Source organism: Streptomyces sp. NPDC096311, assembly GCF_044763085.1.
Lineage (GTDB): Bacteria > Actinomycetota > Actinomycetes > Streptomycetales > Streptomycetaceae > Streptomyces.
The window spans coordinates 263834-374262 of record NZ_JBIWFN010000009.1 but is presented as its reverse complement, the minus strand read 5'-3'; the positions used below and the strand labels follow the sequence as shown (position 1 = coordinate 374262).

The following is a 110429-nucleotide window of genomic DNA, read 5'->3' as shown; positions in this document are numbered from 1 at the left end:
CAACGGGCGGCTGATATCGACGTACGACAAGGGCGACAGCACGGTCGCGCACTGGCGCGAGAGCAGGCCGATGGCGACCTACCTCGCGACCGCGACCATCGGGAAGTTCGACGTGAAGACGGGGACGACCCCGGCCGGGACGCCGATCTACGTGGCCATCGACCCGGTGCTCGCGGGCAGCAACAGCGTCGACGTGTACGCGGTGACGGCCGAGGCCACCGACTACTGGTCGCAGGTCTTCGGCCCCTACCCCTTCGAGGAGACCGGCGCCATCGTCGACGACATGCCGCAGGCGGGGTTCTCGCTGGAGGTGCAGTCGAAGCCCGCGTACTCCGCCGTGCGCTCGGAGTCGACCATCGTGCACGAGCTGGCCCACCAGTGGTTCGGCGACTCCGTGTCGGTGGAACGCTGGAAGGACATCTGGCTGAACGAGGGCTTCGCGACCTACGCCCAGTGGCTGTGGTCCGAGCACAAGGGGATCCGCTCGGCGCACGACTCCTTCCTCGCCGGGTACAACGCGCGGCCCGCGGACTCCGCCTTCTGGGGGACCGTCGTCGCCGACCCGCAGCGCGACACCATGTTCGCCTCGGCGGTCTACCAGCGCGGCGCGATGACCCTCCAGATGCTGCGCGAGCGCATCGGCGACACCGCGTTCTTCAGACTGCTGCCCGCCTGGACGAAGCTCCACAAGTACGGCAACGCCGACACCGCCGACTTCATCCACCTCGCCGAGAGGATCTCGGGACGACAGCTCGACGACCTCTTCCAGACCTGGCTGTTCACCACAGGGAAACCAACCCTGTAGGCCTTTCTTTGTAAGGTGTGAGCCCCGCGACGGGTAAGAATGTCCGGGTGCTTCAGGAACTGTTCACCCCCTCCGTCCAGCATGTGCTCGACCTCGTGGGGATCTTCGTCTTCGCGATCTCCGGCGCCCTGCTGGCCGTCCGCAAGAACTTCGACGTCTTCGGCATCGCCGTCCTCGCCGAGGTCACCGCACTGGGCGGAGGGCTGTTCCGCGACATGGTCATCGGGGCCGTACCCCCGGCCGCGTTCACCGACCTCGGCTACTTCAGCACCCCGCTGCTCGCCGCCCTGCTGGTGTTCTTCCTTCACCCGGAGGTGGAGCGCATCCAGGTCGCGGTCAACGTCTTCGACGCGGCCGGACTCGGCCTGTTCTGCGTCGCGGGCACCACGAAGGCGTACGAGTACGGCCTCGGCCTGACCCCGTCCGCCGCCCTGGGCCTGGCCACCGCGGTCGGCGGCGGTGTGCTGCGCGACGTCCTCGCCAACGAGGTGCCCTCACTGCTGCGCTGGGACCGTGATCTGTACGCGGTCCCGGCGATCGTCGGCGCCACGATGGTGGTCCTGTGCATCCGCTACGACGCGCTGTCCCCGTTCACCAGCGGGGTCGCGGCCGTCACCGCTTTCGTCCTGCGGCTGCTTGCGATGCGGTACCACTGGCGAGCGCCGCGTGCTTGGCACCGCCGGTCGACGGCGACGGAGTCGGAGACTCCTTAGCGTGCGCCCCCGGCCCGATCTGCAGGGTCAGCCAACGGAAGGTCTCCGGGATCTGCGGCCGCCACAGGGCCATGTTGTGGCCGCCCGCGCTCCGCGGCAGCAGCACCACCTGCACGCTCGTCGGTGCCTTCGCGATCGACTGGAGCGCCGCGCCGGCCTCGTAGCCGTCGTGCGCCTCGCCGGAGACGTAGAGGGAGATGCGGGGCGGCGTGCGGTAGGACTTGAGCAGCAGGTAGGGATTGTTCTCCCGGCGCAGCGTCAGGCTCCGCGCCGCGAGCGAGTTGCGTTCCCCGATCGGGTCGTTGTACCCGGACATGCTCACCGCGGCCCGGTAGCGGTCGGGGTGAGCGACGGCGAGCTTGGCCGCGCAGTGCGCCCCGGCCGAGTAGCCGGCCACGCCCCAGCCGTCCGGCGCGGACTTCGCCCGGAAGTTGTCCATCACCATCTTCGGCACGTCGATGCTGAGCCAGGTGTCGGCGTTCACCTTGCCGGGCACGTTCGCGCAACCGGTGTCGGTCTTGGCCAGCAGATTCGTGCGCGGCGCCACCAGGATGAACGGCGCGACCTGCCCGTCACGCATCAGCGGCAGCAACTGCTCATGCACCTTCAGCGAACCGAACCACGCCTTCGCCGAGCCCGGATAGCCGGGCAGCAGCTCCACGACGGGGAACTTCCGGTTGCGGTAGGCGGGCTCGTTGTACTGCGGCGGCAGCCAGACGTAGACCTCCGCGTCCACCCCCGACACCTGGCCGTGCAGCTGGGTGACCTTCACACCGCCCGCCTGGGACATGCCGGGGCCGTCGGCCGCCGAGAACGTCTGGCGGACCTTGGGGAGCTTGCGCAGCGAGATGCCGCCGGTGCCGTCACGGCCGAGGTTGGCGGCCGCCCGCACGTGGTTGCCCGTGCCGAGCAGGTCGGCCCAATTGTCGTACAGGCTGTTGGCGTTGTTCACGAGCACGAAGACGAGGGTGATCGCGGTGCCCTGGGCGAACAGCAGCATCACCATCCGGGCCGCGCTGCGTACCAACGCGGGGCCGGGAATGCGTGACCACAGCACGAGGGGCAGGATCAGGGCGACCGCGACCAGGATGATCGTGGTGAGGAGGAACGACGTTCCGGTGAGGCTCACGATGGGTGCGGTCTTCCTGTGACGGGCCGGATCAACGGTCTGCAGCTGCATCGGGTTCTATGTCCTTGGAGAGGGGGATCCGATGCCGTTGGTTCACGGAAGAGTTCGGACACTTACTAAGAAATTGCCGAAACCTCACTCCCGGGTGACGGGGTTCACATGCCGGAAACAGTAAAAGCTACCGCTTAGTAATTACCTGTTGTACCGTTCAGACATGTCAGAAGCAGCTACCGCACAGGCCGCGCGCGCCGCGATCGGTGACAGCGAGTTCGACCGCGACACCGCGGTCACCCTGCGCGAACCCGGCGTCTACGACATCGACCTGTCCGCCGGATGGACCATCATCAGCGCCGTCAACGGCGGTTATCTGCTCGCCGTCCTGGGCCGCGCCCTTTCCGAGGCCCTGCCGCACAGTGACCCGTTCACCGTCTCCGCCCACTATCTGACCGCGTCGCAACCCGGCCCGGCTGTGGTCCGAACGGACGTCGTCCGGACGGGGCGGACCCTGTCGACCGGTCAGGCCTCGCTCTTCCAGTACGACGACGAGGGCCGCGAGGTCGAACGGATCCGCGTACTCGCCTCGTACGGCGATCTCGACGCCCTGCCCGACGACGTCCGCACCACGGCGACACCTCCCGCGATCCCGCCCATGGAGCACTGCTTCGGGCCGCAGGACGGCCCGGCGCCCGTCGAGGGCAGCTCCGCCATCACCGAGCGGCTGATGCTCAAGCTCGACCCCGCGACCCTCGGCTGGGCCCTGGGGGCGCCTTCCGGGAAGGGCGAGATGCGCTCCTGGTTCGGGCTCGCCGACGGCCGCGACCCCGACCCCCTCTCGCTGCTCCTCGCGGTGGACGCGCTGCCGCCCACCGCCTTCGAGCTCGGCATCTCCGGCTGGGTGCCGACGGTCGAACTGACGGTCCATGTGCGCTGCCGTCCGGCGCCGGGCCCGCTGCGGGTGTCGATCACCACCCGCAACCTCGCCGGCGGCTTCCTGGAGGAGGACGCCGAGGTGTGGGACAGCGCGGACCGGCTGGTCGCGCAGTCCCGACAACTCGCCCGGGTCCGGCTCAGCTGAGCGGTCGCCGGCCCAGGTAGGCCGCGAGCCGTCCGTAGGCGTCGGCCCCTTCGGGGGCCGGCACCGCCGAGCCGAACGGCAGTTCCTCGTCGTCGCGCCGCTCGTACGGCAGCACGCGCCGGGCGATCCCGTGAAGCGGCGCCCGGGCGTCGAACTCGGTGACGTCCGGGAGGTGTTGCGGCGCCAGGTCGTGGAGCGGCCGGGCGGTCTCGATGTCACAGTTCGGGTACGGCGTTCCCGCCTCGACTTGTTCCTCAGGCTCAACGCGGCCTCCCTCACGGCGCTTCCGGAGGACGACGGCGAGAGCGAGTGGGTCCTCGCGCACCTGTCGTACGGCGTCGTCCGCGAGGCACGCACGCTGCTGGCCTTCGTGGACATGGTGGAGGTGCTGTCGCCGCCGGAGGCGCGGGCGGAACTGGCCGGGGCGGCGGCCGCGATCGGTGCGGTGTACGGCGGGGATCGCGCCCCGCGCGAGGGAAGTTGACCCACAGGTAACCACAGGTTCGGCACAGCGCGGCCCTACGTGGATCTGGTCCTCTGTCCACCGCTCATCCCGCACTCATCCGGCCTTCATCAACCGGTCCACGTGACTTGACTGGGAGTTACCTCATGAACCGTCGTGCCCGACTCGTCCCCGCCGTGGCCCTGCTGGCGCTCTCGCCGTTGCTGGCGGCCTGCGGCTCGGGCGACTCGTCGTCCTCGAACAGCGGCGACTCGAGCCAGAACTGTCAGCGGCCCTCGGGGATGCCGAGCGGAGGCCCGTCGGGCATGCCGAGCGGCGGGCGCTCCGGGATGCCCACGGGCTCGCCCTCCGGGACACCGTCGAACATGCCCACCGGCACGATGCCCTCCGGCGGTCCCTCGGGCATGCCGTCCGGCGGTCCGGGTGGTGGCCAGGGCGGCGGTCAGGGCAACGGTCAGGGCGGCTGCGGCGGCGGCCCGGGCGGCGGGGGGCAGCCGAGCGGGCAGCCCAGCGGGCAGGCGGCACAGGGCTGAGCCCGTCCCGGTTCTCTCAGGGGTGACGTACTCGATACTCGGGTGCGTCACCCCAGCCAGTTGCGACGGCCGATGGCGATCAGCCGCATCTGGCAGGTCGCGACACGGGTCACCCGCTCCCGCTCCTTCTCGGACGCCTCCAGCGCCTCCAGATAGAGCGAGGCCGTCATGAGCATCTGGTCGACGTACAGCCCCGCGAGCATCAGCAGGTCGTCGTCGCTCCACCCCTCCGACTCGGGGTGTTTGGCCAGCTCGACCTTCACCTCCTCGGCGAACCGCTCGAGCTGCTCCCTGATCGCCTGTCGCACCCGCTGGACGCCGCCGTGCCGCTCGCGCGCGATGAAACGGACGTGCGCGGGATGGGATTGGACATGATGGGCGATCAGGTCGACCGCGCGCTCGATGCGTCCGGCGCTGTCGCCGGCCGCGGAGACCGTGTCCCCGATCATCGGGTGCAGACTGCCGAGCGCCTCCTCGACCAGCGCCACGCCGAGGTCCTCCGTCGAGCGGAAGTGCCGGTAGAAGGCGGTCGGCGCGACTCCGACGGCGCGGGTGACCTCGCGCAGACCCAGGCTGCTCAGGCTCTGTTCCTCCAGCAGTTCCAACGCCGCGTCCAGGAGCGCCTGACGGGTCTTCTGCTTCTGGGCCTGCCGGATGCCGAGAGTGTGACTCATACCATGCAGTTAACAACTGTTCTCTGTAATTGAAAAGCCGGGCGACGCGCTAGACTCTGGAGTCAGTGAACAACTGTTACTACAACCGTTCACTGAGTCGTCAAGTCCCCGAAACAATCGGGGTTCACTGTCGAGAGGCACCTCATGCTGTTCCTCGTCGCCGCCCTCCTGCTGCTGGGTGTCGTGATGGGCTCCGTAGCCCACGCCCCGCTGCCCGTCACCCTCGTCGCCGCGGTCGTCATCGGCGTCTGGCTGGCCGTCTTCGCGGTCCGCGAGCGCAACGCCCGCCGGCGCCACACCTCCACCAACTGATCGTTGGGAGCTGATTCACGTCATGGAACTCACCGAGCGAACCCACCTCACCACCGCGACGAAGCCCGCCGCAGCCAAGCCCGCCGCGACCGCGCCCGACGCGCCCACCCGCGCGACCGGCGCCAAGGACGCCGACGGCATGGCCGTCGCCTCCTTCATCCTCGGCCTCCTCGGCCTGCTGGTCCTGAACGTCTTCCTGGGCCCGATCGCCATCGCCCTGGCCTCTGTCGCCCTCTGGCGCGGCACCGCCCGCCGTGGCCGCGCCTTCCTCGGCCTGGGCCTCGGCATCGCCGATCTGCTGGTGCTGGTGGCGTTCATGCAGTTCGACAGCACGGTGTCCTGGAACTTCTGAGCCGCCGCCGAACGAGGCGTTCGCTCCACGGCGGAACGAGGAGCGGACGGGCGGCTACCCGGACGGGGGCCGAGGACGCGGACGGACGGCCCGTAGAATCGGGCCCATCATGGCTTACCTCGACCACGCCGCGACCACACCGATGCTTCCCGAGGCGGTAGAGGCGCTGACCGCCCAGCTGAGCGTCACGGGCAACGCCTCCTCCCTCCACGCCGCCGGCCGCCGTGCCCGGCGGACGGTCGAGGAAGCCCGGGAAACCCTGGCGGAGGCCCTCGGCGCCCGCCCCAGCGAGGTCGTCTTCACCTCCGGCGGCACCGAGGCCGACAACCTCGCCGTGAAGGGCCTGTACTGGGCCCGCCGCGACGCCGACCCGGCCCGCACCCGGGTCCTCGCGAGCCCGGTCGAACACCACGCCGTCCTCGATGCCGTCCACTGGCTCGGCGAACACGAGGGCGCCACGGTCGAGTACCTGCCCGTCGACTCCTACGGCCGCGTCCGCCCGGACGTCCTGCGCGAGGCCATCGCCCGAAACCCCGACGACGTCGCCCTCGTCACCGTCATGTGGGCCAACAACGAGATCGGCACCGTGATGGCGGTCCGTGAACTGGCCGACGTCACGGCCGAGTTCGGGATCCCGCTGCACGCCGACGCGGTCCAGGCCTTCGGCCAGGTGCCCGTCGACTTCACCGCCTCCGGCCTCGCCGCGATGACCGTCTCCGGCCACAAGATCGGCGGCCCGTACGGCATCGGCGCCCTGTTGCTGGGCCGTGAGTACACGCCCGTACCGGTGCTGCACGGCGGTGGCCAGGAGCGGCATGTGCGCTCCGGCACCCTCGACGTACCCGCCATCGCCTCGTTCGCGGTCGCCGGGCGGCTCGCCGCCGAGCAGCGCGAGTGGTTCGCCCGCGAGATCGGCGCCCTGCGCGACGACCTGGTCGACGCCGTACGCGCTGCCGTGCCCGACGCGATCCTCGGCGGTGACCCCGCGACCGGGGGCCGGCTGCCCGCCAACGCGCACTTCACGTTCCCGGGCTGTGAGGGCGACTCCCTGCTGCTTCTGCTGGACGCCCAGGGCATCGAGTGCTCCACGGGCTCCGCGTGCACGGCGGGCGTCGCCCAGCCCAGCCATGTCCTGCTGGCCACCGGCGCCGACCCCGACCTGGCCCGCGGCACCCTGCGCTTCTCCCTCGGCCACACCTCCACGGAGGCGGACGTCGAGGCGGTGGCCAAGGCGATCGGCCCGGCGGTAGAGCGGGCACGGACGGCGGGCCTGACCTGACACCGCCGCGCTCGCTCACCTCGCACCGGCTGTCGTCCTAGCTGTCCGTCACCATGAGGGAGGCCATCATGCCCTCGTCCTCGTGTTGCAGCAGATGGCAGTGGAGCATGTACATATAGGTGTCGTCCGAGAAGTCGGTGAACTTCATCGCGATCTCGATGGAGCCGCCGCCCACCACCTCGAACGTGTCGTACCAGCCCAGCTGGACGCCCGTCGGATCCTCCCCGTTGATGGAGATCAGCTGGAACGGCACATCATGCAGATGGAACGAGTGTTCAAGCTGCGTGCTGTTCTTGACCGTCCACACCTCCTCGGCCCCCAGGGTGGTGCTGATCATCGCCATCGAGGACATGCTCGTCCCGGCGGAGCCGTTGATCGTCATCGTCGTGCCGCTCTGACCGAGCGTGATCGTCCGGGCGGTGAAGTCGCTGGTGTCGTAGCGGGTGATGGTGTTGAGGGTCGGCAGGGTCTCCGGAGTGTCCGACGTGTCGGGGGTGACGGTCAGGAACTCGTACGTCCCGCTGCCGCCGCGCACCCAGCCCGTCGTCACCACGGCCTCCAACGTCACCGCGTCGCTGAGCTCCATGACGAACTCGGCCCGCGCGCCCGCCACCAGCCGGATCGACGCCACCTCGGTGGCCTCGGTCAGATAGCCCTGGTCGGTGGCGATCTGGGTGAGCGTCGCGCCGTCGCTGCGCTGGATGGTGAGGATGTCGGAAGGCGAGGCGTTGAGCAGCCGGAAGCGGGTGCGCTTCTTGGTGGCGGTGAAGGAGAGCGTGGTGTCGTCGACGTTCGTGCCGTTGCACAGCAGCGGGAAGCTGAGACCGTTGCTGAGGTAGCCGCTCAGGTTGTACTTGATGTCTCCCGCGCTGTCCGTGGCCAGACACTGCAGGATGATCGGGATGTCGTCGGTGCCGTAGGTGCTGGGCAGGGCCGCGGACGCGTCCGAGTCGTCCTCGACGATGATCATGCCCGCGAGGCCGTGGGTGGCCTGCTCCGCCGTGGTGCCCAGGGCGTGCGGGTGGTACCAGAGCGTCTTCGCCTCGTCCTTGACCGTGAAGGTGGGCGACCAGGTCTTCCCCGCGGCGAAGGCGTTCTGCGGGCCGCCGTCCATGCCGGGCGGGACGTGCGCGCCGTGGAAGTGGACGGTGGTGTCCTCGGTGAGGCTGTTGGTGATGTTCAGCAGGACGGTGTCGCCCGAGGTCCACCTCATGGTGGGGCCGAGGAACGACTGGTTGTAGCCCGCGGTCGTGCTGGTCACTCCGCTGAGCACCTCGCTGGTGCCGGTCTTCGCCTCCAGGGTGTACGTCGTGGTGCCGTCCGTGGTGGTCCCCTCCAGCAGGTCGGGGATGGTCAGCGTGGTGCCCGCGGCGTGCGCCTTGTTCTGCGTCGCGTTCGTCAGTAAGGCGATGGCCGTGCCGCCGGCGGTCACCGCCGCGATGCCCGCTCCGGCCATCCCGCCGAGGAACTTGCGGCGGTGCATGCCCTTGCCCGTGGTCTTGCGCGGGGTGTTGCCCGTGGTGTGAGTCATAGCGGTGGACTCTCGGCCTAAGGGCTATGTAAAGACTGGGCCGGAGTTAGGAGAACGCCGTCGTCGCTGTGAAATCCGATGACTTAAAGTCAGGATCAACTCCCCTGGCAACAGCGAGAGTTGACGTGTCGCTGGTCACATCGGCAGCACGGGACGCAAGGGACAGGCCCGTCCCGCGGTGCCTCACAGCATCACGATTAGGTGACGTGAGCCCTGTGCGCCGCTGTCTGTGAGCGCGCGTCGAAAGCGCTCTCCGGCGGCTACGCCCCGGCTGTGCGCGTCGGCTCCGCCGCGGTGCGGGCCTGCCGTACGAGCCGTATGTACCGGTCCCAGTCCCAGTACCGCCCGGGGTCCGTGTGGTCGGTGCCCGGCACCTCGACGTGTCCGATGATGTGCGCACGGTCGACGGGAATGCCGTACCGCCCGCAGATCGCGGCCGTCAGCCGCGCCGAGGCCGCGTACATGGCGTCCGTGAACGACGAGGCGCGCTCCACGAAGCCCTCGTGCTCGATGCCGACGCTCCGCTCGTTGTACCCCCGGTTGCCCGCGTGGAAGGCCACGTCCAGCTCGCGGATCATCTGGGTGACGTGCCCGTCCTTGCGCACGATGTAGTGCGCGGCGGCGCCGTGTGCCGGGTCCTGGAAGACCTTCACGGCGCTTCGGTAGCTGCCCTGGGTGACGTGGATGACGACCCGGTCTATCCCGTAGTCGTCGGGCCGGTCCGCCCGCCGCCAGTTCGCCGACGAGGCGGCCACCCACTGTGCGCCCCGGAAGTCGACGGCTCCCGCCACCCGCGGCTTTTCGACGCCGGGCAGCCGCCACCACAGGTGGCCGAGCTCACCGCGTGCGAGCACCGCCGTGCCCACGGCGGCCGCGGCGCCACCGATCAGCAGCGTCCGCCGTCCGATCCGCCGGTCACGGTCCCGGCGGGCACGTCCCTCGGTCCCGCTCGCGCCCACGCCGCCCCCGCTGCTCCCGGTGGATTCCCCGGCTCCAGTGATCCCCGTGGTGCCCACAGCCCCTGTGGCTTCCGTGGTTCCCGTGGTCCCTGTGCCGGCTGCGATCTCCCTGGTTCCCACGCTTCCTGTGGCTTCGGTGGTTCCCGAGTCGCCTGTGTCCTCGGTGTTCTCCGCGGCCCCACTCATGGCGTCCGCCCCCGTCCTTCGTGCCCGCCCGTCCCGCAGCGGGCTCCGTTGCGATCATCAACGGATACCCGCGGGCTTCGGTTCCCGCGGCCCCGTACTCTGGAGGGGCTATGACTGAGACCTCGCAGCGCCCCCGCCCCCTCCGCGTCCTCGCCGCCATGTCCGGCGGCGTGGACTCCGCCGTCGCCGCCGCCCGCGCGGCGGAAGCCGGTCACGACGTGACGGGCGTGCACCTCGCGCTCTCCGCCAACCCGCAATCGTTCCGCACGGGCGCGCGAGGCTGTTGCACCATCGAGGACTCGCGCGACGCCCGCCGCGCCGCGGACGTCATCGGCATCCCGTTCTACGTGTGGGACCTCGCCGAGCGCTTCCGCGAGGACGTGGTCGAGGACTTCATCGCCGAGTACGAGGCCGGGCGCACCCCCAACCCGTGCCTGCGCTGCAACGAGAAGATCAAGTTCGCCGCCCTGCTCGACAAGGCGCTCGCGCTCGGCTTCGACGCGGTCTGCACGGGCCACTACGCCCAGGTGATCGTGAACGAGGACGGCACGCGCGAGCTGCACCGGGCCTCGGACATGGCCAAGGACCAGTCGTACGTCCTCGGTGTCCTCGACGACCGCCAGCTCGCCCACGCGCTGTTCCCGCTGGGTGACACGGTGACGACGAAGGACGAGATCCGCGCGGAGGCGGAGCTCCGGGGCCTGGCCGTCGCCAAGAAGCCCGACTCGCACGACATCTGCTTCATCGCCGACGGCGACACCCAGGGCTTCCTGGCGAACCGCCTGGGCAAGGCGGAGGGCGACATCGTCGACGAGTCCGGGTCGGTCATCGGCTCCCACGAGGGCGCGTTCGGCTTCACGATCGGGCAGCGCAAGGGGCTGCGCATCGGCACCCCGGCCGCGGACGGCAAGCCGCGCTACGTCCTGGACATCTCGCCGGTGAACAACACGGTGACCGTGGGTCCTGCGGCATCCCTCGATGTCAGCGGGCTGACCGCCATCAAGCCCCGCTGGTGCGGCGCCGCGCCCACCGGCCCGGGCACCTACACCGCGCAACTCCGCGCCCACGGAGGCGAGACGGAGGTCGCGGCCGAGCTGGTCGACGGCGAACTCGAGGTCACGTTCACCGAGCCGGTCCGCGGCGTCGCCCCCGGCCAGGCGATCGTCCTGTACGACGGCACGCGCGTGGTGGGCTCGGCGACGATCGCGACGACCACGCGCGCGACGGCGAGCGTCTAGGGCCGGCGCGCCGCCCGACGAGATGACGTAGAGCGCCGCGCCGCCCCGGCGGTCGTAGGTGACGGCCCCGAAGTGGCCCGACCCGCTGCCGGGCACGGGACTCGTGGGTTACGCCACTTGGACTTCGTAGAAGCAGAAGTGGTCCTTGATCCGCTCGACGTCCGGCTTGGGGTCGGGGTAGGACCAGACGAGGTCGGGGGCGTCGGGCAGGGACCAGTAGGACGCGTCGCCCTTGAAGGGGCAGTGCGTGTGGGTGTCGGAGGTCGTCAGCAGGTCGAGGCGGACGTCCTCGGCCGGTAGGTAGTAGCGCACGGGACAGCCGGTCTCGCGCAGCACCAGGGGCCGGTCGCTCTCCGCCAGCACCTGGTCGCCGTGCACGACGCGTACCCGCTCCGTGCCCTGTTCGATCGTGATCGTGTGTCCATTGGCCATACCCGTACAGCGCGCGTGGGACCCGGGTTCTTCCCTCGTACCGTAGGCACATGAATATCTGCGTCTTCCTCTCCGCCGCCGACCTCGACGACCGCTACACCCGTCCCGCCCGCGAGTTCGCCGAGCTCCTCGGCAAGGGCGGCCACACGCTGGTGTGGGGCGGCTCCGACGTCGGGCTGATGAAGGTGGTCGCGGACGGGGTGCAGGAGGCAGGCGGACGGCTGCTGGGCGTCTCCGTGGACTTCCTGGCGGCCAAGGCGCGGGCGGGCGCCGACGAGATGGTGATCGCCCGGGACCTCGCCGAGCGCAAGGCGCTGCTCCTGGCCAAGGCCGACGCCGTCGTGATCATGGTGGGCGGCACCGGGACCCTCGACGAGGCGACCGAGATCCTGGAACTGAAGAAGCACGGGAAGACCGACAAGCCGGTCGTCCTGCTCAACACGGCGGGCTTCTACGACGGCCTGAAGGAGCAGTTCCGCCGCATGGAGGCCGAGGGCTTCCTGCCGTGCCCGCTCACCGACCTGGTGTTCTTCGCCGAGGAGCCGGTGGGCGCGCTGGCCTACCTGGAGGAGAGTGTGGGCACCCGGTGATGCGAGCATGGCGTCCATGGCTACACATGTGATCACCGGGGCGGGCTCCGGCATCGGCGCGGCCGTCGCCCGCCGTCTGCACGCGCGCGGGGACGACCTCGTTCTCCACGCGCGCGACGCGGGCCGCGCGAAGGAACTGGCGGCCGAGTTCCCCGGGGCCCGGACCCTGGTCGGCGACCTGGCGGACCCGGACAAGCTCTCGTGGGCGTTCTCGCACCAGTCCCTGCCCGAGCGCGTCGACTCGCTCCTGCACATCGCGGGCGTCGTCGACCTCGGCCCCGTCGGGGAGCTGACCCCCAAGTCCTGGCGTCACCAGCTCAACGTCAACCTGATCGCCCCCGCCGAGCTGACCCGCCACTTCCTGCCGCAACTCCGCGTCGCCCAGGGCCACGTCGTGTTCGTGAACTCCGGCGCCGGCCTCGCCGCGGGCGCCGACTGGTCCGCGTACGCCGCCTCCAAGCACGGCCTGAAGGCCCTCGCGGACTCCCTGCGCCACGAGGAGCACGCGAACGGCGTCCGGGTGACCTCCGTCTACCCCGGCCGGACGGCGAGCCCCATGCAGGCGAAGGTCCACCAGCAGGAGGGCAAGGAGTACGACGCCTCGAAGTGGATCGACCCGGAGTCCGTCGCGACGACGATCCTGATGGCCGTCGACCTGCCGCGCGACGCGGAGGTCAACGACCTGACCGTGCGGCCGGGACGATGAGCTTCACCTGGGGCCCCGCCACCGGGGTCGGATCCATGCCCGGCGGCGATGCCCGCGAGGCCGCCAAGACCGTGACCGGATCCTTCGAGGACTTCCCGTTCCTGCCCGAACTGCCCGCCCGGGGACCCGGCGCGGACATGCTCGGACGGACCGCCGGGATGCTGGTCGAGCTCTACGCGCGCGTGGAGCCCAGCGGCTGGCGGATCGGGGACCGGCCGGGGCGCGACACCAAGCGGGCCAGGTCCTGGCTCGGCGAGGACCTCGACGCGCTGGAGGAGTTCACCCAGGGCTACGAGGGGCCGCTCAAGGTACAGGCCGTGGGCCCCTGGACGCTGGCCGCCGCGCTGGAGCTGCGGGGCGGCGAGGCGGCGCTCTCCGACCTCGGCGCCTGCCGGGACCTCGCCGGATCGCTCGCCGAGGGGCTGCGCACGCACCTCGACGAGGTACGGCGGCGGGTGCCCGGCGCCCAGATCGTGCTGCAGCTCGACGAGCCCTCGCTCATCGCGGTGCTGCGCGGCCAGGTGAAGTCCGCCAGCGGCTACCGCACCCACCGCGCCGTCGACCGGCAACGGGTGGAGGCGACGCTGCGGGACGTCGTCGGGGTGCACACCGACGGCCCGGTCGTGGTGCACTCGTGCGCACCCGACGTACCGTTCGCGCTGCTGCGCAGGACGGGGGCCGCCGCCATCTCCTTCGACTTCTCGTTGCTCACCGAGCGTGACGACGATGCGATCGGTGAGGCGGTGGAGGGCGGCACCCGGCTGTTCGCCGGTGTCGTGCCGGGCACGGACGGACCATTGTCAGACCCTGCCGGTAGCGTCATGGGGGTCAGGACGCTGTGGCGCAGGCTGGGGCTGCATCCGGGTCTTCTCGCGGAGGCGGTCACGGTCACCCCGTCGTGCGGACTCGCGGGCGCTTCCCCGGAGTACGCGCGCCGGGCACTCGCCCACTGCGCCCGGGCGGCGAGATCCCTCGCGGACAACCCAGAGTAACGGGAGGACAACACGGTGGCCGGCGACAAGGACGCACAGCCCCATTCCCTGCCCGCCGAGGCACGGGAGCAGCACGCGCAGCTCGCTGAGCAGATCGAGGAGCACCGCTTCCGGTACTACGTGAAGGACCAGCCGGTCGTCAGCGACGCGGAGTTCGACCGGTTGCTGCGGTCGCTGGAGGCCCTGGAGGAGCGGTATCCCGAGCTGCGCACCCCCGACTCCCCGACCCAGAAGGTCGCGGGCGCGTACGCGACCGAGTTCACCTCCGTCCAGCACCGCTCACGCATGCTCTCGCTGGACAACGCCTTCAGCGACCTGGAGCTGGCGGCCTGGGCCGAGCGCGTCGCCAAGGACGTGGGCGCCTCGGACCACCACTTCCTGTGCGAGCTGAAGGTCGACGGCCTCGCGGTCAACCTGACCTACGAGCACGGCCGCCTCATCCGCGCGGCGACCCGCGGCGACGGCCGCACGGGCGAGGACATCACGCCCAATGTGCGCACGATCGCGGAGATTCCGGACCGCCTCCATGGTGACCACGTGCCGGACCTGGTGGAGATCCGCGGCGAGGTCTACTTCCCGATGGAGAAGTTCGAGCAGCTCAACGCCCGCCTGGTGGAGGCCGGCGACAAGCCCTTCTCCAACGCGCGCAACGCGGCGGCGGGTTCGCTGCGCCAGAAGGACCCCCGCGTCACCGCGAGCCGGCCGCTGCACATGGTGGTCCACGGAATCGGCGCCCTGGAGGGCTTCGAGGGCCTCGCCCGCCTCTCCGAGGCGTACGCGCTGCTGCACTCCTGGGGCCTGCCGACCACGCGGTACGCGAAGGTGGTCGACGACCTCGACGGCGTACGGGAGTTCATCGCGTACTACGGCGAGAACCGGCACTCCGTGGAGCACGAGATCGACGGAGTCGTCGTCAAGCTCGACGAGATCCCGCTGCAGGGCCGCCTCGGCTCCACCTCGCGCGCGCCGCGCTGGGCCATCGCCTGGAAGTACGCGCCCGAGGAGGTCAACACCAAGCTCGTCAACATCCGGGTCGGCGTCGGCCGCACGGGCCGCGTCACGCCGTACGCGCAGGTCGAGCCGGTCACGGTGGCCGGCTCGGAGGTCGAGTTCGCCACCCTGCACAACCAGGACGTGGTGAAGGCCAAGGGCGTCCTCATCGGGGACACGGTGGTGCTGCGCAAGGCCGGTGACGTCATCCCCGAGATCCTCGGCCCGGTCGTCGACCTGCGGGACGGCAGCGAGCGCGAGTTCGTGATGCCCGCCGAGTGCCCCGAGTGCGGTACGCCGCTGCGGCCGATGAAGGAGGGCGACGTCGACCTGCGCTGCCCGAACGCGCGCTCGTGCCCGGCCCAGTTGCGTGAGCGTCTCTTCTATCTCGCGGGCCGCAAGGCACTCGACATCGAACACTTCGGGTATGTGGCGGCGGCGGCCCTCACCAAGCCGCTGGAGCCGGCCGAACCGCCGCTGGCCGACGAGGGTGACCTCTTCGACCTCACCATCGAGCGGCTGCTGCCCATCAAGGCGTACGTCCTCGACCAGGACAGCGGCCTGCCCAAGCGCGACCCGAAGACCGGCGAGGAGAAGGTCGCCACGGTCTTCGCCAACCAGCAGGGCGAGCCCAACAAGAACGCGATCGCGATGCTGGACAACATCGCGGCAGCCAAGGAGCGCCCGCTCGCCCGGATCCTGACCGGCCTGTCGATCCGTCATGTCGGGCCGGTCGCGGCGGAGGCGCTGGCGCGCGAGTTCCGCTCCATCGACCGCATCGAGCAGGCCACCGAGGAGGAGCTCGTCACCACCGAGGGAGTCGGCCCGATCATCGCCGCCTCGCTCAAGGAGTGGTTCGCGGAGGACTGGCACCGCGAGATCCTCCGCAAGTGGCGGGTGGCGGGCGTCCGTACGGAGGACGAGGGTTCCGGCGAGGACGAGGGTCCCCGGCCGCTCGAAGGACTCACCGTCGTCGTCACCGGCACGCTCGAACACCACACGCGGGACGGCGCGAAGGAGGCCCTTCAGAGCCGGGGAGCGAAGGTGACCGGTTCGGTCTCGAAGAAGACGTCTTTCGTGGTGGTGGGCGACAATCCGGGATCCAAGTACGACAAGGCGATGCAGCTGAAGGTGCCGGTTCTGAACGAGGACGGCTTCGCCGTTCTGCTCGAACAGGGACCGGAGGCCGCCGCGGAAGTCGCCCTCCCGACCGAGGAGTAGCGGTTGAAGGCCACCCGTTCGGCGCATATCAGATGCATACGGGTGGCCGGGTCGCATTCGGGCAACCGTCGTCGACCGCTGCCCGTAGAAGCCTTCTGCGGCCTACTGTTGAGGTGTGCGCCTGCCGTGCCCAGCTGCGGTTGGGGCATCCCCTGCTCCGCAAGAGTCTGGGGAAGGGTTTTCAGACGCGGTGCCGTTGGCAGTTGTCGCCGGCAACGGGCCGCGTGGCGTGGGCACCGCCGGCTGTGAGAGGGACGGGAATGGAACCGACCGAGAGCGCCGCCCCGGACTCACGGCTGCGCCTGCGCCGGATGACCGGCGCGTGGAGGGCCGGCCTCCGGACGGGGCGTGCGTCGGAGCGCCCCGGCACGGGCGGGCAGGGCTCCGCACCACCCCTCACCGTAGCCGCCCCCGCCCCGGGTGCCGACAGGCTCGCCGCAGGGCGTGGCGGGGACCTGTCCGGTCACGAACCCGAACGGCACCTCTCCTGGCCCACGCTGCCCGCCGCGGTCGTCGGGGCAGCCGCGTTCGTCCTCGGCGGCGGCTTCTACCGTGCGTTCGGCGGCCACCACGCCCTCTTCCCGTCCGGCGCGGTCGGCTGGTCGCTGGCGGTACTGACCGGCATCATCGTCGGCCATCTGGTCGCCCTCGGCCGCGCCCGCTGGTGGGGCGGCACGGGCTCCGGCGCCGCGCTCACCCTCGCGGTCCTGCTGCTGTACGGCTGGGTGGCCGCCGGGATGGTCAGTCTGACCGTCGTCGTGCTGGTCGGCGCCGCGCGCCGAGGCCGCTGGCGCCAGGGGGTGTTGCACGGCGCGGTCGACATCCTCGGCATCGGCGCCGGAGCGCTGGTCCTCGCCATGTTCGGGCGGGTGCCGTCCGTGGAGGCGCCCTGGAACCCGGAGAGCTGGAACTTCTACGCCGCACCCCAGGTGGTGCTGGTCGCGACCGCCTATCTCGCGGTCACCCGCGTCCTGCTCTGGTACCTGCACGCGCCGGGCACCGGCGGACTGCCGACCGCCACCCGCACGGCGCTGGTCAGGCAGGGCCTGGTCGCCGTCGCGCTGCTCGGTATCGCGCCGCTGATCTGCGTGGTCGCGATCGCCCAGCCGATGCTGCTGCCGCTGTTCTCGATCCCCCTCATCGCGCTCGACTCCACCCTGTGGATCGCCCGCGTCCGGGCCGAGGAGCAACTGCGCGACCCGCTGACCGGGCTGCCCAACCGCCAGTGGCTGCTCGAACGGACCTGGACGGCTCTGGACGACGCCGAGCGCATCGGCGCGCGTTCCGCCCTGATGCTGATCGACCTCGACCGCTTTCGTTCGGTGAATGACACGTTGGGGCACCTCGCCGGTGACCGGCTCCTCCTTCAGATAGCCGACCGGCTGCGGCTGGCGCTGCCGCGCGGGGCGGAGGCCGCGCGGCTCGGAGGGGACGAGTTCGCCGTGTTACTCCCCGTCGCCGACTCCACCACGTCGGCCACGCGGGTCGCGCGCAATCTCGTCGCCGCCCTCGGCTCGCCGCTCGACCTCGACGGACTCACCCTCGTCCTGGAGGCCAGCGCCGGGCTCGCCGTCTTCCCCGACCACGCGCTGGACGCGGAGGGGCTGCTGCGACGGGCGGACGTGGCGATGTACCAGGCCAAGCGGGACCGTACGGGGGTGGAGGTCTACGAGTCCAAGCGGGACTCGAACACACCGGACCGGCTCGGTCTCCTGGGAGATCTGCGCCGGGCGCTGGACGCCGGTGACGTCGAACTGCACTATCAGCCCAAGGTCCGCTTCGACGGACAGGTGGCCGGGCTCGAGGCGCTGGTCCGCTGGGTGCATCCCGAGCGGGGGAAGGTGCCGCCGGACGAGTTCATCGCGATCGCCGAGTCGTCCGGACTGATGCCGCACCTCACCGAGTACGTGCTGGAGACGGCGCTCGCGCAGGTCGCGCGCTGGCGGGCGCAGGGACTGCGCGTACCGGTCGCGGTGAACGTGTCCCCGCGGGACGTCCACACCCCCGGCTTCGCGGGTTCGGTCGCCGCGCGGCTCGCCCGGCACGGGGTCCCCGCGGGGGCGTTGCAGCTGGAGATAACGGAGCATGTGCTCCTCGAGGACCCGCAGCGGGCCGCGGACACGCTGGCCGGACTGACCGGGCACGGCGTGAAGATGTCGTTGGACGACTTCGGTACGGGGTACTCCTCGCTGGTGCATCTGCGGCGGCTGCCGGTGAGCGAGCTGAAGATCGACCGGTCCTTCGTCGCGCGGCTCGCCGTGGACAACGAGGACGCGGAGATCGTGCGCTGCACCGTCGATCTCGCACATTCGCTGGGGCTGCTCGTCGTGGCGGAGGGTGTCGAGGACGACGAGACGTGGGAGCGGTTGCGGGATCTCGGGTGTGACGCGGTGCAGGGGTGGCTGGTCGCGGCGGCGATGCCTCCAGAGGAGGCGACGGCGTGGCTGCTGGCGCGGGGGTCGCGCGGCTGGCAGCGGCCGCGCGCCGCGCTGCCGGCCGCGGAGTAGCTTCGCCGGCTTGTTCGTCGGGTGCGGGTCGGTGGGGGGTGCGCCCGGTTCTCCAGCCCGCGCACCGCCCGTGGCGGTCTCTCGACAAGGTGAGCTCTCCCGGGGAGGTGCAGCGCCGTCGGCGTCCGCACCCCGGCAAGGGCGCGGGGAGCTGCGCAGCCAGGCACGGACGGCCCGCAGCTTCATCACGGCGGAGGAGGCGCCCCCGGCAGGGGCGCGGGGAGCTGCGCGCTCAGCCGTGTTCGGTCCGCGGGTTCTGGAGGGTGGTGTCGGTCCCGGACGGGGCGGCGCCGACGGCGAGGAACCCCCACCGGCGACTTCCACCTCGTACACGAACCGTCACGGGTGGTGCGGATGAGAGAGGGGCCTGAGGCAAACCCGTGCGCGGGCATCGGCCCCGGACCCATAGGATTGGGCCAAACCACACACTCTCACCCAGAGGATCGCTGCATGCCTGGCATCACGCGCGAGGAGGTCGCCCACCTCGCACGGCTGGCGCGTCTGGAGCTGAAGGCCGAAGAGCTCGACCACTTCGCCGGCCAGCTCGACGACATCATCGGCGCGGTCGCCCGCGTCAGCGAGGTCGCCGACCAAGACGTACCGCCGACCTCTCACCCGCTGCCGCTGACGAACGTCATGCGCGCGGACGAGGTCCGTCCGTCGCTCACCCCCGAGCAGGCGCTCTCCGGCGCCCCGGCCCAGGAGCAGCAGCGTTTCAAGGTGCCGCAGATCCTGGGGGAGGACTAATCACCATGACGGACACCAACGTCAACATCATCAAGCTGACGGCGGCCGAGATCGCCGCGAAGATCGCCGCGGGCGAGCTCACGGCCGTCGAGGTCACCGAGGCTCACCTCGCCCGGATCGAGGCCGTCGACGAGAAGGTGCACGCCTTCCTGCACGTCGACCGCGAGGGCGCCCTCGCACAGGCCCGCGCCGTGGACGCGAAGCGGGAGCGGGGCGAGAAGCTCGGCCCCCTCGCCGGTGTGCCGCTCGCGCTCAAGGACATCTTCACCACCGAGGGCATCCCGACGACCGTCGGTTCGAAGATCCTCGAGGGCTGGATCCCGCCGTACGACGCGACGGTCACCGCGAAGCTGAAGGCCGCCGACGTCGTCATCCTCGGCAAGACCAACATGGACGAGTTCGCCATGGGGTCCTCCACCGAGAACAGCGCGTACGGCCCCACCGGCAACCCCTGGGACCTCACCCGTATCCCCGGCGGCTCCGGCGGCGGGTCGAGCGCCGCGCTCGCCTCGTTCGAGGCGCCCCTCGCCATCGGTACGGACACGGGCGGTTCCATCCGCCAGCCCGCCGCCGTCACCGGCACGGTCGGCGTCAAGCCGACGTACGGCGGGGTGTCGCGGTACGGCATGGTCGCGTTCTCCTCCTCCCTCGACCAGGGCGGCCCCTGCGCCCGTACGGTCCTGGACGCCGCGCTGCTGCACGAGGTCATCGCGGGCCACGACCCGCTCGACTCCACCTCCATCGACGCCCCGGTCCCGCCGGTCGTCGAGGCGGCCCGCAACGGCTCCGTCGCCGGCATGCGCGTCGGTGTCGTCAAGCAGTTCCGCGGCGAGGGCTACCAGGCCGGTGTCGTGCAGCGCTTCGACGAGGCCGTCGCCCTGCTCAAGGAGCTCGGCGCCGAGATCGTCGAGCTGGACTGCCCGTCCTTCGACCTGGCGCTGGCGGCGTACTACCTCATCGCCCCGTCCGAGTGCTCGTCGAACCTCGCCCGCTTCGACGCCATGCGCTACGGCCTCAGGGTCGGCGACGACGGCACGAAGTCGGCCGAGGAGGTCACCTCCCTCACCCGTGAGGCGGGCTTCGGCCCCGAGGTCAAGCGCCGCATCATGCTCGGCACGTACGCGCTCAGCTCCGGCTATTACGACGCGTACTACGGCAGCGCCCAGAAGGTCCGTACGCTCATCACGCGCGACTTCGAGAAGTCGTTCGAGAAGGTCGACGTCATCGTCTCCCCGACGACGCCCACCACCGCCTTCCCGATCGGCGAGCGCGCCGACGACCCGATGGCGATGTACCTCGCGGACCTGTGCACCATCCCGACCAACCTGGCGGGCAACGCCGCCATGTCGCTGCCCTGCGGTCTCGCGCCGGAGGACAACCTCCCGGTCGGTCTGCAGATCATCGCCCCCGCGATGAAGGACGACCGGCTGTACAAGGTCGGCGCCGCGGTCGAGGCCGCCTTCGTGGAAAAGTGGGGCCACCCGCTGCTCGAGGAGGCTCCGTCGTTGTGAGTAAGGCTCTGACCAAGGCCAAGGGCTTCAAGAAGTCCAAGTCCGGCACGTACCTGTCCATCGCGAGCACCGCGTTCGGTGCGATCGGCGTCGCCAAGCAGGCCAAGAAGGCCCGTTCGGAGCACGACACGCTGCGCCTCATCGACGCGGCCGTGTCCGCCGCCGCCATCGTCACCGGCCTCGCCATCCTCTACCGGGAGCTCAGGCGCCTGGGCGACGACGACGTCCTGCTGGGCTGAGAGGGAAGTTTTCACCGTGACCACCACGACCGACGAGCTGGTGTCGTACGAGGACGCTCTCGCGACGTACGACCCCGTCATGGGCCTCGAAGTCCATGTCGAGCTCGGTACCAAGACCAAGATGTTCTGCGGGTGTTCCACCGAGCTGGGCGCCGCGCCCAACTCGCAGACCTGCCCGACCTGCCTCGGCATGCCCGGCTCGCTGCCCGTCGTCAACGCGACCGGCGTCGAGTCCGCCATCAAGATCGGCCTCGCGCTGCACTGCGAGATCGCCGAGTGGTGCCGCTTCGCCCGGAAGAACTACTTCTATCCGGACATGCCGAAGAACTTCCAGACCTCCCAGTACGACGAGCCGATCGCCTTCAACGGCTACCTCGACGTACAGCTGGAGGACGGCGAGGTCTTCCGCGTGGAGATCGAGCGCGCCCACATGGAGGAGGACACCGGCAAGTCGCTGCACGTCGGCGGCGCCACCGGCCGCATCCACGGCGCCTCGCACTCCCTGCTCGACTACAACCGCGCGGGCATCCCCCTCATCGAGATCGTCACCAAGCCGATCGAGGGTGCGGGCGAGCGCGCTCCCGAGGTCGCCAAGGCGTACGTCGCCGAGCTGCGCGAGCTCATCAAGGCGCTCGGCGTCTCCGAGGCCCGCATGGAGCAGGGCCAGATGCGCTGCGACGTGAACCTGTCGCTGCGCCCGCACGGCCGCGAGAAGTTCGGCACGCGCTCCGAGACGAAGAACGTCAACTCGCTGCGCTCCGTGGAGCGTGCGGCCCGCTTCGAGATCCAGCGGCACGCCGCGGTTCTGGGCAGCGGCGGCACGATCATCCAGGAGACCCGCCACTTCCACGAGGACACCGGGTCCACGACCTCGGGCCGCGTGAAGGAGGAGGCCGAGGACTACCGGTACTTCCCGGAGCCCGACCTCGTCCCCGTCGCCCCGTCCCGCGAGTGGGTCGAGGAGCTGCGGGCGGGCCTGCCCGAGCAGCCGCTCGCGCGTCGTAACCGCCTCCGTGGGGAGTGGGGTGTCTCGGCGCACGACATGCAGTCGATCCTGAACGCCGGTGCCATCGACCCGATCGTCGCCACGATCGGGGCCGGTGCGGACGCCGCGTCCGCCCGTAAGTGGTGGATGGGTGAACTGGCGCGCAGCGCCAACGAGTCGGGCAAGGCCCTGGAGGACCTGCCCATCACTCCGGCGCAGGTCGCCCGGGTGACGCAGCTCGTCGCCTCCGGAGACCTGAACGACAAGCTCGCCCGCCAGGTCATCGAGGGCGTGCTCGCGGGCGAGGGGACTCCGGACGAGGTCGTCGACCAGCGCGGTCTGAAGGTCGTCTCGGACGAGGGTGCGCTGACCGCCGCCGTCGACGAGGCCATCGCCGGCAACCCGGGCGTCGCGGACAAGATCCGCGGCGGCAAGGTGGCCGCGGTCGGCGCCCTGGTCGGCGCGGTCATGAAGGCCACCCGTGGCCAGGCCGACGCGGCCCGCGTCAAGGAACTCATCCTGGAGAAGCTGGGCGTCAGCGAGGGCTGAGTACCCGTCAAGTACCCACCTGAGGGGATGCATCGGCTCCGATGCATCCCCTCAGGCGTGCTCGGGGCCCCTTGGTGCGACAGAGTTCATCGGATTGTCGTGTGAACTAACTCGCACTCTCGTGAGCAGATCCACGAATGAGATGAACGGTCGCTTCTGGCTGCAAGAGTGATGACGTATTCGTCATGCGTTCTTTGCGGGCAACTCCCGGTAAAGATCCATAAATCACTCAGGGAGCTTGTCCGTTGGCAGCCCTTGCACGCTGGTGCGTACGGCACCGCCTCGTCACCGTTCTGCTGTGGCTCCTCGCCCTCGGCGGGGTGAGCGCCGCCGCGGCCGTCGCGGGCTCCGCGTACTCGAACAACTACGAGGTCCCCGGCACCGAATCGAGCCGCGCCGACCGGCTTCTGCGGCAGGGCTTCCCCGGTCTCGGCGGCGACAGCGACACCGTCGTGTGGCGCACCGGCCCCGGTACCGTCCGCTCCGCCGCCGTCGAACAGACCATGACCCGCGCCCTCGACGAGATCGCCGCGCTGCCCGGCGTGGCCTCCGTCGTCAGCCCCTACGAAGGGCAGGGCACGGACCGGATCAGCGGCGACGGACGTACGGCGTACGCCACCGTCACCTTCGACGACCAGGCCGACAACCTCTCCAGGAGCGAGGCACAGGCCGTCGTCGACGCCGCCGAGGCCGCCGAGACCGACGGGCTCCAGGTGGAGTTGGGCGGCAGCGCCATCGGGCTCACGGAGTCCTCCGGCGGTCACCTCGCCGAGGTCGTCGGCGTGGGCGTGGCCGCCGTGGTGCTCTTCCTCGCCTTCGGCTCGCTCGCCGCCTCCCTGCTGCCCATCGCCACCGCCCTGGTCGGCGTCGGGACGGCGTACGCCTCGATCGTGCTCCTGGGGCACGCGATGATGGTCGCCGACTTCGCGCCCATGCTCGGCATGCTGATCGGCCTCGGCGTCGGCATCGACTACGCGCTGTTCATCGTGACCCGGCACCGGCGCGGGCTGAAACGCGGGCTGGCCGTGGCCGAGGCGGCCCGCAACGCCGTCGCCACCACCGGCCGCGCGGTCGTCTTCGCGGGCGCCACCGTCTGTATCGCCCTGCTCGGCATGCTCATCCTGCGGCTCAGCTTCCTGAACGGTGTGGCGATCGCGGCCTCCTTGACCGTGGTCCTCACCGTCGCGGCCTCCGTGACCCTGCTGCCCGCCCTGCTGTCCTTCATCGGGCCGCGAGCCCTCAGCCGACGCGAGCGGCGCAGGCTGTACGAGCACGGGCCCCAGCCGGAGCTCCCCACCGGACTCGCCGCCCGCTGGTCGGTGTTCGTGGAGCGCCACCCCAAGCTGCTCGGCGCGGTCGCCGTGGTCGTCATGGCGCTGCTCGCGCTGCCCACGCTCTCCCTCCACCTCGGCACCTCCGACCAGGGCAACAACCCCAGGTCGGCGACGACCCGGCAGGCGTACGACCTCCTCGCCAAGGGCTTCGGGCCGGGCGTGAACGGGCCGCTGACCCTGATCACCCGCGTCGGCGGCGCCGAGGACAGGCTCGCCCTCGACAGTCTGGACAGCACGCTCCGGGCGACCGCCGGGTTCGCCTCGATGACCCCGGTGACGTACGACACCGGAGGCGACACCGCGTACCTCACCGTCGTCCCGGACTCCGCGCCGCAGTCCCAGAAGACCAGCGACCTCGTGGACCGGCTGCGCACCGAGGTGCTGCCACGCGTCGAGGCGGGCAGCGGGCTCGACGTGCGCGTCGGCGGGGTGACCGCGAGCTACGACGACTTCGCCGCCGTCATCGTCGGCAGGCTGCCCCTCTTCGTGGGCGTCGTCATCGGCCTCGGCTGTGCCCTGCTCCTGCTCGCCTTCCGCTCGCTCGGTATCCCGCTGAAGGCCGCCGTGATGAACATCGCCGCCGTGGCCGCCGCGTTCGGGGTGGTCGTCGCGATCTTCCAGTGGGGCTGGGGGAGCGAGCTGCTGGGCCTCGGCCGCGCGGGTCCGATCGAACCCTTCCTTCCCGTGATCATGGTGTCGGTCCTCTTCGGGCTCTCCATGGACTACCAGGTCTTCCTGGTCAGCCGGATGTACGAGGAGTGGCTGGAGACCGGCGACAACCGGCGTGCCGTCCGGGTCGGGCTCGCCGAGACCAGCCGGGTGATCAACTCCGCCGCCGTCATCATGATCTCGGTCTTCCTCGCCTTCGTGCTCAGCGGCGACCGCGTCATCGCGATGTTCGGCATCGCCCTCGCCTCCGCCGTCGCCCTCGACGCCTTCGTCCTGCGCTCCCTGCTCGTCCCCGCCCTCATGCATCTGCTCGGCGGCGCCAACTGGTGGCTGCCCCGCCGGCTCGACCGGTGGCTGCCGCGCATCAGCGTCGAGCCGCCCGAGTGCCGCGTCGCCCATGAGAGGCTGGCCGCTGCGACGGACGCCGAGGTGGCGGACGTACTGGAGGACGAGCTGGAGAAGGAGCGGCAACGGGATGTACGCGATATCCCTGGGTGACGACGGCGCGGAACTGCGGCCCCTGGAGCCCTGGCGCGCGGAGGAGTTCCTTGCGCACCTGGACCGGGGGAGGGAGTTCATCGGGCAGTACATCCCCTTCGGGTCCAAGGCCACGGATGTGCCCTCCGCGCGCGAGACGCTCCAGCGGTACGCCGACATGCGCGCCGCCGACACCGGGTCCCTGCACGGCCTGTGGCTGGAGGGGAAGCTCGTCGGCGGGGTGCTCTTCCTGAACTTCGACGCCGAGCACGGCAACTGCGAGGTCGGCTGCTGGCTGGAACCCGCCGGCACCGGAAGAGGTCTGGTCACCAGGGCGATGCGGATCCTCATCGACTGGGCGGTCGAGGAGCGCGGGATCCATCGGGTGGAGTGGATCGCCGCCTCCGCGAACGTGCCGAGCGTGAACGGCGCCCGGCGGCTCGGTATGACCCGGGACGCGGTGCTGCGGGAGAGCTACCCCCACCGGGGTGTACGCCTCGACATGGAGGTGTGGTCGGTGCTCGCGCCCGAGTGGCGGGCGGCACGCGCGCGTGAGCAACGATGATCTTGGTCGTCGCTCACAACGATCATTAAGAGACTTCTCAGACTCCGTCCGTACGGTGCGGGTCATGGGAACCAAGACAGTTGACGAAGCCGTGGACGCGAACGGCACCGAGGCAAAGAGCGACGAGGAGACCGTGAACGTCACCAAGACCGACGAGGCGCCGGACGCCGAGGTCGAGGAGACCGGCGACACCGAGGCCGAGACCCTGGAGAGCGAGGACGACCTCGACGCCGAGGCCCTGGAGGGCGAGGACACCCCCGAGGCCGAGAAGGGCACCCCCGGCGTCGGCCAGGGCGCCGCCGCCGTCGTCTCCGCCGGCCTTGGCGTCGTGTCCCTCACCGGCAGCTGGGTCGCCACCGTGGCCGCCGCCCGCGAGACCCTCGTCGGTCAGCTGGGGACCTCCTCGAGCGCGAGCGTCGCCAAGCAGGTCAAGGAGGTCTACGGCGATGCGTGGGCGACCACCGCGCTGGTCGGCGGCCTCTTCGCGCTGGCCGCGCTGATCGTCGGCGTCGTGGTCCTGGTCCGGCCCGCCTTCGGGGCCCCCGACAGGCCACAGGCCGCCTGGATCAAGTCGGTCGCCTGGGCGGGCGTCTCGCTCGGCGTCATCGGCCTGGTCCTCGCCGTCGCCAAGTACTCCGACATCATTCTCGGACTGCCGTCCACCAGCTGAAACCACGACTGGATCCCCGGCTGGAACCCTGGCTGGATCCCCGGCTGGATCTCCGTACCTCTGAGGGGCCTTAGGGCCGCCGTAAGTCACTTACGGCCGCTCTAAGGCCCTTCGCGTGCGCAAGATGCGGAACTCTCCCGATGTGACGCACCCCCCTGGGAGACGAAGGTTGAGGCATCGCACAAAGCGATGACGAAACCGACTCCTCACGAGGGACACGACATGTTCGAGTACGAGCTCCAGCAGATGCGATCCAACGAGCTGATCCGCGAGGCACACAACCACCGCCAGGCCCAGGAAGCCCTCCGTGGCCGTCGCGCCGCACGCCGCGCCGCCGCGCGCGAGTCCGGGCAGAACGAGCCGGAGGGGCAGGCGCATAGCCGGCGCCCTCGCCGGCACCGGTTCGCCCGCGCCGCATGAGCGCGGGGGCGGGGGGCGGCCGTACGGGGGTCGGCCGCCTCCCGGCGAACGGTGACCGCCGCGACACGGCGACGGTCGCCCGTCACGCGAAGGGGGCGACGGCCGCCCGCTCGATAACCAGTGCCGCACTGTCAGACCCCTGTGCGATGCTCGGGCCTGTGGAAACCAGGTCCGTCAGCCCGGTGTTCGTCGGCCGCACCGCCGAACTCGGCATCCTGCACGACGCACTCGCCCGCAGCGCCACCGGGGGAACCTCCCAGGCGTTCAGCACCGGGGGACAGCCGCAGGCGTTGCTGCTCGGCGGTGAGGCCGGGGTGGGAAAGACCCGCCTGCTCGAGGAGTTCGCCACTGCGGCCGTCCGCGAGGGCGCCGTCTTCGTGAGCGGCGGCTGTGTGGAGATCGGCGCCGACGGACTGCCCTTCGCCCCGTTCTCCACCGCCCTGCGCGCCCTGCGCCGACTGCTCCCCGACGAGCTCGCCGCCGCGGCCGCCGGACAGGAGGACGAGCTGGCCCGGCTGCTGCCCGAGCTGGGCGAGACCGGCCGCGGCGGCCGTCCCGACGAGGAGGGCATGGCCCGCCTCTTCGAGCTCACCGCCCGTCTCCTGGAGCGCGTGGCCGCCGACCGCACCGTCGTCGTCGCCCTCGAAGACCTGCACTGGGCCGACGCCTCCACCCGCCACCTGCTGGCCTACCTCTTCCGCACCCTGCGCAACGGCCGCCTCGTCGTCATCGCCACCTACCGCGCCGACGACATCCACCGCCGCCACCCCCTGCGCCCCCTGCTGGCCGAACTCGACCGCCTCCGCACGGTCCGCCGCATCGAACTCGGCCGCTTCAGCCGCGCCGAGGTCGGCCGTCAGATCGCCGGCATCCTCGCCCACGAACCCGACCCCGCCCAGGTCGACGACATCTTCGAACGCTCCGACGGCAACGCGTTCTTCGTCGAGGAGCTCGCCGTCGCCGCCCACCAGGGCTGCCGCACCGGGCTCACCGACTCCCTGCGCGACCTGCTCCTCGTCCGCGTCGAGGGCCTCCCCGAGAGCGCGCAGCGCATCGCCCGGATCGTCGCCGAGGGCGGCTCCACCGTCGAGTACCCGCTGCTCGCCGCCGTCGCCCGGCTCGCCGAGGACGACCTCATCGAGGCGCTGCGCGTCGCCGTCGGCGCCAACATCCTGCACGCCTCACCCGGCGGCGACGGCTACCGCTTCCGCCACTCCCTGGTCCGCGAGGCCGTCAGCGACGACCTGCTCCCCGGTGAGCGCTCCCGTTTCAACCGCCGCTACGCCGAAGCCCTGGAGGACGACCCCACGCTCGTCCCGGCCGACGAGCGCGCCACCCGCCTGGCCAGCTACTGGTACCACGCGCACGACGCGGCCAAGGCCCTCCCCGCCGTCCTCGACGCCTCCGTCGAGGCCCGCCGCCGGCACGCCCACTCCGAGCAACTCAGGCTCCTGGAACGCGCGATGGAGCTGTGGGAGGCCACCCCCGAAGCCGTACGGGACGAACTGCGCCCCATCGACTACGTCGAGGTCTTCCCACCCTGTGGCTGCGACCCGGCCACAACCCCCCTGCGCTACCTCGACCTGATGGCCGAGGCCGCCGTCGCGGGCCGGCTGTGCGGGGAGCGCGAGCGCGCCCTGAAGATCACCAAGCGGGCGCTGCGCGTCCTGGAGGACGAGGACGACCCCCTGCGCGCCGCCTGGTTCTGGATCCAGCGTTCCCGCCTGGTGCAGGCACAGGCCCGCGGGGACGGCTGGACGGAGCTCGCCACCGCCCGGGACCTGGTGCGCGGCCTGCCGCCGTCGGAGGTGCACGCCGAGGTGCTCTCCATGGTCGCCGCCTGGTGCGTGCTGCACGAACCGGGTCCCGGCGCCCTCTCGGCCGCCGAGCGCGCCGTGGAGTACGCGCGCATGGTGGGCGCCCGGGACATCGAGCTGAACGCCCGGCTCACGCTCGGCGGCCTCATGGTCGACGCGGGCGACGTGGAGACGGGCATCGCGGAGATGTACGAGGTCAAGGAGCGGGTGCTCCGGCACGCCCCCTCCATGGTCACGGGGCGCGTCCACATCAACCTGCCCTCCCACCTGGAGTCCGTCGGCCGCTCCCGGGAAGCGGTCACGATCCTGCGCGAGGGCATCGAACTCGCCCGTAGATCCGGGCTGTTGGACACCGAGGCCTGGGTGTGGGGCAACCTCTCGGAGTCGCTCTACGCGCTCGGCCAGTGGGACGAGGCCGTCGAGGCCGCGCGCAACGCGCTGGGTGTCGGGCTCAGCGGCAAACCGTCCGGCAGCGGTGCCATGCGCCTCGCGGATCTCGCGCTCGCCCGCGGCGACCTCACCGAAGCGGCACGTCAACTCGCCGCCGCCCGCGCCCACTTCGGCACCCACGACCCCATGCCGCAGCACTCGCTGCCCCTGGTCCGCACCGCGATCGGCATCGCCGTCGGAGAGGGACGCCTCCTCGACGCCCGGGCCGCCCTGGAGGACGCCCTCGACGCGGGCTTCCCGCCCGGCACCCAGCGCGACGGCTGGCCGCTGCTGCTCGCCGCCGCCACCGCGGAGGCCGACGCCCGCGGACTGCCCGTCGCCGAGGCGGGCCGCGCCGGGACCCTGGAGCGGCTGCGCAAGGCCGCCAAGTCCCTGGCGACCGGAGCACCCGTCTGGCTCGCCCACGAACAGTGGGTACGCGCCGAGCTCCGCCGTGCCGAGGGCACGGACGACCCGCACGAGTGGTCCGAGGCAGTCACCGCCTTCGAACCGCTGGAGCGCCCCTACGACCTCGCCCGGGTCCGGCACCGCCTGGCCGAGTCCCTGCTGATCGCGGGAGCCGACGAGGACGACCGGGCCCGCGCCACGGAGCTTCTGCGGCTGGCCGGGGCGGCGGCCGCCCACCTCGGCGCCCGCCCGCTCGCCGACACCGTCGCGCTCCTCGCCCAGCGGGCCCGCCTCGCCGTGGGCCGAGCCCCCGAGCCGTCGGCCCCGGCTCCCGCCGACCCGGCCGATGCCCTCGGCCTCACCAGCCGTGAGCGCGATGTCCTGCGTCTGGTCGCCGCCGGCCGCAGCAACCGCCAGATCGCCGAAGAACTTTTCATCTCCCCGAAGACCGCCAGCGTCCATGTCTCGAACATCCTGGCCAAGCTGGACGTCTCGGGCCGGGGGGAGGCGGCGGCGCTGGCGCACCGGCTGCGGTTGTTCCCCCAGGAGGCCCCCACTGCCCGGACGGCGGGCTGAGACATACGCTGGCAGGGATCCGGGCCGAAGGAGGCGTCGTGTTCAACATGTTCGAGGAGCTCTTCGCACCAGGCCGCAAGCACACCGACGACGAACGCAAGCGACTCGAACTGAGCCGCGTGGACCTGAACGACGGTGATCCGGGCCGCGGCCCCATAGACCTGACCTCCGGCAAGGTGGTCGTACGGCTGCCCAAACAGGAGCGAGACCAGGAGCAGGAGGGCGGGCAGGGCGACACGGGGGAGGAACCCGTGTCGGAGCCGGACGAGTCCTGAGGCCGGACGAGTCCTGAGGCCGGCCGCCTACTTCACCTCCAGCTCCAGAATCCTGTCGTCGCCCTTGCCGGGGCTGCCGCGGCCGTCCGTCTCGCTCGTCATGAGCCAGAGCTTGTCGCCGCCCGCCGGGACCACCGTGCGCAGCCGCCCGTACTCGCCCTTCAGGAAGGCCTGCGGGGCGGCGGCGGCCTCCGTGCCCTTCAACGGGATGCGCCACAGCCGCCGGCCGCGCAGCCCCGCCATCCAGATCGAGCCCTCGGCGTAGGCGATACCGCTCGGGGAGGCCTGGGCCGTGTGCCACTGGGCGACCGGGTTGTGGTACTTCGGGTCGTCGCTCCTGCCCTCGACCACCGGCCAGCCGTAGTTGTCGCCCGGCTTGATCTGGTTCAGCTCGTCCCAGGTGTCCTGACCGAACTCGGACGCCCACAGCCGCTGCTTGTCGTCCCAGGCGAGGCCCTGCACATTGCGATGGCCGTACGAGTAGACCACCGAGTTGTCGAAGGGGTTGCCGGGCGCCGGATCGCCGTCCGGCGTCATCCGCAGGATCTTGCCGCCGAGCGCCTTCGTGTCCTGGGCCTGCCCCCGGTCACCCGTCTCGCCCGCCCCCGCGTACAGCATCCGGTCGGGACCGAACGCGATCCGCCCACCGTTGTGGATCATCCCCTTGGGGATGCCCTTGAAGATCGTGTCCGGCGCCCCGAGCTGCTCCCCGGACGGCTTCTTCTCGTCGTACAGCATGCGGACGATGCGGTTGTCCGAGGCCGTCGTGAAGTACGCGTAGATCATGTGGTCGGAGGCGTACGCGGGCGAGAGCGCGATGCCGAGGAGGCCGCCCTCGCCGGCGGGGGCCACGCCGGGCACCCGGCCCAGCTCGGTCTTCGTGCCGGTCTTCTCGTCGACCCGCGTGATCGTCCCCTCGTCCCGCGACGACACCAGCAGGCCGCCCTCCGGCAGCGGCGCCAGGCCCCAGGGCGACTTGAGGTCCTCGGTGACGGTGCGCACCACCTTCACCGAGCCCTTGGCGGGCGCGGCCGTCTCGATGGCCCGCGGGGCGGACGACGCCCCCGTCCCCGTACCGCTCGACGACGGGCTCAGGCCGCCGAACGGCGCCCCTCCTGCGCCACCGGAGGAACAGCCGGCGGTCACCACCAGCGCTGCCGCGGCCAACACGGCCTTCATCACTCGACGTTGCACGATCAGAGGTCCCTTCGACGCGGCGGTCCTACTGTTCATACACCGCGCGAGTCCCAGGGGTTCCCGAACCGGAAACACCCGGTCCCTCCGGAGCGGGGCGGCCTCAGTCCCAGGACCCCCGTGCCCCCGGCAGCGCCGCCACCTCCGCCAGGTCCTCCGGCGTCAGCCGCAGCCCCGCCGCCCCGGCGTTCTCCGTGACCCACCGTTCCCGCTTGGCCCCCGGCACCGGGACCACGTGCCGCCCCTGGGCCAGTACCCAGGCCAGCGCCACCTGGGCCGGCGTGACCGCGTTCCCGGGCAGGCCGTGGCGCCGGGCGATGCGCCGCAGCCCGACGACGATGGGCTGGTTCGCGGCCATCATCTCGGCCGTGAAGCGGGGGTGGCGGGCGCGCAGGTCATCGCGTTCGAACCCCTCGCCGGGGGTGAGGGTGCCGGTCAGGAAGCCGTTGCCCAGGGGCATCGCCGCCAGGAAGCCCACCCCGCGCGCCGCGCACCACGGCAGCAGCGCGTCCAGCGCCTCCGTCGACCACACCGACAGCTCCGCCTCCACCGCGCTCACCGGGAAGACCTGCTGCACCCGCTCCAGTTGCCGGATCGTTCCGTCGTGCAGCCGCGCTCCCGCACGACGGGCGGACCTGGCGCCCACCGCGCACAGCCCGAGCGAGCGCACCTTTCCGGCCGACACCAGGTCGGCCATCGCGCCCCACGTCTCCTCGACCGGAATCTCCGGGTCCGCGCGGTGCAGTTGATACAGGTCGATCACATCGGTCTGGAGGCGGCGCAGCGAAGCGTCGCAGGCCCGCCTCACATAGCCGGGGCGCCCATTGGCCACGATGTGCTGCTCGCCCACCAGCAGCCCGACCTTCGTCGACACGAAGGCCTCGGAGCGCCGCTCCTTCAGCGCCCGCCCCACCAGCAGCTCGTTGGTGAAGGGCCCGTACATGTCGGCCGTGTCGAGCAGCGTCGACCCCCGGTCGAGCGCCGCGTGCACCGCGCGCAGCGACTCCTCACCGCGCTGTCGCGAACCGGTGTACGCCCAGCTCATCGGCATGCACCCGAGCCCGATCGCCCCCACATCGAGCGTTGCCGCGCCGATCGTCCTGCGCTCCACCTGGCCCTGACCCTCCTTCTTCCGGCACCCCAACCTAACCTCTGCGTGACCGCGCGCCTGGCATAGCCTCCTGACCATGACTTCCGATGTGTGGCTTCCCTTTCACGCCGACGAGATCGAGGGCCTCCCCGAAGGCCTGAGCTACCGCTTCTGGGACGGCGACCAGGAGTTTCCCGCGGATCCCGCGGACTGCGAGTTCTACGTCGTCCCCTATATGAAGGCGCTCGGCGTCGGGCAGCGGCCGCTGCCCGAAATGACCTCTCTGCGGGTCGTGCAGACGCTCTCCGCGGGGGTCGACCACGTCCTGCGGGCCGTGCAGTCCCTGTCCCCGGGCGTGCAGTTGTGCAACGCACGCGGAGTGCACGAGGCGAGCACCGCCGAGCTCGCGCTCACGCTGATCCTCGCCTCGCTGCGGGGCGTTCCCGACTTCGTACGGGCGCAGGACAAGGGGGAGTGGCGCTCCGGATTCCATCCGGCGCTGGCCGACAAGTCCGTACTGATCGTGGGATACGGCGCGATCGGGTCCGCGATCGAAGACCGGCTCACGCCCTTCGAAGTAGCGCGGGTGGCGCGCGTCGCGCGCTCTGAGCGCACCACGGCGCGCGGTCCGGTGCACCCACTCACGGAACTGCCCGCACTGCTCCCCGAGGCCGACATCGTGGTGCTCGCCACGCCCCTCACCGACAGCACACGGGGCCTGGTGAACGCCGAGTTCCTGGCCCGGATGAAGGACGGCGCACTGCTGGTGAACGTCGCCCGCGGGCCCGTCGTCGACACCAAGGCGCTGCTCGCCGAGCTGGACAGCGGGCGCCTCACCGCGGCCCTCGACGTCACCGATCCGGAGCCGCTGCCCCAGGGACATCCCTTGTGGCAGACGCCCGGCGTGCTCATCAGCCCCCATGTCGGCGGCCCCACCTCCGCGTTCCTGCCGCGCGCCGAGCGGCTTCTGGCCGCGCAGTTGAATCGTTTCGTGAACCGGGAACCCCTGGGCAACGTGGTCCTTACGACGGGCGCGTAGCCCGCTTCGGGCACCCTCCGCAGTCCGGCGAATGCGGGCGGTGTCCGCGCTGCCGCTGATCGTCACGGAGCGTAGAGGCGCTATGTCCCTGAGTGACGAGACTGGTGTATCGTCCCGACAGGGGCTGCGCCGCGCACCGTTCGGCGCCGGGGATGGACATTCGGACTGCGAGGGGGGCGACGGGCGATGCACGGCCTATGGACCAACGATCCGACGCGGCGGGACCGCCGACGACCCTGGCGCGCGGCCACGCGCAGACGCGGCCACGGCGGCCATGGTGGTCACGGTGGCCATCACCACCGCGGGCCCAGCGGCCGCAGAAGGCATGCGCACCCAGCGCACACGGGCCAGCGGGACCCCGCGCGGACCGGGTGGGCCCGGTGAGCTCCCCCGGGGCGCTGCTGTCCCGTCGGCCGTTGTACGGCGCTGGGACGGGCCTGATTCCGCAACTCGTGCTGGCCCTGGTGTGCGCGGGCTACGCCTTCGGTTCCGCGCTCGGCTGGGGCTCCGCGAGCCTCGCGCTGTTCATGGGCGACTTCGGGCTGAGCGCCGCCGCGGGCACCGCCGCGGTCTCCTGCTTCCTCTACGCCCGCAGCCGCCGCAGCCGCTTTCGACCCGCGTGGCTGCTGTTCGCGCTCTCCTCCACCATGGCCTCGCTGGGCAACGGAGTCTGGGGGTGGTACGAGGTCGTCCTCGACCGCCAGGTCCCGAGTCCCAGTTACGCCGATCTCTTCTTCCTCTGTTTCGCTCCGCCCGCCATCGTAGGACTGCTCGTGCTAGCCAAGAGGCCCGTGACCAGGGCGGGTTGGGTCTGCCTGGCGCTGGACTCCTGGCTGATCGGCGGTTCCCTGCTCACCCTGTCCTGGAGCCTCGCGCTCGCCCAGGCGGCGAAGTTCGACGGGCCGAGCGTCGCGCACACCGCGCTCTCGCTGGCGTACCCGCTGCTGGACATCGCCCTGGTCAGCATGGTGCTCGCGCTGCACTTCAGGCGTTCGTCGGTGAACCGCTCGGCGGTGAACACCGCGATCGGCGCGCTCGCCCTGACCGTGATGTGCGACGCCCTGTTCACCTCGCCCCTCCTGCACAACAACTACCACTCCGGGCAGCTCCTCGACGCGGGCTGGTTCGCCGGGTCACTGCTCCTCGCGTACGCCCCGTGGGTCGGTCCCCGGCTCGGGCAGTCGACCGCCGACGGTCACGACACGGAGGAGCCCCGTAGGAACGGGCACGCGCGCGTGGTGCACGAGCACATCCCGGGACCCCGCCAGGGCGGACCAGGGATCACCCAGGGATCTCAGGGATCTCAAGGGCATCAGGCACCTCAGGGGGCTCAGGACGGTGGCCACAACCGGTATCCGGCCACCCGTCCGATCGCCGGATCACTGGCCGCACTCACGCCCTACCTGGCCGCCGCCGTGTGCACGCTGGGCATTCTCTACAACGTCCTGAACGGCCGCAGCGTCGACCGCGTCGTGCTCATCACGGCCGGCCTCGTCGTGCTCGCCCTCGTGGTGCGCCAGGGCATCATGCTGCTCGACAACATCACCCTCACCCAGGAGCTGGCCCAGCAGGAGAACCACTTCCGCTCCCTGGTGCAGGGCTCCAGCGACGTCATCATGATCGCCGCACCGAACGGCATCCTGCGGTACGTCAGCCCGGCCGCCGCCGGGGTCTACGGCCGCAACGCCGAGGAGCTCGTCGGCTCCGAGCTCGCCTCCCTCATCCACCCCGAGGACCTCGGCTGTGTGGTGCACGAGGTGCGCCGCTTCCTGGCCGCAAGCCATCTGGAGGAGCCCACCACTCGCATCGAGTGCCGCTTCAAGTCCGGCGACGGCGGCTGGCTCAATGTGGAGTCCACCGTCAACCGACACCACGGCGGCCTCATCTTCAACAGCCGTGACGTGACCGAGCGGGTCCGGCTCCAGGCGCAGCTCCAGCACAACGCCGAACACGATCCGCTCACCGACCTGCCCAACCGCGCGCTGTTCACCCGGCGCGTCCAGCAGGCCCTGTCCGGCCGCCGCTCCACCGACCGCGGCGCCGCGCTGCGCGGCACGGCCGTCCTCTTCATCGACCTCGACGGCTTCAAGGCCGTCAACGACACGATCGGGCACCAGGCCGGCGATGAGCTCCTCGTCCAGGCCGCCCGCAGACTCCAGGACTCGGTGCGCCAGGGCGACACCGCCGCCCGCCTCGGCGGCGACGAGTTCGCGGCGCTCATCGTCGGCGACGGCAGCCGCGACCGGGGCGCGCGCGAACAGCAGATCCTGGAGCTCGCCGACCGGCTGCGGATCAAGCTCTCCCAGCCGTACGCCATCGGCGGCAACGATGTCCGCGTCGCCGCGTCCATCGGCGTCGGCTTCGCCGAACCGGGCCTGGGAGCGGGCGAGTTGCTGCGCAACGCCGACCTCGCCATGTACCGGGCCAAGGCGGCCGGAAAGGGCCGCGTCGAGCTGTACGCGCCCCAGATGCAGCAGGACGTCGTACGGAAGGCGGAGCTGGCCACCCGGCTGCGCTCCGCGCTCCAGGACGGCGAGTTCGCACTGCTCCACCAGCCCGTGGTCTGCCTCGGCAATGGCCGGATCGCGACGGTCACCGCCCAGGCCCGCTGGCGTTCCTCCCAAGGGGTGCTCTTCACGCCGGCGGAGTTCCTGCGCGTCGCCGAGGACAGCGACAAGACCGCCGAGCTGGGCCGATGGATGCTCGAGGAGGCCGTCGAGCAGGCCGCCGAGCGGGCCGCCGCGGGTGTCACGGTGCCCGTCGCCGTGCGGATGAGCGCCCGGCGTCTGCTGGACCGCTCGATGCCGCTCGGCTCCGTGGAGGCGCTGCTGACCCGGCACGGGCTCGCCTCCGGCTCCCTGATCGTCGAGCTGGCCGACACCGACCCCCGGGTCTCCCTGGACGAGCTGGAGCGGCGGCTGAACGCGCTGCGGCGGCTCGGCGTCCGGATCGCCCTGGACGGATTCGGCAGTGGCTACGCGGCCATCACGACGCTCAGAAGGCTGCCCGTCGACGTACTGAAGCTTGATCGGGGCCTCGTCGAGGGTGTTGTCGAGTCCGCCCGGCTGCACAAGATCACCAGCGGGCTGCTGCGGATCGCCACCGACCTCGGGTTGCAGTCCGTGGCCGACGGTGTGGACCTGCCCGAGCAGGTCGTCGCCCTGCGCGCGATGGGCTGCACGCACGGACAGGGCATGGCCTTCTCCGGACCGCTCGACGAGTACCGGCTGCGCAGAGCGCTGTCCTGCGGTCACTACCCGGTGCCGCACGGCCCCGCCGAGCCCGCGTTCGCGGGCGGCGGCGCGGGGGTGTATACGAGTGGTGTGCCCGCAGTCCTCGGAGGCGGTACGGCCCTCCGCTCACATAATGAGACTCCCGTCCCACCCACTTGACAGTCAGTGCGTGCCGGGGGGAGGGTCAATGCCATGCGCACCCGAATTCTCGTACTTGGAAAGCGCGTCGGCTGAAGCTGGTGACCACCGGACGGACCCGGAACACCCAGCGACCGCACCCGGCGCGCTCCCCTCGCTTGCCTCACGGCACGAGGGGTTTTTTGTTGCACAGGCACCAGTCGTACACCGCACAAAACTCGCAAAAACCCTCAGCATCGAGAAGAGAATGCCGATGACCGAGCAGGCCACCGGGGCCCATCACCCGCAGCCGCGGCCCCGTTCCGGAGGACAGTCCGCCCCCGAGCACGTCACGGGAGCGCAGTCCCTCATCCGCTCGCTTGAGGAGGTCGGGGCCGAGACGGTATTCGGCATTCCCGGCGGCGCGATCCTTCCGGCGTACGACCCGCTGATGGACTCCACGCGTGTGCGGCACGTGCTCGTGCGGCACGAGCAGGGCGCGGGTCACGCGGCCACCGGTTACGCGCAGGCCACCGGCAAGGTCGGCGTCTGCATGGCGACCAGCGGCCCGGGTGCCACCAACCTGGTGACGCCGATCGCGGACGCGCACATGGACTCGGTGCCGCTCGTGGCGATCACCGGGCAGGTCGCGTCCAAGGCGATCGGCACGGACGCCTTCCAGGAGGCGGACATCGTCGGCATCACCATGCCGATCACCAAGCACAACTTCCTGGTGACCAAGGCCGAGGACATCCCGAGGACGATCGCGGAGGCCTTCCACATCGCCTCCACCGGCCGCCCGGGCCCCGTCCTCGTCGACATCGCCAAGGACGCCCTTCAGGCGCAGACCACCTTCCAGTGGCCGCCCACCCAGGATCTGCCCGGCTACCGCCCGGTGACCAAGCCGCACGCCAAGCAGATCCGCGAGGCCGCCAAGCTGATCACCCAGGCCAAGCGGCCCGTCCTCTACGTCGGCGGCGGCGTCCTCAAGGCCAAGGCCACCGCCGAGCTGAAGGTCCTCGCGGAACTCACCGGAGCGCCCGTCACCACCACCCTGATGGCGCTCGGCGCATTCCCCGACAGCCACCCGCTGCACGTGGGAATGCCGGGCATGCACGGTGCGGTCACCGCCGTCACCGCGCTGCAGAAGGCCGACCTGATCGTCGCTCTCGGAGCCCGCTTCGACGACCGCGTCACCGGCAAGCTGGACAGCTTCGCCCCGTACGCCAAGATCGTCCACGCCGACATCGACCCGGCCGAGATCGGCAAGAACCGCGCCGCGGACGTGCCGATCGTCGGTGACGCCCGCGAGGTCATCGCCGACCTGGTCCAGGCCGTGCAGAAGGAGCACAGCGAGGGCCACGCCGGCGACTACGCCGCCTGGTGGAAGGACCTCAACCGCTGGCGCGAGACCTACCCGCTGGGCTACGAGCAGCCGGACAACGGCTCCCTGTCGCCGCAGCAGGTCATCGAGCGGATCGGACAGCTCGCCCCCGAGGGCACCATCTTCGCGGCGGGCGTCGGCCAGCACCAGATGTGGGCCGCGCACTACGTCCAGTACGAGCAGCCCGCGACCTGGCTGAACTCCGGCGGCGCCGGAACGATGGGCTACGCGGTCCCGGCCGCGATGGGCGCCAAGGCCGGTCAGCCGGGCAGGACGGTCTGGGCGATCGACGGTGACGGCTGCTTCCAGATGACCAATCAGGAGCTCACCACCTGCGCCCTGAACAACATCCCGATCAAGGTCGCCATCATCAACAACGGCGCCCTCGGGATGGTCCGCCAGTGGCAGACCCTCTTCTACAACCAGCGCTACTCCAACACCGTGCTGCACTCCGGCCCGGACGCGGACGGCAAGCAGCCGAGCGCCGGCACCCGCGTCCCCGACTTCGTGAAGCTGTCGGAGGCCATGGGCTGCTACGCGATCCGCTGCGAGTCCCCCGAGGACCTCGACAAGGTCATCGCGGAGGCGAACTCGATCAACGACCGCCCCGTCGTGGTCGACTTCATCGTGCACGAGGACGCCATGGTGTGGCCGATGGTCGCCGCCGGCACCTCGAACGACGAGATCATGGCCGCCCGGGACGTCCGCCCCGACTTCGGCGACAACGAAGACGACTGAGACCGAGAGAGAGCCGAGTCCACCACCATGAGCACCAAGCACACCCTCTCCGTCCTCGTCGAGAACAAGCCGGGTGTCCTCGCCCGGATCACCGCCCTGTTCTCCCGCCGCGGCTTCAACATCGACTCGCTCGCCGTCGGTGTCACCGAGCACCCCGACATCTCGCGCATCACCATCGTGGTGAACGTGATCGAGGCGCTGCCGCTCGAACAGGTCACCAAGCAGCTCAACAAGCTCGTCAACGTGCTGAAGATCGTCGAACTGGAACCCGGCTCGGCGGTGCAGCGCGAACTCGTTCTGGTGAAGGTGCGTGCCGACAACGAGACGCGCTCCCAGATCGTCGAGATCGTCCAGCTGTTCCGCGCCAAGACCGTGGACGTCTCTCCGGAGGCCGTCACCATCGAGGCCACCGGCGGCAGCGACAAGCTGGAGGCCATGCTCAAGATGCTGGAGCCGTTCGGCATCAAGGAGCTCGTCCAGTCCGGCACGATCGCGATCGGAAGAGGGGCGCGTTCGATCACGGACCGCTCGCTGCGCGCGCTCGACCGATCAGCCTGATCCTTGGTAGGGGCGGTCGGCGATCGTCGACCGCCCGTATACCGAGACCCGAAAACTTCCCTTCCCCCGCCCGCCGTACGGTGGGACGCAACACCGCACACCAAGGAGAACCCCAGTGGCCGAGCTGTTCTACGACGACGACGCCGACCTGTCCATCATCCAGGGCCGCAAGGTCGCGGTCATCGGCTACGGCAGCCAGGGCCACGCCCACGCGCTGTCGCTGCGCGACTCGGGTGTCGACGTCCGCGTCGGTCTGCACGAGGGCTCCAAGTCCAAGGCCAAGGCCGAGGAGCAGGGCCTGCGCGTGGTGACGCCGTCGGAGGCCGCGGCCGAGGCCGACGTCATCATGATCCTGGTGCCGGACCCGATCCAGGCCCAGGTCTACGAGGAGTCCATCAAGGACAACCTGAAGGACGGCGACGCGCTGTTCTTCGGCCACGGTCTGAACATCCGCTTCGGCTTCATCAAGCCCCCGGCCGGTGTCGACGTCGCCATGGTCGCCCCCAAGGGCCCGGGCCACCTGGTGCGCCGCCAGTACGAGGAGGGTCGCGGCGTTCCCTGCATCGCGGCCGTCGAGCAGGACTCCACGGGCAGCGCCTTCCCGCTCGCCCTGTCCTACGCCAAGGGCATCGGCGGCACCCGCGCGGGCGTCATCAAGACGACCTTCACGGAGGAGACCGAGACCGACCTGTTCGGTGAGCAGGCCGTTCTCTGCGGTGGCACCGCGGCGCTGGTCAAGGCGGGCTTCGAGACGCTGACCGAGGCCGGCTACCAGCCGGAGATCGCGTACTTCGAGTGCCTCCACGAGCTGAAGCTCATCGTCGACCTCATGTACGAGGGCGGCCTGGAGAAGATGCGCTGGTCGGTCTCCGAGACCGCCGAGTGGGGCGACTACGTCACCGGCCCGCGGATCATCACGGACGCCACCAAGGCCGAGATGAAGAAGATCCTCGCGGAGATCCAGGACGGCACCTTCGCCAAGAACTGGATGGAGGAGTACCACTCCGGCCTGAAGAAGTACAACGAGTACAAGACGCAGGACGAGAACAGCCTCCTGGAGACCACCGGCAAGGAGCTCCGCAAGCTCATGTCGTGGGTCAACGACGAGGCGTAAGCCGTACGGCCGAAGGGGCCGGAGCATCCGCTCCGGCCCCTTCGGCCAACCCTGGGTAACGCCCGTGAGCGCGCCGTTGTCCACCCCGTCCAGCCACGGACGGGTGATCCTTCCACGGAGGCGCAAGAAGGCCCCCGTTGCGGCACTACACTGCTGCACAACATACGCGTCAGGCCCACAGCGTCGTGCGTCTTCCACGCGGCTAGCAACCCTCCACCGCATGCGGCCGTCGGGACGGCCGTCCGCATTGGACCTGTGAGGACTCACGTGAGCTCGAAACCTGTCGTACTCATCGCTGAAGAGCTGTCGCCCGCGACCGTCGACGCCCTGGGCCCGGACTTCGAGATCCGGCACGCGAACGGCGCGGACCGCGCCGAGCTGCTGCCCGCGATCGCCGACGTCGACGCGATCCTGATCCGTTCGGCCACCAAGGTCGACGCGGAGGCCGTCGCCGCCGCGAAGAAGCTCAAGGTCGTCGCACGAGCCGGCGTCGGCCTGGACAACGTCGACGTCTCCGCCGCCACCAAGGCCGGCGTGATGGTCGTCAACGCCCCCACCTCGAACATCGTGACCGCGGCCGAGCTGGCCTGCGGCCTCCTCCTCGCCACCGCGCGCCACATCCCGCAGGCCAACTCGGCGCTGAAGAACGGCGAGTGGAAGCGCTCGAAGTACACCGGCGTCGAGCTCGCCGAGAAGACCCTCGGTGTCGTCGGCCTCGGCCGCATCGGCGCGCTGGTCGCCCAGCGCATGTCCGCGTTCGGCATGAAGGTCGTCGCCTACGACCCCTACGTCCAGCCCGCCCGGGCCGCCCAGATGGGCGTCAAGGTCCTCTCCCTCGACGAGCTGCTCGAGGTCTCGGACTTCATCACCGTGCACCTGCCCAAGACGCCCGAGACGGTCGGTCTCATCGGCGACGAGGCGCTGCACAAGGTCAAGCCGTCGGTGCGGATCGTCAACGCCGCGCGCGGCGGGATCGTCGACGAGGAGGCGCTGTTCTCGGCGCTCAAGGAGGGCCGCGTCGCCGGCGCCGGCCTCGACGTGTACGCGAAGGAGCCCTGCACGGACTCCCCGCTCTTCGAGCTCGACCAGGTCGTCTGCACGCCGCACCTCGGCGCCTCCACCGACGAGGCGCAGGAGAAGGCCGGTGTCTCCGTCGCCCGCTCGGTGCGCCTCGCCCTCGCCGGTGAGCTCGTCCCGGACGCGGTGAACGTGCAGGGCGGTGTCATCGCCGAGGACGTCAAGCCCGGCCTGCCGCTCGCCGAGAAGCTCGGCCGCATCTTCACCGCCCTCGCGGGCGAGGTCGCGGTCCGCCTCGACGTCGAGGTGTACGGCGAGATCACCCAGCATGACGTCAAGGTGCTCGAACTCTCCGCGCTCAAGGGCGTGTTCGAGGACGTCGTCGACGAGACGGTGTCGTACGTCAACGCCCCGCTGTTCGCGCAGGAGCGCGGCGTCGAGGTCCGTCTGACCACGAGTTCGGAGTCCCCCGACCACCGCAACGTGGTCACCGTGCGCGGCACTCTCGGCGACGGCCAGGAGGTCTCGGTCTCCGGCACGCTGGCCGGCCCCAAGCACCTGCAGAAGATCGTCGCCGTCGGTGAGTACGACGTGGACCTCGCGCTCGCCGACCACATGGCCGTGCTGAGCTACGAGGACCGTCCCGGTGTCGTCGGCACCGTCGGCCGCATCCTCGGCGAGGCGGGTATCAACATCGCCGGCATGCAGGTCGCGCGTGCCGCCGCGGGCGGCGAGGCCCTCGCGGTCCTCACCGTCGACGACACGGTCCCGCAGAACGTGCTGAGCGAGGTGGCCGAGGAGATCGGCGCCACCTCGGCGCGCTCGGTGAACCTCGTCTGACCTTCGCAGTACGCGGTCCGGGGCCCGGTCACCTCAGGTGACCGGGCCCCGGTCATGCGCGGGAGTCCCGGGGCGGCTCGACCAGCCCCTCGCGGTAGGCGATGGCCACGGCCTCGGTGCGGCCCGAGGCGCCCAGCTTGGCGAGGATGTTGGAGACGTGCACGCTCGCCGTCTTCCCCGTGATGAACAGCTCCTCGCCGATCTGGCGGTTGGTACGGCCGCGGGCCAGCAGCCGCAGGACATCGCTCTCGCGGGCGGTCAGCGCCGGGACACGGTCCGCGGCGGACGGTGAGTCGGCGAGACGACCGCGCCGGATCAGGGAGTCCAGCTCCTCGCGCAGCGGTACGGCGCCGAGCCGGACGGCGGTGTCGCGCGCCGCGCGGGCCCGCTCGGCGGCCTCCTCCCGACGGTCCGCCACGAGCAGCGCCTCGGCCAGCCGTCTTTCGCAGCGGGCCAGTTCATAGGGATCGCCGTAGTCGAACGCGGCGACCGCCTGCTCCCAGGCGGCCACATCGGGACCCGAGTGCGCGCGCAGCCACTCCGCCTCGGCGCGGGCGAGCCAGGCAAGTCCCTCCGGTCCCTGCCGCGACCAGTCCTCCCCTTCGGCGGCCGTACTCCGGGCCACCTCCATCAGCTCGGTCGCGATGTCCGCCCAGCGTTGGACGCCCGCTTCGTCGCCGGTCAGACGCAGTTCGACGGCGGCGTCCGCGACCGCCGACAGAGCCAGCGCCGCGAGCCGCACACCGATGTCGGGCCGCTCGATGCCGGAACTGTCGCTGAGCACCGTGAGTGTTGTATGCACGGAGGCGACGGCACCCTCGGGGTCGCCGCGCAGGGCGGCGGCGTCGGTCAGCACGATGCCCGATACGAGCGTGGCCATCCAGTCGAACGGCCCGTCGAGCAGCGCGCGGGCCCGCTCGGCGGGCCCCTCCTCGCCGCGCGCCAGGGCGACGTACAACGCGGGCCCGACGGCGAAGCCGGCTGCCGGTGGCAGCCGCTCGGCGTCGACGGCGGCCGCCCGCGCGCACTCGTCCCAGCGGCCCAGGGTGTAGAGGATCAGGGACTGGAGGTAGCGCAGCTCCAGCGCGTACGGGGAGGAGACGAGCCCGGAGCGGTTCGCCCGCTCGAGTCCCTCGGCGAGCCAGGTCAGGCACTCGTCCAGGGCCCCCGACTCGTAGGCCCCGAGGGCGAGGTTGAAGAGGGCGCGCATCTCGACGGAGACGTTGTCGGCGCGCCGGGCCAGGTCACGGGCCTGCCGAAGCCGCTGCCGGCCCTCGGCCGTACGCCGGTTGTGGTCTTCCAGACCGACCAGGGAGATGATCAAGTCGGCCTGGGCGTCGGTGAGCCGGAGCTCCTCGGCGGTGCGCAACGCCTGCCGGGCGACGCGCTCGGCGTCCTCGTCTTGGCGCAGGTGCCGCGCGGCCATGACATGGGTGGCCGCCGCCCATACCCAGGTGTGCGACGGGGGCTCGGCCGGGATCATGGCCAGTGCCTCGCTGCTGTAGGTGAAGGCGGCCTTCAGACTGTCGACGCGCATCAGATTGCCCGCGAGGGTGTAGCGGACGCGGGCGGCGAGCTCCGAGTCCGCGTCCGACCCCACTCTGGCGAGTGCGGCGCGGGTGAGGGAGACCGCCCGGTGGGTCTCCCCGGCGTGCGCGGCGGCAGCGGAGGCGCGCAGGGTGAGCGTGACCGGGTCGCCGTCCCGGGGGCGGGCGCCGGGGTCCACCGCGGGCCACAGTTCCAGCGCGGCCTCCACGTGGCGCAGCTCCTCGGCGGGCGCGCCGACCCGCTGGGCGTGGTCGGCGGCTTCCAGCGAGGCGGTCAGCGCGTCCGCGAGATCGTGGCTCTCCCGTGAGTGGTGGGCGCGCTCGGCCGCGCTCTGTGCCGTGTGATCGCGTCCGGCGAGGAGTCTGGCGAACGCGCCGTGCAGCCGGACCCGCTCGCCGGGCAGCAGATCGGCGTAGACGGCCTCACGGGCGAGGGCGTGCCGGAAGGAGTACGTGGCGTCGTCGCCGGGGATCAGCAGCTGCCGTCCTACGGCCTCCCGCAGCGCCGACTCCAGCTCTTCCTCGGGCAGTTGTACGGCGTCACGCAGCAGGTCGTGCTCGACGCGCCGCCCGGCGACCGCGGCCGTGCGCAGCACCTGTTGGGCGGTGTCGGAGAGTTGCTCGATCCGGATGAGGAGGAGGTCGGCGAGGCCGCTCGGCATGGCGGGCGCCGCGGGGTCGAGGTCGCTCGGCAGCGCGGCGAGCAGCTCCTCCGCGTAGAAGGCGTTGCCCTCGGCGCGGTCGACTATGCGGCGGACGGTGGTGTCGGAGAAGGCGTCCGTCCGCAGGGCGCGCACCAGGCGGGCCACTTCGGCGTCGGCCATGGGGCGCAGTTCGAGCCGGTCCACGGAGGGGAGCCGGGCCAGCTCGGCGAGCAGGGGGCGCAGGGGGTGGCGGCGGTGCAGGTCGTCCGAGCGGTACGAGGCGAAGAGGGCGAGGTGGTGGGTGGGGGAGCCGGGGGTCGGATTCTGCAGGGCGCCTCGGCTGAGGAGGAAGCGCAGGAGGTCCCTCGACGACTGGTCCGCCCAGTGGAGGTCTTCGAGGACCAGGAGGAGGGGGGTGATGTCGGCGGCGTCCGCCAGCAGGCCGGCCACGCCCTCGAAGAGTCGCAGCCGGCTGCCGGTGTCCGTGTCCGTCCCGCTGCCGGAGCCCAGCAAGCGGTCGACCGCCGGGTGTGCCGCGAGGGCGGCGGCGAACCGCTCGTCTCCGCCGAGCGCGCCGAGGATCTCCGTGAACGGCAGATAGGGCAGGCCCACGTCGCCGAGGTCCACGCAGTGGCCGGTGAGCACCGTCATGCCGGTGTGCGTGGCGTGTGCGGCGGCTTCCGTCAGGACGCGGGTCTTGCCGACGCCGGCGTCTCCGGAGAGGACGACGGCGCGGGGGGAGCCTGCGCGGGCGCGGTCCAGCACGCCGGTGAGCCGGGCGAGTTCGTCGTCCCGGCCGATGAACGGCGTACCGGATGTCTGTGCCACGCCGCCATCCTGACACGCCCCACCGACAACGCCCCGCCCCTACCCGGCCCCAGCCCCCTCATCAACCTGAACGCCCTCGTCCTCAAACGCCGGACCGGCTGAATGGCGCGGGCAGGGCCCGGGGTTTTCAGGGGCGCGGGGAACGGCGCGACCGGCCCCCACCGCCCGCAGACGAAGCACTCAGGGAGGCCGGGAATCCGGGGCGCAGCCTCGCCCGAGGGGCGCGGGGAACTGCGCGATCAGCCCCCACCGGCCCGCAGGCAAAGCACTTCGGGTGGGCGGGGTTTCGGGGCGTAGCCCCGCCCGAGGGGCGCGGGGAACGGTGCGACCGGCCCCCACCGGCCCGCAGGCAAAGCACTTGGGGAGGCAGGGAATCCGGGGCGGCGCAGCCCCGCCCGAGAGGCGCGGGGGACTGGGCGACCGGACCCCGCCCCCCCGTAGTCGGAGCGCGCAGCCGGGGTTCCAAGGGCGGAGCCCTGGTGAAGGGATGTCAGGCGGGAGCCTGTTCGGGGTGCGGGGCCTCGGCCCCGACCTCCCGCACCCGCACGCGTCGCAACGTCGCAGACGCCACCCCCGCCGCCCCCAGCAACAGCACCGCCCCCGCGATCGCCGCCGCCTGCATCCCACTGGTGAACGCCTCCCGCGCGGCCCGCACCAGCGCATCGCCCGCGCCGTCCGGCAACCGGTGGGCGACCGCCAGCGCGCCACCGAGGGTCTCCTGGGCCGGCGCCGGGACGCCGGACGGAATCTCGTGGCGGTAGACGGCCGTACCGATGGACCCGAGGACCGCCATACCGAGCGCCCCGCCGAACTCGGTACCCGTCTCCAGCAGCGAGGACGCGGCGCCCGCGTTGCCGACGGGGACGGTGCCCAGCGCCAGATCCATCATCTGGGACATCACGGTGACGATCCCCGAGGCGAGGACTCCGGCCCCGGCGAGGACCAGCCACATCGAGTCGGTCCCGGCGAGGGCCAGCAGACCGTAGCCGCACGCGGCGAGGACGAAGCCGCCGGAGACGACGTGGGCGCGGTGGACGCCCTTCTGTACCAGCTGCGCGGCGACCGGCGCGGCGACCCCGACCAGGACCGTCGGCAGCAGTGACCACAGCGCGGCCTCCATGGAGCTCTTGCCGAGGACCGACTGCAGGTACTGGGTGGTGAAGTACGCCGACCCCATCATCCCGAACGCGGAGACCAGGTTGAGCACGACGGCGGGCGCGAATCCCCGGCCCCGGAACAACTCGGGGGAGATCAGCGGGGACTTGGCGGTGCGCTGCCGCTGGACGAAGAGCGCGGCGAAGACGAGACCGACGACGATCGAGACGCCGTACTCGAACTTCCAGCCCTCGGACGGGATTTCCTTCACGCCGTAGATGACGGGCAGCACGGCGGCCATCGACAGCGGCACGCTGAGCAGGTCGAAACGGCCCGGTTCCGGGTTCTTGGACTCGGGGAGCAGGATCGGGCCGAGGACCAGCAGCAGCACCATCGCGGGCAGGTTGACGAGGAAGACCGAGCCCCACCAGAAGTACTCGACGAGGACACCGCTCATCACCGAACCGAGCGCGATACCGCCGGTCATGACGCCGGACCACAGACCGATCGCCTTCGCGCGCTGCCCGGGGTCGGTGAACATCGTGCGGATGATCGCCATCGTCGACGGCATGAGGGTGGCGCCACCGATGCCGAGGACCGCGCGGGCCGCGATCAGCATCTCGGCGCTGTCGGCGTAGGCGGCCATGACCGAGGCCGTGCCGAAGGCGGCGGCGCCGAAGAGGAGGAGCTTGCGGCGGCCTATGCGGTCGCCGAGCGAGCCCATCGTCATCAGCAGTCCGGCGAGCACGAACGCGTAGATGTCGAAGATCCACAGCTGCTGGGTGCCGCTCGGCTCCAGATCCGCGCTGATCGCGGGGATCGCGAAGTAGAGGACCGAGACGTCCATCGAGACCAGGAGCAGCGGAAGCATCAGGACGCCGAGGGCGGTCCATTCACGGCGGCCCGCGAGGCCTGTGCCGGGTGCGGGGGTGGTGCTCGTCGAGTGCTTCGAGTTCGTCATGACAGGGACTGTACGGACGTCTAAAACGCTTGTCTAGTACGCTTGTTTAAAACGAGCGTCTGGGACAGTTGTCTGGATCGGGGGTACGCTGATCGGCATGGGACACCGTGAGGATCTGCTCGAAGGCGCCAAGCGCTGCCTGCTGGAGAAGGGGTTCGTGCGCACCACGGCGCGCGACATCGTGAAGGAGTCCGGGACGAATCTGGCGTCCATCGGCTACCACTACGGGTCGAAGGACGCGCTGCTGACGCAGGCCTTCGTGGAACTGGTGCAGGAGTGGGGCGAGAAGTCCGTCCATCATCCGGAGCACGAGGACACGCCCGGGGGTTCCGTGGAGCGGTTCCACAGCGTGTGGGCCCGGATGCTGGAGTCCTTCGAGGAGTTCCGCCCCGTCTGGGCGGCCAGCATGGAGATCGTGACGCAGGGGGAGCGGGTTCCGGAGCTGCGGAATCTGATGGCGAAGGCGCAGATCGAGGGACGGTCCGGGCTCGTCGCGATGCTCACGGGCCTGGACGAGGAGACGCTCGACGAGCGCACCGTCCAGTCCCTCGGCGGCTTCTACCAGGCGCTGCTCAACGGTCTGATGGTCCAGTGGCTCTTCGACCCGGCGAGCGCCTCCACGGCGGACGACCTCACGGAGGGGCTGCGACGGGTGATCGAGGGGGCGACCGGCTCGCGCGACTGAGGCGTCACCCGGCCACGACTCCGGTCGGCGCGGCGCCGGACCCGCGATCGGCTCGCGCATCGCGGGAGGCCGGGATCAGCGCCACCAGCATCAGTACGGCGGTGACGGCGAAGGCCGACGGATACCCCGTCACCCCGGCCAGCACGCCGAAACCCGCCGCGCCGACGCCCATGCCACCGTCGTACGCGACGTTCCACAGCGCTGTGACGGTGCCGTATCCCGAGGCCGGGACGCGCGCGTACATCAGGGTCAGCGTGGCGTTCTGGGCGATTCCGAAGCCGGTGCCGAAGACCGCGACCCCGACGAGGACCGCGACGGGACTGCCGGTGACCGCCGTGATCGACAGGCCCCCGGCCGAGAGGACCAGGCCGGGCACGAGGAGCCGCGCGGGCCCGTGCCGGTCGCCGTACCGGCCCGCCGCCCAACGGGCCGCGGTCGACGCGGCCGGCTGCACGAAGAGGGCCACGGCGACGACCGTGCCGTACGCGGCAGGGACCGCGAGCGGCAGGAACGTGACGACGATCCCGGCGGCGAGGGCGGTGGTCGCGAAGACGGCCCCGGGCCGCATCAGACCACCGGTGCGCAGCCCGGCCAGCACCCCCACCGGTTTCCCGGACGCCGGCTCCCGGTCCGGCAGGCCCGGTACGGCGACGATCGCGGCCAGCGCCGCCACGCCCGCGGCCACGGCGACCGGCCCGTACCCGGCGTGCGCGGCGAGCCACACGCCGAGCGGCAGCGCGATCAGCGACGGCACTCCGGAGACCACGCCCACCAGAGCGAGGCCCTCCCCGCGCCGCTCGGCCGGAATGAGCGACGCGGTGAGCGCGCCGCCCGCGACGAGCGTGAGCGCGAAGCCGAGGCCGCGGACCAGACAGACCGTCACGATCCACGCCATGCCGTCGGAGGCGGTCAGGACCAGCGCGGGAGCGCCGAGCAGGGTGAGCCCGGCGATCAGCGCGACCCGGTAGCCGTAGCGGCCGACCAGGCGCGGAGCGGCCAGTTCGCCCAGGACCGTGGAGAGCATCAGGGCGCCCGTGGCCAGGCCCGCGCCCGACGCCGTGGCGTAGCGGGGCACGACCGACAGGAGCAGGAAGAAGCTCGTCGAGGCGCCGACCATGCTCACGAAACGGAGCAGCAGGGGGCGGGTGAGGAGAGGGGGCCTCGAAGCTGCCGCGGGGATACAGGGCGTGGTCGCTGTCATGGAAACGACGCTAGGCACCTGCCGGACCCCCGGTAAGCTCCAATTCCATGCCGTTGCAGTGGGCCGGTCTGTCACCCGAACTGCTCCTGCGCGTCGACCGGGAGAGCGGCGAGCAACTGCGCGCCCAGCTCGAACGGCAGCTGCGGGACGCGATCCGCACGGGCCGCCTCGGCGCCGGCGAGCGGCTGCCCTCCTCGCGTGAACTCGCCCGCGAGATGGGGCTGTCGAGGGGCCTCGTCCAGGACTGCTACGCCCAGCTCCAGTCCGAGGGCTACCTCGTGACGCGCGTCGGCTCGGCCACCCGGGTCGCGGCGTGCGCCCACGTACCGCCCGCGCCCGCGCCGCACCGGAGCGCGCCCGAGCGGCTGATCGCCGACTTCCGGCACGGTGTGCCGGACCTGACCGGCTTCCCGCTCTCCGACTGGCTCTGGGCGCTGCGCGAGGCGGGCCGCACCCTGCCGACCGCGGACCTCGACTACGGGGATCCACGCGGGAGTTGCGTGCTGCGCGAGGTCGTCGCCGGATATCTGCGCCGGGTACGTGCCGCCGCGGCCGACCCCGAGCGGATCGTCGTCTGCTCCGGCTACGCGCAGGGCCTCGGCCTCACCCTGGAGAGCCTGGCCGGGGCGGGAGTGCGTGTCGTGGCCTACGAGGACCCGGGCGCCCCCGCCACGGTGACGGCAGCCGCGGCCGCGGCGGGTCTGACGGCGGTGCCCGTCCCGGTCGACGAGCAGGGCATCGACGTACGGGCGCTGGAGGCGACCGGGGCACGGGCCGTCGTCGTCACCCCCGCCCACCAGTGGCCCACCGGCGTCGTCCTCGCGCCCGAACGCCGGCTCGCGCTGATCGAGTGGGCGACGCGGCGGGACGCGTACGTCGTCGAGGACGACTACGACGCGGAGTTCCGCTACGACCGTGAACCCGTCGGAGCCCTGCACGGACTGGCCGCCGACCGGGTCGTCTCCATCGGCACCGTCAGCAAGTCCCTCGCCCCGGCGCTGCGCATCGGCTGGCTGCTCTGCCCGCCCGCGCTCGCCGCCCCGATCGCGGCGGCCAAGCTGCGCACCGACCGCGGCTCCCCGACCCTCGACCAGCTCGCCCTCGCCCGCCTCGTCGAGTCCGGCCGCTACGACCGCCATCTGCGGCGCATGCGCACGACCTACGCGGCCCGGCGTACGGCCCTGGTCACGGCCCTCGCCGCACACGCCCCGGAGGTCCGGCTGACGGGTCTCGCGGCCGGGTTCCACGCCGTCGCGCACCTGCCCGGCACGGACGCGGCCGCCGAACGGGCCGTCATCGACGGGGCGCGCGCACGGTCCGTCGGCCTGTACGGGATGAGCGCCTGTCGCGCGGACCGGGCGACGGCGCCGCCCCAACTCGTCCTGGGCTTCGGTGACGTGGGTGAACGCGCGATCACGGAGGGCATCGCGACGATCGGCGACCTGCTCGTCGGCCGTCCTGGAACCGAGGACCTGTCCTAGGACCGGCGCAGGGCCGCGCGCCAGGGTCCGGGTACCGTCTCGCCGTACTCGACGTCGGTGGCTCCCACGAGGGTCGCCAGGTCGGCGAGTTGCCCGGTGACGGCCTTGCGCAGGGCCGCCGTCGGTCTGACATCGGGCTCCAGATAGAGGCCCTCGACCAGCAGGGTGCCCCGGTTCCGGTCGCGACGGGGCGAGATACGGCCGACCAGGCGGTCCTCGTGCAGGATCGGCAGCAGGTAGTAGCCGTACTCCCGTTTGGCCCTGGGCACGTACATCTCGTTGCGGAAGGCGAAGCCCCACAGGCGTTCGGTCAGGCGCCGGTCGCCCACGAGGTTGTCGAAGGGGGAGAGCAGCGCGGTGCGCCCGTGCCAGTCACCGGCGCGGACCGCCTCCAGCTCGGCCATGGCGTCGACGTGCACGTACCACGTCTCGGTGGCCGAGGTCGCCCCCTCCACCCGTACGGGTATGACGCGACCCTCCTGCGTGAGCGTACGCAGCACCTCGGCCAGGCCGTCGTACTTGCCCCGCAGGAAGTACTGCTTGATGTCCAGCGGACGGGCGACGCCGAGGGCGCGCAGGGTGTGCTCCGCGGCCGTGGTCACCATCTCCCGCGCCGACACCGCGACCCGGTCGGTGCCGGGCGCCAGACAGGCGTCCGGGAGGCCCCACAACCGCCGGCCCGCCTCGCGCCCCGCGACCATGATCCGGCCCTGAAGCCACAGGAACGTCAGCATCCGCTCGACGTTGCGGCCCGCGGTCCAGCCGCTGGAGGGCCACTCCATGACCGAGCGGTCCTCGAAGGCGTCGGTGGGCAGCGGGGTGCCTTCGGCGAGCCGGGCGAGGATGTGCTCCAGGAGCCCCTCGTTGGCCTCCATCCAGACCTTGGTCAACGACAGGTTCTTCGGGGGATAGCCGTCCATCGACACCCGGTGGATCGGATAGTCCTCGGTGAGTACCAGGGCCGCGGCGTGCGCCCAGTACTCGAACAGCCACCGCTCCTCCCACCACAACGCGCCGAGATGCGAACCGGCCCCCGCCCCGAGGCGGCTCCACACCACGAGCTCATGACTCGGCGCCACGACGCTGATGGGGTCCAACTGCAGATAGCGCAACGACCGCAGAACGGCCCGCAGCCCCTCCCCGTCCCCCGACGCACGCACCCCGCCGAGCCACTGCCGCGACAGCGCGAGCCGACGTGCCTCCACCTGACTGATGGTCAACTTCTGCTGAGGTGTGGGCATTCCGGGTCCCCGACTTCCTGCTCAGTGGGCCGCTGCCTGAGCCCGCGGCGAGCGTTTCGACGGCACACCCTACGGCTGACCGCCGCGCGCGGGCATTACAGTCGCGCCCCCTTCAACGCCATGTGCAGCAGCAGGCGGTCCTCGCCGTCGTCCAGGTCGAGGCCGGTCAGCTGCTCGACGCGGGACAGGCGGTAGTAGAGGGTCTGCCGGTGGATGCCCAACTCCGCCGCCGTGCGCCCTGCCTGACCCGCGCAGTCGAGGAACACCTCGGCGGTGCGGGCGAGTTCGCGGTGCGCGGGGGAGAGGAGGGTGCGGACGGCCGGGTCGTGGGCCGCCTCCGGGGGCAGGGCCGTGAGGAGACGGAACGGGCCGATGGAGGCCCACTCGGCGACCGGGCCGAGGCGGGGCTCCGCGAGGACCGCGCGGGCGGCGGCGGACGCTTCCTGCCAGGCCGCCCCCAGCTCGGCGAGGCCCACCCGGGCCCCGGCGACTCCGGCGGCCACGGTCGTCCCGGCACCCTTCGCCGTTCCCTGTCCACCCCCGCGCGCCCCGTCCGCCTCCCGTACGAAGCGTGTCGCCGCCGTGAGTGCCGGAGTCAGTACGTCCGCCGAGCGCAGCCGTACGAGAAGGGCCAGGCTCTGGCCGGTGGCCCCCCACGGCACCGTGCACAGCGCGGTCGCGCCCGGCACCGTACGGACCGAAGGGGCGTCGTCCGGGTCGGCGGAGGGCCAGGGGGCGACGCACACCACCGCGTGCAGGCCGTCGCCGCGCGGGCCGAGGGCGGTGCGCAGCTCGGCCACCGCCATGTCCCGCTGCCAGCCGCGCTCGGCGGTGAGGACCGCCCGCAGCTCGCGGGTGAGGTCCGCGCCCGCCTGTGCCTCGTCCGCGAGCAGGTCGCCGATGCGGGCGGCGACCTCCATCGCCGCGGAGAGCTGCGCTTCGGACGGGCCGGGGTCGTCCTCCAGCAGCCAGACATAGCCGAGGACGACACCCCGATGGCGTACCGGCAGACAGATCCGGCCCCGGTACACGCCCGCCTCCGGGGTGGGCGGGATGCGCACGGGGGCCGTCGCGCGCGTGATGCCGAAGCCCTCGAACCAGGTGCGGACCGCCGCCGTGGAGCGACGGGTGAGGATCGAGCGGGTCCGCACGGGGTCCAGGGCCGACGGGTCGAGCTCGCCCTCGCTGTCGTAGGCGCCGAAGGCGATCAGCTCGAAGTCCCGGTTCTCCAGCGTCGCGGGCACGCCGAGGAGCGCCGAGATCTCGTCGACCAGCTCCTGATAGCCGCCGTGGTCGCCACGGTGATCTCGGTGCTCCCGGTGATCCCGGGGCTCTCTGTGATCCCTGTGTTCGTCGCTCACCCGGGCATTCTCCCGCAATTCCGCAGCCCTTCATACATCTGTCTGAGATCCAGGGCACGGATGCGTGACAGCTGTCGATGGCTCAGGATCGGAGGGATCCTTAGGTTTCACGGTGGTTCTCCGTGCCGTACCCGAATGGTCGGGATACGGCCTTCTGCTCGCCTTGTTGTGGAGGTGCCCCGTGCTGGGTCCCGTGATTCTCGCCGCGTCGCGCAGCGACCGGATGCGCCGCTTTGTGTCGGCGGCCCCCGGCACCAAGCAGGTGGTCGCCCGTTTCATCGCCGGTGAGAGCGTCGACCAGGTCGTTCCGGTCGTCCGGGACGCCGTCGCCAAGGGTCTGGAAGTCACCCTCGACGTCGTCGGCGAGGACATCACCACCCGCGAGCAGGCCTTCGCCGCCCGGGACGCGTACCTGGAGCTCATCGAGCACCTGAAGGAGCTGGACCTCGGCACCAAGGCCGAGATGTCGATCAAGCTGTCGATGTTCGGGCAGTCCCTCCCGTCGCCCACCACCACCCTCAACCGAGGGCCCTCCGGGCCCGCCTCTACATTCCCGGGCGGCCACGAGCTGGCCCTCGCCAACGTGCGCCCCGTCGTCGAGGCCGCCGCCGCCATCGGCACCACCGTCACCCTGGACGCCGAGGACCACACCACCCTCGACTCGATGTTCGCCATCCACGAGGAGCTGCGGAAGGACTTCCCGGGGACCGGCTGCGTCATCCAGGCCTACCTGTACCGCACCGAGGCCGACGCCCGCCGCCTCGCCGCGAGCGGCAGCCGCGTCCGCCTGGTGAAGGGCGCCTACAAGGAGCCCGCCGAGGTCGCGTACCAGGACAAGGCCGAGACCGACAAGGCGTACGTCCGTGTCCTGCGCGTCCTGATGGAGGGCGAGGGGTACCCGATGATCGGATCCCACGACCCGCGCCTCATCTCCATCGCGCAGGAGCTGGCGCGCAAGGCCGGGCGCAAGCTGGACGAGTACGAGTTCCAGATGCTGTACGGCATCCGTGGCGAGGAGCACCTGCGGCTCGCCGCCGAGGGCCACCGCATGCGGGTGTACACCGCGTACGGCACCGACTGGTACGGCTACTTCATGCGCCGCCTGGCCGAGAAGCCGGCCAACCTCCTCTTCTTCGCACGCTCGATCCTCACCAAGGGCTGATCCACGGGCCGAGCCCGAACCACCCGCTCATAAAGGAGTTACGGAAATTATGGACGCTGTGACCCAGGTCCCCACCCCCGTCAACGAGCCGGTGCACGGCTACGCCCCCGGTTCGCCCGAGCGCGCCCGCCTGGAGGCCAAGCTCAAGGAGCTGGCGGAGAACCCGATCGAGCTGTCGATGACCATCGGCGGCGAGAAGCGGCTCGGCGGCGGTGAGCGCTTCGAGGTCGTGCAGCCGCACAACCACAAGGCCGTCATCGGCACCGGCGCGCACGCCACCCAGCAGGACGCGCAGGACGCCGTCGACGCGGCCCTCGCCGCCGCGCCCGCCTGGCGCGCGATGTCCTTCGACGACCGCGCCGCGATCATCCTGCGCGCCGCCGAGCTGCTGGCCGGCCCCTGGCGCGAGACGCTGGCCGCCTCCACCATGCTCGGCCAGTCGAAGACCGCCCAGCAGGCCGAGATCGACTGCCCCTGCGAGCTCGTCGACTTCTGGCGCTTCAACGTCGCCTACGCCCGACAGATCCTCGCCGAGCAGCCCCCGGCCAACTCGCCGGGCGTCTGGAACCGCCTCGACCACCGTCCGCTGGAGGGCTTCGTCTACGCGATCACGCCCTTCAACTTCACGGCGATCGCGGGCAACCTGCCCACCGCTCCGGCGCTCATGGGCAACGTCGTCGTCTGGAAGCCGTCCCCGACGCAGACCCACGCCGCCGTGCTGCTCATGCGGCTCCTGGAGGAGGCGGGCCTGCCCAAGGGCGTCATCAACCTCGTCACCGGAGACGGCATCGAGGTCTCCAAGGTCGCCCTGGAGCACCGCGACCTCGCGGGCATCCACTTCACCGGGTCGACCAAGACCTTCCAGTACCTGTGGAAGACGGTCGGCAACAACATCGAGAAGTACCGCTCGTACCCGCGTCTGGTCGGCGAGACCGGCGGCAAGGATTTCCTGGTCGCGCACCCCAGCGCCGACCGCGCGGCCCTGAAGACCGCCCTGACCCGTGGTGCCTTCGAGTACCAGGGCCAGAAGTGCTCGGCCACCTCCCGCGCGTACATCCCGGCGTCCATCTGGAACTCCGGGTTCAAGGAGGAGTTCGCGGCCGAGGTCGACTACCTGACCATGGGTGACGTCACCGACCTCGCGAACTTCGTCGGCGCGGTCATCGACGAGCGCGCGTTCGCCAAGAACAAGGCGGCGATCGACCGGGCGAAGAGCGACCCGGCCTGCACGATCGTCGCGGGCGGCTCGTACGACGACTCGGTCGGCTACTTCGTGCGGCCGACCGTCGTGGAGTGCTCGGACCCGGAGAACGAGGTCTTCAAGACCGAGTACTTCGGCCCCTTCCTCGCTGTGCACGTCTACGAGGACGACGCGTACGACGCGATGCTGACCCAGATGGAGTCGGCCTCCGACTACGCGCTGACCGGCTCGGTCGTCTCGGGCGACCGTGCGGCCGCCGCGTACACGATGGAGAAGCTCCGCTACGCCGCGGGCAACTTCTACATCAACGACAAGTCGACCGGCGCCGTCGTCGGCCAGCAGCCCTTCGGCGGCGGCCGTGCCTCCGGCACCAACGACAAGGCGGGCGCCCCGCAGAACCTGATGCGCTGGACGCTGACCCGCGCCATCAAGGAGACCCTGGTCCCGCCGACCGACTACACGTACCCGCACATGGGCTGATCAGCCCTTCCGATCCCGGGCCGGGAAGCCCGACCCCCCGAGCAGGCTTCCCGGCCCGTCTCCATGTCCGGCCTGTCTCCATGTCCGGCCTGTCTCCATGTCCGGTCCGTCTCCGTGTCCGGCCCGTCTCCGTGTCCGGGCGTCCGCGGGCAGAATTTCTCCATGGCCCGGACGCGGAGTGAGACGATCGAGACCGACGACGGAGTACGTCTGTGGGCGCAGCGGTCGGGTGAAGGCCCCCCGCTCGTGCTGTGCCACGGCGGCCCTGGCCTGTGGGACATGTTCGAGGACGTGGCCGGATCACTGACGGACCGGGCCGCCGTCCACCGCTGGGACCAGCGCGGGTGCGGACGGTCGGGGTCGTGCGCCGGGCCCTGGACGAGCGAGCGGTTCGTCGCGGACCTGGAGGCCGTACGGCGGCACTTCGGGCTGGAGCGGATGACGCTGCTCGGCCATTCGTGGGGCGCGCAGCTGGTGCTGAGCTATGCGCTGGCCCATCCCGAACGGGTGAACGCGCTGGTCTACGTGAGCGGTACGGGGATCGGACCCGACTCCGACTGGTTCGACGGCTTCAAGGCGAACCTCGTCGCCCGGCTCGGTGAGCGCCCCGAACGCCTGGCCCGCTGGCATGAGTTGACGCACCGTCCGGTGCGCTCCGAGGCGGAGGAACGGGAGCGTGCGGTGCTGCAGTGGTCCGCCGAGTTCGTGGACCGCGAGCGGGACCTGGAGCATGCCGGGCGGATGGCCGAGCGCTGGTTCGCCATCAACACCGCGTGCAACAAGGCCTTCGACGCCGAGCGGAGAAGGGCCTGGGGCACCCCGGAGCTGTACGCCGCCTGCCAAAAGCTCGACCTGCCCGTGGTCGTCGTCGACGGGGCGCTCGACATCCGGCCGCGCTCGGCGGTCGACTCGCTGGAGAGGGCGCTGCCCCGGGTGCGCCGGGTGATCCTGCCGTAGGCCGGGCACCTGCCGTGGGCCGAGGACCCGAGAGGCTTTCGGGAGGCGGTGACGGCGGCATTGCGGTGAGCCGCCGTCCCTCGCCGCGGCGGAGGTGGCGTTACCCGGCGAACTCCGTCCGCTCCCACCACTCGTACACGGGCAGCCTGCCCTCCGGCGTGTCCGCCTGCCGTGGGGTCGCCCTGAAGTGTTCGTATCCACCGCGCAACTCGATCTTCACGTCCGTTCCAGGGGGCGGGACCGGGACGATCCGCTCGGGCAGATCGTCCGGGCCGCCCTCGAGCAGTGCTTTGGTCGTGTCGCTCATGACGTCACCGTTCCCCCTGCCGGAGCCCGATGTCGCATGCCGCGCGGAGGATCAGTCGTGTGGGCGATCAGCCGCTCAGCCGTCGGCGGTCGCCGTGCACGAACGGCTCCCCCGACCCCGCTTGGGGCCAGAGGAGCGGTGGGTGGCTTCGGTGGGTCAGTTCTCGCAGGTCGTACGGCCTTGGTGGGCGCGACAGGCGAGGGCCGCGAAGCCGCCGTCCGCCACGACGGGCACGGTCAGCGTGCTGTCGCCCCGGACGACGTGCGTCTCGCGCACCAGGCCCGACGGACCGTCCGTCAGGGTCTCCACCAGCCAGCGGCCCGCGCCCAGCCGCAGCGGTACGTCGACCGTGCGGGCCGCGCCCGTGAACGTGCCGCCGATGAACCACCGGCCGTCGGCGGCGCGCCGGGCGAGGACCGCCGAGCGGCCCGGATCGCCGGTCAGCAGCCGGGTCTCCTCCCAGCGGGCGGGAAGCTGCTCCAGATAGCGGCGGGCCTCGGGCCGTGCGTCGTAGGACTCCGGGGTGCCGGACAGGTTCTGGATCCCGGACTCGTACAGGACGCTCAGGCCCAGCTCACCGGCGTCCGAGGCGACGTTCGGGCGGTACGGGCGGTGGAAGGCGCCCGGGGTGAAGTCCATGGAGCCGATGACGTTGCGGGTGAAGGGGAGCGAGGCCAGCTGCTCCGCCGTGTTGTTGCGCTTCTCCTCGCCGCCGACCCCCTCCATCGACATGACCTGCGGCCAGGTGCGCTGGATGCCCTTGGGGATCGTCGAGCCGTGGAAGTTCACCATGAGGTGGTGGCGGGCCGTGGACTCCAGCACGTCGTCGTACCAGCGCATCCGCTCCTGGGACTCCGAGTCCATGAAGTCGATCTTCACGCCCTTGACGCCCCAGCGCGCCAGCGTGGAAAGCCACTTCTCGCGCTCGACGGGATCGGTCAGCAGGCTGTAGTGCAGCCAGACGTGGATGCCCACGCCCTTGGCCGCCGCGTAGCGCACCAGCTCCGGCATCCAGCTGTCCGTCTGCCACTGGGGATCGATCACGTCCCAGGCGTCGGTCTTGAAGTACCAGCCCGCGTCCACCACTTCGTACGGCCAACCGCGCTCGGCCGCGTAGTCCACGTACTTCTCCTGCGCGGCCAGGCTCTGTCCCGCCTCCTTGCCGCCCGCCAGCCAGGTCCACAGCGCCGGGCCCGGCTTGATCCAGGAGGTGTCGCGGACCCGGGACGCCGGGGCGAGGTCGTCGACGAAGGTCGACTGGGTGACGGTCGCGAGATCACCGGTGACGATCGCGCGCCAGGGGGTGGTGAGCGGGCCGGTCGTCAGGATCGGCTCGTCGTTCCAGAGACTCAGCCCGTACGTCGACGAGTCCGCGGTGTGCGTCAGGTGGGCCCCCGCGTAGGTGCCGTTGACGTCCGACTCGGCGATCAGGGCGTAGTCGCCGTCGGCGGCGGCGCCGTTGCCCCCGTCCGTCCTGAACAGGCCCTGCATCATGTACGCGCCCGCCGGCACCGCCGCTGCGGAGTCGTAGCGGGTGAAGCGGAGCTCGTTGTCGGCTCGGTAGCCGCCGAGGAGGGCGTTCGCGCCGGTGGGGAGGGTGAAGGCGGAGGCCTCGCGCAGTACGTTGCCGTGGCTTTGCGGCAGGACGTAGCGGTAGGCGACGCCGTCGCGGGCGACCCGTGTCACCAGGTCGAGCCGGGCTCCGTCGGCGGTGCGGAAGCGGAAGCGGGCCTCGGTCATGCGGGCGACACGGTCGCGGGACTTGCCGGTCGGGCTCGTGTAGTGCTCGGTGATCGTGCGCTGGGAGCGTCCGGTGAGGGTCAACCCCCGGGAGAAGTCGGTCTGTTCGGTGACCAGGCCGAGGGGGGAGGGCTCCAGGACCGTTCTGCCCTCGCGTCTCACCGCGAGCGTGGGATGTCCGTCGGTCCGATCGAGCGCGACGACCGCCGTCGGGGAGCCGTGCGGCCCCTTCACCTCCCAGGCGGCCCGCGCCGTCTCCTCGGCGCGGGCGGGGAGCGCCGCCACCGCCGAGGCGAGCAGGGTGGAACAGAGCGTCAACACGATGGTGCGGGCCCGTAACTGGACCGACATCAGGAACCCTCTTTCTCGCAGCCATCTCCTGTAGTCATCCGATGATTGTGAGAGTGGAGGTGCGCAGTGGGCCTGTCAAGGCGTCCAACCGCATCAGAGATAGGATCAATTTTCGACGACGCCCCTGACCTCCTCTGCCACCCGCGCCAGCGCCCCCCGCAGCCAACGGTGCGCCGGATCCGACGTATCTGATCAACCGCTTCGGCTTCCGTCCGCTGCTGATCGTCTCCACGCTCGGGCTCGCGGTCACCACCGCGGCCTGCGCGCTGTTCACGCGGGGGACGCCGGTCGCGGTGATCGCGGTCGTCGCGGTGCTCTCTGGTGTCGCCCGTTCGGTCGGCCTCAGCGGCTACGCGACCATCGCCTTCAGCGAGACCCCGCCGGAGCGGCTGCGCGACGCCAACGCCCTCTTCGCGACCTCCCACCAACTGGCCGCGGGGCTGGGCGTGGCCGTCACCGCCGTCGCGCTTCGTGGGGGCGCGGCGCTGGCGGACGGGACGCGCTCGGCGTATGCCGTCGCGTTCGTGGTGCTCGGCGTGCTGTGTCTCGTTCCGATGGCGGGCGCCCTGCGGCTGCACCCGGCGGCGGGCGATGCCGCGCGCACTGTTGTCCCAGCTCAGAGGCGTGTGACCCAATCCGCCGTCTCAGATAGTAGGAAGTCCGAGTAACTGTGGAGACAGATGCCCCTTCCTCGCTTAGTTTTGTAGAAGCCGAACGTCTCGCTAGACCCAGCGAATGGCGGTCGTGAGCCGGAGCCCCTGGCAGGCAACCCCTGCGGCACCGCTCCCCGCCCCCGGCGTCTCGTATCCCTCATCGCACTTCCGGTGGTCCCTTGCGGGCCGCTTTCCGGAGGCAAGGAGTCGATTCATCATGGCCGAGACGACCGTCCGCCGAGTCCGCCACGTGTCCCGCACGAGCGAGTCCGACCGCAAGAACGCGGCCGCCGCCCTCCAGCGCGCCCTCGACCGCAGGGACAACGGCGGCGAGACGGGTCACTGACCCGCCCGCACCACACCACCCCTCTACCGGGAGCCGCACCCGCACGGGGTGCGGCGCGGGGTTCACGCCCCGCGCCGCACCTCGCAGTAGCCAGCCGCCGCCGTGTGCTCAGCGACCGCGCCGCACCTCGAAGTGGTCGATGCGCCTGCCGCTCTCAGCGAGCGCCGACACCTTGAGCCGGGGCGCCGTGCCCGCCTCCGCCTCCACCGAGAGGAAGGAGAAGCCGGCGTACCGCACCCGGGACCACTCCACCGTCTCCCGCTGCTGGTCCTGCGACTTGGTCCAGTGGAAGCTGCTCACGGACTCATGGCGGGCGACGTGCCCCTCATAGCTGTCCTTCACGCCCGACGGGAAGCCGTACAGATCCTTGCCGCCGCCGCCCGCGGTGACGTAGACGATCCCGTCCCGCGTCGGATCCGTCGAGCCGCCCACCGGCACCGCACGGCCCACCGCACCCTTCTTGACGGCGTCCGTCCGTTCGTACACGTGGTTGTGCCCGTTGATCACCAGGTCCACCTGATGCTTGGCGAACAGCGGCAGCCACGCCGCGCGCACCCCGCCGTCGGAGGCGTGCGCGGACGTCGAATAGGCGCAGTGGTGGAAGAAGACCACGATGAAGTCCACCGCCGCCGAGGAGCGCAGCTCGCCCAGCTTCCTGTCCAGCCACTTCGTCTGCTTCCCGCCCGTGTAGCCCTGGTTGGCGGGAATCTCGTACGACACGTCGTTCGCGTCCAGTGCCACGACGCCGACGTTGCCGTACGTGAAGGAGTAGACGCCCGGTGCCGTCCGCGGGTCGAAGCCGCTGTCCGGGAGGGAGAAGCGGGCCGCCTGGCCGCCGTAGCCGTCCGGCGAGTACCAGGCCTCCATGTCGTGGTTGCCGGTCGTCACCATCCACGGCACCGACTTCGCCACCGGCTCGGTCTGCTTGAGGAACAGGTCCCAGTACCCGGGGTCGAACCCGTCCGACTTCTTGCCGCGCCCGGTCCCGTCCGCGTAGCAGATGTCACCCGCGTGGAGGTGGAAGGCGGGCTTCTGGCGCAGCAGCACCTTGTCGTTGGCGAGCGCGGCCGAGCTGACGCCCTGGTCGCCGAAGGCGGTGAACACGAACTTCTCCGGGTTCGCGGGCGCCGTGCGGAAGGAGCCGACGGTCGAGCCGTGCGCCGGTGAGGCCGGGTCGAAGCCGTCGTGGCCGACGCCGTAGTAGTACGTCGTGCCGGGCCGCAGACCGTCCAGGGCCGCGTGCACGTAGTACTGGTCCAGTGCCAGTCGTACGCCCGCGACCCCCGGCGTGCGCAGCGCGCGGACCTCGGCCCCGACCTTCCGGCTCAGCTGTCCGGGATGCGTGCCCACCCGCAGATACGGCCTCCGGACCGCGAGCGGCACCTGCCAGGAGACCCGCATCTGGGTCTTCGGGTCGGCGCCGAAGGCGAGGTGGCGGCCGAACGGGGTGACGGCGGAACCGTGCACCTGCCCGGTGACGCTCGTGCTCGGGGCGGAGCCGCGCGTCACCGTCCCCGACGGGGACGAGCAGCCGGCCAGCAGCCCGCCGCTCGCGAACGCACCCGCCGACACCAGGGCGCGGCGGCGCGTGAGCTTCGTACGCAGGTACTCGTACTGCTCCGCCATGCTCATCCGGCTCGCGAGCTGCCGCGGAATGCCGAAGTCGGGAAGGTCCATGCTGGTGAACTTCCCAGCAAGTCCCAACGCCCGCCATACGTACGGGTGAACGCACGTCGACGAAACGGTCCGCGACACCCCGAGGAAGTCCGGATGGCGGACACCTCGTGTCATTCCATGGGACACGGAGTACGGTGCCTTCATGTCTCGCAGCATCAATCTCGCAGTGATCCCCGGTGACGGCATCGGCCAGGAGGTCGTGGCCCAGGGGCTGAAGGTGCTCTCCGCCGTCCTTCCGCAGGATGTGAAGCTGGAGACCAAGGAGTTCGACTTCGGGGCCAAGCGCTACCACGCCACGGGTGAGACCCTCACCGAGGCCGACCTCGACGCCCTCAAGCAGCACGACGCGATCCTGCTCGGCGCGATCGGCGACCCCTCGGTCCCGTCCGGCGTCCTGGAGCGCGGCTTCCTGCTCAAGCTCCGCTTCGCCTTCGACCACCACGTCAACCTGCGTCCGTCGAAGCTCCTTCCGGGTGTCGCCACCCCGCTGGCCGGCCAGCCGGAGATCGACTTCGTCGTGGTCCGCGAGGGCACCGAGGGCCCGTACACGGGCAACGGCGGCACGATCCGCAAGGGCACCGAGCACGAGGTCGCCACCGAGGTCTCCGTCAACACGGCGTTCGGTGTGGAGAGGGTGGTGCGCGACGCGTTCGCCCGCGCCCAGGCCCGCCCGCGCAAGAAGCTGACGCTGGTCCACAAGAACAACGTGCTGACCTTCGCGGGTCACCTCTGGACGAACGTCTTCAACAAGGTGGCCGAGGAGTTCCCCGAGGTCACCACGGACTACATCCACGTGGACGCCGCGACGATCTACCTCGTCACGGACCCCGCGCGTTTCGACGTGATCGTCACCGACAACCTCTTCGGCGACATCATCACCGACCTCGCCGCGGCCGTCTCCGGCGGCATCGGCGTCGCCGCGAGCGGGAACATCAACCCCTCCGGCGAATTCCCCTCGATGTTCGAGCCCGTGCACGGCTCGGCGCCCGACATCGCGGGCCAGGGCAAGGCCGACCCCAGCGCCACCGTCCTGTCCGTCGCCCTCCTGCTGCGCCACCTCGGCTACGAGGCCGAGGCCGCCCGCATCGAGGACGCCGTCTCGGCCGACCTCGCCGAGCGCGTGGGCAAGCCCGCCCGCAGCACCGAGGAAATCGGCGACGCGCTCGCCGTACGAGTAGCCGGCTGACCCGCCGCGCCACTTACGTCTCGTAGGAGCCGCCGGGTCGCATCCGCACCCGGCGGCTTTTCCTATGCCCTCGCCGGGTGCCACCATCAACATCCCCTGGGCAACCCCTGGGCCGTCTTCACCCCGTTTCGTCCACGGCTTCGCGCGCGCGATAATCGAACGCGGAGCCGCGGGAATGAGGGAATGCTCGGACGTCCTAGTACTGGCCACTGGCAGTACAGGCGTGAGCGCGGCCCGTCACACACAACCGGTGAAGGACAACCACATGACGACGCCCACGATCGAGCTCAAGCCCTCTTCGCAGCCCCGCTCCGCGGCGGACCGCGAGGCGATCCTCGCCAACCCCGGGTTCGGCCGCCACTTCACCGACCACATGGTGACGATCAAGTGGACCGAGGGCCGCGGCTGGCACGACGGCCAGCTCGTCCCGTACGGCCCGCTCTCCCTCGACCCCGCGAACATGACCCTGCACTACGCGCAGGAGATCTTCGAGGGTCTCAAGGCCTACCGCCAGCCCGACGGCTCCGTCGCCACCTTCCGCCCGGACAAGAACGCCCGGCGCTTCCAGGCCTCCGCCCGCCGGCTCGGCATGCCGGAGCTGCCCGTGGAGACGTTCATCGAGGCCTGTGACGTGCTGGTCCAGCAGGATCGCGACTGGGTCCCGGCGCACGGCGGCGAAGAGTCCCTCTACCTGCGCCCGTTCATGATCGCGACCGAGGTCGGCCTGGGCGTGAAGCCCGCCAACGAGTACCTCTTCCTGGTCATCGCCTCCCCGGCAGGCGCCTACTTCCCGGGCGGCGTCAAGCCCGTCTCCATCTGGGTCTCCGAGGACCACGTCCGCGCCGTGCCCGGCGGCATGGGCGACGCCAAGACCGGCGGCAACTACGCCGCCTCCCTCCTCGCCCAGGCCGAGGCCGCCGCCAAGGGCTGCGCCCAGGTCTGCTATCTCGACGCGGTCGAGCACAAGTGGGTCGAGGAACTCGGTGGCATGAACCTGTACTTCGTGTACGGCGACAAGATCATCACCCCGTCCCTGACCGGCTCCATCCTGGAGGGCGTCACCCGCGACTCCCTCCTCACCGTCGCCCGCGACCTCGGCTACACCTCCGAGGAGGGCCGCGTCTCCATCGACCAGTGGCAGCGCGACACGGAGAACGGCACCCTGACGGAGGTCTTCGCCTGCGGCACCGCCGCCGTCATCACCCCCGTCGGCACGATCAAGCGCGCCGGCGGCGAGTGGCAGCAGTCCGGTGGCGAGCCCGGCGGGGTCACCCTGAAGCTGCGCGAGGCGCTCCTCGACATCCAGCGCGGCATCAGCGAGGACAAGCACGGCTGGATGCACCCGCTGGGCTAGGACGCCCCTCGCGACCCGCGCGCCCCTCGGTCCACGGCAACCCGCGCCTCCCGCCGGTCCTTCTCTCCCCAACAGGAGTGCGGGGACCGGCGGTTCGTTCGACGCGTAGCCGCTGCGTGACACGGGTATCCACAGATTCCACGGGGGGAGCGTGCCGCCCTCCCGTGTGCCCGCAGGGCCACGGAGGGAGCGCAGGTGAGCGCAGGGTCGCCGATACCACGACTGCGCTGGCTGCTGCGCACCTTACGCACCCCACGCCGCCCCCAGAGCCTCACCGTCCTCGTCCTGCTCGCCGCCGTCGCAGCCCTCCTCCTCTGGAGCAGCTCGCGGATGGACAACTACGAGGAGAACCTCACCCTCAACCTCGGCACCGACATCGTCGGCGTCGTCGTCACCGTCTTCGTGATCGGCCCGCTGATCAGCCGCGCCCAGGAGGGCCGGGTCCGCGAACACACCCGGCTGGACTACGAGTGGTTCAGCGCCCAGGTCTACGGCTCGACCTCGAACGTGAAGGTCCTCGACACCTTCTCCAACGTGTTCGGCCCGCAGTTCTCCGAGCGTCTCTTCCGCGGCATCAAGGCGGCCACCGGGCACGGCGCCCGCGTGCAGATCCTCCTGCTCGACCCCGACTCCCTCGCGGTCATCCTGCGCGGCCGTGAACTGGGCGAGCAGAGCGCCGACATCCGCCGCGACATCATGCGCAACCTGCGCACGCTGGACCGGTTCGCGCTCCGGCTCGACGAGAACTCCCGTCAGCTCCTCGAAGTACGCCTCTGCTCCACCTCCCCCGGCGTGACCCTCTACCGCTGGGACGAGCGCTCCCTGGTCTCCTTCCTGACCGTCGGGCGTCTGTCCGGCGAGGGAGTCCAGCTGGAGGTCGCCGTCCACTCCCCGCTCGGCACCTTCGTCGAACAACGCTTCGACGAACTGTGGCAGCAGAGCAAGCCGATGGAGCGATTCACCCATCTGCCGCTGACCCTCGTCGACGCGACCGACGGCCGCCGGGCGTTCAGCTGTCGCTTCGTCTACGTGGACGACTGCCTGTACGTCGCCGGACACGACCTCGTGTCGTACATGGCCCGCCACCGCCTCGACCAACTCTCGGCCTACAGCGAGGCCTTGACCGCCGCCGGCGCGCACGAGCTGATCGTCGTGGACGACGAGAGTGAGCTGCACGGGCTGCTCATGCAGCGCTTCGCGGAGAAGTACGATGCGTCGGCGGGCGCCTTCGTCGAGTTGCGGCCGTTGGTCCTGGTCAGGGAATAGCACACATGAGTTCAGCGCTCCACCCCGCTCAGCCCGCGAGACCCGGCTCCGCGCACCCGAGCCTCCGGTTTCCCGACACCAGCTCCTGGTCTTCGCACCCGAGCCCCCGCTTTCGCGCCTTCACGCCCCGTGACCTGGACGGCCTGCTGCGGCGGGTGTCCCTGCCGCCCGCCGAGCGACTCGCCCTGCGGGCCGTGGCGGCCGTCCTGCCGTTCCGTACGAACGCCTACGTGGTCGACGAGTTGATCGACTGGTCGGCCGTGCCCGACGACCCGATCTTCCGGCTGACGTTCCCGCAGGCCGAGATGCTGCCCGAGCCCGACCTCAGGCAGATGGCGGAACTGCTGGCGCGGGACGCCCCGAAGGCCGACGTCCTGCGCGCGGCCCACGAGATCCGGATGAAGCTCAACCCGCATCCCTCCGGCCAGCTCGACGTCAACGTCCCCGTGCACGAGGGGCGACGCCTCACCGGCCTCCAGCACAAGTACCCGGAGACGGTGCTGATCTTCCCGCGCCAGGGCCAGACCTGCCACGCCTACTGCACGTACTGCTTCCGCTGGCCCCAGTTCGTCGGCGAGTCCGACCTGCGCATCGCCACCGACGACATCGCCACCACATCCGCCTATCTGCGCGCCCATCCGGAGGTCACCAGCGCGCTCGTCACGGGCGGCGACCCGATGGTGATGAGCACCGAGGTGCTGCGCCGCTACGTCGAACCGCTCCTGGAGATCGAGTCGATCCAGTCGATCCGCATCGGCACCAAGTCGCTCGCCTTCTGGCCGTACCGTTTCCTCACCGACCGCGACGCCGACGACGTGCTGCGCCTGTTCGAGAAGGTCGTCGCGAGCGGCCGCCACCTCGCGCTGATGGCCCACTTCACCCATCCCCAGGAGCTGCGGCCCCCGGTGGTGCGCGAGGCGATGCGCCGGGTGCGTGACACGGGTGCCGTGATCCGCTGCCAGGGGCCGCTGGTCAGAGGCATCAACGACAATGCCGCGGCGTGGGCCGGGCTGTGGAACGAGACGACCACGCTGGGGGCGGTGCCGTACTACCAGTTCGTGGAGCGGGACACCGGCCCGCAGGGCTACTTCGGGGTGCCGCTCGCCCGCGGTCACCAGATCTTCCGCGACGCCTACGCCCAGGTGTCCGGCCTCGCGCGGACCGTGCGTGGCCCGGTCATGTCGGCGATGCCGGGCAAGGTGTGCGTGGACGGGATCACGGAGGTGGCCGGTGAGAAGGTCTTCGTGCTCCACCTCATCCAGGCCCGCGAACCGGAGCTGGTGGGCCGCCCGTTCTTCGCCGCGTACGACGAGAACGCCACCTGGTTCAGCGACCTAAAGCCCGCTTTCGGCGCGAGCCGGTTCCTACCCGGCCTCGACCCGGTGTGACGCCCGCTTCGGCGAGAGAGCCACGTAGACGAGGCCGCCGACCAGGCCCGACAGGAGGAAGCTGCAGTCCACTCCACCGGTGAGGGACAGCAGCGGTCCCTGGTACGACGGGAGGGAGACGGCGAGGAGGCCGGCGAACGCGCCGAGTGCCCAGGCCACCGTCGCCTGGACGTTCCAGCCGGCGCGGTACCAGTAGATCCCGCCCCGGGAGCGGCGGTTGAAGACCTGGAGGGCGTCCGGGTCGTAGATTCCGCGGCAGCGGGCGAAACCGATGAGGGTGATGACCGCCCACGGGGTGCCGATGGCGGTCAGGAGAAGGACGAAGGACGTCATCGCGGACTGCGCGTTCCAGGCGATGGGGGTACCTCCCTGCTCGAGCGAAGCCGAGAGCTCGGGGGAGGCCGACGAAGACGCAGACGGTGGCGACGACGGCGACCGTGAGCGTGGCCCGGGCGCGCGAGGCCTTCGGCGGGATGGCGTCCAGGCCCAGGCCCATGGAGTACAGCATCAGGCCCGCGTTGCCGACCGACCCGGCGGAGGCGGCGAGCAGCAGCGGGACCAGGTACCAGGTGGGGGAGGCGGAGACCAGCGGCCCCGCATAGTCGAGGGCCGCGCGGGCCGCGTACGCCGTGAAGGTGCCGAAGAGCTGGGGGACCAGCAGCCCGGCGATCAGGCCCAGCCAGGTGGCGTGCAGGACCGTACGGGGGGAGTGCCGTGCGGGGGAGATGTAGCGCGTGTAGTCGCCCAGCAGGGTGATGAACGCGATCGGTCCGGACAGGCCCGCCGCGACCGCCGCCAGCAGCCAGGTCGGCCAGAACGAGCCCAGCAGATAGCCGCCGCTCTCCGGCAGCGCGGCGGTGGTGAAGTGCGGCGCGTAGGCGAGCACGCCGAGCGCGAGGAGCGCGGTCATGCCGACCGCGAGGACCCGGGACATCGTGAGCAGCACCCGGTAGCCGTACACCGCGCCCGCGACGGTGGCGGCGGCGAGGACGGCGTAGACGACGGCGTACGACAGTCCGTTCGCCGGCAGCCCGAACAGCCGGCCCAGCACGCTCACCATCACATCGCCGCCGATCCAGACGGTCAGCGCGGTGTAGCCGAGGGCGAGCAGCAGTCCGACGACCGAGCCGACCAGCCGTCCGCGCACGCCGAACTGGGCGCCGGAGGAGGTGGAGAGGTTCGTCGCCGTGCGCAGGGACACCAGCGCGAGCGGCGCGGTGAGCGCCGTGCCGATCACCGTGCCCGCCACGATCGCGCTCACCGACGACCACCAGTCGAGCCCGAAGGACGGTGGCAGCCAGCCGAAGATGATCACGCCCAGGCAGAGGTTCGACCCCAGCAGGATCGAGACGAGGTCCTTGGGACCGCTGGTCCGTTCCTCGTCGGGGATGATGTCGACTCCGCACTGTTCGATCGGCATGGCTGGTCTCCTTCGACGGCCGTCCGAGAGTTAGAGCGACGTTCAATGTCTGTGACCAGATTCTGGATGTCAATCTTTCCGTTCCATGAATCTCACGTTTAGAGTGGTGCTCTAAATCGAGGAAGGCAAGGAGGTGCCCGGACATGAGACTGACCCCCACGGAACGTGACCGGCTGCTGCTCTTCGGGGCCGCGGAGCTGGCCCGTGCCCGCCGGGCCCGGGGCCTCAGGCTGAACGTCCCCGAGGCGACCGCCCTCATCGCGGACACCGTCTGCGAGGCGGCCCGGGACGGGCGCCGGCTCGCCGAGGCGATCGCGGCGGCCCGCGCGGTGCTCGGCCCGGACGACGTCCTGCCGGGCGTCGCCGATGTCGTCACCGAGGTGCACGTCGAGGCCGTCTTCGACGATGGGTCCCGGCTCGCGGTCGTCAGCGACCCCCTCGGGGGCGGGCTGGGGGAGCGGGCGCCGGGCGCGCTGCTGCCGGGGCCGGCGCACGCCGAGCCCGCCGCGGTCGTCCGGCTGACGGTCACCAACACCGCGACCGTGCCCGTCTCCGTCACCTCGCACTTCCACTTCTTCGAGACCAACCCGCGGCTCGACTTCCCGCGGGCGGCGGCCTACGGGATGCGGCTCGCGGTCCCCGCCGGGTCCTCCGTGCGCTTCGGACCGGGGGAGAGCATCGAGGTCGGGCTGCTGCCCATCGGCGGTGAGCGGATCGCCATCGGCTTCGCGGGGCTGGTCGACGGGCCGCTGGACGCGCCCGGGGCCAGGGAAGAGGCCCTGCGCAGGGCCGCCGCCTGCGGATACCTCGGAGCCGGGGACGCCGGGGAGACCGGGGAAACGCAAGGAGCTGAGCCGCGATGAATCCTTACGAGTACGCGGCCACCCACGGGCCCCGCGCCGGCGACCGCGTCCGCCTCGGTGACTCCGGGCTGACCATCCGCGTCGAGTCCGACGCCCAGCGCTACGGCGACGAGTTCCTCGCCGGCTTCGGCAAGACCGCCCGCGACGGACTGCACCTCAAGGCCGCCGCCGTCCGCGAGACCTGCGACGTCGTCATCAGCAACGTCGTGGTGATCGACGCGGCCCAGGGGATCCGCAAGGTCTCCATCGGCATCCGCGAGGGGCGGATCTGCTCGATCGGTCGGGCCGGGAACCCCGACACCCTCGACGGGGTCGACGTGGTGGTCGGTACGGGGACGTCGATCGTCTCGGGCGAGGGACTGATCGCCACCGCCGGAGCCGTCGACACCCACGTGCACCTGCTGTCGCCGCGCATCATGGAGGCCTCGCTCGCCTCCGGTGTCACCACGATCATCGGCCAGGAGTTCGGGCCGGTGTGGGGCGTCGGCGTCAACTCGCCCTGGGCGCTGCGCCACGCCTTCAACGCCTTCGACGCCTGGCCGGTCAACATCGGCTTCCTGGGCCGGGGTTCGTCCTCCGACGCCGCCCCCCTCGTCGAGGCCCTGGCCGAGGGCGGCGCGAGCGGCTTCAAGGTGCACGAGGACATGGGCGCCCACACCCGCGCCCTCGACACCGCGCTGCGCGTCGCCGAGGAGCACGACGTCCAGGTCGCCCTGCACAGCGACGGGCTGAACGAATGCCTGTCGGTCGAGGACACCCTGCGCGTCCTCGAAGGCCGGACCATCCACGCCTTCCACATCGAGGGCTGCGGCGGCGGTCACGTGCCGAACGTCCTGAAGATGGCGGGGGTCCCGAACGTCATCGGTTCGTCCACCAACCCCACCCTGCCCTTCGGCCGGGACGCGGTCGCCGAGCACTACGGCATGATCGTCTCCGTCCACGACCTGAAGACCGACCTGCCCGGCGACGCGGCCATGGCCCGCGACCGGATCCGCGCCGGGACCATGGGCGCCGAGGACGTGCTGCACGACCTGGGCGCGATCGGGATCACCTCCTCGGACGCGCAGGGCATGGGGCGCGCGGGCGAGACCGTACGCCGCACCTTCGCGATGGCCGGAAAGATGAAGGCCGAGCGCGGCGTGCCGGCGGACGTGGACCACGACAACGAGCGCGTCCTACGCTACATGGCCAAGCTCACCATCAACCCGGCCATCGCGCACGGACTCGCCCACGAGGTCGGCTCGATCGAGGTCGGCAAGCTCGCCGACATCGTGCTGTGGCGCCCGGAGTTCTTCGGCGCCAAGCCGCAGCTCGTCCTCAAGTCCGGCTTCCCCGCGTACGGCGTCGTCGGCGACCCGAACGCCGCCACCGACACCTGCGAACCGCTCGTCCTGGGGCCGCAGTTCGGGGCGCACGGCGCGACGCCCGCCGAGATCTCGGTGGCCTTCGTCGCCCAGGCCGCGCTCGACCAGGGCAACGACCTCATGCCGACACGCCGGCGCCGGGTCGCCGTGCGCGGCACCCGCGGGATCGGGCCCGCCGACCTGCGCCTCAACTCCCGTACCGGATCCGTCGACGTCGACCAGCGCACCGGCCTGGTCACCCTCGACGGCGACCCGTTGCGCTCCGAGCCCGCCGACTCGGTCTCCCTCAACCGCCTCTACTTCCTGTGATGAAGGTGCACGTCATGACCCCTGCCACCGACGGTTTCCGGATGCCCGCAGAGTGGACCCCGCACGAGCGCACCTGGATGGCGTGGCCGGGCCCCAACCCCACCTTCGACAACCCCGACGACCTCGCCGATGCGCGTGCGGCCTGGGCGGCGGTAGCGCGCGCGGTCCGCCGGTTCGAACCGGTGACGGTCGTGTGCGGGCCGGGCCAGTCGCAGGCGGCCCGGGCGCTGCTCGGCCCGGACGTCGACACCGTCGAACGCGAACTCGACGACGCCTGGATGCGTGACATCGGCCCCACCTTCCTCACCAACGGGAAGGGTGAACTGGCCGCCGTGGACTGGACGTTCAACGGCTGGGGCGCCCAGGAGTGGGCCCGCTGGGAGAACGACGCCAAGATCGGCGCGTATGTCGCGGACCTCGCGGGGGCGAAGACGTACGCCTCGAAGCTCGTCAACGAGGGCGGTGCGATCCACGTCGACGGCGAGGGAACCGTGCTCCTGACCGAGACCGTGCAGCTCGGCCCCGAGCGCAACCCCGACTGGACGCGCGAGCAGGTGGAGACGGAGATCCACGCCCACCTCGGCACCCGCAAGGCGATCTGGCTGCCGCGCGGGCTGACCGGCGACTACCCCCCGCACGGCTTCGGCACGCTCGGCCATGTCGACATCGTGGCCGCCTTCGCCCGCCCCGGGGTCGTGGTCGCGCACTCCCAGCCCGACCCGGCGCACCCCGACCACGAGGTGACCAAGGAGGTCATCGGCCTGCTCAAGGCCGCGACCGACGCGCGCGGGCGCCGCCTGGAGGTCGTCGAGGTCCAGGCCCCGACGATCCTGGAGGCCGACGGCCACTGGGCCGACTACTCCTACATCAACCACTACCTCTGCAACGGCGGCGTGGTCCTGTGCGGCTTCGACGACCCGCGCGACGAGCTCGCGGCCGGCATCTTCCGACGGCTCTTCCCCGAGCGGACGGTGACACTGGTGGACGCACGTACGATCTTTGCCGGAGGCGGTGGCATCCACTGCATTACTCAACAGCAGCCGGTGAGTGCAGGTAAGTGACCTGACCTGCGGTTTCACCGTTCGCGAGTTAGCTCTAGTTAGCCTGAGTTAGCTCTACTCGGCCTGAGTTACCAGAATCTCTCTCCCATCTGTCTCCCATCGGGAGCAGCGAGACCCCCCGACGCGTGTGCGTCGGGGGGTCTCGCGCATGGGACCGGGGTGAGGGGGGCCACCCGGGGAGGCGGACTGACCCTCACCCCAGCCGCCATGTCCAACGGTTGTACAGGCCATGAGTAACGGGCGGGAGTGTCACTTGATCAGGCGGGTTTGAACATGGAGTGATCAAAAAGCGACCGCCCGTCCACCGACGAGGGGGTGCTCACGGTGGACGGGCGATCACTCCAGTCGTGGGCGCTGGCCCACAACCGGGCTACTGGGGTGGATCGGGACGTCGAAGGCTATGCAGTAATTCGAACGCATGCGCGAATGACATATGCCTATCGGATCACACTGAGATGCGTTCTGGCTACAGATAGTCCTGTGTAGATCTCTTAGGTTCCCCGTCTGCCTCAGATTTACCCAAGTGGGTAAGGACATTTAAGCAAGATCACTCCAGCGTGGACAGGTGCATCGCGACCGTCCGCCCGACTGGGTACTCACCCGCCGCAGGGCTATTGGGATGCAAATGCGCGCAGCCCGGCGGGCATCCCACCTCACTCAGCAGCAGCTCGGCGAGCGCATCAATCGAGACGTCAAGAGCATCAGTCGCTGGGAGAACGGTCATCGATCACCAGACCTCACTGACTTAATCCTCTTCGCTGACGCGCTGGGAATCCCGCTCTCCGACCTCGTGAGGTGACGGACTGTCACCTGCTCTACGCGGAAGGGCGGCACGTCCGTCGCGGCGGAAGCGACTCTTTTGCGGGCGTCCTACGGGAGAGCGCTCCTCGCCAACCTCGTTAGGTGGCAGAGCCCCGGCCGGGGATGATCCGGCCGGGGCCTGGTCCCGCCCGCCCCGAGGGAGTGGTTGCCGTCGGCGGGCGGGAGTCTTCAGTGGCGCAGGGACGCCTGGGTGGTCTGGATCGGCACCTTCTTGCACAGGTAGACGTGCCGGTAGATGGTGATGCCCGCGCCAGAGGACGAGGGCATGTCGTGCTCCGTGTACTCCTCGTCGTCCTGGATCGACTGGTCGCAGCGTCCGCAGATCTTCATCCCCGGTACTCCCTCACGAGGCGGTACAGGCTGCGCCCGAGCTCGCAGCTAGCCGCGGTCTCCTCGCGCGCGCAGACCGTGCACGCCGTGGCGTGGGTCAGGAGTCCGCGGTGTGCTTGCAGGGCGACGCAGGTGCGGCAGGCGCGCGGGTACCAGGAGACGGGCTCGCCGGCGCGGCTTGCGCTCTGCACGCCGAGATCGACCGCGGTCGCGGACGTCAGGGTGATGCCGTCCCATACGCAGGCCATCCCGCGGACCTGATGCTCGGACAGGCCCGCCAGGGGTGGGAGCACTAAGGCGTCGAGGACTGTGGCAGATAGGTGGTGCGCTGTACCTTGCTGCATGTCGACTCCAACCAGTCGTCCGCGCCCCGGGGCCGTTCACGCGGTCGCCGGGGCCTTCGTGTCCTAGGGCAGACCGTAGCGTGTCCTAGGACATGTCACTAGGGAGTAGGTGTCTTTGCCCTCGACCGAATTACCAGTGTCCTAGTACATTCGGGCGTGCCCTAGGACGCGCTGAGGAGATCCGATGCCCGACACCGAACACCCCTACATGCAAGTCGCCGAACGGATTCGCCGCCGCATCCTCGACGGCGCCCTCAGGGAAGGCGCGAAACTGCCAGCGCAGCGGGAACTCGCCAAGAGCGAAGGCGTCTCCATTGCCACCCTCGGCAAGGCGCTCGATCAGCTTCAGGTCGAGGGCTACATCACGACCTCCCGCAAGGGCACGTTCGTCGCCAACGCGCCCGAGGTCGCGCCGTCCAGCTACGACCGGATCACCCGCGTCCTGCGGACCGGATCCGTCCTCGCCGAGGGCGAATCGATGATCGTTACGACCGCAGAACTGATCAAACCGCCGCAGTACGTTGCCGAACTCTTCGACCTCGACGAGGGCGACCAGGTCGTGCGCCGCCAATGGCATACCGGCAAGGGCCAACAGCGCACCGGCCTGTACGTCACCTGGTACCCGGCCCAGTTCGCGGCCTCCGTACCCGAGTTGCTGTCGACCTCCCGCCAGTCCTCGCCCGGAATCCTGCTGAAGATTCAGCAAGCCACTGGGCGCCGGATCACTTCGGGCCGTGACGACATCCACGGCAGGGACGCGGACGCTCGAGAGGCCAACTTCCTCGGCCTGCGGATCGGCGCCCCGATCCTCGCCGGCGCCCACCGCCTGTGGGACGACCAGGGCGTCATCGAGTACGGCGAGTGGTGCCTGCCCTCCAGGTTGGCCGTTGGCTACGAGTACTCGTTCGAGGCCGCACCAGAAGCGCCCTGACCCTGGACGCACGAAAGCGGCCCCGCCCTCCCGAAGGAGAGCGGGGCCGCTTGTCAGGGAGTCACGCGTACTGACGACGGGTAGGGACGAGGCCCATCGACAGCAGGCCGCCACCCTTCTGCGGGGTCGGCTGCGGGGCGCCATCGCGGCGGCAGACGAGGGCGTCCGGGTCGGAGGCCGGCGCTTGGAGGCTGTAGCCGTCGGGGCAGGCCGGTCCTGCGGGCCCCTGCTCGCCGGTATCGCCCTTCTCGCCCCGCTCCCCCTGAGGGCCTTGAGGCCCAGGGACGGTGGAGTCCGCGCCGGGCGCCCCCTGCGGGCCGGTGACGCCGTTGGCCCCGGCCGCTCCGGATGCGCCCGGCGACGGAGTGATGGTGGGCGCAGCACGCCCGGGGTCTCCCTTGTCGCCCTTCGGGCCAGGCGGTCCGGGTATCGGCACCGGGACCGCGGCACGGTCGGGCAGGTCCTCGACGGCCTTGGTGGGGTCCGGTGCGACCGGAGTGCCGCCCTTGGCCTTGACCTGCTGGCGCAATGCCCGGACGTCCCCGGCGAGCGTGGATACGGCGGTGCCGCGCAAGTCCGCCTCGGCGGCCAGCTGGTCGGCGCGCGTGGCCTCGGCCTGGACGCGCACGTACACCAGCAGTACAGCCCCGGTGAGCGCCAGCAGGAAGGCCAGGAGAGCCATCGGCTTCCACCGGCGGGCGAGCACCCTTTCGGCGCGCGTCACGGCGTACCTCCCAGCGTCCGCACCAGCAGCTTCAGGCGCGCCGTCTCTGCCCGCTCCGTGGCGAGCTCCAGCCGTAGCGCTGCCAAGTCGGCGCGCAGCTCCTTGCGTTCCTCTTGCAGCTGGTCCGTGAGCGAGTTGAAGCCCGTCACCGCGTTGCCCTCCCTTTGGGCGCGCCCCGAGATCCGGGATCCGTACATGGCTGCCGCCCCGGCCACGACGGCGCTGCCGATCACGCCGAGGGCTGTGGCGAGGGCGGCGTCCATGCCACCTCCAAGACGCTCGCATCGTGCAGGGTCAGACGCCCTTGGCCAGCGACGCGCTGTTCTTCGTCCCGAACGCGCGGGCGGCCATGCCCTTCAGGAGCGAGCCCGCGGCCGCAACGCCAGCCGCGCCCATGGTCTGCCAGAAGCTCGCGTGGAACATATCGGCAGGGCCCGCAGCGATGCCGACGCCGGACGCCGCGACGACGAACGTGGACGCGGTGCGTTCGGCGAGGTCGCGGCCGTAGGTTGCGGCGGTCTTCACGACGGTGTTGACGTTGGGCAGGTTGATCTCAGACATGGTCAGTCTCCTTCTGCTCGGCGAGCCAGCGCCGGACGGTCTGGTTGTGGCGGGCGTCGGCGAGCGCGTTGTGCTCGCCGGATTCCTGCTGCGGGAGCTCGTCCCAGCGGAACCCGAGCCGGGCGCGTTCCTGCTGGATGTCGTTGGTGAACATGGGGACGCCCTCGGGGAGGCGGACCATGGGGCCCCATAGCTGAGCGAGGGCGACGTGGTCGTAGGCCCCGTAGTTCGCCCACAGCTCAACGTCGGGGCCGGTGGCCTGGATGAAGTCGCGCACCTCGTTCGCGATCACCCAGTGCGGCTTCACCTGAGTGTCCTTGGTGTCTGCGCCGACCATTTCCAGCGTGGTCTTTGGGTAGCTGTTCGCGGGCATCGCCAGGTAGCTGTCCAGCGAGGTCCGGCCCGTGATGGGCAGCGATGGCAGCACGTTGCGGATCAGCCAGTCGTTCTTCCTGATGCGCTCCCACGGGGCGTCAGAGTTGACGGCGTAGTACTCGCGGCCGTCGTCGCACACCATGCCAATGGAGATCAGCTCGATAGTGCGGCCGTCCTCCAGGAACTCGAGGTCGTAGTCGATCTCTGTCATGGCCGGGCGCTCACTTCTTGCGGAGGCCGTTTGCGACCTGCCAGGCGTACAGCCAGGTCTTGGGGCCAGTGAGCCCGTCGGCGGGGCCGAGGTCGGCGAGGTAGTGCTGCTGCAGGGCCTTGACCTTGGCGAGGTCGAGGGCGGTCATGGTCCGGGACGGGCCGACGCGGTAGGCCGGTCCCCATCCGCCGCGCTGGAGCCAGGTTTGGAGCTGCAGGGCGTGGTCGTTGCTTGCGCCGAGCTTGAAGTACTGCCGGCCGGGAAATGCCGGGGCGGTCAGTGTCGGCTTCCAGCGCCAGGACGCCACGGCCTTGCCGCCGCGCGGGTCCTTCGGGTCTGCGGTGGGCGGGCACTGGCCGTCCGGGTAGCGGGGGGCGAAGTAGCCGGTGACGTAGCTGCTGCGGCGGGCGTGGGAATGGGACCAGACGCCGTTGCCCTGCCCGTTGTCCGTGGCGCCGAGCTGCACCGAATTGCCGCCCTTGGTGTAGACGCTGTCGGCGTCGAAGCCGACGACGAGCTCCGTGTGGGCGCCGCTGCCGAAGTCGACCCAGGCGCCGACGCTCGGGTATTCGGACCACTGGCCGTGCTGCCGTGCCCAGGCGGCCATGCCGGCGACTGAGGCGGTCTTCGGGACGATCGCGGCCAGGCCGCAGTCGCTGTACATGTCCCAGTCGAAGATGGCGCACCAGGCGACGCCGTCCCAGCCGTACTGCTTGCCGAAGATGGTGTGGTTGTCCCAGCCGACGGCCGAGCTCCACGTCTCGTAGATTCGCTCGGGGACCGCCATCACGTGGTCGACCACGTGGCGCCAGTCGGGAGTTGCGGCCATGGTCAGGCTCCGTTCAGGGCATGAAAAAACCCCGGCCGGACGGCTCGGGGCGAAATGGGTGGGCGGCGGCTACACCTCGCGGTACCAGCCCACGATCGTGATCAGGCCGCCCGCGAGCAGGTCAGAGCCCAGGATGTTGCTCTCGCGGCCCACGGAGCCGCCTTCGTCGTTGCGCAGGCGGTCAGTGTTGGCGCCACTGGTGGTGGTGAAGAAGACCGCCTCGCCGCCACCGATGTGCGAGGAGGCGTTGCCTCCAGAGCCGATCGACTCCGTGTGGAGCGTCAGGGCCTGGCGGATCGAGCGGTCCACGTTGGAGGGCATGGCGACGGTGACGATGCCGGTGCCGGAGCCCGCTGTGCCCACGGTCAGGTAGATACAGACGTCGATGCGCTTGTCCGTCCGGCTGTAGTAGCCGGACTGGACGTTGAACGTGGCGGCGCCCCCGTTCGTCACCGCGGGTGTGTACGTCGCGAAGTCCGTCGGGCTGCTCCTCTGCAGACGGCCCGCGGTCACACGCATGCCTGGTAGCCACAACATCAGCTGGCCCTTTCAGAGTGGAACGATCGGCAGGTAGGCGAGCGCGATGGCCGTGCCCGCGGTCTGGCTCTTGGCGATGCCGTTGACGGACCGCACGACCCCGCTGAACGCCTGCGGGTTGACCAGCTGGTAGTTGTCGAACCGGATGTCCGCGTTGGCGTTGGTGTTCCCGGCGTTGCGGACGGACTTGACGCCGAGACTTCCGGCGGTGGTGATCGCCGAGTCGGTGACCTCGATGGCCCACAGACCGGGCTCCACCGCCGACGCCAGCCAGATCTTGGCCTTCAGCGCGGTCCCCGCCCCCTGGAAGCGCACGCGGACGTAGGTCCCCGCCACGTGGGTGAGCGGCGCGGTGACCGTCCCGAGCTGCGTTTCCACGGTCGCCACCCGCTTGCGGACCGTCAGGTTGATCGCGTTGCCGGTGGTGAACTCGACGCGGGCCTCGTACAGGTTGTCCGGGTCGGCGTACCGGGCGAGGACTCCGGCGAACTGCGACGATCCGGTCGACAGGGCGGCCGTCGTGATGTCGCAGTAGACGTCGAAGTCCGGCTGCACGGCTGCGATCACGGAGTGGTGGCCGGCGGACGTCGCCTGGTTGATGTGGCGGCCGTAGCCGGACAGCACGTCGTAGTCCGCGGCCGTGGCGCCGAAGTTCGTCCACGTCTGGCCGCTGTCGGCGTTGCCCCACGTGTCGGTGGAGGTCCGGCCGAACGAGTCGACGAGGAGCGGGCTGATCGCGCCCACGGTCATGACCTCCCCGCCGGCGGCGACATCGAACGGGAACTCGGCCGGGTAGGCGGCGGTCGTCACCCACGGCAGGCCGCTGGTGGTGGCAACGGTCAGGCTGGTTGCTGTGGAGGTGGCGGCCGCGGCGAGCTTGCTGCCGTCGGTGTCGGCGCGGTCCGGTGCCCTGCGCTTGAACGTCAGGTCGTCGATCCAGACGCCGTCCTCGCCGCCCGCGGTCGAGTTGTCCTTGATGTAGCGGAAGGTGACCGTGGTTGCGCCGGTGACGTTGATGGTGGCCGAGGTCCACGGTGTGGTGCCCTGCGCGCGCAGCGCCTGGACGCCGTCGACGAGGACCAGTAGCCGGTCGCCCTCGAAGCCGGAGCCGGACGCCTCGGACGAGGTGAAGTACCAGAACGTCAGCGACGTGGACCCGGTGGGCACCGTGATGGCGGCGTCCGAGGTCTGGTTGTTGGTGATGGCGCCCGAGCGCAGCGACCACGTGCCGGTGTTGTAGTGGACCTGCGAGCGTGTCCACGGCAGGTTGCCGCCGTCGGTGATGGTGACCTCGTAGGCGGTGTCCTCGAAGTCCTCGATGATGGCGGCCTCGGCGACTGTCCACGGGCCGGCGGGGGTGCAGTTGAACTGGAAGTCCCAGTCGTTGGGGTGGCCGATGACCTCGGTGTAGCCCTGGGCGAGCAGGTCGATCGGGCCGGGCGGCAGCCACGCGGGTGGGTTGGCGATCTGGATGCGGTCGCCGGACTCCAGCGCGGTCACCTGGTTGATGAGACCGGGCGCGGCCGCGAGGTCGACGTTCAGCACCGGATAGCGGGACTCGTCCCACGTGCCGAGGTGCATGCGCCAGTTGGCCTGCGGTTCGGCTTGGTCGTCGTCGTACAGGTTGAGGGTGACCGATTCGTTGTAGACGCCGACACCGTTCGGCGGTGCCTGCACGGACATGTCGCCGTCTTCCAGGACTGCGCGGCCGGAGGCGCCTCCCTCGCGCTGCACGGTGACGTCGTTTCTGACCTTCTGGTCGTCGTCGACCGGCTCCAGCGGCGGCGCGACGTGCCCGGCCACCGCGTAGTCGAGGGCGAGGCCGATGGGCTGGTTGTACAGAGAGATCCGGTCGCGGTAGGCGAGGCCGAGGCGCTCGCGCCGCTCGTAGAGGATGCCGCCGTCCGCGTCCGCGGCGCCCTCCAGCAGATCCATCAGGGTGTCCGGGAGCTGCGCGCCCACCGGTTCCTGATCGTCGTCGTCGCCCCACAGGGCGAACGGCACGCCCTCCTCGGTGGTAAGCCGTTTCATGCGAGCGCCCGCGGTCTCGCCGGCCCATGCGTCGATGGCCCCGTCGTAGGCTGCGGTGTTGTTCGAGGGCCAGACGGAGATGTGCCCGAGGGCCATGCCGTCCAGGTCGGAGGAGTAGCCGCCGGTGGGGGAGGCCACGCCGGTCGGGCGGCCGACGGTGCCCGCGAACGACCGGGAGTCCTGGTAGGCGTCGCCGCCCACATGGGTCCACTTGACGACCCAGTCGACGTTGCCGCCGTTCTGTGTGGCCGAGATCTTCACCCGCACCCACTGCCCGAACAGATCCGAGCCGGTGGCGATGCCCTGGGAGAAGACCGTGGTGCCGTCGGAGTCCCTGCCGAACACGGTGGTGCCGCCCGTGCCCGTCTGGATGAACCACTCGGCGACTGTGCCCGTGGACTGGATCCGCAGAAACGTGCGCCCCGTGGCCGGGGCGGTGTCGAGGCGGTACACCCACAGCACGTGCCACGACGTCAGGGTTGTGGCCGGGGCGGGGACGCGGCCCGCCATGGTGGCCAGGGCGCCGCCGTTGGAGGCCAGCACGGGCAGAGGGGCAGATGACAGCAGGGTGTTTGCGCTCGCCCAGGTGACCCGGGTCAGGGCCAGCGGGGCGACGCCGTCGATGGGGCTGTAGGCCTGGCTGGCCTGGTTGCCTTCTTCCATCGGCCAGTACGCCAGCGGCGCGTAGGAGGGGATGCGGCGGCGCAGCGTGGAAGCGAGAGGCTTGGCGCCCTGCCCGAGGCGGCGCAGGATGCCCGAGGCCTCGATGGGCACCCGGACGTCCTTGCCGGACACGTCCCAGCGGGACGGCCAGGACGACACCTCGCCCACGAACCGGGCCCGCCGGTTGGTGATGGACGCGGTTCCGCCCACGGTCCAGGTACGGCCGGCGCTGTCGGTGAAGCTGGTGGTGCCCAGGGCCTGCGCCGTGAAGTCCGGGGAGGCCACGACCGTGCCGCCGATCACGGAGCGGACCTCGATCCGGTAGACCTTGCCCGAGACGGCGCGGCGTTGCGGGGTGACGAGGTCAAGCTGCTGCGGGGCGATGGACAGGGGCGCGGTGCCCGCGAAGATGGCGGTCGTGCCCGCGTTGACGATGTCGGTGCCGACTTGCGTCCACGGGCCCGCGGTGGTCGGCGCCCAGTACATGCGGAAGGTGTTGCCGCCTGCGCCGTTGTTGACGTCGAACGTGCCGCGCACCGCCGCACTGCGCGGCAGGCCGCCGGGCAGCGTCACGAACGCGGACCACCCGGTCGTGCCGTCCTGCGTGGTGTGCAGGATCAGCTTTCCGTCCTCGAGGCGGAGGTGATAGCTGCGGTTACCGGCCGCGCCCCACTTGCCGACGAGGATCTGCGCGCCGGGCGCGTACCAGTCGGCCTCGCCCTCCCAGCGCAGGTCCAGGTCGCCGGTGATGTCGAGGACGGCGGTGTCCGGGGTGGTGACCTGGTCGGGGGTGTTGTCGGGGAGGTCGAGGAACGGGCCGCCGACCGGGACGGTGACGCGGATGGGGGTGTTGCGGCCGATCAGCTGGTAGTAGGGCGACAGCGGGTTGCGGGGGCTGTACTTGCCGAGCCGGTTGTTGAGGGTCAGCGCGCACTTGCCCGGGTCGACGCGGGCGCCCTCGTCGGCCCGCCCCCGCGTGATGGTGATCTTCTCGGTGGTGTAGACGTCCGAGGTGATGTTGGTCCAGATGCCGTTGATCAGCAGGTCGATCCGCACGTCCAGCGGGGTCTGGGGGAATGCCACAGTGCCGCCTCCTTAGCGCCCGAAGGCGGTCTGCACGTTGCCGCGGCCCTTGACCCGGGTGAGCTTGCGCATGAACTTGTGGAAGTCGTCCTCGGCGCCCGCCAATTCGAAGCGGACCAGGACCGCGCCGCCCGCGCCGCGACCCATGGGCGCCGCCTGCTGCGGGATGCCCGTCATGGCCTGCTGGCCGCTGGCGGCCGTCGAGCCGAGGGCGTTCGCCATGGCGGTGCGTGGGTCGCCCGAACGGTCCTGGATGCCCTGGGCGAGCCCGTGCATCAGCGAGTGGCCGGAGTACAGGGTCCAGCCGCGCCCGGAGAAGGGGCCTTCCTTCGCGGGGGAGAACGGCAGCAGATTCCGCGCCTTGGACAGCGCGTTCTTCACGGCGTTCGCGGGGGCGCTGACCATGGACTTGATGCCGTTGACGAACCCGTTCAGCAGCGAGCGGCCAGCCTTGTACAGGTAGCCGCCCAGGTTGCCGAGGGCGTTGAGGGCCCGTCCGGGCAGGCCGCGCACGAACGACACGAACGAGGCCGCCTTGGCGGCGGCGGCGTCACGCATGGACTGGAACGCGGACGATGCCCGGTTGCGCAGCGATCCGGCGAGGTTGGCCAAGGCGCCCACCAGCCGTCCGGGCAGGCCGCGCGCCCAGGAGACGAGAGCCAGCATCTTCAGGACGGCCCAGTCTCGGGCCGCGCCGAACCAGGCGGAGAACTTGCCCGGCAGCTTCCCGAACCAGGAGAACGCGCCGGACAGCCACGCGATGGTGGCGCTGAACGCGGTCTTGAGCGCTCCCCAGACGACGTTCCACACGGTCTGGAACCAGCGCGTCTTGGTCGCGATCAGCACGATCACCGCGATCAGAGCGATGATGCCGATGACTACCCACGTCATCGGGTTCGCGAGCAGGGCCGCCGTGGACGCCCAGATCTCCGCGTTCCAGATGGTCTGCGCTGCGGAGGCGATGGCCGTGTAGGCGGCATACACCTTCTGTGCCGCGGACACCGCGAGGACGGCGACGGCGACCCCGGCGAGGATCCCGGCGAGCGGCCCGAAGATCTCCTTGTTCTTCATCGCGAACGTGATGAACGTGCCCGCCACCTGCGTCGCGGTCATGGTCGCGGTCCGCTGGAAGCCCTCCAGTGCTGCCTTCGGGTTGTCGCCGAGGGTCTTGGTCATGCGGTCCGCGGCTCCGCCGACCTGGCCGAGAGCCTGCACGGCGTGCGCTGGGTCGAGGGACGCCAACGCTTTCTGCATGTCCTCGGACTGCGTACCGAAGATGTTCGCGGCGATGGATGCCTTCTTGGAACTGTCCGGGTACTTCCGCAGCGCGTCCAGGGTCTTCTGCAGGGCGGCCGTCGCCTTGGGCCCGCCGGCCGCCACGTCTGCGGCCATCTGCTTGCCGTTGAGCCCCAGGGCCTTGAACCCTGCCCCAGCCGTCGACGTGATGTCGCGGGCCCGGAGATTGAACTCCTTCAGCGAGTCGGCGACCAGGTCGGCGTCCCGGGCGCCGCCCTTGAGGCCCTGGGACAGCAGGCCGGTGGCCATCTGCCCGTTGATGCCCAGCGAGTGGAACTGCACGCCGTACTCGTTCAGGGTGTCGAGGAAGTCGTCCGCCTTGTTGACGCCCTTCTGGAATCCGGCGGTGACGATGTCCATCGCCTCGTCGGCGTTCTTCGCCAGACCGGTCTTGAGCATCTGCCCGACCGCCGCAGTGACCCCGCCCAGGTCCTGGTCGAAGGTGTCGCGCAGTGCGATCACCTTCGTCGTGACGCCTTCCAGGCCGCCCTCGGCCTTCGAGGTGTCGCCGATGTTCTGGTAGACGCCGCGGATCGCGTCGTTGACGTCCTCGGTCGACTGGCCCCACGCGTTCTTGTAGACGTTCGCGGAGACCTTCGCCAGTTTGGCGGCCTCCGCCTGGCCGACGCCGAGCTGGGCGGCCAGTTTGTCGTTGGCGGCGTCCACGTCCATGGCGGACACGAACGAGGCGCCGACGCCGACGCCGAGCGCCGCGCCGATGGCGGTACCGGCCGAAGAGAACTTCTCCTTCAGCGAGCCGAGTTGCTCGGACGCCCGGTCGCGGGCCACCAGGTTGAAAACGAGGGAGGTGTCCGACGCCACGGGGAATCACCTCCCAGACTGTTCAGTTGTCGAGGTCGGCCTGCGCCTCGTCCATCTGCTGCTTGTAGTCGTCCAGCCAGTCCAGGAGCCCGTCTGTCTCCTCAACGGTGAGCAGGGACCACTCCCAGGGGCGGACGTGCAGCAGGTGCGCGGCGTTGCCCAGCTGCCTCAGACGGCGATCGGCGGAAGGGCTTTTCCCTCGGACTCCTCGTCGATCGCGGTCGCGATCTCCCGGTTGAGCTGGTCGATCTGCTCCGGGTCGGCGTTGCCTGCCTCGATGAGCTGGTCGCGCATCAGCTCGTACTCCTGCTTGGAGTACTCCAGCTTCAGCTCGTCCCAGGCGAAGTCGACGTCCTCGTACTTCGTGGTCGGGTGCTGCCGCTTGAGCATCACCCACAGCAGGGCCCGCCGGCAGACGGCGTTGCCGTTCAGGACGCCCTTGGTGAAGTCCGCGAAGTCCAGGCGGGAGCGCCGCTCGAGGGCCTCCCGCTCGGCGCTCATCAGCTTCTGGGGCTTGTACTGGAAGCGCTGCGGCTCCTCGGCCCCTTCGGGCTCGTAGACCAGGTACACGGCCGTTCTCTCCTATCGGACCCGGGACGCGATGCGCCGGGCCATGTCCTCCATGGCCTCGTGAACGGCCTGCTTGTACATGCCTTCGCGGCCGCGGAACGCCTTGTCGAACCATTCGAGCTTGCCCCGCTGGTGCACCCAGTTCTCCCGGTTGCCGTAGACGGGGTGGCGCCAGCCGCGGGCGCTGTTGGTGCGCTTGGGCGCGTTGGGGAAACCGCGGATGTTCTTGGTCTTGAACGCCTTGACGCGGGCTCCGGACCAGTGGCCTCCGAGTTTCACCTCGGGCCGGATCTTCTTCGCGATCGACGACCGCAGCGCGGGCTGGGCTGCGCCATGCACGGAGACCATGCCCATGATCGAGGACTTCGCCTGTTCCGCCCCCGGCTTCAGGGCCTCGCGCATGTTCTTCGCGAGGTCCTTGCGCAGAGCCTTGCCGTCCTCCTCGGCACGGATCGCACGCACCAGCGCGTCCAGGCCCTCGTGCGTGGCCCGCAGCTCGAACGGCGGCCCGCCGGCCATCAGGCCGTCGCTCGGGTGACGGCGCCGGAGGTGGGGTAGCTGACGCCGACGGACGCCTCATCGCCGACAGAACCCTGGATGGGGTTCCAGCCGTTGACCAGCACGCTGCCGGTGTACTTCGGGTTGGAGGTGCTGGCAGCGGAGTTGCTCAGGCGGACCTCGAACGTGACGACGGTGCCCAGCAGCGGCCACATGATCGAATCGAGGGCGGCCACGGCCGCATCCTGCAGGAAGTCGAGGGCGAGCTCACCGGACTTCAGGCCGCCCAGGACCTCCTTCCAGCCCTGGCTGCCGTAGGTCGTGACTTCCTTCTCCTCGACCTTCGCCGTGAGTTCGGCCTTCTTGGTGTAGGCGGACAGGTCGGTGCCGTTCAGCGCGACGTACTCGGCGAGCAGAACCATCTTGGCCATGACAGATCACCAGATCCCTAGGGTGGATGCGAACAGGAAGGACGGGCTGGTGCCCGTGATGGTCCAGGCGACGCGCCACCACGTGTCTGTGATGGCCGTGCCGTCGGTGCGCAGAATCTCGCCGCTCACCGTGTTGGCCGCCGTGAACGTCAGACGGGTCGTCGGACTGGCGAAGGTGTTGTCCACGCTGGACTCCACCCGGCCGGTCAGGCTCGGTGTCGTACCGGCCACGGACAGCACGTGCAGCGCGGCGTACATCCGCTTCCCAAGGGCGACGGCACCCAGGTTCAGCCCAGTGCCCGTACCGGAGGCGGTGCGGGCGGTGCCGGGCGGATGGGCGAACTGGCCGCGGGCCAGTGGCCACGATCCCTTGCCGCTGGACGTCCACGGGGCGACCTCGCCGACCGCGTCGCCGAGCTTGTAATCGCAGCGCAGCGCCTTCGTGAGGTAGGCCAGGCCGCCGACCGCGGCACCGTTCGGCCCCATGGACCAGGCGCCCACACCGCCGAGCTGTGTCCAGGAGGCGTCGTCGACCTTGCTGGGGTCGGCGGCTTCCCACTGGCCCTCGCCCTGGATCTCGGTGGAGGCCAGGCCGCCGAGGAGCTCCTTGTAGCCGTTCGAGGAGTAGTTGGTGGTCTCCTTCTCCTCGATCTTCGTGGTGAGCTCCACCTTGTTGGAGGCGCCCGTCAGGTCGGCGCCCCCGGTGAACAGCCGCACGTTGGTCAGCACGAACTTGCCCATCAGGCGGCCTCCCTCTTGCTCTTGGTACGGCGCGGGGCCGTCTCGGCGTTCTCTGCGACCCCGGACGCCACCAGGTGCTGGGCCTCGCCGGTCGGAATGTCCTCGGTCTCACCCTCGGCCGGCCACGGCTGGCCGTTGCGGAGGGCCCCGGGCGGCATCTGCACCAGCATTCGGATCCGCATCAGCTGCTCCCGTCCCCGATGACTTTCACGATCAGTTCGGCGCCCACGAACTCGGCACCCTGGTGCTCGTACCAGCGGTAGCCCTGCACCCGCATCACGTGCAGGTCGTGGGCCAGGCCGCCGAGCGCGTACTCGCCAGGCGCCCCGCGGGCCGCTTCGATCGCAGCCTTGAGCGACGCCGTGCCGGAGCCGGACAGCATCGAGTCGAGGACCCGCTGCGCCGCCCGGTCGTCGGAGGTGGAGACGAGGACCCGGCAGGTGAACTCCAGCTCGTCCAGGGCCCGCCCCATCGCCTTGTCGTACTCCTGGGTGTACTCGGCGACGAAGAACTGGGGGGCGACGACGGAGTCCGGGGTGTAGCCGGTGCACGTCAGCTTGCCGATGCCCTCGGGCAGGACGACCGCGCGGGCCGCGTCTGCGATGGCGTCGCGTACTGCGGAGATCTGCACAGCCGTCCCCTATCCGAAGCCTGGCAAGGTGAACGGCTCGATGAGCGCCCAGACGTCCGGGTCACGGCGGCTGAGGTTGCGCACGCCCCACTCGGCCGAGCCGATGATGCCCTCGGGGGAGTCCTTGCGCTTGTACAGGCGGGTGGCCTGGATGAGACAGGCCGAGGCGATGTCGTCCGGGACGGCCGGCCATCCGAACTTCGCGGTGATCCGGATGCGGGTGAAGGCCGTGCCCCAGATGCTGTTGGGCCGCAGCAGGCCGGTGATGGGGTACCCGTCGGCCAGCGCGTTCTCGGGGGTCGTCTCGTAGCTGCCGGTGATGGTCGCGAACGATCCGCCCCCGGTCGATGCGCTCTCCACCACCATGCCGGTGGTGTCGCCGATGTCGTCGACCAGGAGTACGTCACCGTCTCCCTCACGGACGACCCGGGCGTGCAGCCGGTAGGTGCGCACCGTCGGGGTGGCGTCCAGCCAGAAGCGGCGCCCGGTCGTCCGCTCGATGCCGCGAGACGCGGACTTGAGCGCCTTGTCCAGCAGGGCGTCCCGGCTGGTGTCGTCCACCTGGATGCTCAGCTGCGCCTTGAGGTCGTCGCGGGTGGCGTACTCCGTGGCCATGTCAGGCGGTCTCGCTGGGCTTCTGGGTACGGCCCTTCGGAGGCTCGGCCCGCTGTTCGGCCTCGGTCTTCGCCTCCGCCGGCGCTTGCGTGTCGTCCGCCTTCTTCTCGGCGGGCCTTCCCGCGCGGCCGCCGCGCGGCGGCTTGTAGCCGCGCAGCTTCAGCTGCTCGTCGACCTGGGCGACGCGGTCCTTGAGGCCTCGCTGAACGAGACCTTCGCGCTCGCGGAGCAGGGCCGCGACCATCGTGTCTTCCGTCTCCGGCTCGCTTGCTTCTTCGCTCACTACTTCGCTCCTGAGATGAGAGGGCTGGACCGCGGGGGCCCGCCGGAGTCGAGGCGGGCCTCCGCGGGGAGGATCAGACGCCGCTGAACGTCGGCGCGATCAGGCCCGTACCGGCGATCTTCCGGGCCTGGGCGTAGCGGGCGTGGGTGTACGCGAAGTAGCCGTACACGACCATCAGGACACCGAGGTTGGCCAGCTTCGGCTGCTCCGCCCGGATGTACATCGGGGCGCTCGGGTCCTCCCACAGGTGGCACTCGTTGCGGTCCGCGAGGTAGATCTCGTCCTCGGTGCCCGCGCCCAGGGTGGTGCCGATGTTGTTGTCGACGATGACCGGGGTGCCGTTGGGCAGCGTGCCGCGCACGCCGCTGCCGTAGGTCGTGCCCAGGTTGACGCCGGACATCTGCGCGGCGATGCCGGGCTGGCTGATGAGCGGCCAGGTGGCCGACATGCCGTTCTGCATCCAGTACCAGCGGCGCGAGTGCATGACCGCGATGTTGTCGCCGGACGCCTGGTCCAGCAGCGCGGCCTCGACGCCCGACAGGGCCTCCAGCGTCTTCGGGTACAGCTCCGCCACGGTCGGCGTGGCGTCGGTGTACGCGACGGCGGTGGCCACGTTGGTCAGGCCGTTGGTGGCCTGGTTGAGCAGCGTGGAGTCCAGCGTCGACGAGTAGCGGCGGAACAGGTCGTCCAGCACCACCGGTTCGACGCCGGCGCCGCGCTCGATGGCCTGCCGGGACAGCGTCTGCTGGCCCGCGTTGGTCTGCACGTTGATGGTCATCAGCGTGTCGTCGATGTCCGTCTCGGAGACGCCCGTGTTCTCCGACGCCTGCAGCGCTGTGGACGTCGCCGTGGTGATGCGGGACAGGTTGACCGTCATGCCCTGCGCGGGCAGGTCGTGGTGCCGGATGGCGTCCGCGAACGGGCGCCGTGCGGCCGCTGCCGGGGCGTACAGGTCGGTCAGGTACTGCGGCACCACCAGGCCCGCGAACGCGCCCGTACCGGCCGCACGCTCCTCGATCTGGGGGCCGCGCTCGGCACGCTCCTCGGCCATGTGCCGGGCAAGCCGGTCACGGGCCTCGTAATTGCCGAGGAACGCGCTGGCGACGTCCCGCTCGAACTGGCGGCCGCGCCGGTCCTGGTCGGGCCGGTAGGTGCGCTCCTCCTGGCCGACGCGGACGACCTGGTCGTAGGCCGGGGCGCGGTTCGCGGCCGGCGTGGTGCGCGCCTGCAGCGCGGCGATCTCGGCCTCGCGGGCTTCCTCGGCGAGCAGCTCGTCGAGGGCCGTCTGGCGGCGGGTGACCTCGGCGTCCGCGGTGTCGCGCACGGTGACCTGCGCAGTGACGGCTTCCTCGGTCAGGTTGTCGTCGGAGCGGAGCGCGACCAGCGCGTCCTGCTCCCTCTGGCGGGTGGTGATCGCCGTGTCCAGCGCGGTGCGCGCCTGGGCGATCAGTTCGGCGAGCGTCATGGCTCGTCATCTCCTTGCTCGATGGGATACACGACGCCCCGGTCCATGTCAGACGGCCACCCGAGGCATTGCGCCGGGTGGTCTCGTGCGCGCAGAGCGCAGGGCAAGGCCCCGCCGTCCGGCGGGGAGTTCAGGGGTCAGCGGGCGATGGCGAGCTCAAGGAGCGCGCGGGCCCTGCTGGACGGCGCGGCCGCGGGCTGCCGCAGGCTGGCGCCGGTGTACGGGTTGGCTCCGTAGCCGACGATGGCGACGTCGCCGCGGTGGATGTCGTACCGGTTGATGCGGTACTCCGTGTAGTCCGGGGACCACTGGCCCGACTCGATGCGGAACGCGAAGGACATCTCGTCGATGAGGCCGGACCGCAGCTTCGGCGCGATGTACGCGACGTCGTAGTCCGCCGGGTCAAGAGCGGGCGCGCGCACCGACAGGCCGTTGGCGTCCTCGGCCAGGATCAGGGTGCCGGTCGTCGTGCGGGCCATGCGACGCAGCTGGTCGTGCCCGAGGACGAGGGGCACGTCGAGGTCGGCGCGCGCCAGCGAGTCGCCGCCCGCGCCCTCGGTGACGATCTCCGTGTACGGGCCGAACATGTCCCACATCTCGTAGGCCTGCTCGTACACGGACGCGTGGCCGAGGAACTCCAGCGTGCCGGTGTCGCTGCTCTCGCGGACCTGGACGCCGGACAGGGCGGCGCGCACGGTGGCCCGGGCGCCTGCCTGCTCGCCACAGCGGCGCTGCGAGGGGCGGTCGGCACGCTGGCGGACGTTCTGGGCACGTTCGGCCGCGGCCGCGGCGAGCGCAGGTGTGGTCATGGCGTAGCTCCCGGTACGGCGGTCGTGGGTGTCGCGGGGACGGACCGTGAGCCGAACAGCCGGTCGAACTCGGCGAGCTGGTCCTCGGTGTAGGGCAGCCGGTCCTCGAGGGCCCGCGCCTCGGACGGGGCGAGCGTCCGCGAGGTGATCTGGCTGGCCATGGTGCGGGCCCGGGTTTCGGGGTCCATGCGCAGCAGTGCATCCGTGGCGAACTTCACGTAGCGCGGGCCCGAGACGAGCTTCCGGCTGAACGTGTCCTCCCGGCGGCCCACAGCGGGCCCCAAGTGCATGATGAGGAACTGCAGGTTGCGCTGAGAGATGTTGGCGTAGGTGACGCTGCTGCCCGAGACGGCCGCGTCGATCAGGTCGCCGGGGCAGCCGAAGAACCGGGCGATGTCCCCGTTGCTGAACTGCTGGGCTTCGATGAACTGGGCCTGCTGGGTCACGGCCTGGACGGGCTTGTACTCCCAGTCGACGCCGTGGACGAAGACGTCGCCGTTGGAGACGGCCGCGCGGAAACCGTCCTTGACCTCGCGGGCCTTGCGCTGGTCGACCGTCTTGCTCGTGTTCTTCAGCGTGCCCGAGGGGACGATGCCGGCGGCGAACCAGTCCCGCGCGAACTGCTGCGCGTTCAGCGACGCCTCAATCGACCACGCCGCGAACGCCACCGGGGATAGGCCCAGAGGCATACCCGCGATCGTGTACTGCTTCTCGTGCCAGACGTCCCACGGGTCGTACTCCTTGCCCCCGATCTTGAACTTCGTGATCTGGGACCCGTTGGCGCGGACGGTGACCTCGCCGAGCTCCACCAGGTCGATGCGCCCGGGCAGGCCCCGCCCGTCCGGGCCGATGACGCCCGAGCGTTCGGTGATGATCCCGAAGCAGTTGCCCGCCCGGTCGAGGTCGAACTCGGTGGAGTAAATCCACTCCTTGACGCCGACCTCGCTGCCGCCAGGGGTGACCAGGACGGGCGGCTTGGGCACCTCCACCTGCATGCCCTGTACGCGGCGGTAGACGTCGATGGGGAACGAGGACACCAAGTCCGCGCGCAGCCGCAGGCACGCCCAGACTGCGGAGTGCCTCAAGGCCGTCTGGTTGTTGACGTGGATGGTCTTGCCGCCGAGGCGGCCCTCGCGCTGCAGGTTCAGCAGATCCTCAGCTGTGACGATGTTCGCGTCGCGGGTGAAGACGCGCCGCACCTTCGACCAGGCGCCCATGCTGCCTCCTCACGCGAACGAGTCGCTGATGTCGTAGTCCTCTTCGACCTGCGGGCCCCGGATGAGCAGCGCCCAGCGGGCGAAGGTGACAGCGCAGAACGGGCTGACGTCGACCAGGCTCGACGTGCGGTCCAGCTGCCAGGCGTCGCCGTTGCGGCGTGTGCGGGCCCCGTTGACCGCGGCGGTCAGCGGTACCTGGTCGATGTTGCGGACAGTGCCCTGGTTCATCGCGTCGGCCATCTGCCCGCAGGCCTCGGTGATGTCGCCCGAGCGCATGACAGCCAGGTCGCTGCGCTGCGGGTGGTCCTTGTCCTTGGGCGACTCGATGCCCGCGGCCGCCAGGTCGTCGATGAGCGACCCGGCCGGCGCGCCGGAGGACGCCACCGCGACGGCCACCGGCTTCCACAGGTCGCGCAGCTTCACCATGGCGGGCACCACCCAGTCGGTACCGGGCCGGTGGGCCACGACCTCCAGGTGCACCTTGCCGTCCTCCCGCAGCGAGGCCGCGCCGATCGCCGCATGCTTGCGGTCCTGCGACACGTCGATCGCGAAGGCGACACTGGACGCCACGGGCTTGCTGGCCGCGTCGACCAGGCCAGGCCACTTGCCCTTCGGCACGTTCGGGTCAGTCGGCGGGGTCGGCTTCCTGGTGCGGTTCAGATAGGCCCGGTCGAACTCCGCCGGGTCCATCTTCTCCAGCTCCGCCTGGATGACGTCGACCGTGACCGTGTGCCCGAGCGCGGGCAGCGTCGCGTACCAGGTCGCCGGGTCGTCCCGCGGCATGCCCTCGGGGGCGAACCACTCGAAGTACGCCGCCCGCGGCCGCGGTGCCGCTATGTCCTCGGCCAGCGCATCCCACAGGGCCTCGATCAGCTTCCGGCCGATGTCGCGCTTCTTGTTCAGCCACGCCGACTTCGTCGTGCCGCCGGCGGACGCCCACCACAGCTGGGCCATCTTGCGGGTGAGCATGGCCGGGCTGAACGCCTGCTCGAGGCGGTCGTCCTCGTGAGCGAACGCCTCGTCGATGAACCCCATGTCGAGCGGCGGCCCGTGGCCGGCCTTCTCCGTGTTCGCCGTGATGCCCATCTTGGAGCGCGTGCGGCCCCACAGGATCGCCTCGTTGCCGTTCGACTTCCGGATCCGGGCCATACGGGCCAGGTCGGAGCCGACGATCTTCTCCCAGAACTCGTCTTCCCACCGCTGCCGCGCCATGCCGCGCGTCTGGGCCGCGTACACGATGTTCTGCCGCTGCCACGCGAGCGCGCGGTGCACCTGGGCACCGAGGCACAGCTCCGTCTTGCCCTGCTGCCGGGACACGCTGATGCCGACCTCGCGGTGAGCGAACAGCCCGGTCGCGGGGTCGATCTCCAGGGCGACATCGGACACGTACTTCTGCCACGGCATCGGCGGGGCGCCGAGCTTGGCCATGACCTTCCACAGCTTCGGACCCAGTGACGGCCGGTCCGGATGCCGCGGCGTACCCCACAGCGGCGGGCACTCCAGCCCGTAGCGCTCCTTGAGGTCCTCGGCGAACTCAGTCGGGGGACGCCAGGTCTCCGAGGTCGTCGTCATCGTCAGCGGCCCGCCCCTCCAGCAGCTGGGCGAGCGTCTGACGGAGCTCGCGGGTCAACTGGGGCAGCAGCTTGTCGTCCTGGGCCACCGGCTCCCCGCACGTCTCGCACTGGCCGGTCGCGGCGGCGTCGATCCGGCCGGCCAGCGTGTACGCCAGCTCGGACAGCGACGGCTCGACCCCAACCAGGTCGCCCATCTGCTCGACGTCGTCCCGGACGGCCTTCTCCACGGGGCCCATGCCGCCCCCCTCCAAGATCGTTCCCAGGCATTCGGCCCGGGGGGAGAAAAATGAAAGCTGGGCGTGGGGTTGAGAAGATGATCTTTCCTAAAAAATCTTCCGAGATCTTCCAGGATTCTCAGATCAAATCGTTCTGACCTGCATCTTTTCCATCATCCGGTCCTCACGGCGGACTAGGTCGGCCAGCCAGCCGGGGTCGATGCGGGCCTCGCGTCGCAGCACGAACGTGACGGCCTCGCGGTTGCCGGGGTCCTTGAGCCAGCGTGCGATGTCCTCACGGCTGGGCGCGGCAGGTGTCACAGCGGAGTTCTTCCGCCTCGCGGCACTGCTGCCAGGTCGCGCGCTCTCGCAAGCCAACGGGGCTCCGTGCCGATGCCTCGGTGCCGTCCGCAGCGCGCGCACGTCCCCCATCCGTCGTGATCGAACACTGGATCCGTGCAGACACACGTCGCGTGCGCGGTATGGATCGTCGAACAGTCCCGGTGGTACAGGCCTCGCTCGCCCTGCCACCAGTGGCCACGAGGGCCGTCCCACTGGTGGGCGATGTTGACCGCGTCGCCTTTGCGGTGCCGGCCGTGGCACCACGTGCAGCGGGTGAGGAGTCGTCGGCGGAGTTCCTGGAGTGGACTGACCTGGATCTTCCAGTGGTGGATGTGCCACCGCCATCGCGTGCCACGGCAGGTCGTGTCGTCGTAGCCGGACGGATCGCGGTGCCACATCGTGATCAGGCTGGGGAAGTACAGCCCGCGGCCAGCGAGGACACAGAATGGGGCGCCGAAGTTCCAGCGCGTGCCGGTGCGGGCAGCCTGCTCAGTACGCCAGTCGGCGGCCTTAGGCCACGGCCTGCGGATCTCGAAAGCGACAGTGAATGGGTCGTGCATGGCGTCCTCTCTACGGCCCGGCGAACCAGTCGACGCTGGTGTGCAGTTGGACGACGTCGGCCAGTGGCCGGTTGCCCTTCTCGCTGTTGCACTTGCGCAGGCAGATGGGGCAGCCGTTTACGCCGTGGATGGGTGCGAGGTTGTCGGGGTCGCGGCGTGCGCCGCCCTTGCTGGCGGGGTGGATGTGGTCGACGGCATCGGCGGCACCGTGGCCGCAGACGATGCACACGTCGGATGCGGCGAGGATGCGGGCGCGTATCTGCCGGTACGCATAGCTGGTGAGCTCGCCGCGGTCGGTGGCCATGCTCACCCCCGAAGCTGATCGGCGCCCCAGGATCCCGGGACTGGGGCGCCGCCACGGTCCTTGCGGATACCGCATCCCTCGATTACTGCCGGGTGCACCACGTTGCAGGAGAGCGGCAGCCTCGTCAGGGACCTCTGTGGTGGAGCGTCAGACCCTGCGACGGAACAGGCAGACGAGGCCGATGCGTTCGCCGCCGAGGGTCTTGCTCTCAGCGGCTGCCATGTTGGCGAGCGCCCAGCCTTCGGCCTCCACGGCCTGGATCTGCTCGCCTATGCCAGTCATGGGCGCGGTGGTCGCGCTGGTCTTGTTCGCCTCGATGAACTTGTACACGAGGACGCCGTGCCCCTCGGTGTAGGCCTTGCGCGCTTCATCGGTGGCCTTGCCAGCCTTGGCGTTGTTGATGAACCCCATGGTCCCCCCTGGTGCGTGGTGGTGAGGGGCCAGTGTGGCGCTGTGGTGCCGGGCGTGCGAGGTTTTCGACTGGGTTGTGACACGGCGGCGCCCTCGGGGTTCAGGTCACCCAGGGCGCCGCCGTGTGTCCGCGGGTCGGTCAGAGCCGGTGGACCTGGAAGTTCAGGGAGATGCGGGCGAGTCGTGCCCGCTCCAGCACTGCGACGGGAAGCGTGACTGGGTTGGGGAAGCAGCACCCCTTCAGACAGGTCGCTTCCCCCTCGGATACGAGGTGGACGTGCGCACCCGTCTTGGCGAGGAGGTGGGCGGCCTCGGCGGCGCTCCGGGGCGCCGCGGTCGTGGCGGGCATGGCGCCTCCGGGTACGACAAAGGCCCCGCCAGTGGCGGGGCCTCGGGTGTCTGTGATGCCCGTGTGCGGGCACAGCTGTACGCGGAAAGCGTGACAGGTCGCTGACCTGCGGTCAAGCGACCTTGGCAGCCTGCCGATCTGCGGCGAGAGCGGCGACGTCCTTCACGGCGTACCAGGGTTGGCCGACGCTGCCGCCGGACCGGGCGAGCTGGCCGCGCCTGACGAGCTGGCGGACGCCTCCGAGGCTGATGCCGAGGGTGCGGGCGGTCTGGTGGGCGGTGAGGTGGCCGGGGCGGATGATCTGCGACTCCATGCCTCCATGATGCGCGGTCAGCTCTGCGGGTGGCCGCAGTCTTTGACCCACCATCCGCAGACCTTGCAGTAGTCGTAGGTGAGGGCGAGGAGCTGACGGATCATGACTTGGACCCCCCTTCGAGGCGACGCGGGTACAAGATCGTCATCCCCTCCCCCGGGCCCTCTTGGACGCGGTCGATTTCCTCGCTATGACCTGCGTATTCGTCCCCTGCGGAGGGGGGTGGGGGAGTGGCGGACGAATCGGACATGCGGCGGCGGGTGGCGCGCCACAGGGCGACCGCCCCGACGATCCACAGGGCGAGGATCCCGACGACCGCGGAGAGCCGGAACGTCACAGCGACGACGACTGCGGCAAGGGCGATCAGGACGCACGCGCCGGCCGTCCCGCTCGACTCCTCGGGCTCCTCGCCGTCCTGCTTCTTGGGGGTCATCAGAACGCCCCGTACAGGGTGTCGCCGATGCGGTTCGCGGCCATCGCGAGCGGCACCGCGGCAACGCCTGCGACGCCTGCGGAGGTGCCGAGGGTGATGCCGCACCAGGCGCCGCACTTGAGCACGGTCGCTGTCTGTTGGCTGGCCTTCTTCACGGCCGCGATGAACACGGCGGTGGCGATCAGCACGAGGGCCGCGCCCGGTCCGGACAGTGGGGTGAAGGTCTTGGCAGCGGCGAGCTGGCCGCCACGCTCGCCGACGCCCCAGAACAGGGCCGCATCCCCCAACCAGTTGGACAGGCCGAGGACAGCGCTGGACGCGGTGCCGACGAGCCCAGCGACGCCGAGGGTGGTGAGGCAGCCGTAGGACCAGGAGGCGAGGAACGGGGCGAGCTTGGCCAGGTGCTTGAGCGGGTCTTTCATGAGCTGCTTGCGGCCGGGCCACCAGGAGACGAGCTGGTAGCCGAGGATGCAGAGGCCGATGGTGACGCCGCCGTAGGTGACGTAGTTCAAGGTGGGTCCTCAGCGAACGATGGCCACGCCGAGCGCGGCGAGGGTGACGATGAACGCGACGGTCCCGGTGATGCGGGGGACGTCGTGGAGGGCGATGGCGCACAGCCCGAGCAGGGCGAGCAGTGCGGCCATCGCGAAGAATCCGACGAGGATCACGGATCTGTCCGACCGGTCGGACGCTGCGTCGGACCGGTGGTCGGACGCTCGCGGTACGGGGTCGGAACGGTGGTCTGCACCGATCCGCGCGCGGGCTCCTCGCCTGCGTCATACCGGTCAATCCAGTAGCGGGTGATCGTCGGACGGACTCCGTCCGGGCAGCGTCCGGTGTCCCAGGCGGCGCGGTAGGTGCCCGCCACGATCGACACCGCGGTACGCACGGCGTCCGACACGGTCATACCGGTGCGGAGCATCGTCTCCAGGTCGTCATACAGCTGCGGGTCGACTTTGACGGATGCGGCTCTGCCGATCGCAGGCGGCATGCTCATCGTCCGCCTCCGAACCCGAAGCGGCGGCGGTCCCGCTGCTCCCACGCTTCGCTCGTGGCGGCCGTCTTGGGGATGTTGCGGCGGTGGTTCTCGCGGCGCTTGCGGGCGGCGCGGTTGGTGGCGGACTCGCGGCCGGCGTACTGGGTCTCGGCCAGCTCGCGGTCGTTGCCGGGGCGGAGGCTGCGGGCGAAGTCGCGGATGCCCATCAGTCGCTCACCGCCTCGGTGGCGGGGGCGATGAGGTGGGCGTTGTCGCGGTGGTCCTGGCCGCGGCGCGGGGCGGCGGACTCGTAGTCCTCGCGGCAGAGCTTGTGCAGCTCGGCGACGCGTTCAGCCTCGGTGGAACTTGCGGGCGCGCCGGAGCGCGCGAAATGATCGGTCATGCCGACTCCTGGTCGTATCAGGTAGTTCGGTGGAGGGTCGGGCGGTGCGATCGCCCCGGGCGCGCCAACGCCTGGGAGCTGCTGTCCGGCCCTCGCTGTCTATTCGGTTGTGGCCCCGGTGCCGGTGGCCTTCTTGCTCTCGTACTTCTTGATCGCCTTGTCGATGGCGGTCCAGCTCTTGCCCAGGTCGCGAGCGACATCGGCGACGGTGCCGAGGTCGGCCACTCCTTCGAGTAGCGCCTCGGCGCGTCGGTCGGCGGACTCGGAGGCGAGTTGGTTGAGCTGCGCCAACAGCTCGTCCTCGTCGCGGATCCGGTCCCGCCAGGGCTTCGGTTCCATCCCCATGACCGTATCCAACCCGGGGGTTGGACGCAAGGGGATCACGCTACTCCCTTCGGCTGATAGTGCAGCAGCAGGAGCAGGTCGGTCTCGGTCCGGTAGCTCGTGCCGCACTGGCGGCACGAGAGGCGCGACTGCCCGGCGACGTGCATGATGGCGGCCCCGCACACGGTGCCCTCGTCGTCGGTCACGGCGACGCACCGGCCGATCTCCTTGGGCCGGGGCGCCGGGTCGCCGACGATCGTCCGGGCCTGCCGCTCCAGAGTGCGCACCTCGCGCGCCAACTCACCGACCACGGGGTAGTGGGCGACGATCCAGTCCAGTTCCATCGCGAGCCACCGGCAGTCGGCGTACAGCTGGGCGGGTGGGGGCGGGGCGTGGTGCGGCCACCGCTCGCGCTGCACGTCCACTCGCCACAGGTGCACCACTTCGGCGGCGCGCCCCGTGTTCACCGTGTCGAGCACGTCCTCGTCGATCGGGGACCGGGGGCCGGCCGCGCCGTGTGTCGCGACGATCTCACCCCACCCGGAGCGACGGGGGACCAGGCACTGGCCGACTTCGGCGTACAGAGTGGGCAGGTCGGCCAGGCGCTTGGCGAGGGACCGCGCGTCCCACTCGCAGAGGTGGCGGCCGGCGGTCGGAGCGGCGCAGAGGCCACAGTTCACAGGTAGCTCCCGGTCAGGGGTACGTCTTGGATCGCATAGCTGCCGTCGTCGGCCTGGTCGTCGTCCTCGTCGTCCCAGAGTTCGAGGGCGCCGTGGACGGCAGGCGGCGGTGTCGCCTTGGGGTGGTTCGGCGGGTAGCGGAGGCGCCGGCGAGGCCGGGGCGCCAGGAGGCCCGCCAGGCGCCTGCGGCAGCGCGGCCCGAGGCGGAGCCGCTTGGACTCCTCGTCGAGCAGCGGACGGCCGCACGCCATGCACGCGGTGGGCTCGCTGGTCGCACCGTCCCCGCCCGTCACGCTGCTGCCTCGGACTGCTGGGGTCGCTTCTCGCCGGGCCTGCGGACGGCGTTGCACAGGTCTTCCCAGTGCCGGTCCTGCTCCTGCTGTGTCCACAGGCTGTGGCCACCGCCGGGACGCTCGGGCCGGACGGGTACCTCCTCGAGGAGAAGGCGCTCAAGGGGCGTCATGCGAGAGTCTCCTTCGCTTCCTGGATACGGCGGGGGTGGGCGTCGGCCAGCTGCTTGCCGTTGTCGTGGCACGGCGTGCCCTGCAAGACCACGCACTCGGGGCAGCAGGCGAAGGTGACCGCCCAGAGGGCGATGCGCGAGGGGTGCGGCTTCGGCAGCGTGCGGCCGTTGACGCGGACGATGCACGACTGGTGAGCGCGGGCCCCGCAGTTCTCGTGCGGGCAGGGCACGGACCGGGCGGGGTGGGCGCGGGCGCGGAAGGCGTGGCGGATGCCGACGGGCATCGGCGCTCCCTGGTGCATGCCCACGACTCACGCCTCCCCGCCGGGCTGTTCGCGGCTGTCGATGTCGGCGATCCACGCGGCGCAGACGGCGGCGACCTGGACCAGCTCGGCGCGCAGCGCTGCCGGGTCGGCCTCGGCGAGTGCCTCGTAGACCTCCTCCAGCAAGACGTCACGCCACGCGAGCACACCCGAGGCAGCGTTGCGGTCGGCCTGCTCGCGGTAGCGGCGGGCAGCGTGTTCGTAGACGGGCAGGCCGGTGCCGTCGGGGTGGTGCTGGTCGCCGAACTTGGCGATCTGGCGGCCGCGTTCGGCGTCCACCTCCTCGGCGAACTGGCGGACGCCGGGGTTGGCGAAGACGAGGGGGTAGCTCATGCGCTGTGCCTTTCGTTGTTGGTGAGGAACTGCCGGCAGCCGGAGCAGAGGCCGGTGGCGCCGTAGGGCAGGGGGATGCCGCAGTCGGGTTCGGTGCAGCGGGCGAGCGGGGCGCGGGCGCGGACCGCGGCGAGCGCGGCATCCCGCGGCTTGGCCGCCGGGCCTTCCTCACCCGTCGATGACTCGCCTTTCACGGCCTCGCCCGCGCGTGGCTGTGGCTGAGGTGAAAGGCCAGCCAAGTTGTGGTCGGGGATGGGGTCTCTACCGGAGGTAGATCTGTACTGGTAGACCCCCGCTACGGACGCTGTCCGGATGGCGTCCACTGACGCTTTCCGGGGGCGTCCATGGACGCTGTCCGGATCCTGCGGGACGCGTTCGGAACCCCCGCTACGGACGCTGTCCGGACCGCGTCCACTGACGCTTTCCGACGAGTTATCCACAGCGTCTGTGGACGCTGTCCGGGCGTTGTCCACAGCCCGGGCGAGGTCCTCTGCCTTCTTCTTCGCGTAGGCCTTCCGCTGCCGGGTGTCGGTCATGTGGTGCATGTGTGACGCCCAGTCCAGGCCGCCACCGAGCGGCATCACCAGCTGGTACATCGAGGAGGCGTTCGGGCGGCGCCGGCGGGCGAGCAGGCCGACACCCATCAGCACCCTCACGGCGCGGGTGACGGTCTCCTGCGAGCAGCCGGACAGGGTGGCGAGGGTGTCGCGCCCGGGAAAGCTGTTCGAGCCGTCGGCGTCCGCGTAGGTGGCGATCCACATGCCCACGGTCGCGACGCGCGCCACCTCGGGGATGCTGCGGCCCACGCGGAGGACCTCGGCCCGGAGGGCGTTGGTCCACGCGTTGCGGGCGCTCTGCACGCGGTCGTCAGTGCTCAACTCGATCTGTCTCTCAGCTCGTTCAGGCGCGGGTGGTGGACAGGACGGCGCGGAGTTCGCGGGCGGCGTTGCGCAGCTGGCGCCGGTGCAGAGCGCCCTCGCAGGCAGGACAGAGAGGGATCGCGTGCCGCGCGTGGAGATCGGCCCCGCGGGTGGTGCCGCAGTGGCCGGTCCACTGCGGGATGGCGGCGGGGTCGTCGATCGTGTCGTCGTCCCACGCGCCGTGCGGCGCCCATCCGGCAGCGGTGGCCCGTTCGCGGGCCGCCCGGGCGTGGATGAGGGGGACTCCGCACAGTCCCGGACTGGCCATGCTGTAGCGGGCGTACACGGCGGCCACCGCGCGGGCCGTTTCGACGGGCACGGTCGTGGCCGTCATCAGCCGGGTCATGCTGGTGGGCGACTGGCCGGTCTCGCGGGCTAGCCGAGCCAGCGGCCAGCCCGCCACGGCCAGGGCCTGCACCCGGCGGATGGACCCAGCGCTGTTGGTCGTCGCGGTGGGCTGCTCCGTCATGACGCACCGCCCTTCTGCCGCTCGTCACGGATGGCGGCGCGCAGCCGGGCGAGGCCGGCCGCCACCTCCGGGTCGTCCAGGGCGAAGGCGTCCAGGTGCTTGTCGAGGTCTTCGAGCAGGCGGAGCGCGTCGGGTCCGACGTCGTGCCGACGGGCCCTACAACGCCGGGCGATGGCGCTGTAGATGGCGGCACAGATGGCGATCAGGATCAGGGCGGCGAGGGTGGCGAGGAACGCCACGGCGAGGATGGCCCCGCCCATGACCACCACTCCCGTGTTCACGGCGTCGGCGATCATGCGGCGCTCCCGGCGCGGTAGGCCGCGGTGCCCTGCCAGGTGCGGCAGATAGAGGAGTGCACGGTGGCCCGCTTCGACTTGGCGTAGCCGCGCGCCTCGATGACGCCGGCCGCGGCGGCACGGAGGAACGCGGGCCCCCACCGGTTGGGACTGTCGGGTTCGCCAAGCAGCTGCTCGGCGATGAGGTCGGCGGCCTGGAACTCGGCGCCGCGGCGCGCCATCTCCTCGATGGCGGCGGCGCACGCGTCGGCCCAGGCAGTAGGGGTGTTGGCCTCGGCGAGGGCCATGCCGTCGACCTTCGCGGTCTCCCCGGCGTCCGGATTGACAGCGCCCTGCACGGGCTCGGAGAACTGCAACTGCTGGGTCACTGGGTGATCTCCCTTCCGCAGGCGCAGACGACTCGGCCGTCGCGCGTGGTGAGTTCGCGCCAGCGGTGGAACGGGCAGGGCGCCACGAGGGCCTGGCCGGTGAGGTGCTGGACGATGGCGTATCGGGGGTTGTAGGGGCCGCCCATGGCGCGCAGCGGCTGCATGTCGCCGCAAGCGAGGCAGCGACCTACGCGCCCGCCAGGGAGTTCCTCGTAGAGGGAACTGCGGGAGGCGGGGCAGTTCTTCGGCGGGTCGATGTCGCGCGGGCTGAAGAGCAGCAGGCGGCCGGTCGGGCTCTCGTTTTGCCCGGCACCGGCGGCGCGGCCCTCGCAGGTACCGCACACGGGCTCGCCTGCGGGCGGCTCGTCTGCGGCGAGGAAGGCTCCGGCGCGCTCGCTGCCGCCAACGCCGTACCCGCACCAGCAGCCGTACACGACGCGGCCCTTGGGGTAGCGCGTTCCGGAGCGGGGTCGGTGCCAGCGGCTCATCCCGCGGGTGCGGACGAAGCGCGGCCCGTCGGTGAGGGCCTCGATGTCCAGGCTGACAGCGCTGTACGTGGCGGGCGGGAGCAGGAGAACGCTCACCGCTACTCCTTTCTGGGTGTGGGGTACCAGGGCCCCGCCCCCGTTGGGGGAAGTCGTGGGCGGGGCCTGGCTGGCCGCAGAGCCTGGGGGGAGACTCGACGCGGCCCTTCAGGTGGTCAGGCGATTTCGTCGAGGGGATCGGCCTGGCACGCCGCGGCGGACGCCCAGGCCTTCATGTCCGGGACGGTGGACCGCGGCGCCGAACGGGCCGGATCCACAAGGGCAGTGGCGGCGGCGAGGGCGAGGGTCGCGTGCGCCTGTGCCTCGGCGGCGAGCGCTGCACCGGTGGCCGGGTTGTTCGCGTCGCCGTAGGTGTTGCGGTGGGCGAGCTTGAGCAGGCGCTCGGCTTCGCGGTAGTGCTCCGGTCCGGTCATCAGTGGCCGTCCTTCCTGATTGTGGCGACGCGGTGGCGGCCGTGCTGCGGGTCGGTGTCGTCGGGCGGAGGCGTGTGCCCATGCCGCGCCCAGTGCGGGGTGTGTTGCTGCCGCAGCTGGTCGGCGGCGCGGCCGAGCAGACTGGGCACGTCGACGGCGGCGAAGGCCAGGAAGACGGCCCACACGGAGGCCAGCCACAGGAGCCACTCGGTGGCGCTCACTCGTCGGCATCCGGGTCGTAGGCGGACGCGATGGCCAGCGCGGTGACGACGTAGCCCGTCGTGCACTCCTCGCCGCCGAGCCAGGCGGTCATCTCGGCGACGCCGTCCTCTTCGTCCTCGATCCAGTCGAGGTTGATGTCCGGAGACTCGCGGCGCATGAGCGTTTCGCAGTGCTCGCGGGCGGCAGCGGCCGTGATGTACAGGCCCATCGCGATCGAGTCGTGCGACGCCCGGTAGACGGTCGGCGTGGTCTCCAGGGGCTGGACGACGGTGCCGACCGTTGCCTGCTGGAGCAGGTAGAGCGCGCCGAGCGCGGCGGTCCCGGGGTCATCGAGGTCGTAGCAGAGGGAGGCGAGAGCGGCCCGCCCCTCGACGGCCGCGCCCTCCAGCCTGGCGCCCCGCGCCCGAAGCTCCCGGCGCCCGCGCTTGGCCGACTCCAACGCCACCCGGAGCCGCTCGGAAGCACACTCCTCTTCCCACAGTGAGAGCCGAGCGCCGTCCAAGGCGTTCAGCTCCGACTGCACATCCGCTGTCAGCAGCAGGCCTGCGGACTCCAGCGCGAGGGCGATGCCGGCGGCCGTGCGGTTCTGGGTGAGCGCGGCCAGGATCACGTCCGCCGCGGTGTTCACGCGCTTCGTGTTCACTCGGCATCGCCGCCGTCCCGCTCCGCCTGCAGGCGGGCGATCTCCTCGCGGGCGGCAGCGAGTTCGTCCTCGGCCGTCCTGTGCCGGGTCGCCGCCTCGGCGATCCCGTCCCGCCACCGCTGTACGCCAGCCAGAACACGATCCGCGACGGCCAGCTGCTCCTCGATCGGCATCGCCGACGGGAACATCATTTGCAACTCGTTGGCGGTCGCGGCCGCACTCGGACGCAGCGAGAGACTCGCGATCGGGTACGGACCGGACTCGGCGGTGCCCGTCTTGGTCCAGAAGTCGTAGGCGCGCATCAGGCGGACACCTCGCGGGTGAGGCGCGGGGCGTCGAGTTGGTCGTTGGTCAGCAGGATGCCGTGGGCGGAGACGTTGATGTGGATGCCGTCCCGGACCCCATCGGCGGTGACCCACGAGTCCCTGCCGGAGGGGTGCAAGCTCACGAAGGCGGGGGCGATTCCGAGGGCGGTACGCCACTGCTCGAAATCGGTGGGCGTGCCCAGCTGAAGGTCCAGCCTCGACGGCGCGCCCTTCCACGGCAGGTTGACGGTGATGTACGCGGCGGGCAGCTCGGGGTGCTGGACGATCAGATCGGCGAGCACCTGGACCGCGGAGCGCTGTCCGCTGATCGGGGCGGTAATCTCAGAGGTCACGGTGACCCTGCTTTCTGGTTGGTAGGGCGCCGGTCGGGGGTCGCCAGGCCGGTCAAAGCGGGCGGCCCTTCGGCGTGTTCAGGGGTGGATCAGGCGACGGCCGGAGCCCGGCGGCGGCGGGCGGCAGCACGCCGGCCCGTCCTGCGCGTACCGGCTCGCATCGCCTCGTAGATCGCGGCGCGGTCGGCCTTGTCGGTGACGATGCGGCGACCGCTGTAGCCGTGCAGGTCGCGGTTGTCCCTCAGGAACCGGCGCAGCCAGGAGACCGAGCACTTCATGACGTAGGCGGTCTCCTGGACGCTCATCACGTCCTGTGTCGGGCTCTCGGGGGCGGTGGGAATCCCGTAGAGCTCGTAGGCCTTGGTGGCCATGCCTCATTTCCTCTCTGGCGGTTGGGGCTCGGTGGGGCGGGCCTGCGCGGTAAGCCGTTCGTCGGTCGCTCCGAGGGCTGCACGGAGGCGCTGGTACGGACGGGGGCCCATGTGTCTGCGGGTGCCTTTTTCCAGGTGGGCGACGTAGCGGGGGCTGATCCCCACCACTGCGGCCAAGTCGGAGCGACTCATCCCCGCACGCATGCGCTCCTCGCGGATCGCGTCCCCGTTGACCTCGAAGGTCAGCGGTTGGTGCATGAGACGAAGTTAGCTCTAGTTAGCCTCGCTGTCTAGCTCTACTTAGCCTTGAATCGGCTCGCGTCACCTCAGCCGCATAGGCCTAGTGAGCCTTACCTAGCCTCACCTGGGTAAAAACCAGCCGATTTCCAACATGGAACTGGTTGGAACTGGCCTGCGCTGGCACCATGTCGACATGGCAACTCGCGATCTCGATCGCCTCGCGAAGTACGTGAAGGCTCGCCGGATGGATCTCTTCGCCTCCCGCAAAGCGGCGGCGGATTCCGTCGGCATCTCCAAGGACACGTGGCAGCGTGTCGAGGAAGGTCAGACGACTCGCGACTCGACATACGTCAAGATCGACCGCGCGCTCCAGTGGGTATCCGGCAGCTGCCTCGCCATCGGCGAGGGTGGTGAACCCGTCGTCGCGGACTACAGCGAGGACGGCACGGCCGTGACTGTGCGTCCGCCGGCGGCGTGGGCCGGCCCGTCAGCCGAGGAAGTGGTACGCAAGGCGGTCGCCGACTCCGCCTTGGTCGCCGCTCCCGGGCTGCCGATCGGTGACCTGCAAGCTCTGACCGAGGGCATCGTGGAGACGCTGAGGGAAAAGGGGGTCCTGCCGGAGGAGGAGTAAGTCAAGATGCCCGCCGTGCAACTTTGCACCGTGACCGGATTGTTACGTTCCGAGGGTGAGGAATCCTTACTTTCCCTCTCCCGCGCAAGTGTTCGCCGTGTCACGCTGTTGATCCACCCGGGGAGGTCCCGCGATAGAAATGGGGGACCGGTGAGTCACGTCATCTATAGGGATTTGGGGCCGGGGTTCTACGGATTCGCGACCCAAGTAGCAGGACAGATGGTGTGCATCCTGACCCCGAAGGCCTCGTGCCAGGCGCGAATCCAGGCGCGCGTCCGGCAAGGGCTGAAGGGTCAGGGGATCGACTGCGGGAAGTGCCTCGGATGCCCTGTGGGGCGGGCGCAGTAGACCGCAGTCACGACGGAGGGTCGACGGCAGGGGTGCCCGTCGGCGGCTCCGGCTCACAGAACCGTGGGGGTAGCAATGCCGTGGGTAGAGCGGCGAGGTGGCAGCGTCCGAGTCCGATGGGACACGTACCGCACCGACCCGGAGACCGGGCGGAAGATCTTCGACTCGAAGAGCCGCACCGATTGGACCGAGGACCAGGCCTACGACTACGGCCTCGACCGCGAGTCGGAGGCCCGTAATGGCCGGTACGTCGCCCGCTCGGACGGTCGCATCCTCTTCAAGGAGTGGGCGTGGCTCTGGCTGTCCGCCCAGGAGCTGGACCCCACCTCCATCCACGTCTACCGCAAGCGGCTGCGCGCTCAAATCCTGCCGCAGTGGGGCGAGATGGCCGTGAACGAGATCACGACCATGGGCTACCGGGCGTGGATGCAGCGACTGAAGCGGCAGTACTCCGAGAACTACGCGCGGGACATGCGCATCCTGTTCGGGATGCTGATGGACGACGCGGTCAGCCATCAGCCGCCGCTCATCACCGCCTCGCCGGTCCCCAAGGAGAACCGCCGGCGCGGCCGGTACGTGCGGCCCACCCGGGAGAAGAAGGTGGAGGTGCCGACCGGCGACCTTCACCAGCTGGCGGAGAACGCGTTCGAGGTCTGGGGCTTCACGGGCTATGTCTTCCAGCTGACGAAGGCCTACACCGGAATGCGCCTCGGTGAGATGTTCGGGCTCCGCCGGGAATTCATGGGCGGCCACTGGCCGGCCTCGGAAGAGGATGACGAACTCCGCGAGGACGCGCTCAAGAGGTATGGCGGCGAGGACCCCATGCCGGTGATGAGGGTGGCGTGGCAGTACAAATACGTGAAGGACCCGGACCGGCCTGAGGAAAAGGGCGTGCCCACTCTCGCGCTGCCGAAATACGGCAGCGTCCGGACCTTGGTGATACCGCCCTTCCTCGCCGACCTCCATAAGCAGCTGCTCGACTCTCACGATTCCGAGTGGGCGTTCCCGGCGATGTCCGGGCAGAACCTGCTGACGACCGACTTCCACACGTACTACTGGCGGCCGGTGCGGGACGGCAGCAAAAAGCGGGAAGGCAGGTACAGCCGGCCGAAGCTCCCCGCGGTGGAGTCCTTCAAGGGCAAGCGCATCCACCTCGTCCGGCACGCCCACGGCCCGCACCTCGAGGAGGACGGCGTCTCGGACATCGCGATCGAGGAGCGGCTCGGCCACGTCGTCCAGGGCGTTCGCGGTGTGTACCGTTCGGTGACGCCGAAGATGGAACGACAGATCACCGACGTGCTGCAGAAGCGCTGGGAGAATGAGAGCCGGGGGAAGCTCACTGCGTGAGCGGGACAGAGGCTAACTCCCATTCCTCTCCCATCGGGTGTGGGAGAATGGGCGTCGCCGCTGGTCAACGGGATTCCGTGCTCACTGCCTGAGACATCCACTGCATCACCCAGCAGCAGCCGAGGATCTGAACCAGGAGTCGCACGTGGCAGGGGACAGCACGCCGCGGAGGAAGAATGCGCCTCCGCGCGAGGACGTGCTGGCAGCCGCCATGGACATGATCGCCGAGCGCGGTCTGGAGAAGCTCACCATGGCGGCGCTCGGCCGCGAGGTCGGCATGAGCAGCGGTCATCTCCTCTACTACTTCCACTCCAAGGACGAGCTGCTGCTGCAGACCCTGGAGTGGAGCGAGGGGCGGCTCGGCGCCGAGCGCGGCCGGTTGCTCGCCGCCCGGGGCACCGCCCGTGAGCGGCTCGACGCGTACGTCGACCTGTACGTCCCCGACGGCCACCGCGACCCGCACTGGACGCTCTGGCTGGAGGTCTGGAACCGCTCGCAGAACGCCGACGACGCCGCCCGCGAGCGGCAGGTCGCCATCGAGGGCGCCTGGCACCGCGATCTGGTCGCGCTGCTCGCCGAGGGTGTCTCGCGCGGCGAGTTCCGGCCGGTCGACCCGGACCGCTGCGCCGCCCGGCTGCGGGCCCTGCTCGACGGCTTCTCCATCCATGTGGCGATCGGACTGCGCGGAACGGACAGAGAGCGGATCCTGCGCCACGTGAGGGAGTTCCTGGACGAATCCCTGAGCTGACCGTCACTCGTGTGACCCTCGGCGGCCCGGGCCGCACGACGCCGCCGGCCGGGCGGCCGGCGGCCACCTGCCGGCCACCGCCACCGCCGGGCAGCTGGCGGGGCGGCTTCGCCCCTGGCGTCCCCTATGTGTGGTGGTCTACGTCGCCATGCGGGAGACCCGCGGCCTGGATCTCGACCGGGTCGGCCCCGGCCGGGAACCCTCCCCGGAGCCCACGGCGCGGCTCGCATCCTGAGACGACCCGTGAGCACGGGGGCGGTATGTGCCAGACTGCCCCCGTGCTCTCGTTCGCCATGATTATTGGCAGCAGGCGCGCCGGTCCGCAGTGACCGCCACGTACCACCACGTACGGGCGGACATCGTCGTCCTCGACCCGCGCGCAGACCTCTCGCACCCGCGAGAGGTTTTTCGTTTTCCTGGCCCACCTCAAGCCGGGAAGGGAGCGCGAGGGATCATTGGAGGACGGTGGAGCCGGTCATTCCGGTACAGACCGAGATCCGACATCAGGAGCCGAACACCATGACCGAAACCAGCGAGCTCGACGATTCGTTCCACGTCTTCGACACGACCCTGCGCGACGGCGCGCAGCGTGAGGGCATCAACCTCACCGTGGCGGACAAGCTGGCCATCGCACGGCACCTGGACGACTTCGGCGTGGGCTTCATCGAGGGCGGCTGGCCCGGCGCCAACCCACGCGACACCGAGTTCTTCGCCCGCGCCCAGCAGGAGATCGACTTCAAGCACGCCCAGCTGGTCGCGTTCGGCGCCACCCGCCGCGCGGGCGGCAAGGCGAGCGAGGACCCGCAGGTCAAGGCCCTTCTCGACTCCGGCGCCCAGGTGATCACCTTGGTCGCCAAGTCCCACGACCGCCACGTCGAACTCGCGTTGCGCACCACCCTCGACGAAAACCTGGAGATGGTCCGCGACACGGTCTCCCACCTGTGCTCGCAAGGCCGCCGGGTCTTCGTCGACTGCGAGCACTTCTTCGACGGCTACCGCGCGAATCCCGAGTACGCGAAGGCGGTCGTCCGCGCGGCCTCGGAGGCGGGCGCCGATGTCGTCATCCTCTGTGACACCAACGGCGGCATGCTCCCCGCCCAGGTCCATGCGGTCGTCGCGACGGTCCTCGCCGACACCGGCGCCCGGCTCGGCATGCACGCCCAGGACGACACGGGTTGCGCGGTCGCCAACACGCTGGCCGCCGTCGACGCGGGCGCGACCCACGTGCAGTGCACCGCGAACGGCTACGGCGAACGGGTCGGGAACTCGAACCTGTTCCCGGTCGTGGCCGCCCTGGAACTGAAGTACGGCAAGAAGGTCCTCCCTGACGGCGCCCTGCGCGAGATGACTCGCATCTCGCACGCGATCGCCGAGGTCGTCAACCTCACCCCTTCCACGCACCAGCCGTACGTCGGCGTCTCGGCCTTCGCCCACAAGGCGGGCCTGCACGCTTCCGCGATCAAGGTCGACCCGGACCTTTACCAGCACATCGACCCCGAGCAGGTCGGCAACACCATGCGGATGCTGGTCTCCGACATGGCGGGCCGCGCGTCGATCGAGCTCAAGGGCAAGGAACTCGGCATCGACCTCGGCGGCGACCGCGAACTCGTGGGCCGCGTCGTGGAACGCGTCAAGGAACGCGAGCTCAAGGGCTACACGTACGAGGCGGCGGACGCTTCCTTCGAACTCCTGCTCCGCGAGGAGGCGGAGGGACGGGCCCGGTCGTACTTCCAGGTCGAGTCCTGGCGCGCGATCGTCGAGGACCGCCCCGACGGCACCCACGCCAACGAGGCCACCGTCAAACTCTTCGCCAAGGGCGAGCGCATCGTCGCCACGGCGGAGGGCAACGGTCCGGTGAACGCCCTCGACCGTGCCCTGCGGGTCGCCCTCGAAAAGATCTACCCCCAGCTCGCCAAGCTGGAGCTCGTCGACTACAAGGTCCGCATCCTCGAAGGCAAGCACGGCACCCAGTCCACCACCCGCGTCCTCATCTCCACGTCCGACGGCGCGGGGGAGTGGTCCACGGTGGGCGTCGCGGAGAACGTGATCGCGGCGTCCTGGCAGGCGCTGGAGGACGCGTACACGTACGGCCTGCTGCGCGCGGGCGTAGAACCGGCGGAGTAGCCGCCCCACCACCCGGGCCCCCGGGCGGGGGCCGCGCCCCGCCTCCCCCGCCCGGCCGGTCCGTTCGTCCGGCGGCCGGGCGGGGGCTGGTCGCGCAGTTCCCCGCGCCCCTGAAGACCTCGGGTCGTCCGGCGCTCGATGGCAGGTACCCCCACCCCCCGGCCCGCGCCCTTCAGCCCGTCCGGCGTTCGAGGACGGGGTCGGAGGCCGGTGCCCCACCCGCCCCCGCGATCCCACCCGCCTCGGCCCGCACCCCCAGCCCGTCCGGCGTTCGAGGACGGGGCCGGGGGCCGGTGCCCCACCCGCCCCCGCGATCCCACCCGCCTCGGCCCGCACCCCCAGCCCGTTCGGCGTTGGAGGACGGGGCCGGGGGCCGGTGCCCCACCCGCCCCCGCGATCCCACCCGCCTCGGCCCGCACCCCCAGCCCGTTCGGCGTTGGAGGACGGGGCCGG

The 110429-nt window shown here is 70.7% G+C and carries 118 protein-coding genes and 1 pseudogene (1 of these 119 cut by a window edge); 50 read left to right on the top strand and 69 right to left on the bottom strand.

Features of this window, described 5'->3' with window-relative positions:
* Window positions 1-805, top strand: the 3' portion of a protein-coding gene (locus ACIRA5_RS24755) for a M1 family metallopeptidase (protein ID WP_403693783.1). It extends 587 nt beyond the left edge of the window; the window shows 805 of its 1392 coding nt (coding positions 588-1392); its start codon lies off the left edge, out of view; it ends in the stop codon at window positions 803-805.
* 47 nt (window positions 806-852) lie between these two features.
* On the top strand, window positions 853-1518 hold the full coding sequence (locus ACIRA5_RS24750; RefSeq protein ID WP_352049333.1) for a trimeric intracellular cation channel family protein: 666 nt from the start codon (window positions 853-855) through the stop codon (window positions 1516-1518).
* Here ACIRA5_RS24750 and ACIRA5_RS24745 read toward each other — a convergent pair.
* Complete coding sequence (locus ACIRA5_RS24745; RefSeq protein ID WP_403693873.1) at window positions 1418-2647, bottom strand: alpha/beta hydrolase; 1230 nt, start codon at window positions 2645-2647, stop codon at window positions 1418-1420. The two genes, ACIRA5_RS24750 and ACIRA5_RS24745, sit on opposite strands and share 101 nt — an antisense overlap.
* Window positions 2648-2861: 214 nt before the next feature.
* On the opposite strand from ACIRA5_RS24745, the gene ACIRA5_RS24740 reads away from it, so the two are divergent.
* Window positions 2862-3722 carry a thioesterase family protein gene (locus ACIRA5_RS24740; RefSeq protein ID WP_403693780.1) on the top strand — a complete coding sequence of 287 codons (861 nt, stop codon included), beginning with the start codon at window positions 2862-2864 and terminating at the stop codon, window positions 3720-3722.
* Here the strand turns inward: ACIRA5_RS24740 and ACIRA5_RS24735 are convergent.
* Window positions 3715-3837, bottom strand: coding sequence for a hypothetical protein (locus tag ACIRA5_RS24735; protein WP_403693778.1), 123 nt, complete (start codon window positions 3835-3837; stop codon window positions 3715-3717). The two genes, ACIRA5_RS24740 and ACIRA5_RS24735, sit on opposite strands and share 8 nt — an antisense overlap.
* A gap of 15 nt (window positions 3838-3852) precedes the next feature.
* Between ACIRA5_RS24735 and ACIRA5_RS24730 the strand changes: the two genes are divergently transcribed.
* Window positions 3853-4206, top strand: coding sequence for a WYL domain-containing protein (locus tag ACIRA5_RS24730; protein ID WP_403693776.1), 354 nt, complete (start codon window positions 3853-3855; stop codon window positions 4204-4206).
* Between the two features lie 125 nt (window positions 4207-4331).
* Window positions 4332-4718, top strand: a complete 387-nt coding sequence (locus ACIRA5_RS24725) for a hypothetical protein (protein ID WP_403693774.1) — start codon at window positions 4332-4334, stop codon at window positions 4716-4718.
* A 47-nt stretch (window positions 4719-4765) separates the two neighbouring features.
* Here ACIRA5_RS24725 and ACIRA5_RS24720 read toward each other — a convergent pair whose 3' ends face one another.
* Entirely contained in the window at window positions 4766-5392 is a 627-nt protein-coding gene (locus tag ACIRA5_RS24720; protein ID WP_403693772.1) for a TetR family transcriptional regulator, read from the bottom strand.
* Between the two features lie 144 nt (window positions 5393-5536).
* Between ACIRA5_RS24720 and ACIRA5_RS24715 the strand changes: the two genes are divergently transcribed.
* The 3 genes from ACIRA5_RS24715 to ACIRA5_RS24705 all read left to right on the top strand — a co-directional run bounded on the left by ACIRA5_RS24715 (window position 5537) and on the right by ACIRA5_RS24705 (window position 7335).
* The gene (locus tag ACIRA5_RS24715; protein ID WP_095852481.1) at window positions 5537-5704 is read left to right on the top strand and encodes a hypothetical protein; all 168 of its coding nucleotides are present in this window, start codon (window positions 5537-5539) and stop codon (window positions 5702-5704) included.
* A 22-nt stretch (window positions 5705-5726) separates the two neighbouring features.
* Window positions 5727-6056, top strand: a complete 330-nt coding sequence (locus ACIRA5_RS24710; RefSeq protein WP_403693770.1) for a DUF4190 domain-containing protein — start codon at window positions 5727-5729, stop codon at window positions 6054-6056.
* A gap of 109 nt (window positions 6057-6165) precedes the next feature.
* Window positions 6166-7335 (top strand): cysteine desulfurase family protein, encoded by a 1170-nt coding sequence (locus tag ACIRA5_RS24705; protein WP_403693768.1) that lies wholly within the window; start codon window positions 6166-6168, stop codon window positions 7333-7335.
* Between the two features lie 37 nt (window positions 7336-7372).
* On the opposite strand, the gene ACIRA5_RS24700 is transcribed toward ACIRA5_RS24705, so the two are convergent.
* Entirely contained in the window at window positions 7373-8866 is a 1494-nt protein-coding gene (locus tag ACIRA5_RS24700) for a multicopper oxidase family protein (protein WP_403693767.1), read from the bottom strand.
* A gap of 260 nt (window positions 8867-9126) precedes the next feature.
* The gene (locus ACIRA5_RS24695) at window positions 9127-9825 is read right to left on the bottom strand and encodes an N-acetylmuramoyl-L-alanine amidase (protein ID WP_403693766.1); all 699 of its coding nucleotides are present in this window, start codon (window positions 9823-9825) and stop codon (window positions 9127-9129) included.
* Window positions 9826-10121: 296 nt separating this feature from the next.
* Between ACIRA5_RS24695 and mnmA the strand changes: the two genes are divergently transcribed.
* Window positions 10122-11249 (top strand): tRNA 2-thiouridine(34) synthase MnmA, encoded by a 1128-nt coding sequence (mnmA, locus tag ACIRA5_RS24690; protein ID WP_351304051.1) that lies wholly within the window; start codon window positions 10122-10124, stop codon window positions 11247-11249.
* A 108-nt stretch (window positions 11250-11357) separates the two neighbouring features.
* Here the strand turns inward: mnmA and ACIRA5_RS24685 are convergent, their stop codons facing one another.
* Window positions 11358-11681 (bottom strand): DUF427 domain-containing protein, encoded by a 324-nt coding sequence (locus tag ACIRA5_RS24685; RefSeq protein ID WP_403693765.1) that lies wholly within the window; start codon window positions 11679-11681, stop codon window positions 11358-11360.
* A gap of 50 nt (window positions 11682-11731) precedes the next feature.
* On the opposite strand from ACIRA5_RS24685, the gene ACIRA5_RS24680 reads away from it, so the two are divergent.
* The 15 genes from ACIRA5_RS24680 to ACIRA5_RS24610 all read left to right on the top strand — a co-directional run bounded on the left by ACIRA5_RS24680 (window position 11732) and on the right by ACIRA5_RS24610 (window position 30358).
* A complete protein-coding gene (locus ACIRA5_RS24680; RefSeq protein ID WP_403693763.1) occupies window positions 11732-12271 on the top strand; it encodes a TIGR00730 family Rossman fold protein in 540 nt (179 codons plus the stop codon).
* A gap of 7 nt (window positions 12272-12278) precedes the next feature.
* On the top strand, window positions 12279-12977 hold the full coding sequence (locus ACIRA5_RS24675) for an SDR family oxidoreductase (RefSeq protein WP_352049343.1): 699 nt from the start codon (window positions 12279-12281) through the stop codon (window positions 12975-12977).
* Window positions 12974-13969, top strand: a complete 996-nt coding sequence (locus ACIRA5_RS24670; protein ID WP_403693761.1) for a methionine synthase — start codon at window positions 12974-12976, stop codon at window positions 13967-13969. The genes ACIRA5_RS24675 and ACIRA5_RS24670 overlap by 4 nt, the downstream gene beginning before the upstream one ends.
* A 15-nt stretch (window positions 13970-13984) precedes the next feature.
* Window positions 13985-16180 carry an NAD-dependent DNA ligase LigA gene (gene ligA / locus ACIRA5_RS24665; RefSeq protein WP_403693759.1) on the top strand — a complete coding sequence of 732 codons (2196 nt, stop codon included), beginning with the start codon at window positions 13985-13987 and terminating at the stop codon, window positions 16178-16180.
* A gap of 260 nt (window positions 16181-16440) precedes the next feature.
* Complete coding sequence (locus ACIRA5_RS24660; protein ID WP_403693757.1) at window positions 16441-18687, top strand: putative bifunctional diguanylate cyclase/phosphodiesterase; 2247 nt, start codon at window positions 16441-16443, stop codon at window positions 18685-18687.
* Window positions 18688-19137: 450 nt separating this feature from the next.
* Window positions 19138-19434: an Asp-tRNA(Asn)/Glu-tRNA(Gln) amidotransferase subunit GatC gene (gene gatC, locus ACIRA5_RS24655; RefSeq protein WP_010984178.1), complete on the top strand. Its 297-nt coding sequence runs from the start codon at window positions 19138-19140 to the stop codon at window positions 19432-19434.
* Between the two features lie 5 nt (window positions 19435-19439).
* The gene (gene gatA / locus ACIRA5_RS24650) at window positions 19440-20945 is read left to right on the top strand and encodes an Asp-tRNA(Asn)/Glu-tRNA(Gln) amidotransferase subunit GatA (protein ID WP_403693755.1); all 1506 of its coding nucleotides are present in this window, start codon (window positions 19440-19442) and stop codon (window positions 20943-20945) included.
* Window positions 20942-21184 carry a hypothetical protein gene (locus tag ACIRA5_RS24645; protein ID WP_352049348.1) on the top strand — a complete coding sequence of 81 codons (243 nt, stop codon included), beginning with the start codon at window positions 20942-20944 and terminating at the stop codon, window positions 21182-21184. The genes gatA and ACIRA5_RS24645 overlap by 4 nt, the downstream gene beginning before the upstream one ends.
* 16 nt (window positions 21185-21200) lie before the next feature.
* Entirely contained in the window at window positions 21201-22718 is a 1518-nt protein-coding gene (gene gatB, locus ACIRA5_RS24640; protein WP_403693753.1) for an Asp-tRNA(Asn)/Glu-tRNA(Gln) amidotransferase subunit GatB, read from the top strand.
* A gap of 245 nt (window positions 22719-22963) precedes the next feature.
* Entirely contained in the window at window positions 22964-25219 is a 2256-nt protein-coding gene (locus ACIRA5_RS24635) for an MMPL family transporter (RefSeq protein WP_403693751.1), read from the top strand.
* A complete protein-coding gene (locus ACIRA5_RS24630; protein WP_099943443.1) occupies window positions 25197-25763 on the top strand; it encodes a GNAT family N-acetyltransferase in 567 nt (188 codons plus the stop codon). The genes ACIRA5_RS24635 and ACIRA5_RS24630 overlap by 23 nt, the downstream gene beginning before the upstream one ends.
* Window positions 25764-25827: 64 nt before the next feature.
* Window positions 25828-26433 carry a hypothetical protein gene (locus ACIRA5_RS24625; protein ID WP_403693749.1) on the top strand — a complete coding sequence of 202 codons (606 nt, stop codon included), beginning with the start codon at window positions 25828-25830 and terminating at the stop codon, window positions 26431-26433.
* Between the two features lie 222 nt (window positions 26434-26655).
* Window positions 26656-26853, top strand: coding sequence for a hypothetical protein (locus ACIRA5_RS24620; RefSeq protein ID WP_403693748.1), 198 nt, complete (start codon window positions 26656-26658; stop codon window positions 26851-26853).
* Between the two features lie 146 nt (window positions 26854-26999).
* Window positions 27000-30083: an AAA family ATPase gene (locus ACIRA5_RS24615; protein WP_403693746.1), complete on the top strand. Its 3084-nt coding sequence runs from the start codon at window positions 27000-27002 to the stop codon at window positions 30081-30083.
* A 38-nt stretch (window positions 30084-30121) separates the two neighbouring features.
* Entirely contained in the window at window positions 30122-30358 is a 237-nt protein-coding gene (locus tag ACIRA5_RS24610; RefSeq protein ID WP_351304084.1) for a DUF6191 domain-containing protein, read from the top strand.
* 27 nt (window positions 30359-30385) lie between these two features.
* Here the strand turns inward: ACIRA5_RS24610 and ACIRA5_RS24605 are convergent, their stop codons facing one another.
* Both ACIRA5_RS24605 and ACIRA5_RS24600 read right to left on the bottom strand, forming a co-directional pair.
* Window positions 30386-31537 carry a PQQ-dependent sugar dehydrogenase gene (locus ACIRA5_RS24605; RefSeq protein WP_403693744.1) on the bottom strand — a complete coding sequence of 384 codons (1152 nt, stop codon included), beginning with the start codon at window positions 31535-31537 and terminating at the stop codon, window positions 30386-30388.
* A gap of 118 nt (window positions 31538-31655) precedes the next feature.
* Window positions 31656-32663, bottom strand: a complete 1008-nt coding sequence (locus tag ACIRA5_RS24600; RefSeq protein ID WP_403693742.1) for an aldo/keto reductase — start codon at window positions 32661-32663, stop codon at window positions 31656-31658.
* 76 nt (window positions 32664-32739) lie between these two features.
* Here ACIRA5_RS24600 and ACIRA5_RS24595 point away from each other — a divergent pair, with 76 nt between their 5' ends.
* The 6 genes from ACIRA5_RS24595 (at window position 32740) to serA (ending at window position 42682) form a co-directional block, all read left to right on the top strand.
* On the top strand, window positions 32740-33681 hold the full coding sequence (locus ACIRA5_RS24595; protein ID WP_403693741.1) for a 2-hydroxyacid dehydrogenase: 942 nt from the start codon (window positions 32740-32742) through the stop codon (window positions 33679-33681).
* 197 nt (window positions 33682-33878) lie between these two features.
* Window positions 33879-37073, top strand: a complete 3195-nt coding sequence (locus tag ACIRA5_RS24590; protein WP_403693740.1) for a putative bifunctional diguanylate cyclase/phosphodiesterase — start codon at window positions 33879-33881, stop codon at window positions 37071-37073.
* 226 nt (window positions 37074-37299) lie between these two features.
* Window positions 37300-39153: an acetolactate synthase large subunit gene (locus ACIRA5_RS24585; RefSeq protein WP_352049358.1), complete on the top strand. Its 1854-nt coding sequence runs from the start codon at window positions 37300-37302 to the stop codon at window positions 39151-39153.
* 27 nt (window positions 39154-39180) lie between these two features.
* Entirely contained in the window at window positions 39181-39711 is a 531-nt protein-coding gene (ilvN, locus tag ACIRA5_RS24580; protein WP_054234575.1) for an acetolactate synthase small subunit, read from the top strand.
* A 115-nt stretch (window positions 39712-39826) separates the two neighbouring features.
* Entirely contained in the window at window positions 39827-40825 is a 999-nt protein-coding gene (ilvC, locus tag ACIRA5_RS24575; protein ID WP_403693739.1) for a ketol-acid reductoisomerase, read from the top strand.
* Between the two features lie 267 nt (window positions 40826-41092).
* Window positions 41093-42682 (top strand): phosphoglycerate dehydrogenase, encoded by a 1590-nt coding sequence (gene serA / locus ACIRA5_RS24570; protein ID WP_352049359.1) that lies wholly within the window; start codon window positions 41093-41095, stop codon window positions 42680-42682.
* Between the two features lie 52 nt (window positions 42683-42734).
* On the opposite strand, the gene ACIRA5_RS24565 is transcribed toward serA, so the two are convergent.
* Both ACIRA5_RS24565 and ACIRA5_RS24560 read right to left on the bottom strand, forming a co-directional pair.
* Entirely contained in the window at window positions 42735-45701 is a 2967-nt protein-coding gene (locus ACIRA5_RS24565; protein ID WP_403693737.1) for an AAA family ATPase, read from the bottom strand.
* A 490-nt stretch (window positions 45702-46191) separates the two neighbouring features.
* Complete coding sequence (locus ACIRA5_RS24560) at window positions 46192-47757, bottom strand: MFS transporter (RefSeq protein ID WP_403693736.1); 1566 nt, start codon at window positions 47755-47757, stop codon at window positions 46192-46194.
* A 97-nt stretch (window positions 47758-47854) separates the two neighbouring features.
* Between ACIRA5_RS24560 and ACIRA5_RS24555 the strand changes: the two genes are divergently transcribed.
* Window positions 47855-48442, top strand: coding sequence for a TetR/AcrR family transcriptional regulator (locus tag ACIRA5_RS24555; RefSeq protein WP_352049362.1), 588 nt, complete (start codon window positions 47855-47857; stop codon window positions 48440-48442).
* Between the two features lie 4 nt (window positions 48443-48446).
* Here ACIRA5_RS24555 and ACIRA5_RS24550 read toward each other — a convergent pair whose 3' ends face one another.
* The gene (locus ACIRA5_RS24550; protein WP_403693735.1) at window positions 48447-49643 is read right to left on the bottom strand and encodes an MFS transporter; all 1197 of its coding nucleotides are present in this window, start codon (window positions 49641-49643) and stop codon (window positions 48447-48449) included.
* Between the two features lie 47 nt (window positions 49644-49690).
* Between ACIRA5_RS24550 and ACIRA5_RS24545 the strand changes: the two genes are divergently transcribed.
* Window positions 49691-51124: a PLP-dependent aminotransferase family protein gene (locus ACIRA5_RS24545; protein ID WP_403693734.1), complete on the top strand. Its 1434-nt coding sequence runs from the start codon at window positions 49691-49693 to the stop codon at window positions 51122-51124.
* Here ACIRA5_RS24545 and ACIRA5_RS24540 read toward each other — a convergent pair.
* Together ACIRA5_RS24540 and ACIRA5_RS24535 are read right to left on the bottom strand one after the other, a co-directional pair.
* Window positions 51121-52365 (bottom strand): winged helix-turn-helix domain-containing protein, encoded by a 1245-nt coding sequence (locus ACIRA5_RS24540; protein WP_403693732.1) that lies wholly within the window; start codon window positions 52363-52365, stop codon window positions 51121-51123. The genes ACIRA5_RS24545 and ACIRA5_RS24540 overlap by 4 nt on opposite strands.
* 95 nt (window positions 52366-52460) lie before the next feature.
* A complete protein-coding gene (locus ACIRA5_RS24535; RefSeq protein WP_403693730.1) occupies window positions 52461-53744 on the bottom strand; it encodes a PucR family transcriptional regulator in 1284 nt (427 codons plus the stop codon).
* Window positions 53745-53907: 163 nt separating this feature from the next.
* On the opposite strand from ACIRA5_RS24535, the gene ACIRA5_RS24530 reads away from it, so the two are divergent.
* From ACIRA5_RS24530 to ACIRA5_RS24520, 3 genes are all read left to right on the top strand, one after another.
* On the top strand, window positions 53908-54888 hold the full coding sequence (locus tag ACIRA5_RS24530) for a proline dehydrogenase family protein (RefSeq protein ID WP_403693728.1): 981 nt from the start codon (window positions 53908-53910) through the stop codon (window positions 54886-54888).
* 49 nt (window positions 54889-54937) lie between these two features.
* Entirely contained in the window at window positions 54938-56569 is a 1632-nt protein-coding gene (gene pruA / locus ACIRA5_RS24525; protein WP_403693726.1) for an L-glutamate gamma-semialdehyde dehydrogenase, read from the top strand.
* Window positions 56570-56731: 162 nt separating this feature from the next.
* Complete coding sequence (locus tag ACIRA5_RS24520; protein ID WP_403693725.1) at window positions 56732-57526, top strand: alpha/beta fold hydrolase; 795 nt, start codon at window positions 56732-56734, stop codon at window positions 57524-57526.
* 100 nt (window positions 57527-57626) lie between these two features.
* On the opposite strand, the gene ACIRA5_RS24515 is transcribed toward ACIRA5_RS24520, so the two are convergent.
* Both ACIRA5_RS24515 and ACIRA5_RS24510 read right to left on the bottom strand, forming a co-directional pair.
* Window positions 57627-57833, bottom strand: a complete 207-nt coding sequence (locus tag ACIRA5_RS24515; RefSeq protein ID WP_054234564.1) for a DUF5988 family protein — start codon at window positions 57831-57833, stop codon at window positions 57627-57629.
* A gap of 156 nt (window positions 57834-57989) precedes the next feature.
* Complete coding sequence (locus ACIRA5_RS24510; RefSeq protein ID WP_403693723.1) at window positions 57990-59924, bottom strand: glycoside hydrolase family 97 catalytic domain-containing protein; 1935 nt, start codon at window positions 59922-59924, stop codon at window positions 57990-57992.
* A 134-nt stretch (window positions 59925-60058) separates the two neighbouring features.
* Between ACIRA5_RS24510 and ACIRA5_RS24505 the strand changes: the two genes are divergently transcribed.
* Window positions 60059-60592, top strand: coding sequence for an MFS transporter (locus ACIRA5_RS24505; protein WP_403693871.1), 534 nt, complete (start codon window positions 60059-60061; stop codon window positions 60590-60592).
* Window positions 60593-60794: 202 nt separating this feature from the next.
* Entirely contained in the window at window positions 60795-60923 is a 129-nt protein-coding gene (locus ACIRA5_RS24500) for a hypothetical protein (protein ID WP_097286358.1), read from the top strand.
* Between the two features lie 108 nt (window positions 60924-61031).
* Here ACIRA5_RS24500 and ACIRA5_RS24495 read toward each other — a convergent pair whose 3' ends face one another.
* The gene (locus tag ACIRA5_RS24495; protein ID WP_403693720.1) at window positions 61032-62600 is read right to left on the bottom strand and encodes a purple acid phosphatase family protein; all 1569 of its coding nucleotides are present in this window, start codon (window positions 62598-62600) and stop codon (window positions 61032-61034) included.
* A gap of 142 nt (window positions 62601-62742) precedes the next feature.
* Between ACIRA5_RS24495 and ACIRA5_RS24490 the strand changes: the two genes are divergently transcribed.
* From ACIRA5_RS24490 to ACIRA5_RS24475, 4 genes are all read left to right on the top strand, one after another.
* Window positions 62743-63786 carry a 3-isopropylmalate dehydrogenase gene (locus ACIRA5_RS24490; protein WP_054234560.1) on the top strand — a complete coding sequence of 348 codons (1044 nt, stop codon included), beginning with the start codon at window positions 62743-62745 and terminating at the stop codon, window positions 63784-63786.
* A 265-nt stretch (window positions 63787-64051) separates the two neighbouring features.
* On the top strand, window positions 64052-65140 hold the full coding sequence (locus ACIRA5_RS24485; RefSeq protein WP_352049374.1) for a branched-chain amino acid aminotransferase: 1089 nt from the start codon (window positions 64052-64054) through the stop codon (window positions 65138-65140).
* Between the two features lie 195 nt (window positions 65141-65335).
* Entirely contained in the window at window positions 65336-66406 is a 1071-nt protein-coding gene (locus tag ACIRA5_RS24480; RefSeq protein WP_097224691.1) for a hypothetical protein, read from the top strand.
* Window positions 66407-66411: 5 nt separating this feature from the next.
* On the top strand, window positions 66412-67794 hold the full coding sequence (locus tag ACIRA5_RS24475) for a KamA family radical SAM protein (RefSeq protein WP_403693718.1): 1383 nt from the start codon (window positions 66412-66414) through the stop codon (window positions 67792-67794).
* Here ACIRA5_RS24475 and ACIRA5_RS24470 read toward each other — a convergent pair.
* Window positions 67771-69214, bottom strand: a pseudogene (locus ACIRA5_RS24470) (cytosine permease). The gene ACIRA5_RS24475 and the pseudogene ACIRA5_RS24470 sit on opposite strands and share 24 nt — an antisense overlap.
* A 143-nt stretch (window positions 69215-69357) precedes the next feature.
* Here ACIRA5_RS24470 and ureA point away from each other — a divergent pair.
* The 4 genes from ureA (at window position 69358) to ACIRA5_RS24450 (ending at window position 73610) form a co-directional block, all read left to right on the top strand.
* Window positions 69358-70077: an urease subunit gamma gene (ureA, locus tag ACIRA5_RS24465; protein ID WP_403693717.1), complete on the top strand. Its 720-nt coding sequence runs from the start codon at window positions 69358-69360 to the stop codon at window positions 70075-70077.
* Window positions 70074-71750, top strand: coding sequence for an urease subunit alpha (locus ACIRA5_RS24460; RefSeq protein WP_403693715.1), 1677 nt, complete (start codon window positions 70074-70076; stop codon window positions 71748-71750). Before ureA ends, ACIRA5_RS24460 begins: the two co-directional genes overlap by 4 nt.
* 14 nt (window positions 71751-71764) lie before the next feature.
* Complete coding sequence (locus ACIRA5_RS24455; RefSeq protein ID WP_403693714.1) at window positions 71765-72811, top strand: agmatine/peptidylarginine deiminase; 1047 nt, start codon at window positions 71765-71767, stop codon at window positions 72809-72811.
* A 619-nt stretch (window positions 72812-73430) separates the two neighbouring features.
* Window positions 73431-73610 carry a helix-turn-helix domain-containing protein gene (locus ACIRA5_RS24450; protein ID WP_403693869.1) on the top strand — a complete coding sequence of 60 codons (180 nt, stop codon included), beginning with the start codon at window positions 73431-73433 and terminating at the stop codon, window positions 73608-73610.
* Between the two features lie 191 nt (window positions 73611-73801).
* Here the strand turns inward: ACIRA5_RS24450 and ACIRA5_RS24445 are convergent, their stop codons facing one another.
* Window positions 73802-73963, bottom strand: a complete 162-nt coding sequence (locus ACIRA5_RS24445) for a hypothetical protein (RefSeq protein ID WP_403693713.1) — start codon at window positions 73961-73963, stop codon at window positions 73802-73804.
* Window positions 73960-74256, bottom strand: coding sequence for a hypothetical protein (locus tag ACIRA5_RS24440; protein WP_403693711.1), 297 nt, complete (start codon window positions 74254-74256; stop codon window positions 73960-73962). Before ACIRA5_RS24440 ends, ACIRA5_RS24445 begins: the two co-directional genes overlap by 4 nt.
* Before the next feature lie 235 nt (window positions 74257-74491).
* Here ACIRA5_RS24440 and ACIRA5_RS24435 point away from each other — a divergent pair, with 235 nt between their 5' ends.
* Complete coding sequence (locus tag ACIRA5_RS24435) at window positions 74492-75238, top strand: GntR family transcriptional regulator (protein ID WP_403693709.1); 747 nt, start codon at window positions 74492-74494, stop codon at window positions 75236-75238.
* Between the two features lie 61 nt (window positions 75239-75299).
* On the opposite strand, the gene ACIRA5_RS24430 is transcribed toward ACIRA5_RS24435, so the two are convergent.
* The 50 genes from ACIRA5_RS24430 to ACIRA5_RS24185 all read right to left on the bottom strand — a co-directional run bounded on the left by ACIRA5_RS24430 (window position 75300) and on the right by ACIRA5_RS24185 (window position 104796).
* Window positions 75300-75962, bottom strand: a complete 663-nt coding sequence (locus tag ACIRA5_RS24430) for a collagen-like protein (RefSeq protein ID WP_403693707.1) — start codon at window positions 75960-75962, stop codon at window positions 75300-75302.
* Window positions 75959-76225: a hypothetical protein gene (locus ACIRA5_RS24425; RefSeq protein WP_403693706.1), complete on the bottom strand. Its 267-nt coding sequence runs from the start codon at window positions 76223-76225 to the stop codon at window positions 75959-75961. Before ACIRA5_RS24425 ends, ACIRA5_RS24430 begins: the two co-directional genes overlap by 4 nt.
* 31 nt (window positions 76226-76256) lie before the next feature.
* Window positions 76257-76523 carry a hypothetical protein gene (locus ACIRA5_RS24420; protein WP_403693705.1) on the bottom strand — a complete coding sequence of 89 codons (267 nt, stop codon included), beginning with the start codon at window positions 76521-76523 and terminating at the stop codon, window positions 76257-76259.
* Window positions 76516-77109 (bottom strand): 3'-5' exoribonuclease domain-containing protein, encoded by a 594-nt coding sequence (locus ACIRA5_RS24415; protein ID WP_403693703.1) that lies wholly within the window; start codon window positions 77107-77109, stop codon window positions 76516-76518. The genes ACIRA5_RS24420 and ACIRA5_RS24415 overlap by 8 nt, the downstream gene beginning before the upstream one ends.
* A 10-nt stretch (window positions 77110-77119) precedes the next feature.
* On the bottom strand, window positions 77120-77938 hold the full coding sequence (locus ACIRA5_RS24410) for a hypothetical protein (RefSeq protein ID WP_403693701.1): 819 nt from the start codon (window positions 77936-77938) through the stop codon (window positions 77120-77122).
* Window positions 77939-78007: 69 nt separating this feature from the next.
* On the bottom strand, window positions 78008-78457 hold the full coding sequence (locus tag ACIRA5_RS24405) for a hypothetical protein (RefSeq protein ID WP_403693699.1): 450 nt from the start codon (window positions 78455-78457) through the stop codon (window positions 78008-78010).
* A gap of 30 nt (window positions 78458-78487) precedes the next feature.
* Window positions 78488-82252 carry a hypothetical protein gene (locus ACIRA5_RS24400; protein ID WP_403693698.1) on the bottom strand — a complete coding sequence of 1255 codons (3765 nt, stop codon included), beginning with the start codon at window positions 82250-82252 and terminating at the stop codon, window positions 78488-78490.
* A 12-nt stretch (window positions 82253-82264) separates the two neighbouring features.
* A complete protein-coding gene (locus tag ACIRA5_RS24395) occupies window positions 82265-84370 on the bottom strand; it encodes a phage tail tape measure protein (protein ID WP_403693696.1) in 2106 nt (701 codons plus the stop codon).
* Window positions 84371-84538: 168 nt separating this feature from the next.
* Window positions 84539-84940, bottom strand: coding sequence for a hypothetical protein (locus ACIRA5_RS24390; RefSeq protein WP_403693695.1), 402 nt, complete (start codon window positions 84938-84940; stop codon window positions 84539-84541).
* A gap of 12 nt (window positions 84941-84952) precedes the next feature.
* On the bottom strand, window positions 84953-85459 hold the full coding sequence (locus ACIRA5_RS24385; RefSeq protein ID WP_403693693.1) for a hypothetical protein: 507 nt from the start codon (window positions 85457-85459) through the stop codon (window positions 84953-84955).
* The gene (locus ACIRA5_RS24380) at window positions 85459-85869 is read right to left on the bottom strand and encodes a hypothetical protein (protein WP_403693691.1); all 411 of its coding nucleotides are present in this window, start codon (window positions 85867-85869) and stop codon (window positions 85459-85461) included. The genes ACIRA5_RS24385 and ACIRA5_RS24380 overlap by 1 nt, the downstream gene beginning before the upstream one ends.
* 6 nt (window positions 85870-85875) lie before the next feature.
* Window positions 85876-86610 carry a hypothetical protein gene (locus tag ACIRA5_RS24375; RefSeq protein WP_403693690.1) on the bottom strand — a complete coding sequence of 245 codons (735 nt, stop codon included), beginning with the start codon at window positions 86608-86610 and terminating at the stop codon, window positions 85876-85878.
* Window positions 86610-86792: a hypothetical protein gene (locus ACIRA5_RS24370; protein ID WP_403693688.1), complete on the bottom strand. Its 183-nt coding sequence runs from the start codon at window positions 86790-86792 to the stop codon at window positions 86610-86612. Before ACIRA5_RS24370 ends, ACIRA5_RS24375 begins: the two co-directional genes overlap by 1 nt.
* The gene (locus tag ACIRA5_RS24365) at window positions 86792-87241 is read right to left on the bottom strand and encodes a hypothetical protein (RefSeq protein WP_403693686.1); all 450 of its coding nucleotides are present in this window, start codon (window positions 87239-87241) and stop codon (window positions 86792-86794) included. The genes ACIRA5_RS24370 and ACIRA5_RS24365 overlap by 1 nt, the downstream gene beginning before the upstream one ends.
* A gap of 9 nt (window positions 87242-87250) precedes the next feature.
* Entirely contained in the window at window positions 87251-87856 is a 606-nt protein-coding gene (locus tag ACIRA5_RS24360) for a phage gp6-like head-tail connector protein (protein WP_403693684.1), read from the bottom strand.
* 1 nt (window position 87857) lies between these two features.
* Window positions 87858-88139 (bottom strand): hypothetical protein, encoded by a 282-nt coding sequence (locus tag ACIRA5_RS24355; RefSeq protein ID WP_403693682.1) that lies wholly within the window; start codon window positions 88137-88139, stop codon window positions 87858-87860.
* Window positions 88140-88212: 73 nt separating this feature from the next.
* Entirely contained in the window at window positions 88213-89604 is a 1392-nt protein-coding gene (locus ACIRA5_RS24350) for a hypothetical protein (RefSeq protein ID WP_403693680.1), read from the bottom strand.
* Between the two features lie 137 nt (window positions 89605-89741).
* Window positions 89742-90413, bottom strand: a complete 672-nt coding sequence (locus tag ACIRA5_RS24345) for an HK97 family phage prohead protease (protein WP_403693678.1) — start codon at window positions 90411-90413, stop codon at window positions 89742-89744.
* Window positions 90410-91630 carry a phage portal protein gene (locus ACIRA5_RS24340; protein ID WP_403693676.1) on the bottom strand — a complete coding sequence of 407 codons (1221 nt, stop codon included), beginning with the start codon at window positions 91628-91630 and terminating at the stop codon, window positions 90410-90412. The genes ACIRA5_RS24345 and ACIRA5_RS24340 overlap by 4 nt, the downstream gene beginning before the upstream one ends.
* Window positions 91631-91639: 9 nt before the next feature.
* Entirely contained in the window at window positions 91640-93202 is a 1563-nt protein-coding gene (locus ACIRA5_RS24335) for a terminase large subunit domain-containing protein (RefSeq protein WP_403693674.1), read from the bottom strand.
* Window positions 93165-93440: a hypothetical protein gene (locus tag ACIRA5_RS24330; RefSeq protein ID WP_403693672.1), complete on the bottom strand. Its 276-nt coding sequence runs from the start codon at window positions 93438-93440 to the stop codon at window positions 93165-93167. The genes ACIRA5_RS24335 and ACIRA5_RS24330 overlap by 38 nt, the downstream gene beginning before the upstream one ends.
* 123 nt (window positions 93441-93563) lie before the next feature.
* Window positions 93564-93740, bottom strand: a complete 177-nt coding sequence (locus tag ACIRA5_RS24325; RefSeq protein WP_403693670.1) for a hypothetical protein — start codon at window positions 93738-93740, stop codon at window positions 93564-93566.
* Between the two features lie 591 nt (window positions 93741-94331).
* Window positions 94332-94625 (bottom strand): HNH endonuclease, encoded by a 294-nt coding sequence (locus ACIRA5_RS24320; protein WP_403693668.1) that lies wholly within the window; start codon window positions 94623-94625, stop codon window positions 94332-94334.
* 147 nt (window positions 94626-94772) lie between these two features.
* Window positions 94773-95036 (bottom strand): hypothetical protein, encoded by a 264-nt coding sequence (locus ACIRA5_RS24315; protein WP_403693666.1) that lies wholly within the window; start codon window positions 95034-95036, stop codon window positions 94773-94775.
* Window positions 95037-95175: 139 nt separating this feature from the next.
* The gene (locus ACIRA5_RS24310; RefSeq protein WP_403693664.1) at window positions 95176-95385 is read right to left on the bottom strand and encodes a hypothetical protein; all 210 of its coding nucleotides are present in this window, start codon (window positions 95383-95385) and stop codon (window positions 95176-95178) included.
* 112 nt (window positions 95386-95497) lie between these two features.
* Complete coding sequence (locus ACIRA5_RS24305; RefSeq protein WP_403693662.1) at window positions 95498-95698, bottom strand: hypothetical protein; 201 nt, start codon at window positions 95696-95698, stop codon at window positions 95498-95500.
* A 100-nt stretch (window positions 95699-95798) separates the two neighbouring features.
* Window positions 95799-96131: a hypothetical protein gene (locus ACIRA5_RS24300; protein ID WP_403693660.1), complete on the bottom strand. Its 333-nt coding sequence runs from the start codon at window positions 96129-96131 to the stop codon at window positions 95799-95801.
* Window positions 96131-96643: a hypothetical protein gene (locus ACIRA5_RS24295; protein ID WP_403693658.1), complete on the bottom strand. Its 513-nt coding sequence runs from the start codon at window positions 96641-96643 to the stop codon at window positions 96131-96133. The genes ACIRA5_RS24300 and ACIRA5_RS24295 overlap by 1 nt, the downstream gene beginning before the upstream one ends.
* Window positions 96644-96652: 9 nt before the next feature.
* Window positions 96653-96799 (bottom strand): hypothetical protein, encoded by a 147-nt coding sequence (locus ACIRA5_RS24290; RefSeq protein ID WP_403693656.1) that lies wholly within the window; start codon window positions 96797-96799, stop codon window positions 96653-96655.
* Window positions 96796-97128, bottom strand: a complete 333-nt coding sequence (locus tag ACIRA5_RS24285) for a hypothetical protein (RefSeq protein WP_403693654.1) — start codon at window positions 97126-97128, stop codon at window positions 96796-96798. Before ACIRA5_RS24285 ends, ACIRA5_RS24290 begins: the two co-directional genes overlap by 4 nt.
* The gene (locus ACIRA5_RS24280) at window positions 97125-97334 is read right to left on the bottom strand and encodes a hypothetical protein (protein WP_403693653.1); all 210 of its coding nucleotides are present in this window, start codon (window positions 97332-97334) and stop codon (window positions 97125-97127) included. The genes ACIRA5_RS24285 and ACIRA5_RS24280 overlap by 4 nt, the downstream gene beginning before the upstream one ends.
* Complete coding sequence (locus ACIRA5_RS24275) at window positions 97334-97510, bottom strand: hypothetical protein (RefSeq protein WP_403693651.1); 177 nt, start codon at window positions 97508-97510, stop codon at window positions 97334-97336. The genes ACIRA5_RS24280 and ACIRA5_RS24275 overlap by 1 nt, the downstream gene beginning before the upstream one ends.
* A gap of 99 nt (window positions 97511-97609) precedes the next feature.
* Window positions 97610-97849 (bottom strand): hypothetical protein, encoded by a 240-nt coding sequence (locus ACIRA5_RS24270; RefSeq protein WP_403693650.1) that lies wholly within the window; start codon window positions 97847-97849, stop codon window positions 97610-97612.
* Between the two features lie 41 nt (window positions 97850-97890).
* A complete protein-coding gene (locus ACIRA5_RS24265) occupies window positions 97891-98514 on the bottom strand; it encodes a hypothetical protein (RefSeq protein WP_403693648.1) in 624 nt (207 codons plus the stop codon).
* A complete protein-coding gene (locus ACIRA5_RS24260; protein WP_403693647.1) occupies window positions 98511-98807 on the bottom strand; it encodes a DUF6011 domain-containing protein in 297 nt (98 codons plus the stop codon). Before ACIRA5_RS24260 ends, ACIRA5_RS24265 begins: the two co-directional genes overlap by 4 nt.
* On the bottom strand, window positions 98804-98977 hold the full coding sequence (locus ACIRA5_RS24255; RefSeq protein WP_403693645.1) for a hypothetical protein: 174 nt from the start codon (window positions 98975-98977) through the stop codon (window positions 98804-98806). Before ACIRA5_RS24255 ends, ACIRA5_RS24260 begins: the two co-directional genes overlap by 4 nt.
* Window positions 98974-99261: a hypothetical protein gene (locus tag ACIRA5_RS24250; RefSeq protein ID WP_403693644.1), complete on the bottom strand. Its 288-nt coding sequence runs from the start codon at window positions 99259-99261 to the stop codon at window positions 98974-98976. The genes ACIRA5_RS24255 and ACIRA5_RS24250 overlap by 4 nt, the downstream gene beginning before the upstream one ends.
* A 27-nt stretch (window positions 99262-99288) precedes the next feature.
* Window positions 99289-99633 carry a hypothetical protein gene (locus ACIRA5_RS24245; RefSeq protein ID WP_403693642.1) on the bottom strand — a complete coding sequence of 115 codons (345 nt, stop codon included), beginning with the start codon at window positions 99631-99633 and terminating at the stop codon, window positions 99289-99291.
* Entirely contained in the window at window positions 99630-100511 is an 882-nt protein-coding gene (locus tag ACIRA5_RS24240; RefSeq protein ID WP_403693641.1) for a helix-turn-helix domain-containing protein, read from the bottom strand. Before ACIRA5_RS24240 ends, ACIRA5_RS24245 begins: the two co-directional genes overlap by 4 nt.
* 22 nt (window positions 100512-100533) lie before the next feature.
* The gene (locus ACIRA5_RS24235; protein ID WP_403693640.1) at window positions 100534-101022 is read right to left on the bottom strand and encodes a hypothetical protein; all 489 of its coding nucleotides are present in this window, start codon (window positions 101020-101022) and stop codon (window positions 100534-100536) included.
* Window positions 101019-101318, bottom strand: coding sequence for a hypothetical protein (locus ACIRA5_RS24230; protein WP_403693639.1), 300 nt, complete (start codon window positions 101316-101318; stop codon window positions 101019-101021). The genes ACIRA5_RS24235 and ACIRA5_RS24230 overlap by 4 nt, the downstream gene beginning before the upstream one ends.
* A complete protein-coding gene (locus ACIRA5_RS24225) occupies window positions 101315-101686 on the bottom strand; it encodes a hypothetical protein (RefSeq protein ID WP_403693637.1) in 372 nt (123 codons plus the stop codon). Before ACIRA5_RS24225 ends, ACIRA5_RS24230 begins: the two co-directional genes overlap by 4 nt.
* Window positions 101683-102270, bottom strand: a complete 588-nt coding sequence (locus ACIRA5_RS24220) for a hypothetical protein (RefSeq protein WP_403693636.1) — start codon at window positions 102268-102270, stop codon at window positions 101683-101685. The genes ACIRA5_RS24225 and ACIRA5_RS24220 overlap by 4 nt, the downstream gene beginning before the upstream one ends.
* 116 nt (window positions 102271-102386) lie before the next feature.
* Entirely contained in the window at window positions 102387-102644 is a 258-nt protein-coding gene (locus ACIRA5_RS24215; protein WP_403693635.1) for a hypothetical protein, read from the bottom strand.
* Complete coding sequence (locus ACIRA5_RS24210) at window positions 102644-102865, bottom strand: hypothetical protein (RefSeq protein WP_403693633.1); 222 nt, start codon at window positions 102863-102865, stop codon at window positions 102644-102646. Before ACIRA5_RS24210 ends, ACIRA5_RS24215 begins: the two co-directional genes overlap by 1 nt.
* A complete protein-coding gene (locus ACIRA5_RS24205) occupies window positions 102862-103509 on the bottom strand; it encodes a hypothetical protein (protein ID WP_403693631.1) in 648 nt (215 codons plus the stop codon). Before ACIRA5_RS24205 ends, ACIRA5_RS24210 begins: the two co-directional genes overlap by 4 nt.
* On the bottom strand, window positions 103506-103811 hold the full coding sequence (locus ACIRA5_RS24200; protein WP_403693629.1) for a hypothetical protein: 306 nt from the start codon (window positions 103809-103811) through the stop codon (window positions 103506-103508). The genes ACIRA5_RS24205 and ACIRA5_RS24200 overlap by 4 nt, the downstream gene beginning before the upstream one ends.
* Entirely contained in the window at window positions 103811-104167 is a 357-nt protein-coding gene (locus tag ACIRA5_RS24195; protein ID WP_403693628.1) for a hypothetical protein, read from the bottom strand. Before ACIRA5_RS24195 ends, ACIRA5_RS24200 begins: the two co-directional genes overlap by 1 nt.
* An 89-nt stretch (window positions 104168-104256) precedes the next feature.
* A complete protein-coding gene (locus ACIRA5_RS24190) occupies window positions 104257-104538 on the bottom strand; it encodes a DNA-binding protein (RefSeq protein ID WP_403693626.1) in 282 nt (93 codons plus the stop codon).
* A 3-nt stretch (window positions 104539-104541) separates the two neighbouring features.
* Window positions 104542-104796, bottom strand: coding sequence for a helix-turn-helix domain-containing protein (locus tag ACIRA5_RS24185; RefSeq protein WP_403693624.1), 255 nt, complete (start codon window positions 104794-104796; stop codon window positions 104542-104544).
* A gap of 175 nt (window positions 104797-104971) precedes the next feature.
* Here ACIRA5_RS24185 and ACIRA5_RS24180 point away from each other — a divergent pair, with 175 nt between their 5' ends.
* From ACIRA5_RS24180 to cimA, 4 genes are all read left to right on the top strand, one after another.
* Window positions 104972-105409, top strand: coding sequence for a hypothetical protein (locus ACIRA5_RS24180; protein ID WP_403693622.1), 438 nt, complete (start codon window positions 104972-104974; stop codon window positions 105407-105409).
* 423 nt (window positions 105410-105832) lie between these two features.
* Entirely contained in the window at window positions 105833-107104 is a 1272-nt protein-coding gene (locus ACIRA5_RS24175) for an integrase (protein ID WP_403693621.1), read from the top strand.
* Between the two features lie 211 nt (window positions 107105-107315).
* The gene (locus tag ACIRA5_RS24170; protein ID WP_079065152.1) at window positions 107316-107852 is read left to right on the top strand and encodes a TetR/AcrR family transcriptional regulator; all 537 of its coding nucleotides are present in this window, start codon (window positions 107316-107318) and stop codon (window positions 107850-107852) included.
* A gap of 519 nt (window positions 107853-108371) precedes the next feature.
* On the top strand, window positions 108372-109976 hold the full coding sequence (cimA, locus tag ACIRA5_RS24165; RefSeq protein ID WP_403693619.1) for a citramalate synthase: 1605 nt from the start codon (window positions 108372-108374) through the stop codon (window positions 109974-109976).
* Window positions 109977-110429 lie beyond the last annotated feature (453 nt).

What these genes read in the sequence shown, in the direction of transcription:
- ACIRA5_RS24740 (WP_403693780.1), top strand. Translation starts at nt 2,862, where the DNA reads ATGTCAGAAGCAGCTACCGCACAGGCCGCGCGCGCCGCGATCGGTGAC.
- ACIRA5_RS24725 (WP_403693774.1), top strand. Translation starts at nt 4,332, where the DNA reads ATGAACCGTCGTGCCCGACTCGTCCCCGCCGTGGCCCTGCTGGCGCTC.
- ACIRA5_RS24720 (WP_403693772.1), bottom strand. Translation starts at nt 5,392, where the DNA reads ATGAGTCACACTCTCGGCATCCGGCAGGCCCAGAAGCAGAAGACCCGT.
- ACIRA5_RS24715 (WP_095852481.1), top strand. Translation starts at nt 5,537, where the DNA reads ATGCTGTTCCTCGTCGCCGCCCTCCTGCTGCTGGGTGTCGTGATGGGC.
- ACIRA5_RS24710 (WP_403693770.1), top strand. Translation starts at nt 5,727, where the DNA reads ATGGAACTCACCGAGCGAACCCACCTCACCACCGCGACGAAGCCCGCC.
- ACIRA5_RS24705 (WP_403693768.1), top strand. Translation starts at nt 6,166, where the DNA reads ATGGCTTACCTCGACCACGCCGCGACCACACCGATGCTTCCCGAGGCG.
- ACIRA5_RS24700 (WP_403693767.1), bottom strand. Translation starts at nt 8,866, where the DNA reads ATGACTCACACCACGGGCAACACCCCGCGCAAGACCACGGGCAAGGGC.
- mnmA (WP_351304051.1), top strand. Translation starts at nt 10,122, where the DNA reads ATGACTGAGACCTCGCAGCGCCCCCGCCCCCTCCGCGTCCTCGCCGCC.
- ACIRA5_RS24685 (WP_403693765.1), bottom strand. Translation starts at nt 11,681, where the DNA reads ATGGCCAATGGACACACGATCACGATCGAACAGGGCACGGAGCGGGTA.
- ACIRA5_RS24680 (WP_403693763.1), top strand. Translation starts at nt 11,732, where the DNA reads ATGAATATCTGCGTCTTCCTCTCCGCCGCCGACCTCGACGACCGCTAC.
- ACIRA5_RS24675 (WP_352049343.1), top strand. Translation starts at nt 12,279, where the DNA reads ATGGCGTCCATGGCTACACATGTGATCACCGGGGCGGGCTCCGGCATC.
- ACIRA5_RS24670 (WP_403693761.1), top strand. Translation starts at nt 12,974, where the DNA reads ATGAGCTTCACCTGGGGCCCCGCCACCGGGGTCGGATCCATGCCCGGC.
- ACIRA5_RS24660 (WP_403693757.1), top strand. Translation starts at nt 16,441, where the DNA reads ATGGAACCGACCGAGAGCGCCGCCCCGGACTCACGGCTGCGCCTGCGC.
- gatC (WP_010984178.1), top strand. Translation starts at nt 19,138, where the DNA reads ATGCCTGGCATCACGCGCGAGGAGGTCGCCCACCTCGCACGGCTGGCG.
- gatA (WP_403693755.1), top strand. Translation starts at nt 19,440, where the DNA reads ATGACGGACACCAACGTCAACATCATCAAGCTGACGGCGGCCGAGATC.
- ACIRA5_RS24630 (WP_099943443.1), top strand. Translation starts at nt 25,197, where the DNA reads ATGTACGCGATATCCCTGGGTGACGACGGCGCGGAACTGCGGCCCCTG.
- ACIRA5_RS24625 (WP_403693749.1), top strand. Translation starts at nt 25,828, where the DNA reads ATGGGAACCAAGACAGTTGACGAAGCCGTGGACGCGAACGGCACCGAG.
- ACIRA5_RS24620 (WP_403693748.1), top strand. Translation starts at nt 26,656, where the DNA reads ATGTTCGAGTACGAGCTCCAGCAGATGCGATCCAACGAGCTGATCCGC.
- ACIRA5_RS24615 (WP_403693746.1), top strand. Translation starts at nt 27,000, where the DNA reads ATGCTCGGGCCTGTGGAAACCAGGTCCGTCAGCCCGGTGTTCGTCGGC.
- ACIRA5_RS24605 (WP_403693744.1), bottom strand. Translation starts at nt 31,537, where the DNA reads ATGAAGGCCGTGTTGGCCGCGGCAGCGCTGGTGGTGACCGCCGGCTGT.
- ACIRA5_RS24595 (WP_403693741.1), top strand. Translation starts at nt 32,740, where the DNA reads ATGACTTCCGATGTGTGGCTTCCCTTTCACGCCGACGAGATCGAGGGC.
- ACIRA5_RS24590 (WP_403693740.1), top strand. Translation starts at nt 33,879, where the DNA reads ATGGACCAACGATCCGACGCGGCGGGACCGCCGACGACCCTGGCGCGC.
- ACIRA5_RS24585 (WP_352049358.1), top strand. Translation starts at nt 37,300, where the DNA reads ATGCCGATGACCGAGCAGGCCACCGGGGCCCATCACCCGCAGCCGCGG.
- ilvN (WP_054234575.1), top strand. Translation starts at nt 39,181, where the DNA reads ATGAGCACCAAGCACACCCTCTCCGTCCTCGTCGAGAACAAGCCGGGT.
- ACIRA5_RS24560 (WP_403693736.1), bottom strand. Translation starts at nt 47,757, where the DNA reads ATGACGAACTCGAAGCACTCGACGAGCACCACCCCCGCACCCGGCACA.
- ACIRA5_RS24555 (WP_352049362.1), top strand. Translation starts at nt 47,855, where the DNA reads ATGGGACACCGTGAGGATCTGCTCGAAGGCGCCAAGCGCTGCCTGCTG.
- ACIRA5_RS24550 (WP_403693735.1), bottom strand. Translation starts at nt 49,643, where the DNA reads ATGACAGCGACCACGCCCTGTATCCCCGCGGCAGCTTCGAGGCCCCCT.
- ACIRA5_RS24545 (WP_403693734.1), top strand. Translation starts at nt 49,691, where the DNA reads ATGCCGTTGCAGTGGGCCGGTCTGTCACCCGAACTGCTCCTGCGCGTC.
- ACIRA5_RS24540 (WP_403693732.1), bottom strand. Translation starts at nt 52,365, where the DNA reads ATGCCCACACCTCAGCAGAAGTTGACCATCAGTCAGGTGGAGGCACGT.
- pruA (WP_403693726.1), top strand. Translation starts at nt 54,938, where the DNA reads ATGGACGCTGTGACCCAGGTCCCCACCCCCGTCAACGAGCCGGTGCAC.
- ACIRA5_RS24520 (WP_403693725.1), top strand. Translation starts at nt 56,732, where the DNA reads ATGGCCCGGACGCGGAGTGAGACGATCGAGACCGACGACGGAGTACGT.
- ACIRA5_RS24515 (WP_054234564.1), bottom strand. Translation starts at nt 57,833, where the DNA reads ATGAGCGACACGACCAAAGCACTGCTCGAGGGCGGCCCGGACGATCTG.
- ACIRA5_RS24510 (WP_403693723.1), bottom strand. Translation starts at nt 59,924, where the DNA reads ATGTCGGTCCAGTTACGGGCCCGCACCATCGTGTTGACGCTCTGTTCC.
- ACIRA5_RS24500 (WP_097286358.1), top strand. Translation starts at nt 60,795, where the DNA reads ATGGCCGAGACGACCGTCCGCCGAGTCCGCCACGTGTCCCGCACGAGC.
- ACIRA5_RS24495 (WP_403693720.1), bottom strand. Translation starts at nt 62,600, where the DNA reads ATGGACCTTCCCGACTTCGGCATTCCGCGGCAGCTCGCGAGCCGGATG.
- ACIRA5_RS24490 (WP_054234560.1), top strand. Translation starts at nt 62,743, where the DNA reads ATGTCTCGCAGCATCAATCTCGCAGTGATCCCCGGTGACGGCATCGGC.
- ACIRA5_RS24485 (WP_352049374.1), top strand. Translation starts at nt 64,052, where the DNA reads ATGACGACGCCCACGATCGAGCTCAAGCCCTCTTCGCAGCCCCGCTCC.
- ACIRA5_RS24475 (WP_403693718.1), top strand. Translation starts at nt 66,412, where the DNA reads ATGAGTTCAGCGCTCCACCCCGCTCAGCCCGCGAGACCCGGCTCCGCG.
- ureA (WP_403693717.1), top strand. Translation starts at nt 69,358, where the DNA reads ATGAGACTGACCCCCACGGAACGTGACCGGCTGCTGCTCTTCGGGGCC.
- ACIRA5_RS24460 (WP_403693715.1), top strand. Translation starts at nt 70,074, where the DNA reads ATGAATCCTTACGAGTACGCGGCCACCCACGGGCCCCGCGCCGGCGAC.
- ACIRA5_RS24455 (WP_403693714.1), top strand. Translation starts at nt 71,765, where the DNA reads ATGACCCCTGCCACCGACGGTTTCCGGATGCCCGCAGAGTGGACCCCG.
- ACIRA5_RS24450 (WP_403693869.1), top strand. Translation starts at nt 73,431, where the DNA reads ATGCAAATGCGCGCAGCCCGGCGGGCATCCCACCTCACTCAGCAGCAG.
- ACIRA5_RS24445 (WP_403693713.1), bottom strand. Translation starts at nt 73,963, where the DNA reads ATGAAGATCTGCGGACGCTGCGACCAGTCGATCCAGGACGACGAGGAG.
- ACIRA5_RS24435 (WP_403693709.1), top strand. Translation starts at nt 74,492, where the DNA reads ATGCCCGACACCGAACACCCCTACATGCAAGTCGCCGAACGGATTCGC.
- ACIRA5_RS24425 (WP_403693706.1), bottom strand. Translation starts at nt 76,225, where the DNA reads ATGGACGCCGCCCTCGCCACAGCCCTCGGCGTGATCGGCAGCGCCGTC.
- ACIRA5_RS24420 (WP_403693705.1), bottom strand. Translation starts at nt 76,523, where the DNA reads ATGTCTGAGATCAACCTGCCCAACGTCAACACCGTCGTGAAGACCGCC.
- ACIRA5_RS24415 (WP_403693703.1), bottom strand. Translation starts at nt 77,109, where the DNA reads ATGACAGAGATCGACTACGACCTCGAGTTCCTGGAGGACGGCCGCACT.
- ACIRA5_RS24410 (WP_403693701.1), bottom strand. Translation starts at nt 77,938, where the DNA reads ATGGCCGCAACTCCCGACTGGCGCCACGTGGTCGACCACGTGATGGCG.
- ACIRA5_RS24405 (WP_403693699.1), bottom strand. Translation starts at nt 78,457, where the DNA reads ATGCGTGTGACCGCGGGCCGTCTGCAGAGGAGCAGCCCGACGGACTTC.
- ACIRA5_RS24385 (WP_403693693.1), bottom strand. Translation starts at nt 85,459, where the DNA reads ATGGCCGGCGGGCCGCCGTTCGAGCTGCGGGCCACGCACGAGGGCCTG.
- ACIRA5_RS24380 (WP_403693691.1), bottom strand. Translation starts at nt 85,869, where the DNA reads ATGGCCAAGATGGTTCTGCTCGCCGAGTACGTCGCGCTGAACGGCACC.
- ACIRA5_RS24375 (WP_403693690.1), bottom strand. Translation starts at nt 86,610, where the DNA reads ATGGGCAAGTTCGTGCTGACCAACGTGCGGCTGTTCACCGGGGGCGCC.
- ACIRA5_RS24370 (WP_403693688.1), bottom strand. Translation starts at nt 86,792, where the DNA reads ATGCGGATCCGAATGCTGGTGCAGATGCCGCCCGGGGCCCTCCGCAAC.
- ACIRA5_RS24360 (WP_403693684.1), bottom strand. Translation starts at nt 87,856, where the DNA reads ATGGCCACGGAGTACGCCACCCGCGACGACCTCAAGGCGCAGCTGAGC.
- ACIRA5_RS24350 (WP_403693680.1), bottom strand. Translation starts at nt 89,604, where the DNA reads ATGACGCTCGCCGAACTGATCGCCCAGGCGCGCACCGCGCTGGACACG.
- ACIRA5_RS24345 (WP_403693678.1), bottom strand. Translation starts at nt 90,413, where the DNA reads ATGACCACACCTGCGCTCGCCGCGGCCGCGGCCGAACGTGCCCAGAAC.
- ACIRA5_RS24340 (WP_403693676.1), bottom strand. Translation starts at nt 91,630, where the DNA reads ATGGGCGCCTGGTCGAAGGTGCGGCGCGTCTTCACCCGCGACGCGAAC.
- ACIRA5_RS24335 (WP_403693674.1), bottom strand. Translation starts at nt 93,202, where the DNA reads ATGACGACGACCTCGGAGACCTGGCGTCCCCCGACTGAGTTCGCCGAG.
- ACIRA5_RS24330 (WP_403693672.1), bottom strand. Translation starts at nt 93,440, where the DNA reads ATGGGCCCCGTGGAGAAGGCCGTCCGGGACGACGTCGAGCAGATGGGC.
- ACIRA5_RS24320 (WP_403693668.1), bottom strand. Translation starts at nt 94,625, where the DNA reads ATGGCCACCGACCGCGGCGAGCTCACCAGCTATGCGTACCGGCAGATA.
- ACIRA5_RS24315 (WP_403693666.1), bottom strand. Translation starts at nt 95,036, where the DNA reads ATGGGGTTCATCAACAACGCCAAGGCTGGCAAGGCCACCGATGAAGCG.
- ACIRA5_RS24310 (WP_403693664.1), bottom strand. Translation starts at nt 95,385, where the DNA reads ATGCCCGCCACGACCGCGGCGCCCCGGAGCGCCGCCGAGGCCGCCCAC.
- ACIRA5_RS24305 (WP_403693662.1), bottom strand. Translation starts at nt 95,698, where the DNA reads ATGGAGTCGCAGATCATCCGCCCCGGCCACCTCACCGCCCACCAGACC.
- ACIRA5_RS24300 (WP_403693660.1), bottom strand. Translation starts at nt 96,131, where the DNA reads ATGACCCCCAAGAAGCAGGACGGCGAGGAGCCCGAGGAGTCGAGCGGG.
- ACIRA5_RS24285 (WP_403693654.1), bottom strand. Translation starts at nt 97,128, where the DNA reads ATGAGCATGCCGCCTGCGATCGGCAGAGCCGCATCCGTCAAAGTCGAC.
- ACIRA5_RS24280 (WP_403693653.1), bottom strand. Translation starts at nt 97,334, where the DNA reads ATGGGCATCCGCGACTTCGCCCGCAGCCTCCGCCCCGGCAACGACCGC.
- ACIRA5_RS24275 (WP_403693651.1), bottom strand. Translation starts at nt 97,510, where the DNA reads ATGACCGATCATTTCGCGCGCTCCGGCGCGCCCGCAAGTTCCACCGAG.
- ACIRA5_RS24270 (WP_403693650.1), bottom strand. Translation starts at nt 97,849, where the DNA reads ATGGAACCGAAGCCCTGGCGGGACCGGATCCGCGACGAGGACGAGCTG.
- ACIRA5_RS24255 (WP_403693645.1), bottom strand. Translation starts at nt 98,977, where the DNA reads ATGACGCCCCTTGAGCGCCTTCTCCTCGAGGAGGTACCCGTCCGGCCC.
- ACIRA5_RS24250 (WP_403693644.1), bottom strand. Translation starts at nt 99,261, where the DNA reads ATGCCCGTCGGCATCCGCCACGCCTTCCGCGCCCGCGCCCACCCCGCC.
- ACIRA5_RS24245 (WP_403693642.1), bottom strand. Translation starts at nt 99,633, where the DNA reads ATGAGCTACCCCCTCGTCTTCGCCAACCCCGGCGTCCGCCAGTTCGCC.
- ACIRA5_RS24235 (WP_403693640.1), bottom strand. Translation starts at nt 101,022, where the DNA reads ATGACGGAGCAGCCCACCGCGACGACCAACAGCGCTGGGTCCATCCGC.
- ACIRA5_RS24230 (WP_403693639.1), bottom strand. Translation starts at nt 101,318, where the DNA reads ATGATCGCCGACGCCGTGAACACGGGAGTGGTGGTCATGGGCGGGGCC.
- ACIRA5_RS24215 (WP_403693635.1), bottom strand. Translation starts at nt 102,644, where the DNA reads ATGACCGGACCGGAGCACTACCGCGAAGCCGAGCGCCTGCTCAAGCTC.
- ACIRA5_RS24200 (WP_403693629.1), bottom strand. Translation starts at nt 103,811, where the DNA reads ATGCGCGCCTACGACTTCTGGACCAAGACGGGCACCGCCGAGTCCGGT.
- ACIRA5_RS24190 (WP_403693626.1), bottom strand. Translation starts at nt 104,538, where the DNA reads ATGGCCACCAAGGCCTACGAGCTCTACGGGATTCCCACCGCCCCCGAG.
- ACIRA5_RS24185 (WP_403693624.1), bottom strand. Translation starts at nt 104,796, where the DNA reads ATGCACCAACCGCTGACCTTCGAGGTCAACGGGGACGCGATCCGCGAG.
- ACIRA5_RS24180 (WP_403693622.1), top strand. Translation starts at nt 104,972, where the DNA reads ATGGCAACTCGCGATCTCGATCGCCTCGCGAAGTACGTGAAGGCTCGC.
- ACIRA5_RS24175 (WP_403693621.1), top strand. Translation starts at nt 105,833, where the DNA reads ATGCCGTGGGTAGAGCGGCGAGGTGGCAGCGTCCGAGTCCGATGGGAC.
- ACIRA5_RS24170 (WP_079065152.1), top strand. Translation starts at nt 107,316, where the DNA reads ATGGACATGATCGCCGAGCGCGGTCTGGAGAAGCTCACCATGGCGGCG.
- cimA (WP_403693619.1), top strand. Translation starts at nt 108,372, where the DNA reads ATGACCGAAACCAGCGAGCTCGACGATTCGTTCCACGTCTTCGACACG.